The organism is Campylobacter sp., from assembly GCF_052170435.1.
GTDB lineage: Bacteria > Campylobacterota > Campylobacteria > Campylobacterales > Campylobacteraceae > Campylobacter_A.
The window spans coordinates 1-113,035 of the sequence record NZ_JBQNAN010000003.1; the positions used below are offsets into that span (position 1 = coordinate 1).

The window sequence follows — 113,035 nt, forward strand, 5'->3', positions numbered from 1 at the left end:
GCCTTGACGATCTTGATTTTATCATCATCGACACGGGTGCGGGCATCGGCGGAAACACGCAGCTGTTTTTAGAAGCCGCAGACGAGGTCATCGTCGTGACTGTGCCCGACCCCGCCGCGATAACCGACGCCTATGCCGTTATCAAAATCACCTCTAAAAATAAAGACAATCTGCTGATGCTTTTTAACATGGTGAGGAGCGAAAAAGAGGCGGTTAGGATATTTGAACATGTGCGAAAAGTAGCTAGGGCAAATATCGAAAATCCGTTAAATTTGGAGTTTTTGGGCGCTATTAGCGAGGATAAAAACGTCTCTCGCAGCATAAAACAGCGCACGCTTTTTACCGACGACAGCAGATACGATGCCGCGAGCATGGAGCTTGAGCAGGTGGCGTCAAAGCTACTTTATAGATTGGAACAAAAAGTGCTTAATCCAAGTACGACTAACAGCTTCAGCGGCTTTTTTAGGCGGCTAATGGAGCAATTTTAAATTTAGGATTTTACTTTGAGAGCGGAAAATTTTATAGCATTTTTTACGGTTTGCGGATTTTTCATCGGCGCGACTTTTTCGGCGTTAAAGCTGAACGACCCGATAGACATGCTGGTTTATACGTTTCTCATTACGTTTTTTTTCTATCTTTTGGTACACGTGGTTATTATAAATTATTTAGACGCCAGATCGTCGCTAAAAAGGCGGTTTGACAAGGAACTATACGAGCAAAGGGCTGATTATCTAATCGGCGAACTAGCCCTTAGAGAAAAGCGAATAGATAATCTCTTAAACAAGCTCGCAAACGAAAATATACTGATAAAACAAACGTTAAATAAGAGCAACGAAAGTAATGCAAAAGCCGCTTAATCCATACGCCCAGACGATAAAAAAGGAGCAAGACGACATCGTACTAGCTTACACGCCCGCTCTTCGCGCGATGGCTTTTAGGCTAAAGGAGCGCTTGCCCGCTCATATCGACGTTAGCGACCTGATCGGCGCTGGGCTGGAGGAGATGGTAAAGCTCTCCAGAAAATACGACAAAGAGCAAAACGACTCGTTTTGGGGTTATGTGCAAAAGCGAGTTTACGGCGCGATGCTTGATTTTTTACGCGGGCTTGACGTGGTTAGTCGCTCGGATCGCACTTTGGTAAAGTCTATCGAGGCTTTGGTGGACGAGTATTTTAATAAATTTGAGCACGAGCCCGACGATGCGTATATCGCCGAAAAGCTTGGCGTCGATATAGAAAAAGTAAGCGAAGCAAGAAACGTGAGCGCGGTCGTCGCCGTCCTAAATATCGACGATCAAATGGAGCTAATGAGCGAGGAAAATACGCTCGAGCGGATCGAAAAAGAGGACTTGATAGAAAAGATAGCTCAAATTTTAAACGAATTTGAGGAGCGCGATCAGCTCATCGTGCAGCTTTATTATTACGAGGAGCTGAGCCTAAAGGAGATCAGCGAGATTTTGGGTATCACGGAGAGCAGGATATCGCAGATCCATAAGCGCTTGATGGATAAAATAAGAAAAAAGCTTGAGGGCAAATAATGGCGGACATTTTAAGTCAAGAAGAGATAGACGCGCTACTAGAAGTCGTAGATGACGAAGAGGCGAGCGGGTCGATCGGCGAGGGTGGCAAGGAAGAGCAGCGCCAGGTAATAATCTATGATTTTAAACGCCCAAACCGCGTCAGCAAGGAACAACTGCGCGCGATAAAGGGCATACACGACAAGCTTGCGAGAAATTTGGCTTCTCAAATTTCAAGCGTTATGAGAAGTATCGTGGAGATCCGCCTACATAGCGTCGACCAGATGACCTACGGCGAGTTTTTGATGAGCTTGCCGAGCCCTACTAGCTTTAACGTCTTTTCGATCAAGCCGCTTGACGGCAACTGCGTTTTGGAGATAAACCCGAGCATTGCATTTCCTATGATAGATCGCTTGCTAGGCGGCAACGGCGAAGGCTTCGAGGCTAGCAGAGAGCTAACCGATATCGAGGTAAATTTGCTCGATGCGATCCTAAGAATGATGATGCAGCGCCTAAAAGAGAGCTGGGCGATGATCACCGATATGTACCCAAACGTCGAGGCTAAAGAGAGCAGCCCAAACGTCGTACAAATCGTCAGCCAAAACGAGATCGTGATAATGGTCGTCATGGAGATCATCGTAGGCAACTCAAGCGGCATGATAAATATCTGCTATCCGGTTATCTACCTAGAGCCGATCTTAAGCCGCCTGGCCAACCGCGACATAATGCTTGGCGAAACGAGCGCGAAAAAGAGCCGAAACAAAGAGCTAAAAACGCTAATCGGGCGCGCTGAGGTGCTGTATGAGGTGATACTGGGCAAAAGCGTCGTTAGCGTAAACGAGTTTTTAAATTTAAAAGAGGGCGACATACTGCGCCTTGACCGCTCGGCAAACGACAAAGCTATCGTCACGATAGATAAAAAAGAGGTATTTTTGGCCGAGGTCGGGCTACATAGATTTAGAAAATCTATCCGCATAGAAGAGCTAATCAGAAGCGATAAGGACGAGATCAAAAACATCCTCGAACAGTACGAAGAAGAGCGCAAAGCCAAGCTCATGAGCTACGAGCAAGAAGACGAGGACGACGAGGATAATATATTAGGCGAGGGTGAAGACGATGAATGATTTTTTGAAAATTTTCGTAAATGAAGTAAAGGCTACGATCGAGGGACTAACGGGCAGGACGCCTGAGATAGGTGAGAGAAACGAATACGACGCGCCCAAGCAAGAAGGCATAAAACCGCCTCTAGCCGTAGCAAACGTGACCGTCGGCGGCGATACGACGGCAAAGATGATGCTAGTAGCTACGCCCGTGCTAATGAGCGCGATCGGCGAGTGGATGCTCGGAGAAGAAGAGATCTCGCGCAACGAAAATTTAAGCGAGGACGAGCTAGACGCCGCAAAAGAGGTATTTTCAAATATTTTGGGCGCATTTTCTACGAGCCTTGGCGCGCAAAAGGGCATGCCGAAGCTAAATTTCGAGGTCGCGAAGGTAAATTTCCTCGACGAGAGCGCAAATTTAGACGTAAATACGTTTGAAAAAATCTACATCTACTCCGTTAAAATCGGCGACATCAGCGAGCATATCGCTATCGTGCTTGATTTTGCGCTGGTTAAATTTTTTAACAAAGATCAAAAAGAGCCCGCCCAGCAAGCAGCTCCCGCAAAAAGCGATCTAAGCGCCGAAGAGATGCGCAATATCGGGCTCATCATGGACGTGCGCCTGCCGCTTCACGTACGCATCGGCTCTAAAAGAATGCTTCTAAAAGACGTGCTCACGATGGACATAGGCTCGGTCATCGAGCTAAATCAGCTCGCAAACGACCCGCTTGAAATTCTAATCAGCGACAAGGTCGTGGCCTTAGGCGAGGTCGTCATCGTGGACGGTAACTTCGGCATCCAGATCACTCAGATCGGCACGAAAAAAGAGCGCCTCGAGCAGCTTAGATAAGGTTAAATTTAGAAATAAGAGGCTAAATTTAGCCTCGCTTTACCTCGGGTGCGCTTTTTCTCAAATTTAACGGCATTTTGCTCAAATTTGAGCGCGAAACTACGGCGCATAAATTTAACCCCGCAAGCGCAAATTTAACCGCAAAGAGAAATTAATGGATGAAATTTTAAACGATCTGGCCAAATTTAGGGATTTTGCGACTTATAAAAATCCTAGCGTTACGTTTTTCGGCTCGGCTAGATTTGACGAAAATAGCAAATACTGTAAAATGGCTTTTAGCCTCGCAAAGGAGCTTGCCGACGGCGGTTTTGCTGTCGTTAGCGGCGGTGGGCCGGGCGTGATGGAGGCGGCGAACAAAGGAGCGTACGAGAGCGGCAAAAGTCCGTCCGTGGGCCTAAATATCGTGCTTCCGTTTGAGCAGGTGACGAACAGATACGCCACGAGCAACTTCGTTTTTTCAAATTTATCAGCTCGCAAATTTGCCCTCATCGAGCGCTCGAGCGCGTTTTTGGTGTTTCCGGGCGGCTTTGGGACGCTTGACGAGCTGTTTGAGATCCTAGTGCTAGCGCAAATCGGCGCCAAAAAAACTAAAATTTTTCTCATCGGAAGCGAGTTTTGGAGTAAGCTCGATGATTTCATCAAAACTACGCTGATACGCGAAAAAGCCGTCAGCGAGGAGGATTTGTCGCTTTATACGATCAGCGACGATCTGGACGCCGTGAGAGATGAAATTTTGCGGATTTTAGACTAGGCGAGTGCGCTAAATTTTATAAATTTTGAGGATTTTGCGATGTTTGACAGGATGCGAGATAGGATCGCTTTTGTGCTGATTTGCCTCGTTTTTATCGCTATTTTCGGCTGTGTCACCGTCAAATTTGACGGCGCGCACGTCCCTTTGTTGATTTTAACCGCCGTAGTTTTCGTCGTTGTAATGGCGGCTCACATGATACATGAAAATTTAAAGCTAGATAAAGACCTAAAAGACGGCGAAACTCAAGACAAATAGCCGCAAGTAGGCTTGAGTGCTAGCTAAACTCGGTCTGCAAATTTGCTGGGTGCTTATATCTGGCGTTTGGCGTTAAATTTTGATTTTTGCAAATTTGCTCGCGCGGTTGGGTTTGTGTTTTTTGAGCGGACTTGCCGATACATTTGCCTTTTGCGTCAAATTCGGTAAATTTGACCGTGCTATCATCGTTTGCAAATTCTGCGTTGCCGTCTCGGTGCGTAAAATTCAGAGCCGATCAAGACACAAAAGCTAAATGCTCGCTTAGCTCGCTATCCTTGGCTCGCAAATTTATAGCCTATTAAGCTATTTTTTATATAATCGCACCGAATTTATACGAATTTGTCTTATTGTGGGGCTAGGGCGAGATTTGTAAATTTTAAAGCCGAATTTAAAATACAAAACTTTAGGGTGCGGTATTTTTAGAAGATTTTTGCGGCTGTGCCGTCAATTTTCGGCGTAGATAGAACACATAGTTCATCGAGCCGAAAATTTACAAGCTCCGCAAAAAGCGCTAAAAAGACAAGCCCTCGCAATAGGAAAGAAAAAATGAAAATACTAATGGCCATGAGCGGCGGCGTCGACTCCACCATGAGCGCAAAAATGCTGCTAGAAGCGGGTCACGAGGTCGTGGGCTGCTATATGAAACTACACAAAAAGCCCGGCTATCACGAGCAAAACATCGGCAAAGTAGCCCGCGCGTGCGAGTATCTGGGTATAAACTATCACGTGATCGACCTGCAAGACGAGTTTGATAGATACGTCTATACGCCATTTGTCGGCGCTTATAAAGAGGGTCGCACGCCAAATCCGTGCGCGCTTTGTAACCGCTTTATAAAATTCGGCGAGCTGTTAAAATTCGCCAAAAGTATCGGCTGTGAAAAGCTGGCCACCGGCCACTACATCCGCGTTCAAGACGGCCTCATCAGGGTCGCCGCCGATCCTAGCAAAGACCAGAGCTACTTCGTCGCGCAGGTGCCAAAAGAGATAATCGCCGATATGATTTTCCCGCTCGGAGACAAATTTAAAAAAGATATAAAAGAGCTGGCAAAATCTCTGCCGAGCTTTCGCGAGTACGGCGAGCAGGCCGAGAGCAGCGAGATTTGCTTCGTCGAGGACACCTATATCGAGGTGCTAAATAAGCACTACGAGACCGACCTGCCGGGCGACGTGGTCGATAGCGCGGGCAGAGTGATCGGGCGGCACAACGGCTACATGCACTACACGATCGGCAAGAGGCGCGGATTTGAGGTATTTGGGGCGCACGAGCCGCATTTCGTGCTCGCTATCGACGCGGCAAATAATCGCATCGTCGTAGGCAGCAAAGAGGAGCTTGAGCGCGGTAAGATCGCGGTAAGTAGCCTAAATTTGTTCACAGACGAGAGCGAGTTTGACTGCGACGTCAAGGTTCGCTACCGCAGTATCGGGCTAAACGCGCACGTAAAAGTGCTGGGTGGCGGCACCGCCGAGGTCGAGCTAAAACAGAGCGCATTTGGCGTGGCTAGCGGGCAGCTCGCGGTATTTTACAGAGGCGAGCTGGTTATCGGCAGCGGATTTATCCTGTAAATTTTATCTTAAATTTGATCGCTTCGGGCGGTCAAATTTGTCAAATTTAGATTGGCGTTTGCGGGCAAAGGCTGGTCAAATTTGCTTGCGTTTGATCAAATTTAAGATCTAGCCAAATTTACCGCCCGCCGCGCAAAATCCTCAAATTTTCTTTATTTTATAGTCTGATCCCATGCTTCAAATTTAGCCTAAAATGGCTAAAATATACAAAAATAATCAAAGGACGCAAGATGAATCCAAAAGAGATCGCTGAGGAGCTCATCATTAAAATGATCAACGCCGCAGACCGCAAGCAAACTCAGCGCGTGCGCGAGTGCTTCGCCGACGTCGTATTCGTCGATCACTCGAGCCTAAACGGCATGCGCGGCGCGCTCGTGAGCGCGGACGAGTTCGTGACGTCGTGGCAGCAGCTGCTCGAGGACGCACAGACCTACGCTTCGCTTAGCAACTTTGAGCTATTGCCCGCGCAGGAAGGCATCAGCGCCGAGTGCCACGCGCACATGGTTTACACGGCGCCCGGTATCGAGCCGTGGGAGATATTTGGGCGTCAGATTTTTGAGATATTTAGGGTTTCGGGCGAATACAAGATCACTTCGTTTCATTTCGCCGCCGCCGTACAAAGGGGCAACAAAAACTTCCTAAAAGAGCTGCAAGCCCGTAAAAAACGCTCGAAATTCGGTCAAATTTACGATAAATTTAGCGGGAAAAAGTGAAATTTGATTTATGCGCGCGAGGCTTTGAGCCATAAATTTACGCCCAAATTTATCTGCAAAACCCGCACCGCAAAAATGCTAATTTAGTTGTAAAAACCCCAGCTGTCAAATTTGCCCTCACTTAAAAATATCAAGGCTCAAATTTAACTCGTCTATGATAGATAAAAGCTCCGAAATTTCCTTTTTTATCTGATTTACGTCATAAAGGCTAGGCGGTAGCGAAAACGGCGTAGTTTCAAATCTATTTTTCGCTCCGTTTAAAAATAGGTAAAATTTATCGTCCATAAACGCCGCGCTCACGCCCATCTGCGCGGCGTATTTTATCTTTAGCTCGCGCAAGCGCTTCATGAATGCAGGCCGTCAAAAGATATCTTGCTTCGACCTTGTCGTCCGTAAAAACCCTAAATTCATCGTTAAAAAGAGTATCGTCCATCCGCTCTTTTTCGCCTAAAAATTTAGTATTTAGCGTGCGGCTTGCCACTATCGTTTGACCGCTAAATTTCTTGTAAAACTCGCAAACCAAGACCGAGCCGCTAAATGCCTGCATATCTTTCATCGTTGACCAAGCAAAAACTATCGCGGATAGCAAATTTAACGCCGCCGAGTCGCCGAAATTTAGCTTCGCGTCGTTTGGGATATCGATCGCTTCGCTGAGGCTAAATTTGACGCCATTATATGTTCCGCTAATTAGGTCTTCGGCGCGAAACTCGTCAGGCGAATAAATGCCGATTTTGCGAAATTCTTTACGGCTGATGCCGGCAAACGGATCGTAGCTAAAATTTGGACCAACCTCGCGGATGGCGGCGCGGACGAAAACGTCTTTGTAAAACGCTTCGTAATCCCCTAGCTCGTCGATCACCCGGCTTGCGTTAGCCATTAATGCGACGAGAAAAAACGGGATGTAGATAATGATGAAAAATAGCGAAGCAAGGTCGCTATCCAAGAGATACTTTGCGGCGAATGCACCGCCCACGGGCAGAACAGCTATAAACAAAACCCCTAAAAACAGATACTTTGCAAATGCCAGCCTGCACTCTTTTTGCTTTTTTGCGGTGGCAACTATGTCTTCGTTTATGTACAAATTTTGCCTCTTTTGTATTTTACGTTTGGAACGAATTTTAGCAAAATTTACGCCGTGAAGGTGCGGGTTTGGGCAAGTAAGCAACTAAATTTAAAAAATCGGTCAAATTTGACCGAAAATAAAAGAATTTAAGCCGAATCAAATCGGCTTAAATTTGAGTTTAGCGTAGATATTTGATGTTAGCTTTGGCGCGGAGTTTGTTGAAGTATTCGCCGATGACGCGGTCTTGCTCGAGTTTATAAAGCGCGTTCATCGCTTCGTCTCTGACCTCGTCGAATTCAGGCATAGTTTGCCCCTTTTTAGACGCTACGTAAAACATCTCAAAGCCCTCGGGAGTCTGGAAAATCTGCGTGAAAGTGCCGTCGGGGGTCTGCTGAAATATCGTTCGTAGTTGAGGCGGGATCTGCTCGCTTTTTAGATCTAGCACGTCCATATGCACGCTGTGGTTGGCGTTCATCGGGGAGCTGTGTCTGGCGGCCTCTAAAAGCTGCATCGAAGGCGCCACGTATCTAGTCACGCTCACGTCGGTAAAGTGCGCGAAAAGGTCGCGATTTTGCTCGAAATACGCTCTCGCGGCATTTTCTGAAATGTTGATTTTAGCGTCGGCAAATATGCTTTGATATAGCTTTTCTTGTTTTATAGTCTTTGCGACGTCGTCTTTAAACTGCGCGTAATCGCCGCCCTTTGATAGCACGGCCGAGCGTAGATCTGAGGCGCTCATGCCGCTCTCGCTTGCGATCTTTTGCAATCTTTGATTTAGCTCGTAGTCGCTGGCTTCGATTTTTAGATTTTTGATCTGCGCGGTTTCGAGCCTATCTCGGATCAGTAAATTTAGCGCGTTGGCTTCGTTTGTTTGCAGCTGTGCGGCGGCTTTGCGCACTTCGTTTACGGTGATGGGTTCGTTTTCGATGATGACGGCGATACCGTTTGAGATCTGGCTCGCGTTAGCCATACAAAAACTGAGAAAAAACGCGGCGAATGAGATCTTTTTTAACATATAAAACCTTTGTTTAAGTCTAAAGTAAATATAATTTGAGCATTATAACATTTTAAATTTAAGCGCAAGCTATACAAGGTAAAATTTAATGCAAAATTCACAAATAGTAACTAGATTTGCCCCCTCTCCGACCGGATATCTACACATCGGCGGGCTTAGGACGGCGCTTTATAACTACTTATACGCTAGAGCAAACGGCGGAAAATTTCTGCTACGTATCGAAGATACCGACCTAAAACGCAACTCCGAAGAAGCAACGCAAGCGATAAAAGAGGCCTTTGCCTGGTGCGGGCTGGATCACGACGGCGAGGTGACGTATCAGTCGCGTAGATTCGACGTTTATAAAGAGTACGTACAAAAGCTTCTAGCCGAGGGCAAGGCCTATAAATGCTACATGAGCAAGGACGAGCTAGACGCTCTGCGCACCGAGCAAGAAGCCAGAAAAGAGAGGCCCAAATACGACAATCGCTACCGCGAATTTACGGGTACTCCGCCTGCGGGAGTGGAGCCCGTCATCCGCATCAAAGCGCCTCTAAGCGGCGAGATCGTGATCGACGACGGCATCAAAGGCGAGGTCAAATTTAGAGTCGAGGATATCCTGGATGATTTTATCATCGCGCGCTCTGACGGCACGCCGACCTATAACTTCACGGTCGTGATAGACGATGCGCTGATGGGCGTAACCGACGTCATCCGCGGCGACGATCACCTCTCAAATACCCCGAAACAAATCGTACTTTACGATGCGCTGGGCTTTAAAGCGCCGAAATTTTACCACGTCGCGATGATAAACGGCGAGGACGGCAGCAAACTAAGCAAACGCCACGGCGCGACCGACGTGATGGAGTATAAGCGCATGGGTTATCTGCCCGAAGCTCTTTTAAATTTCCTCGTGCGCCTAGGCTGGAGCCACGGAAACGACGAAATTTTCAGCTTGGACGATATGCTAAAATACTTCGATCCGCACGATATAAACAAGAGCTCAAGCACCTATAACGCAAGCAAGCTAGAGTGGCTAAACGCCCACTATATCAAGACTCTGCCCTACGAGAGGCTGGCAAGCGAGATGCTTGAATTTGAGATAGATTTTAAAGCGATGCCAAAGGGCGAGGTGCTGTTAAATTCATTGCGCGAACGCTCAAAAACGCTAGTTGAAATGAGCCAAAGCGCAAGGACGATCATAAACGCTCCAAGCGCATACGACGAGAAAGCATACGCTAAATTTATCACGCCCCAAAGTAAGGAAAATTTGGCTAAATTTGCTGAAATTTTAGGCGAAAATTTAGACGCCAAAGGCTACGAGGAGATGACGGCTAAATTTTTAGAGGCAAACGGCTTAAAGCTAAAAGACCTAGCTCAGGCGCTTCGCGTCGCGCTAACGGGAAATAGCGTAAGCCCGGGGATATTTGAGGTGCTCGAAGTTTTGGGCGCGGACGAGACGAAAAAACGAATAAGAAATATTTTAAAGGAGAATAAATGACACACGCAACTAACGAAGAAGCGCTCGCGTATCACGAGGGCGGTAAAATAGAGATAAAAGTAAAAACACCATGCGCGACGGCTAGAGACCTATCTATGGCCTATACGCCGGGCGTCGCGGTACCGTGTAAAGAGATCGAGGCCGACAACGAACTAGCCTACAAATACACCAACAAGGCAAATTTAGTAGCCGTCATCACCGACGGCACGGCCGTTCTAGGCCTAGGCGATATCGGCGCGGTAGCAGGCAAACCCGTGATGGAGGGCAAGGCGGTTTTGTTTAAAAAATTTGCAAATGTAGACGCCTTTGACATCGAGCTAGACGAGCATGATCCAGATAAGATCGTAGAGATCTGCAAAGCCTTAGCTCCGACTTTCGGCGGTATAAATTTAGAAGATATCCGCGCTCCGAAGTGCTTTGAGATCGAGCGCAAGCTACAAGAAGCAGTCGATATCCCGGTCATGCACGACGATCAGCACGGCACGGCGATGATAACAAGCGCAGGCATAATAAACGCGATGGAGATTTCGGGCAAAGATATCTCTAAAATCAAAATCGTAGTTAGCGGCGCGGGCGCGGCAGGCATCGCATGCGCGAAGATGTACAAGGCTCTGGGCGCCAAGCACATCGTGATGATCGACAGCAAAGGCGTCATACACAAAGGCCGCACCGATCTAACTCCTGAAAAGGTCGAATTTGCCCTTGAAACCGCAGATAGAACGCTAGCGGACGCGATGAAGGGCGCGGATATGTTCCTAGGCCTTAGTAAGCCTGGCGTCGTGACTAAGGAAATGGTCGCATCGATGAACGACGAGCCGATTATTTTCGCGCTTGCTAACCCGACTCCGGAAATCTTCCCCGAAGACGTAGCTAGCGTGCGAAACGACGTGATGATGGGTACCGGCCGCAGCGACTATCCGAACCAAGTAAATAACGTTCTTGGCTTTCCGTTTATATTCCGCGGAGCGCTTGACGTTAGAGCTAAAAAAATCACCGAAAATATGAAAATGGCTGCGGCGCGCGCGCTTGCAAATTTGGCCAAAGAGCCCGTGCCTGCGGAGGTTTGCGCGGCGTTTGGCGTAAAAGAGCTAAAATTCGGCAAAGACTACATCATACCAAAACCGTTTGACAAACGCGTCCTAACGGCGGTTGCTCCTGCGGTAGCGCAGGCTGCGGTCGACGACGGCGTAGCTAGAGTGAAGGATTTTGACGTCAAAGCCTATACCGAAAAGCTAGCAAAGGGTCTGTAAATGAAAAACGTCAGGCTCATCTCTCACCCGCTCATCGAGCACAAACTAGCGATTTTAAGGGATAAAAACACTGAGCCGTTTCAGTTTAGGATGCTCGTGGACGAGATCAGCCACCTGATGATATTTGAGGCGACTAGGGATCTGGCGCTGCGCGACGTGAGCGTGCAGACTCCGGTCGCCCAGGCCCAGGCCAAAAAGCTCGCGACAAAGGTGATGATTTGCCCGATTTTGCGAGCGGCGCTGGGTATGCTTGATAGCGTATTTACGATCATTCCCGATGCTAGCGTGGGCTTTTTGGGCTTTCAGCGAAACGAAAAGACCGCGGAGGCGGAGTTTTTCTACGCTAAACTGCCTCGCGACGCCAAAAACCGCCTAGCCATCATCATCGATCCGATGTTCGCTACCGGCGGTACGGCTATCGACGCGGTTAAGTTTTTACGCGAAAACGGCATAAAACAGATCAAATTTATCTCCATCATCGCAGCTCCCGAGGGACTAAAGCGATTTAGCGAAGTTTACCCGGACGTCGAGGTTTATACGGCTGCGATCGACGAGCGGCTAAACGAGAAAAACTACATCGTACCGGGTCTTGGCGACGCGGGAGACCGCGTGTTTAATACCTTGTAAATAGAGCATTATCTTTTGAGCGCCTTTGAATGAGCTAGAAAATTTCACCCTGCGACAGACTATATGTCTAGTCTCGGGATGAAGTTTTCGTCACAACATTCAAATCCGCCTCAAAATATCGACGCTCGTTTTTCTTGCGTCGTTTTCTGGCAAAAGCCAACTTTTTCACGATATTTCGTGTACTTTCACTTATTTTTTGCCTCAAATTCAAGATCTATCGAATTTTGAGTTAAATTTTTGGTTTATATTTAAGTAGAACATTTAAATTTATCTACCTTTGGCTTTATAAAATACGCTAAAATTATAAGTAAAAATTTGATTTATAAAGGACTAAAATGATACAGCAGCAAGTTGAAAGCCTTAGGCCTAGAAGTATTGATATAAACGGATCCGACGAAGATTTAGCTGAATTTGCAAACCTTTTAACGGGGAAAATCGTGGTCTATAAACTTATAGAAAGTGGCGGCGAGCCGCTTGCGCATAACTTAAGTGGCTTTAATAAAAAGAGCTACGTTATAAGTAAAAGAAACGATGACGGCAGCAGGGTCTCTACTATGTTTAACGTCCCACACATGAAGCAAGGCGCTGGTCTTGGCGAGGTAGAACAGGTTGTAGTCGGAGCGTTTGATTGCGGATACGAAGATGATATGCATGTAAAATGCAACAAAATTTTTTTGAAATTTAGCGGTGAGTATAAAGGCTAAAAAATGGCAAAAAGTATAATTAAAAATATTTTAGGTATTAGGTCGTTTAATTTCGCATTGCCGGCAGATGAAAACGCGTCGAAAATTTTTGCCGATAGATTTTTGGAAGGGCAATACGAAATTTACAAGCCAATCTTAAAAAGCGAAAACGAAGTCGGTAGTCAAATTTGGGACGTAACCGTTACGGGTAAAAACATTGAGGGGTGCAAAACTACGTTTTCTTTTTATCTAAAGGGCGATATGGACGAGGGTCACGTCAAAGAGATGCTTTGTGGTAAAACCTTTAATAATGTAAAATTCGATACTGTGTATATCATAAATATGGAATGCATAAGTCTCGGCTAAATTTGCGTAGCACAAGCTAAAAAAGCAGGCGCAAAAAGTAAGCGCGAATTTGGCGCCGTTAGTCGCCGCTTGGCAAATTCGCCGAGCGAGGTGCGCTTTAAATTTCACCAAAAAGGTCTTTTTTGAACAAACAACTCATTAGAAACGTCATCTTGCCGCTGGCTGTTTTGTTGCTCGCGGCGCTGTTTAAATTTATCGTCCCGGATAATTCGGCCGCTCCCGGTCAAAATCAGTCGCAAAGCGAATTTAGAGGCGGCGGCGCAGAGAAAAATATAGCCGCCGCGCCGAGCGTAAACGTCGTAAAAGACGGCATCTACACCTCAAAAGACGAGGTTGCGGCGTATATTTATAGATTCGGCGGGTTGCCGCAAAACTTCATCACCAAAAAAGAGGCCCTCGCGCTCGGATGGGACGCTAAAAGCGGCAATCTGTGGCAGGTCACGGACAAAAAAAGCATCGGCGGCGACCGCTTTTCAAACAGAGAAAAAAAGCTGCCCGAGGCTAGCGGTCGCAAGTGGTTTGAGTGCGATATCGGATATGGCGGAGGACGGCGCGGGGCCCAGCGTATCGTGTTTTCTAACGACGGACTGATCTACTACACGCCCGATCATTACGAGAACTTTTATCTACTTTATGAGCGGAGGCGGCAGTGAAAATCATAACTCTAAACGGCGCGAAAATGCGCGAGAAAACGGCGCTCTTTGAGTATCTGGCGCGAAAATTCTGCCTTGACCCCGAGATAAAAAACCTCGACGCGCTTTACGACGCGCTCGGCGAGATAAACGAACCCACGCAAATCAAACTAAAAAATCGTTCCTCTCTTGCCGCGCTAGGGGGTTATGCAGACGATCTGATCGCCGTTTTTACCGACCTTGCGGAGGAAAATGAGCGGGTAAAATTTGAGATTTTATCTTGAGCTGTTGCCTTTCGTGCGGTAAATTTTAGGTCAAATTTGCGGGTTTAGACGCTGTAGCTTTTAAAATTTAACTATCTAAAGTTCGTATGCTCTAAATTTGAGAGTATGTTGCCGTGACGTAGATGCGCGAAGTAAGCGCGAGTCAAATTTATCCCGCACGGAGCTCCCGCCCACAATAAAACACGCAAAAAGCCGAAAATTTAATCAAATTAGGCGGCATTTACTTTCGTATATTTTACGCGCCGTTACCGCTAGCCTTAACCCGTTTTTAGGCTTTTGATGATATAATTTCTCAAAAATAAGACTTTTGCGGTTTGAGGCGAGGTTTAAAAATCAGCAAATTTAATCAGCTTAAATTTAATGTCCCAAAAGCGCAAACGATCTAAAATTTATCTAAAAAGGAGCCAAAATGAAAACGCTAGTAGTTTTATCCCATCCAAATTTCGCCGCCTCTCGCCTAAACAAGGCGCTGGCAAACGCCGCCAAAAGCGCAGGTGCCGAGGTTCGCCACTTAGAAGGACTATACGGCACCGACGCCCTTAAAATCGACGTTGCAGCGGAGCAAGAGGCATTTTTACGCGCCGATCGCATCGTGTTTTTGTTTCCGATGATGGGCTTTAACGTGCCTTCGATGCTAAAGGCCTACATCGACTACGTGCTAAGCCGCGGCTTTGCCTACGGGCAGGGCGCGAAGATCGCGGGCAAACAGCTGCAAATCGCCGTGAGCACGGGCGGCGGGCTAGGCGAATACTCCAAGCACGGCGCGATCAAATTTAGCCTAAACGAGATTTTGCTGCCGCTTCAGTGCTGCGCGGACTTTTGCGAGCTCGTTTACGGGCGGATTTTTGCTAGTTGCGGCGTGGAGCCGGGCGTGCCCGATAGCGCGATAGAGTCGCATGCTGCGAGATTTACGAAGCTCTTAAACGACGAGCTTGAAGAGCATGAGTATCAAATTTAACGACGCAAAATAGCGCGTCCTTGAGCTCAAATTTGCACCGCTAGCGGCGATTTCCTGCGCGAAGTCGCCGCTTTTCAAATTTAGCATTAAAAGATAGCTTTGGAACTCAAGCTAGACGGCAAGCTCGGCGCGTTTTGGCGGTTTTTCGTTGCCGCATTTTGGGGCGAGCTTTTTAGGCGACCCAGACCCGCGCCTTTTTGGCACTTTGTTTCGTAGCTGGCGCATTTTGCGGCGCGAGGCGGTTAAATTTGCACTATCGTTTCGGGGTTCGCAACCCGTATATTTTCGACGTGGGCTATGATTTGGATTTTATGAAAATTTATTTTTACAGACTTGGATTTGGTTTTAAATTTAGCTCGTTTCTTCGCATTTTAAAACGGCGCAAATCCTTATAAATTCGGAGTTTTTATGATTTTTGGCAAGATTGATTATCTAAATTTGCTTCCTTTTCACGTATTTTTAAAGCGCTCGCGACTAAGCTCGCAGGATAAAAAAATCATCGAATCTAAAAAAGGGGTGCCTAGCAAACTAAACCGCGATCTGCGCTGCCGCAGGATCGACGCAGCCGTGATCTCGAGCATCGAAGGCTGCAAAAAACGCTACAAAAAGGTGAGCCTTGGCATCGTCGCAAAAGGCGACGTCAAAAGCGTGCTCGTGCGAAAGGGCACCGCCGCGCGCCCGGATCCGGCGTCTGCGAGCTCAAACGCGCTAGCAGGAGTGCTGGGGCTTGAGGGTGAGGTACTCATCGGCGACCGCGCGCTAAAGGCGTATCTGCGGGAGGGCGAGGATGCGTTTTACGACCTTGGACGGGCGTGGCGCGAGCGGACGGGCTTGCCGTTTGTTTTCGGGCGATTTTCCTGCGTGAAGGGGAGCGGCGCGTATGAGCGGCTGGCGCGCGAGTTTTTGCGAGCAAATGTCAAAATCCCAAACTACATCCTCGCCAAATACGCCCAAACCAGGGGCATCAGCGCGGACGATATCAAGTGGTATCTCAAATTTATCAGCTACGAAATCGGCGCGAAAGAGCAAAAGGCGCTGCGGATATTTTTCAAAGAAGTGCGAAAAAACGGGCGGACGGCGAAGCTTTTGGCGCGAGGCGAGCGGTAAGCGCAAATTTACTCTAACGCGCCGCTTTTTAAATTTGCCTTTTATCTCGGGCGGTTTTCGCGGTCGCTTCAAGCGCCGTAGTTTAGAGCTGAATCCGCCACGCAACGCTAAATTTAACCTCGCTAAGCGGCGATCGCGTTTTTTAGAAGCTAACAAGATCCCGTCAAATTTAAATTTAGCAGGCAAATTTACGTCTGTTCTCATTAAATTTGCCCGCTTAAATTTACGCCCGCCGCGAGCTCAAATTTATCTTTAGGCTTCGTCTTCACGCCGAGATTATTTTACTTCAAATTTGAGCTTGGGCTAGATTTACTTCGGTTGCCATCTACGTAAATCACCTATATTTGCTTTCAACTATATTTTTTATTTCATCAGAAGTTAGTTTCTTGTATGGCTTTATTATATATTCGGTTGCGTTGTTTTCAAATACTACCTTATCTTTTTTGTCGGAAAACAAGATGTCTTGCATTGCATCCGTTTTTTTATACTCGTTTGCCCAAACGATAAAAGTTCTTACATCGCTAAAGGTAGAATTTTTCTCGGAGCAGTATTTTTGCAACGCGTTTTTTGTTAAATTTTCATATTTTAAGCTATAAGTTCCGTTTTTGTCTATACTATGAGCTAATATGATGCTAAGCACGTATTTATCGTAGCACACCTCATATGCCTCCTTTAGCTGCTCCTTAGTCGGAGCATTAGGGAGGTCGTATTTTATAAATACCTCAAGCATAGGTTCGTAGTCTTCGTAGTCATCTAGAATGGCCCAGGCGCTTAGTTTTAACTCTCTGTTTTTATCCTCGCTACTTATATACCTTGTAGTCCGCTTCCCATTTTAAACTCTTTGGGTTTATACCCCGTGCTTAGCATTAGCTCGGCCATTTGTGGCAGGTTTTTTGAGACTACGTATTTAAACGGCTCTACCTTGTCACCATCACAAGTTTCGACGCAGGCCGGATTATTTATGTCTGTATCAGGGTATCGTCCAGGATGATCCGGGTCTATCGTATAGTTTATAGTTATGTCGTTACCGTCTATTATTAGCGACGACATCCATCCATAGCTATCTTTTGAATTAATTATAAAATAAGCCACATACTCCACTTCTTCAAATTTAACCCCTTTTTCTAGTAATATCTTAGCCGTATCAATGGAGTTTAGCATAATAGCATAAGCCATAGGAGATAGGCCGAATCTATCCTTAGCTCTGATATTCGCTCCTAAATTTAATAGAGCGTTAAAGGTATTTACATCGTTTCTAAAAGAGCTGTACATCAGCGGGGTTCTTTTATCTCTCATCTCTACGTCGGCGGTTAGGTTGTTATCTTTTATAAATTTAACTACGAAGTCGGTATCTTTTCTATCAAGAGCTGCCCTTAAAGGTACTAGCGTAGCGTTTTTCTCTTTATCGCAAACGATATCTGCGCACCTAAAACCAAAGTCGTCTATCTCCTCTTGCGTTATGTATTTAGCTAGCTCGGAGTTTGGGTCTATTTTAGTGTCTTGGGTTACGGTAAAACCAGTCGGCATAGAGCTTGATCCAAATTTATTAAATTTAACTCCCAAAAACGAAAGATAAAAGAGGACGGCGGCGAAGGCTACGAGATTGAATAGAAATTTAAAAAAGCTTTGCAAATTCGATCCTTTTGCTCGTGACTAAATTTGCAAAATCTTAGCCAAAGGGCGGTTAAATTTGAGTGAAATTCGGGGTGATAAATTTGGAAAATGTGGGAGAAATTCGGGCGGGTTAAAGAGACTAAAAAATCGCGCCGAAAACGGACGAGTTTATCTGGCTAAATTTAAAGAGTAAATTTGACGGGAAAACGGCCGCTCGGGCGACTAGGGCAAGTTAAATTTGCCTGCCGGCACGAGCCTAGCAAGCAAATTTAAGCGCGCAAGCCTCAGTCGTCGAACTCTTGCGAGATAACGGGCGAGAACTCCTCCCAGCGGAGTTTGGTTTTGGCCGTAGGCATCTTGCTTTGAAACGGCTCTTTTTTCATCGAAGCTACCGCCGCGCTGTCGCCGATCGGCGCCGCAGGAGCCTCCACGCCTAGCACCGCGCGCTCAAGCTCGATAAAATCGCGCAAGATAACCGCGTAAGAGGCGAAAAAGTCGGCATTTTTGTGAGCGGATAAAAATTTGATAAATTCGTCGATAAATTTATTCGTAACATCCGTAAATAGCTTGCTGCTGATATTTGCCGCACCCGCTACTTCGTCGCGCAAAAAGGTCGCCGTGGCTAAAAATATAAATCCAACGTAGTCCTCGCTGTCCTTGCAGGCCTCTTTGTCTCTGCGGTACGGGCTTAGCTTCAGACACTCGATCACGCGCAGCCTAGCCGCGCCGTCGTCGCGTCCGTCCTCGTAAAATGAGGCGTTTAGCGGGATGTTTGAGTAAGAGAAGTCAAAAAGCACGTCGTTTTGCTCTCTAGCGAATTTCTCAAAGTCGAATTTAGTCAAATTTGCAAACGCGGCCTCGCTTTGGGGCGTAACCGGACTAGTCGCTAGGTAGGCTAGCTGCTCGCGCCAGCGGTCAAATTTGCCTCCGTGCTCATGAAAAAACAGCGGATAGGCCAAAAACTCGTAAAAATACGCGCGCGCCTTGGTTAAGTTATTATCCATTTAAAACCTCTTCTTTCATTTGATCCATTTGCGCTTTTATCATCACTTTGGCTTTGCAGTCCGAGCAGCAATAAAGCGTCTTTAGCTTGGCTTTGTCGCCGTTAAATTTAGGCGCCATGATCGAGGCGATCTTCTCGACGGCCTTTTTAGTCGCAAACTCCTTGCCGCACTCGATACAGGCGAAAAGCTCGTCTCTGGCTAGCTCGCTAAATGCGAAAAATCCGGGCTCCAGATCGATCTTGCCCGGGCGTAAAAATATCGTGTCTTTTTCTGCGCAGCTAAGCTCGCAGTATCCGCACGCGGTGCAGACGCTCGGGTTAAAGAGTATGGAGTTTGTTTTCTTGTCCGCGACTAGAGCGGCGACGTTACAGGCTCCCACGCAGCTTAGGCACAGCGTGCAGGTGTCTTGATTTATCTCGATGCGGCCGTATCTGATGAGCTCGGTGGTGCTAACAGAGCCTAAATTTTGCCCGTCAACTAGCCGCTCTAGGCGTCTAGCAAAAATTTCGCGCTTTGGCAGGGCGTACTCGGCGATGGAGTGCTGCGAGCCCTCTATAAATTTAGCCTGAGATAGGGCGCTTTTTAGCTTGTCCTCGTTTTGCGCGACTAGGACGGCTTTTTCGTTAAATTTAAGCTCGTAAATTTGATTTAAAATATCCACCGCGTCTTTGGTGCCTTTGCCGATATTTTGCTCGTAGATCACGACCTGCGCGCCGCTTTCTTGAAGTAGCGTGAGCAGATGCGTCTCGCTCAAAAATCTCTCGCCGCTCACGGCAAACGGCAGCACGTTTGCTGGTAATTTTACGCTTAGGTTTTCTAAATTTGCCTTTGCTGGCACGACGAGGGCGATCCGGCCGCGGTATAGTTTGGCTATCTCGGCAAATGAATTTCTCGGCATATCGGAGTAGTCAAGCGCGCCGCTAGGGCAGACGCTAACGCAACCGCCGCAGTTTATGCAGTCGATGTGGGAGAAAACTAGGTGCTTGGTCTCGTCCTCTTTTAGGATCGCGACCGTAGGGCAGGCCTCGACGCATCTGCCGCAGATCTCGTGTCTGCGCTCGTGGTACTGGCAGATCGTGGAGTCGTAGTGGACGTGGCTTTTAAATTTAAATTTCGGGCTTTGCGCGTCTAGCTGCGCGGTGATTTCCTCGTCGCTTTTGCCCGCGATCTCGTAGCAGCCGCTTTGCTTTAGCATGTATTCGCGCGCGTTTTCGACGAGGAAAAAGTCGCAGTCCACCTCAAACTCGCCGTCCGGGCGCAGTACTAGCACGCTTAGCTCGCCTGCTGCTCCGTAGATAAATTTGATCTCAAAATGCGTCAGCTCGATGGTTTTAAAGCCTTTTTCTTTAAGCAAATTCGCCAAATTTTCGCGTCCGCCGTTGCTAACGATCACGACGTTTTTGCCGACGGGCTTTTCATAGTCGATGTCGCGCGCTAGGTCAAAGGCGCTAGCTCTAGCCTCATAAAGCAAAAGCGTATTTTTGGCCTTATCTAGCACTGAGTCGGCGGTGTTTTTTAGATAAAAATTTATCTCAGGCGCTACGACACTTGATTTTAGTTTGGGCGAATTTGAGACGAGATACTCGCCTTCGCCGTTTATCTCGATCTGCTCGTTTAGCATCAAATTTTCGTCAAAATCGTTGTAAAAACCGAATTCTTTCATGATTTTCTCCCCGCGCTGCGCGTTATCAAAATTAAGCGCATTTTAATACTAAAGGCATTAATAGGCTCTGAATTTTTACATTTATTTTTTTTAATAAGATTAGATTTATCCAAATTTATGCTAAAATCGCGCTCGGTAACACAAATTTACTAGGAGCAAATTTGAACGAACTACGAAAACTCCCGCAGATAGATAAATTTATAAAAAATGAGCGATTTTCCGGGCTTGACACGAGCTCGCTAACCAAAGTCGCTAGGGCCGAGCTAGAGAGCCTGCGCGCTCAAATTTTAGGCGGGCAAAACTGCCCGGGGCTTGAAGCCATCGTCCAAAGCACGCTCGCAAGATACGAAAAAGCGTCAAATTTGAGCCTGCGCAGCCTGATAAACGCAACCGGCGTCATCATCCACACCAATCTCGGCCGCAGTGCGATCGATCCGGAAATTTTACGCCGAGCCCAGCCCGTGATTACGGGGTATTCAAATTTAGAGTACAGCGTCGAAAAGGGCGGCCGCTCAAACCGCTACGACTACGTGGGCGGGTTGCTCGCGGAGCTTTTCGGATTTGAGGACGCCGTCATCGTAAATAACAACGCAAGCGCCGTGTTTTTGGTGCTAAATACCTTCTCAAAAGGCGGCGAAGCTATCATCAGCAGAGGCGAGCTAGTCGAGATCGGCGGGAGCTTTCGCGTGCCAGAAGTCATGGCAAACTCGGGCGCGATCCTGCGCGAAGTGGGCACTACCAATAAAACCAACCTGCGCGACTACGAGGACGCGGTAAACGAAAACTCGAAGCTGATTTTAAAGGTTCATCGTTCAAATTTCGATATCGTAGGCTTTAGCGAGGATGTAGCGATGCCGGATCTTAGCGCGCTGGCGAGGGAGCGAAATCTCATTGATTATTTCGATCTTGGCGGCGGATTTTACGGCGAGCTACCTTACGGTCTCGAGCGCAACGAGCCCAATCTAAAAAATCTAAAAGACGCCTCGCTCGTTAGCTTTAGCGGCGATAAGCTCTTTGGCTCCGTGCAGTGCGGCATAATCCTAGGCAAAAAGGGTCTCATCGCAAAACTAAAGAAAAATCAGCTACTAAGAATGCTGCGCGTAGATAAGGTGATCATCTCGCTACTGGCTGAAAGCGTCAAAGCCTACGCAAACCGTGAATTTGAGCTTATCACGACGATAAAGCAGCTGTATAAAAACGTAGAGGAGCTAGAAAACACGGCAAATTTCATAAACTCGCGGCTAAAAACTCCGCTTGAAGTCGTGCACACTACAACCTATGTGGGCGGCGGCACGATGCCAAACAAACGCATACCTAGCGTCGCGCTGGCCGTCAAAGGAAACGCGAACGAGAACGAGGCTAAATTTAGGAAAAATCTCGTGATCGGCCGCATCGAGGAGGGCAAATTTTTACTCGATCTTCGCAGCGTGCTGGACGCGGACGTGCAAAATTTGATAGAAAAAATCAACGAAACGGATGAAAAATGAGCTTAATAATAGGAACGGCCGGGCACATCGACCACGGTAAAACGGCGCTGATAAAGGAACTAAACGGCTTTGAGGGCGACAGACTCGAGGAGGAGCAAAAGCGCGGTATCACGATCGATCTTAGCTTTTCAAATTTGAGCAGAAACGGCGAAAATATCGCATTTATCGACGTGCCGGGACATGAAAATTTGATCAAAACGATGATTAGCGGCGCGTATGGATTTGACGCGTGCCTTTTTGTTGTGGCGGCAAACGACGGGCTTATGCCGCAGTCTCTGGAGCATTTGGAGGTTTTAAATATCCTTGGAGTTCGTTCGCTCGTCGTGGCTCTTACCAAGTGCGACTTGGCTACTCCCGAGCTGATCGAACAACGAAAAAACGAAATTTACTCCGCCGCGCAAAACTACAAAAATCTGCAAATTTTAGAGATTTTCCCGGTTAGCATTAAAGATAGCGCGAGTATCGACGAGCTGCGAAATTATCTTTTCACGCTAAAGGCGGCTAACCGCGAGCAAGAGGGCGTTTTTAGATACTACATCGACCGCGTTTTTAGCCTAAAGGGTATCGGAAACGTAGTCACGGGCACCGTGATAGAGGGCAGCGTGAGCAAAAACGAGAAGCTGTTTAACTATGACGCGGGCAAAGAAGCGCAGGTGCGAAGCGTGCAGAGCCACGATAATTTCGTTGAGCGCGCAGGCGTGAGTAGCCGCGTGGCGCTAAATTTGACGGGTATCGAGCTAAATGATCTAAAAAAAGGCCAGTTGCTTAGTAAAAAGGGCTTTTTTAGGGGATTTCGCGAGATAGACGCGATCGTTTTTGCGCGCGAGCTAACGCACGGGCAGAACGTGACGTTTTGCGTCGGCGCAAAAGCCGCGGCCGCAAAAGCGCTGATTTTAAGCCAAAAAGAGGGCGGGATATTTGCGACGTTTAAATTTGAAAGGGATATGTTTTTGAAATTTGACGAATCCTTCGTGCTCATCGCAAACGGTCGCGTCATAGGCGGCGGCAGGGTGCTAAACGCCGTGAGCGAACCGATGAAAAAATCAAGCAAAATTTCTTTTTTAAACGCGTTGCTTAAGAAGGATTTCGTAAGCGCCTTTGCGATGCTAAAAGATACGCATAAAAACGGCTTTGGCATCATCTCGGCCTATCAGCGCTTCGGGCTAAATCACGAGGAGGCCGTAGCGATAGCAAAACAAACGCCAAACGTATTCGTCGATGAAAAAGCGCTAAATATCTACGATCTAAGCGCGGTCGATCGGATAAAAAGCGCGGTCAAATTTATGATAGAAAAGAATGAATTTGCGGTATTTTCGGCTACGAGTATCAGCTTAAAGCTCTCATGGGCTAGCGAAAGCATCGCTCAAAAGGCGCTTGACGAGCTAGAAAGCACGGGCGCGATAAGCAAAAACGACGGCGTCTATACTAAAACGGGCGTCGATATGAGCAAGCTAAAAATCAGGCTCGAGGAGAAAATTTACGAGATTTTGCAAAGCGGAAATTTAGCTCCCCTGGCGCCCTATAACATCTACGACGAGCTTGAGATAGACCGAGTTAGCGGCGATAATGCGCTAAAAAAGCTAACGGGCATCGGACGCGTGGTGAGGCTCGCGCATAATCTTTTCGTAACGTCAAAAGCCCTAAATGAGGCGCTTGCGAAGCTAAAAGCTATCATCGTAGCGCAGGGATTCGTAAACGTAACAAACGCGAAAGAGGCGTTAAATTTGAGTAGAAAATACATAATCGCCTACCTCGAGCAACTCGATCTAGATCCAAATATCGTTAAAAACGGCACGGACCGAGTTTTAAAAGCGTGATTTTTTATCTGTTTAAAAAAAGCAAATATAATCCGCGCAAATTTTTAAAAAGGAATGAAATGAAAAAAATAGTTTTGTCGCTAATGGCGGCCTGCGCGATGTTTGCGGCGTCAAACGAGCAAGTAGTCGGGTTTTATTCGCAGATGGTCGGCGAGGGCGTGAAAGTAAGCGTAACTGAGCGTAAACCGATAGCCGACGGCATCGAAGCGGTCGTGGTAAATTTGAGCAACGGCCAAGTCAGCCAAGACGAGGTTATCTTTACTAAAGGCGACCTACTTTTCCCGGACATCATCGACCTAAAGGCGCAAAAAGCCTACATGCAAGAGATAAAAAAGGAAATAGCAGCGAAAAACATCTCAAAAGTCTATAAAAACGAGCAAAAAGAAAATATCATCACTCTAGGAAACGACTCCAAAAAGCCTACTATCGTGATGTTTTCGGATCCCGAGTGCCCATACTGCCGCTTAGAGCTTGAAAAGATCGAAGCGACGCTAAAAGAAAGCAACGTAAAGCTAATCTTAACTCCGGTTCACGACGTTTCGTCTTTGCAAAAGAGCTTTTTGATATATAAAGACGCAGCAAGCGCGAAAACCGATAGCGACAAGATCAAAATTTTACGAAAATATTTCGCGGACGACTATAAGGTAGCAGACGGCGCCGTTAGCGACGCGGACGTAAAAGCGATGGATAACTTAAGACAAAAATACTCCGCCGCCGGCGTTCGCTCCGTGCCTTTTATAGTAAATTTAAGCGACCTGCAAAAATAATCTCTAGCGCAAATTTGAGCTAAATTTACCAGATTTAGCTCAAAAGCCCTAAATTTTCATAAAATATACTTTTATAACTTGATATGTAGTATTGAAATTTAAGCTAAATTTTAGATTTCCTTAACTATTTATTAAGTTTCATAATTAATCTAATATTTTTACTTCATTTATTCTCAAAATATGCTAAATTTGCACAGTGATATTTTAAAATATGCAAGTGCCCTAAAATACGCGCCTGTAAGGCGCACTACGCCTAGGAAATATGCAAAATTTGAACAATATCTTTCTAAAAACGTCTCAAAAATTTCAAATTTGGGATTAATAAGGAGAAAACATGCAAGGATCAAGACGAGATTTTCTCAAAAAATCTCTGAAGGTCGGCGCGGTAGGCGGAACCGTATTGGCCGCCGCAGCTATCGCAAAACCGACTAGCGACGAGCTTGCTCCTGACGACAACGGCGTAGTTGTCGGCAAGTCGAGCAAAAAAGAGGTGCTTTACAAAAAAAGCAAAGAGTGGGAATACTACTATAAGATCGCTTACTAAGGGAGAAAACCATGAGTGATTCACGCATAGGAAGACGCTCGTTTTTAAAGCTTGCCGCTCTTGGTGCCGGTAGCACGATGGCATTTGGCGAAAACGAGACGTTTAGAAAGGCAACCAACGAGGAGATAAAAAATCCTTACGAAGGTTCAAAAAAGGTTAGAACGATTTGTTCTATTTGCTCTGCGGGTTGCGGTATCGAAGCCGAGGTAAAAGACGGAGTATGGGTACGCCAAGATATGGCTATGTATCACCCTATCTCTCAGGGCTCGCACTGCTCTAAGGGAATCGATCAGATCGACCTTACGAAATCAAAACAACGCATCAAATTTCCGATGAAAAAAGTAAACGGAAAATGGGAGCGCATCAGCTGGGAACAAGCCGTAAACGAAATCGGCGACAAGATGCTACAAATCCGTAAAGAAGACGGTCCTGATAGCGTAGTTTTCTTGGGTTCGGCTAAATTTAACAACGAGCAAAGTTATTATTTCCGCAAATTTGCGGCGTTTTGGGGCACAAACAGCAACGATCACGTAGCACGCATTTGACATAGCGCAACAGTCGCCGGTGTGGCGAATACTTGGGGTTATGGCGCGATGACGAATCACTTCGGAGATATGACGGCAAATTCAAAAGCGATCTTTTGTATCGGTGCGAATTCGGCTGTAGCAAATCCCGTCGGCGGCATGAAGCATATGTTGCAAGCTAAAGATAGAAACAACGCAAAATTAATCGTGGCGGATCCGAATTTTACTAAAACGGCTGCGCACGCGGATCTTTATTTGCGTCAGCGTTCAGGAACGGACGTAGCTCTTATTTACGGACTTATTCACATTATCCTTAAAAACGGCTGGGAAGATAAAGAATTTTTAGAAAACAGAACCTACGGCATCGAAGAGGTTAGAAAAGAGGCCGAACACTGGACTCCTGAGCTTACTTCGGACGTTACCGGCGTACCGGTAGATAGACTCATAGAGGCTGCTAACATAATGGCGCATACGAAACCGGGAACGGTTATCTGGGCTCTAGGTATCACTCAGCACTCGGTAGGAACGTCAAATACCAGAATTTTACCTATCCTTCAACTAATCCTAGGCAATATGGGTAAACCGGGCGGCGGCTGTAATATCATCCGCGGTCACGATAACGTTCAGGGCTCTACCGATATGGGTAACCTTTCAGACACTCTTCCTATGTATTACGGACTAGGAGATGCTTCTTGGAAATACTACTGCAAAGGCTGGGGCGTTGATTACGACGAGTTTATCAAACGATTTGCGGTTTCGACAAAAGAGCCGAAACAAGGCGGCGCTCCGGTAAAAAATACCGTATTTGAAGAGTATTTTTATCACGATCCGCAAAATCCGGAAGATAGAAACTGGAGAAACGAAAAAGGCTGGTCGCTATCAAAATGGTGGCAAGGCGTTTTAAAAGAGGAAAAGACTTTTACTAGCGGCAAGCTTCGCGTTCTTTGGGTTCAAGGAACCGGTATCACCTCTATGGCTCACCTTACAAAAATTCAGCAAGCCGTCGACAAGCTAGATATGCTAGTAGTTGCGGAGCCGTTCGTAAACGAGGTTGCTATCCTTTCAGATAGAAAAGACGGAATTTACGTACTTCCGGTGGCTACTGCGTTTGAAAACGAAGGTCATATAAGCTCGACTAACCGCTCTGGTCAATGGAGAACAAAAGTCGTTGAGCCGCTTTACGAGAGTAAAGCAGACCACGAAGTCATGTTCTTATTTGCTAAAAAATTCGGCTTTTACGACGAGTATGTAAAAGGCATGAAGATGGCGACCGTAAATAACGAGCCAAAACAAGTTAAAGACGACTTCGTATGGCCTGACGACGCTACAAACGAGATAGCTCGCATGGGTAAATCTATCGGCTACACCGGTAGAACGGCCGAGATGTTTAGAAGACATCAGGCTAACTGGCAAAATTTCGACCCTGATACGCTAATGGGTATCGGCGGCGACGTAAAAGGCGAATACTACGGCAAACCTTGGCCGGCATGGGACGAAAAACACCCTGGTACCCCGATACTTTATGATATGAGCAAGTCTTATGCAGAGGGCGGTTGCGGATTTAGAAATCGTTTCGGCTTAGAGCATAACGGCGTTAGTCAGCTAGCTAGCGAGGATACGACTTTGGTAGGATCGGACGTAAAAGGCGGCTATCCGCAAATTACCAAAGAAAATATCGAAAAAGTCCTAGGTATAACCTTAACCGAAGAAGAAAAAAGACTGATGGGAGCTACTTGGAGTACGGATCACAGCGGACTTATCTTAGAAAAATGCCGCGAAAAAGGCGTAGTGCCGTTTGGTAACGCAAGGGCTAGAATGATCGTTTGGGAATTCCTAGATCCGATCCCTAAACACCGCGAGCCTATCCACTCTCCGCGCTGGGATTTGGTACAAAAATACCCGACTTTCGACGATCAGGCTAGAAACTTCCGCGTCGAGACGAAATATAAATCCGAGCAGCAAGCAAAAGACTGGAGTAAGGAATTCCCTATCGTATTTAGTACATTGCGCCTAGTAAACCTAAGCGGTGCTGGTATGATCGAACGAACGAGTAAGTATCTAGCGGCGATCACGCCTGAGATGTTTGCTAACGTTCACCCTGAGCTTGCTCTAAAATACGGCATCCAAGATCGCGATATGATGTGGATCCACTCTCCGCAAGGCACTAAGATCAAGGTTCGCTGCTATCATACTCAGATGGTTACGCCGGATAGAATTTGTATGCCGTATAACTTCGCGGGCGTTATGCAAGGCGTGAGCTTAGAGGATCGCTATCCTGAAGGTACTAAGCCTTATACGATCGGCGAGAGCTTTAATACCGTAACAAACTACGGCTTTGATCCGGTTACTCAAATTTCGGAATTTAACGCCGGACTTTGCAGGATAGAAAAAGCGGACGGAGAGGGCTTTAACACCTTCTTCCACGAATACGGCGAAAATAGAGTCTAAGGAGTAAGAGATGGCAAGAATGAAATTTTTCGTAGATACAAATAGATGTATCAGCTGCTTTGGATGCCAGGTCGCTTGCTCTTCGGCTCACGAGCTCCCGGTGGGGCTCTACCGCCGCAAGGTCATCACGCTAAACGACGGTATAGAGGGCAAGGAAGTATCGACTACGATAGCCTGCCAACACTGCACCGACGCTCCTTGCGAGCAAGTGTGTCCGGTTGATTGTTTTTATATCAGAGCCGACGGTATCGTGCTTCACGATAAAAACAAATGCATCGGCTGCGGATACTGCCTATACGCATGTCCATTTGGCGCGCCGCAGTTCCCAAGAGACGGAGCATTTGGCATAAAAGGCGCTATGGATAAGTGCACCATGTGTGCGGGAGGCCCTGAGGAGACGAACTCTCACGAGGAGCTTCATATGTACGGCCAAAACCGCATCTCAGAGGGCAAAGTCCCTATGTGCGCCGCCGTTTGCGCCACCAACGCGCTACTAGTAGGCGACGCCGCAGACGTGTCAAACGTATATCGTAAACGCGTTATGCTAAGACAAGCGGGCGCTACTATCTAACTCAAATTCGGGGGCGACTCGCTCCCGAATTTTCTTTCAAATTTTACCTCTTAAATTTACTCAAATTTCAAAGTCGGATCAATCTAATAATCAAAAAATATAGCTTGTTGATAAGATTGATACTTGATAGCCGTTTTTATTTTCGCTAAAGTTTTGAAATGGTAAAATGTCCGCTTAAAACATATTTTATCGGAGTTTTTTATGAGCAAATTTTTAAAATTTATACTCGCGCTTTTTATCCCTTTTATGCTAAATGCGGCCGATACCGACTACGGCCCTGAGATACAGAGCATAAAAGATTCGTTCGTAAGCATTATCGAGCAGTATAAAGAGGGTAAGATCGACGAGGCCAAAACCACTACGCAAAATGCGTATTTTGGGCATTTCGAAAACATCGAAGCGGCGATCAGGGTAAATTTGGGGCAGAAAAAAGCCTACTCGATGGAGTCTAAATTCGGCAAGATCCGCAAAGCCATCATCGCTAAAAAATCCGTAGAAGAGATACAAGCGATAATGGACGAGCTAAACAAAGAGATGGATGAGGTTTTGCCCATCATAAACACCGGTCACAAGCTAGTGGGCGAGTACTCCGATCCTAAAAACGCAGACGCCGCGCAGACCGCTAAAGCTACTGAGGCTAGCCAAACTACGGCGCAAACTGCAAGTAGCGCCACTATAGAGCCGCACTGGCAGGTGGTTTATAACGATATAAAAACAGCCCTTAGCGCTGCGGGCGCGGCTTACGAACAGGGCGACAAAGAAGCAGCAAAGCAGCAGATAAACAACAAAGCCAAATTTGAGCTATACCGAAACACAAAGCTAGAAGAAGCTATCCGTAGATTTATAAACGGCGGGCAGGGTATCGACGGCGACATTCAAAAGCGTATGGGTTCGGCGATAATAGCGATAAACAACGACGTAGCCGCCGACGTACTAAAGTCAAATTTAGAAGAGCTTGACGCGCTGATATACGAAAACGTCGCCAAGCTACCTATGGACTCGGGCTCGCTAGCTACAAACGTGGTTTTACCTGATAATGCCGAGGATGAAGCGGCTACTGATTTTGCGCCGGTGGTTGCAAACATAAAGGCAAAAATCGCCGACGCGATCAAACTTTACGCCGCAAAAGACGTAGCTAAGGCTATGAGCGATGCGCAGGATATCTACTTCGACGAGTTCGAAGGTAGCGGCATGGAAAACAAAGTAGGCGCGATAGACGTCGGCCTAAAAACTAAGATAGAAGGAAATTTCGGCGAAGTGGTCGCGCTGATGAAAGCGGGCGTGAGCGTCGAAAGACTCCAGCAAGCAGCCGATAACCTAGGAGCAAATTTAGACGCCGCGCTAGAAAAAACAAGCGGTAGTAGCTCGCCTTGGGCGCTATTTCTTTACGCGCTTACGATCATACTTCGCGAGGGATTTGAAGCTCTCATTATCGTAGCGGCCGTCGTAGCGTATCTACTAAAAACCGGCAACGAAAAACGCATGAGTATCGTTTATAGCTCGCTTGCCGTAGCGGTCGTGTTAAGCTTTGTTATGGCGTGGATTATGAATTTGATATTTGCCGACGCTGCTGGTCAAAAAAGAGAGGTGATGGAGGGCGCGGTGATGCTTATCGCCGTGGGACTGCTCTTTTACGTCGGTTTTTGGCTACTTTCAAACGCGGGCGCGAAAAAATGGAGCAAATATATCCAAAGCCACGTCAGCGAGTCGATATCCGCAGGCTCTGCTAAGGCGCTTTGGTGGACGGTATTTTTAGCCGTATTTAGAGAGGGCGCGGAGACCGTGCTTTTCTATCAGGCGCTGATTTTTGACGCTAAAGATAGCGCAGGCTACTCGATGATAGCTCTGGGATTTGTAGTAGGACTCGTTGTCTTGCTAGTTACTTACTACGTGTTTAAAGTTTTTGCTATTAAAATCCCGATCAAGCCGTTTTTCTTGGTCACTTCGGCGATCATTTTTTATATGTCGATCGTATTTGTGGGCAAGGGGCTTATGGAGTTCGTCGAGGGTAAAATTTTCGTTCCGACTAAGATCGAGGGCTTCCCGACCATCGAGTGGCTGGGTATTTATCCGTATTACGAGAGTTTGGTGCCGCAGGCTATCATGATAGCGGCGCTAATCATCGGCGTGATCATAATGAAAAATAAGCAAGCCAAAGAGGCTTAAATTTGACATTTCCGGCTTCGCGGGTTGCCGCGAAGCTTAAAAATAAATTTACAAACCAATTAAAGGAGAGAACATGAACAAATTTGTTAAAACAGCTTTGGCATTTAGCCTTGCTGCTTCAGTTGCCCTAGCAGGCGAGTTTCCTATCGGCGATCCGGTAGAAATCAACGGTATGGAGATAGCTGCCGTTTATCTAGAGCCTATCGACATGGAGCCAAAAGGCATCGACCTAGCTCCAAGTAAAGCCGACATCCACCTAGAGGCCGACATACACGCTATCGAGGGAAATAAAAACGGTTTTGCGGCCGGTGAGTGGATCCCTTATCTTAAAATTAATTACGAGCTAAAAAACCTAGATAACGGCAAAGTTAAAAAAGGTACGTTTATGCCTATGGTCGCTCAAGACGGCCCTCACTACGGAGCCAACCTAAAAATGGATACGGGCGTGGGCAACTACGAGCTAAAATTTCATATAGAAAATCCTGAAAAACAAGGCTTCGGTCGTCATGCGGATAAAGAAACAGGCGTAGGTAAATGGTTTGAGCCTTTCACTACGACTTATAAATTCCAATACACTGGAGCGCCTGCTAAATAATTCGGGCTTAGAGCGGCTAAGTCCGCTCTAAATTTTACTTAAATTCTCAAATTTTAGGGCTGATCATGTCTATATATTTCGTCCAAGTTATCTCATCGTTACTGGGATTTGTCCTTTTTGCAGCGTTAAACAACGACAAAAAGAGCCTAAAAGCGCTATTTTTACCCTCGGTTTTGGGTATCGCAGCGGGCATAGTCGTTTTTAAGATCGCTAGACTCACGCTTCACGATGCCGGCGTGAAAATGGTATTTGACGCGGCTACTTTGGTATTTTTGCTAGTTAGCGCGCTTTGGATTTTTATCAAATTTAACCCTGCAAAGATGATAACGTTTTTCGCCCTCGGTGCGGGCTACGGCTTGACCTACGCTCACGCTAGCGCGAATTTTCCGGTATTTGCCGGTGAGCTACTCGATACGCAGTCCATCATCAGCCTATTTTTGATGATATTTGCGTTTTTGCTTTTACTGATTTTGTTTTTCGTCGTTTCAAATTTAAAAGAATGCCTATGCAAGCACGTCTTATGGACGCTTTCGCTTCTTTTTCTTGCAGTTTTGATAGTGCAGGCTCTTTCAAACACGGGGCTTGAGTTTATGCGAGCGGGCATGATACCTACATATCCGTGGGCGCTCTCGCTCGTGGCCAAGGGCATTTACTACACGACCTTTTCGCAGTATTTTTTTATCTTTTCGGTTTTGGTTTTGGCGGTTATAAATTTCAAAAAACGCCCGGCTCCGCTCGTAAAATCGGTCGTGGGCTCGAACAAATTTAGATTTAACAACGCGGCTAGAAATTTCATGGCGGCAAACTCCAAAAGCAGTGCAGCTATCGTTGTCACGGCTCTGATTTTTGGGCTTTACTACGACTTGCACGCGTCTAAACCGCCCGAGATCTCTGATCCTATCATCGTAGAACCCGTAAATAACGAGTTTAAATTCGACGTCGAAAAACTCGCCGACAACGAACTTCACCGCTACGCCTACATAAACGACGAGGGCAGGGAGATAAGGTTTTTCCTCTTAAACCGCTTCGCCGACCGCGCATCGCCGATCATCGTCTTTGACGCGTGCGCGATATGCGGCGATATGGGTTATATCAAAAAGGATGCCGATCTCATCTGTATCTCTTGTAACGTGCGTATATTCTTGCCGTCGGTGGGCAAAGAGGGCGGCTGCAACCCGATACCTATGCCGTTTGAATTTGACGGCAAATTTATAACCGTTACGCTAGATACCATCCAAAGCGGTGCGAACTACTTCTCAAAAGTTATCGAAAAGATGGTGCTAGATCCGGTAAGCCGCAAAAAAGTAAGCAACATCGGCTCGAAATCTTATTTATACTACAATAGGACGTATTTCTTTGAAAACGAAAAAACTCAGGCGGAATTTGAAGCCAACCCTGAAAAATACGTCGATATAAACGGGACTTTAAAATGAAAAATATGCAACTAAGGCTCATAAAAAGCTCGATCACCGGTTCGAAGGTGCAAAAAGGAATGGCCTTTATCACCATACTTTTGGCGACGGTTTTGATCGCTTGTATGCTAAATATCACGCTAAAAATCGGCGATCAGATCGCTAGCGAGCTACGCGGCTACGGCTCAAACATCGTCGTCTTGCCAAAGGGCGAAGCGCTAGCTATCGAGATCGAGGGTAAAAACTTCACCCCGCTAAAATCGCAAAACTACCTAAACGAAGAGGATTTGCATAAGATCAAGGAAATTTTTTGGCGAAATAATATCGTAGCGTTTGCTCCGTTTTTAAACGGCGAGGTAAAGGACGCTAGCGGCGAAAAATACCAAATCACGGGCACTTGGTTTGATAAATTTGCAAACGTAGCCGACGAGCCCGAGTTTAAAACGGGCGTGAAAACGCTGTTTGGCTTTTGGGCGGTCGACGGTAAATGGATAGAGGACGACGATACGCAAAACGTGCTCGTGGGCGAAAATTTAGCCGCAAAGCGAAATTTGAGCGTCGGCAGCGAGCTAAATTTAAACGGACGTAGCGTAAAAATCGCGGGCGTGCTAAAAGGAGCCGGCGAAGAAAGCTATAAAATCGTAACCTCGCTAAAGCTCGCCCAAGAGCTTCTAAATAAGCCCGGCCAATACTCAAAAGCCGAAGTTTCAGCGATGACGATCCCAGAAAACGACCTATCCGTCAAGGCTAGGCGAAATCTAGACAACCTAGACAGCGCCGAATACGATATGTGGTACTGCTCGGCCTACGTTAGCTCCATAGCTTATCAGATTGAGGAGAACTATGCGGGCGTAGCGGCAAAGGCGATGATGCAGGTAAGCGACGCCGAGAGTAACATAGTGAAAAAAATCCAAAGCCTAATGGGTATCGTGAGCATCATCGCGCTTGCGGTCTCTTCTATCGGCATTACATCGCTGATGACTAGCGAAATTTACAGACGCAAAAAAGAGATCGGCCTGCTAAAAGCCATAGGTGCCAGCAACTTTGAAATTTACGCCCTTTTTGCGAGCGAAAGCCTAGTCGTGGCGTTTTTTGCGGGCATTTTGGGAGCGTTTTTGGGCTACGCGCTAAGCTACATAATCGCTTACAGTATCTTTGGTTACGGCATCGGCATCGCGTGGATCGTGCTTCCGCTTAGTATCGCTTTTGCGCTTCTTATCTCGATCGCGGGCTCGCTCGTGCCGATGAGAAGCGTCGTCAAACTCTTGCCTGCGGAGGTGCTATATGATCGCAAATAAGGGCTTTTTTTATAACGTCATCTTTAAAAGCCTGCGCTTTGGCGCGGCTAGAGTAGGCGTCATCATCGTCTCTATCCTGCTTGGAGCGTGCGTGACGGCGGCGTTTGTAAACGTATATCTAGATATCGACTCAAAAGTAACGAAGGAGCTAAAAAGCTACGGCGCTAACGTGGTTTTCGCTCCGGCAGACCCCGTTAGCGACGCGATAGACGAGGCTAAATTTAACGAAAAGATCGCCAAAATCCCAAGCGACAAGCTAATCGGACAGAGCGGATATCTTTTCACGCAGGTAAACATAGGCCCAACGACTGCGATCGCCATGGGCGTCAAATTTAGCGATCTAACTCGGGTTAAGCCGTTTTTGGAGGTTAAAGAGGGGCAGGGCATAACGCTTGATTTTGACGAGAGAAACGCGCTAATCGGTACCGATCTAGCTAAACAAAGCGGCTTTAAGGTCGGCGACGTGATCGAAGTAAGACAAATCGGCGCGAATTCTGGCGAAAAGGTAAAGATCCGCGGCATCGTGCAAGACGGCGATAAAGAGGACTCGCTACTCATCATCTCGCTACCTCTAGCGCAAAAGATAGCAAACGAGCCAAATACTCTAAACTACGCCGAGGCCGTAGTAACGGGTAAATTTGACTACATAAGCGAGCTTGGCAAGAGCCTTAGCGACGAGCAAATCGCCGTTAAGCCCGTAGCTAAAATTTCAAAATCAGAGGGTCTAATCTTGGATAAGATTAAGCTTTTGATGGCGCTTGTTAGCTTTGTTATCTTGCTGATTACTTCGATGTGCGTAAACACGACGCTAAGCGCGATTTTATTCTCGCGCTCAAAGGAGATCGCGCTGCTTAGAGCGCTGGGCGCTAGCAAGAAAAACGTGTTAAATTTGTTCGGCGTCGAGACTTTCGTCACGGCGTTTGCGGCGGCTTTTGTAGGCGCGATTTTAGGCTACGGCTTAGCGCAAATTTTAGGTTACGCGATTTTTGATTCGAGCATCGATTTTAGATTTATGAGCATACCGATAGCGATGGTTATCTCGCTCGTTTTTGCGGGCGTGGCCTCGATCTATCCGATCAAACGGGCGCTAGAAAACAAGATGGCCGATATTTTAAGAGGAGAATAATATGCAGTACGCGATAAGATTAAACGGGATAGAAAAAAGATTCGGCGAAGTAAAAGCGCTAGAGAGCATTACCTTTGACGTAAACGCCGGCGAGTGGGTCAGCATAATGGGCCCAAGCGGTAGCGGCAAAAGTACGCTGGTAAATATCCTCTCGCTGATGGACGAGCCAACCGCAGGCACGTACACGCTAGGCGGAGACGACGCTAGTAGGCTTAGCGACGAGGAGACGCTCAAATTTCGCCGCGAAAAGATCGGGCTGATATTTCAGCAGTTTCACCTCATCCCCTACCTAAACTGCGTCGAAAACGTGATGATAGCTCAGTACTATCACAGCAGCGTGGATGAAGAGGACGCTAAAAAGGCACTCGAGCGAGTGGGGCTAGGACACAGGCTAGATCACCGTCCGAGTCAGCTTAGTGGCGGCGAACAGCAGCGTCTGTGCATCGCGCGCGCCCTAATAAACGATCCTGATATCTTGATAGCCGACGAACCGACGGGCAACCTCGACGAAGCAAACGAACGAGTAGTTTTGGAGCTATTTCAAAAGCTGCGAAGCGAGGGCAAAACCATCCTGCTCATCACGCACAACCCGGATCTTGGGCAGTTTGGCGACAAGATCGTCTACCTAAGGCACGGCAAGATGGAAAATATCCACTACGTGAGCGACGGCGAGCGCGCGGAGGCGTGCGAGAGGTTAGCTGCTCAGCCAAGCGGCCAAAGCGCCTTTGCGACGGCTTAAATTTGGGAGAATTATGATAAAAAAATATATATTGTTAGCCTTTGCGGCGGCGATGATAGCAGGCTGCGGAAATAGCGGCTTTGACAAGCACCATATCAGCCTAAACTCGCCAAAGGGCGTCGATACGCACTATTTTCCCGAGGGCAGGCGACTTAAAACGGACGGCAAGCCCTATATGCTCTTTTTCTTCGGCACTTCCTGCGGCGCCTGCGTAGCGCAAGCTCCGATCGTAAATGAAATTTACTCCGAGCTTAAGGACAAATTCGGCGTTTACGGGATATTTGGACCCAGCCTTGGATTTGATAAAGATATCGATATGGTGAAGCAGCACCATATCGACTACGACGTGATTAGCGATAAAGTTTCGGTCGATTATTTTAGCAAAGCAGTGGGCGGCGTGATGGGCGTGCCTGCGATATTCGTCTTTGACGGCGAGGGCAATCTCAAAAAGCGCTTCATCGGACTCACTCCAAAAGCCACTCTAGAAAACGAGATCAAGCTGGTATTATAAATTTACTCAAACGTAAAGATTTAGTAGTAAAATACGCTTAAATTTGATCCTAAATTTGACCCGTCCGCGTTAAATTTGCGGCGGTCAAATTTGAATAAGGAGACGCGAAATGAAACTAAAAATTTTCTCTATTTTGCTATTTGCGATTTTTTTCGTAGGTTGCGGCGAGCCCCGCACGCCCGAGCTTTACGCTAGAAGCACGATGCCTATTTTTATCACTAACGGCGACGTAAAAAAAGCCTCGCGCAGCGTTTACGTTTACTTTAAAAACTCCTGCGGCTACGCAAACACGCTAGAAAACACCGTGCGAAACAAGCTACTGCAAAACGGCTTTACGCAAAGCCTCGATCAAAAGAACGCCGATATCGTGATAATGGGCGATTTTGCGAGCTTGCAGCGCTTTGAGCGACGCGAACGCCCGCGCGCGTATATGAGCATGGGTTATGGTTTCGGCAGCTACGGATACAGGCGTAGTATGGGCTTTGGTATGCTTTTTGGCAACCCGTTTGACGATGATTTTTACGACAGGACGGATTATTATCTTTACAGAGCCTTTATCAGCGTGATGATCCGTGCAAACGGCAGCGAGCAAAGGACCAATCTCGAGATCGAAAGCGGCCAGAATCTTTATTCGCCAAGTTACATAATCCCATACATAGAAGAAAAAGCGGCGACGCAGATACTTAGTTTCTTTTATCCTTAACGGCTTGTCTTTTTCCGCTATACGGCGTTGAAATTTAAATTTTAAGCTCGGCAGACTATCTGTCTAGCCTACGCTTAAAATTTAAATTCCGCCTTGTCTAGCGAAAAAATACTGCACCTTATCGTTTTACGTTCAAATTTGACATTAAATTTATAAATTTGAGTCACCGAGACCTGCACCCTGAAAATGTTAATACGAGTTTTTAAATTTGACGTATTGATTTAGGCCATTCACTCTTTGCCTAAAATTTGCTTTTATCAAATTTAACTTCGCTAGCGTCAAATTTGCCGCCGTCTGCAAACCAAACCGCGCGAAAATTTATAAATCTTATCTTAACGAAAATCAAGAAATATTCAAACATTTTTCTATATAATTGTGATACGAAAAATCAAAATTATCATAAAGGATTTTAAATGAGACTAGCTATCAGTCTGGCTGCGGCTGCTACGGCGCTGCTCGCAAACGGCGCAAATCCCGACGTCATAAAGCCGATAAAGGATTTTACGCCTCCGCCGCCTTATACGCCAAACATCGCTCAAAGCGCGTTTCCTGAAAATCAATTCGACCGCGCGCCAAGGGATGATTATTTTTTCGTGACGGATTTGCTCGATAATTCTATGGATAAATTTCACGTCGCGGGCGGATTTTACGGCAGGACGTTTTACGGTTCGGGACTTTTTAAATACCGCGGCGCAAATTTCTACACGATTTTAAACGCGAACTTTTCTAAAGCCAACCGCTACAAAGACGGCGGCGGCAGGACGTGGAACTACGGCTACGCCAGGCAGGGGCAAAGCGCGGTCGTGGGTTTCGTGCCTAGCGAGCTAAGCGAGTTTAGATTTACGCTCGTGCACGATAACATTGACGACGACAAGCAGCCTCACCACCTCATGGATGCTGTTAAAACCGAGCGATATGTCGGTAAATTTAACGCTCGTATCGGCGCGGAGGATCTATCAAATACGCTAAATTTCGAGCTGATGCTGCGCGACGTGAGCAGAAACGCCGATAACTACCGCCTAAGAAGCGCGGCGCAGACGGTCAAGGTCGAACTGGATAGAAAAATCGTGGACGCCGAGCTAAAATACGACGCGGACTTGGGCGACTTTCACAATCTAGCTGGCATAAGCTATCAGCACGATAATCACGAGGGTAAAAGGTACGTAAAACAGCCTAGCGGCTGGGTTTTTAACGGCTATAGGTTTGCCGACGTGACAAATAAACGAACGAGGATTTTTGATACGCTGAGTTATAAATTTAGCGACGCTCACAAGCTTAGCCTTGCTCTAAACTACGACTGGATGAAGTCAAATTTAAAGGGGCTAAACGAGCCATATTTCGCGCCCTCCGTGCCGCTTAGGACGGTAAAAGGGCTTATCCGCAGCGTTTACGGCTATGATTTTGACGGTAGCGTCAAGCAAGACGGCCTAAGCGCTAGCCTAAAATACGATTTCACGCCAAACGAGCTAGATAGCTACTACGCGGCACTTGAGAGCTTGCAGCGCATGCCTGGCAATATGGAGCGATTTAACACGCTTTACGGTCCGATGGATAACGGCTGGGTGAGCAACCCGCTGCTAAAACCGGAGCGTCACAACCGCGTAAATTTGGGTTTTACTTATAAGAGCGAATTTTATAAAGATTATTTAAGCTCGCGCCAGGGCGAGGATAGCTTTAGCCTGGGCGGGTACTTTATCGCAGACGACGCGCAGGATCTGGTTATCTACGATCGCCGCCACTCGGCCGCGGCCGCGCCTATGAATAAAAACGCCGTCATCACGCGCAACGTCGATGCTAGGATTTACAGCGTAAATTTGCGCGGCGAGTATAATTTCGCGCGAAATTTCGGGCTAAAAACTTCGTTATTTTACAACTACGGACAAAACAAAACCGACAACAGACCGCTCTATCAGATCCGCCCGTTTGAGGCAAATTTGGCCCTTGACTACAAAGACTACGCGAGCTTTGGTAGCTACAACATCGGCACCGCGGTGCGCTACGTGGCAAAGCAAAATAGGGGAGATTTCGATAAATCCACCGGCTTTGGCATCGACAAGCGCGAAGCCGCAAAGAGCTTTACGACGATGGACGTTTACGGCGGATTTGAGTTTAAAAACAGCTGGGGCGTGAGGCTAGGCGTGACAAATATCTTTGATAAAAATTACGCCGAGTTTATCAGCGGCGAGCACGTAGGGGTGCTAGATCCAGATCCGGTGGTGCGTGTGCCGGGGAGGGCGGTGTTTGTTAGCTTCCACTCTAGTTTTTAAAATTTGAGTGGCGGCTTGTCTTTTTGCTCTATACTTCGTTGCTTTTAAATTTGGCTCGGTCATTACCTACATGGTAACTCCCTTCGCCAAATTTAAAAGCGCCTCGTCTAGAACAAAAATACTTCGCCTTATCGTTTTACGTTCAAATTTGCAAATTTGAGTCGCCGAGACCCGCACCTTGAAAATGCAAATTTAAAATTTGCAGTGCGGTAGCGCCAAATTTAGCCTATACGCAGCGCGGCATCTTCTCGCGTCGCAGGGCTAGTATTCTACAAAAAAGTTGGATTTTAAAAATTTGAGTATTTAAATTTAAACACTCAAATTTAAAAACCCAAATCAACAAAAAATCAAAATTTAAATCAAGATTTTTGATTTAAATCTTGGGTATAATTATCAAAAATAAGTTGAGGCAAAGTCAAATTTGCCTCGAGTAAATTTAGCATTTTTGCGGTGCGGGTCTGGACAAGTAAAATTTAACGCTCAAATTTATCGTTCAAATTTGATCGTCAAATTTGACGCCTGAAGCCGATCCGCAAAGCAAAAACGAAATAAAATTTAAAATCTTAATACAAGGAGAAAGCTATGAACAGACGAGGATTTTTAGGACTTGGCGCGGCGTTAGGCGCGACTGCTTTTGCGCCGAATTTGCTTGCTAAGGAGAGATTTGACGTGTGGGGGATGCCCGCGATCCCTAGCACCATGCTAGCCGTGGCGAGCCTGCAAGGCGAGCTAACCAAAACTCACGACATAAAGCTAAGGATCTGGAACAACCCCGATCAGCTGCGCGCCGGCGTGGCTAGCGGCGAGATGAAACTAACCGCGGCGCCTAGCAACGTGGGCGTAAATTTGGCCAATCAGGGCATAAATTTTGGCCTGCTAAACATCATGACTAACGGCCTTCAAAACATCATCGTTAAAGACCCTAACATCAAAAGCATCGAGGATCTAATCGGCAAAAAGCTAATCATGCCGTTTAAAAACGATATGCCCGACCTCGTGCTACACGCCATCTGCAAAAAACGAGGCATAGATATCTCTAAAATCGAGATCAACTACGTTCAAACTCCGCCCGAAGCCATAGGGCTGTTTTTGCAAAAGGATTTCGACGCGGCCCTATCGATCGAGCCGATGAGCTCGGCTGCGATACTACGCGGCAAGAAAATGGGCGTGGACGTGCGCGTGGGCTTTGAGCTGCCTGAGGTTTGGGGCGAGAGTTTTGGTATCAAGCCATATATCCCGCAGGCCGGACTCATCGTCGATCTAGACTACTATAACGCAAACAGAGATGTTTTTGAGATATTTCACAAAGACATGCAAAACGCTCTAAAATGGATACTAGAAAACAAACAAAGCGCGGCGCAAATCGGCGCGCAGTACCTGCCGGCTCCGGAGCCTGCACTTGCAAACGCGTTCGAGCGTTCAAATTTGACCGTGACTAAGGCCAAGGACTTAACCGATGAGCTTATGAGCTTTTTTGAGGTGCTTTTCGAGCTAAATCCTAAGCTTCTGGGCGGAAAAATGCCCGATAAAAGCCTATTTTTATGATACTCGTCGATAACGTCAAAAAAGACCGCGGCGCGTTTTTAAAGGTCGCGGACTACCTTTGGGGCGGCTTTAGCGGTCTTGCGACGATAGCGCTTATTATCGCGCTTTGGCAGATCGGCAGCGAGCTGGGAGGGGAGTTTTTACTCCCCGCGCCCGAGGTGGTTTTCGTACGGGCTTACGAGCTTTTGGCGGATTATAAAAACAGCGAGATAAACATCACTCTCGTGCGCTCGCTAGTGGGAGTCGGTACGGCCTGTGCCATCGGTATCACGCTGGGTCTGGTTGCAGGAGCGTACAGAAGCTTTGCCGCATTTTTAAAGCCGGTGATCACGACGCTGCTTTCTATGCCGCCTATTATTTGGATCGTTTTAGCTATATTTTGGTTCGGATTTGGAAATGCTAGCACTATCTTTACGATTATTATTACGGTTTTGCCGCTAACCTTTGCTAGCTCGATGGTCGGTATGATGAGCGTTAGCGAGGAGCTAAAGGAGATGTTTGACGCGTATAAACTAGGCATTTGCAAAAAGATTCGCCACCTATACGTTCCGCACCTAACTAGCCATATTATCAGCTCTCTAAGCGTCGCTGTGGGCATGGGCGTAAAGATCGTCATCATGGGCGAGCTGCTAGGCGCAAACGACGGTATGGGCGCTAAGATCGCTAGCGCTAGAGTGATGCTAGACACCACCGAAGTGATGGCCTACGTCGTGCTTACTATCGCTATCATTATGCTTTTTGAGTATCTGGTTATCGAGCCGCTAAAGATCACGCTAATGCCGTGGAAAAGGTAGTTTGCTATGCTGGAACTTCAAAATTTAGAATACGAAATTTTACGCGACAAGGTCGTGCGCGATTTTAGTTTAAAGGTCGGCGCTGGCGAAGTAGTGACGCTATTTGGCGCGAGCGGCTGCGGTAAAACCACGATCCTGCGCCTGATCTCGGGGCTTATCGATCCGCGTAAGGGAAAAATAATCAATAAATTTAACAAAACGACCTATCTCTTTCAGGAAAATCGCCTGCTCGAGTGGAAAAACGCGCTTGATAACGTGCTACTCGTGATGGATGAGCCTGACGAAAAGGCCGTGCTAGAGCTCTTTGCTAGACTTGGACTAACGGAAAAAGACGCGCTAAAGTACCCAGATGAGCTAAGCGGCGGCATGCGCCAAAGGGTTGCTTTCGTGCGAGCGATCGTGACAAAGCCTGATTTGCTGCTGATGGACGAGCCGTTTTCGGGACTTGATTATGATATGAAAGAAATCCTGATAGACATCGTCACGCACCGCGTCGAAGAGGGCATGAGCGTAGTGCTGGTAACTCACGATAGGATGGAGGCGGCTAGGATGTCGAGTAAAATTTGCTTTTTAGCGAGCAAGGGCGCGGTGATCGAGCGCGAGCTAGAGCTTGAGCGCGCCTTTTTGCAGCGGGATTTTGCCTACGCTAGCGGCGTGATAGACGAAAATTTTAAAGGAAAAATTTATTATGATTAACGACTTTTTTACCCATCCGATGAGAATTTTTTTCCTTACGAGCGCGGTTTGCGCGGTGCTAGGCGGGGCGGTATTTTTTACGCCCGTAGATTTCGTTAGCTGGCATAAATTTATCTTTTTGCACCTTGTCGCGGCCCTTGCGTACGCGGGATTTTTGCTAACGGGGCTAACTGATTGGACGAATTTCAGCGGAGGGCTAAAAAAGCATGCCTGCGTTATGTTTTCGTTTTTTTCGGCGAGTTTTTTTAGCGCATTTTTTAGCCTGTTTGCGGCGCACTTTTTTATGGCGCTTTTTTGGGCGTATTTGGCGGGGCTTTGCGTTTATATGATCTGGCTTGACCGCAACGACGATCAGCTGGGCGTTTTAGCATTTTTACTAGGCATTCTTGGCTTTGAGATTTACTATCTGCTTAGCGGCGAGGAGAAATTTTTAAATTTACAAATCCACCTGCACGTAATCGCAATCTTGCTCGTATCTTTTCGCGTTAGCGTCGTGCTTGGTAAAGAGGCGCTAAACCGCGAGTCCGGTATGCAAGACGCGGCTTTCGTGCCAAATTTCGTCTATAAAAATATCGCTATCGTTAGCGTTTGCGCATTTTTGTTAGTTAGCTTGTTTTTTGAAGGCAGCAAGGCGGTAAATTTCGCCGCGATAGCCTGCGGTAGCGCGATTTTAGCCAAGCTAAAAGAGTGGCACTACAAGGAGCTTTTGCGTCATAGCTTCGTGATTTATTACTACTTGATGCAGCTTTTGCTCGCCGCGGGTTATATCATTTACGGCGCGAGCGGGATTTTGGGGCTTGGGCTGGAGACAAACATGCTGCACGTCATCGCGCTAAACGGCATTATTTTTAGCATTATGCTTATCTTTAACATCGCAGGCCTGCGCCACAGCGGGCAGGAGCTTGAGTTTTTACGCCTGAGCAAGATTGCCTTTGCGCTTGTTATTATTGCTGGCGTTTGTAGGGGCTTTTTGGCTTACGTTTGGAGCGGATTTTACATCCATCTACCCGCAACCCTCATCGCCGTAGCGTTTGCGCTTTGGTTTATCGACTTTTATAAAATTTTCAGAGATAACGAGTTTAGCGACGATCCGGAGTAGATTTATTTTGTTTCGGATCAAATTTTAAAATTCGACTCAACCAGTCGCTATTTTTTGTATAAAAACAAAAAATAAACGCAAAGGAAAACTCTTGAAAAATCAAAAATTCGAGAGAGTAATACGCTCTGCCTAAAAGGCGCAAATTTATCCTTATTTAACCTATTTAAAAATCCAAAATTTCACTTTTATATACCGCTTTTAAAAGGCGGATGGTCTTTAAATTTTACTCAAATTTCAAATAAAATAAATCTAAAAAAAGGAAATAAAATGGCATACAAATACGATATCGGATTAGAGTTTTTAAGGCAAATGAGTAATGAAGATCTAAACGATCTAGTCGAGATCCTAAAAGGCAAAGATAATGACTAAAGGATCAGCGAAAGTCTCTCGAACGATAAAAAATTTATCAGACACTATCCTGATCATGCACAGTACATCGATCTTATTTTAGAAGAGATACAAAGATACGGCGGTAATACTTTCGTAAACATTTTTAGAGGCGGCGGAGTTCAATATGCCGAGATTTTAGAAGACGTTTGCAAAAGAATTAAAGTTCATTATTCCCCTCACTATTCTATCGAGGATATCGAGCTTTCGCTACTTTTAAAGATTGCGACCGACGCGCTTGAAAAGATGAGCGAAGGCGAGCGCAAGGGGTTCTTAAAGGATCTTGATATAAAAACAGAGAAGTATACGCCGCAAGCAGTAATAATGGCGTTACAAACGGCAATAAAGCTCGGTAAATTTAAGGCGTATCAATTTACGTTGGTTATAGTAAATGCTATTTGGAAAGCGCTTTTAGGCAAAGGACTAACGATAATCGGAAACAGTACTCTTACGAGGTGGGTGGCTATTTTGGCTGGGCCGATCGGCTGGACGATTTCTGGCATCTGGACGGCTGCTGATATAGCAGGTCCGGCATACCGAGTAACTATACCGGTTGTAGTGCAGATAGCTTATCTGCGACAAAAGCATATGGATAAATAAAACGCAGGTCTTTGGCCCGCTAGAAAAGGAAAAAATGAACGAGATAATTATAAAAGAGGCGGATATAGGAGAGTTGGATAATTTTAAAACGTGTCACTTCTACAGCCTTGAGCGCAATGGCGTAAATTTAACCGATACCGCCGTAAAAAGCGGAGCCGAAATTTTAAGAGACGCACGCTTAACAAATGAGGGCTCAAAGCTCTTTAAATGCACCGTTGATGCTAGTAAGCTTAGCAAGATAGATGGAAAATTCGGTAGCGGGTTGGGTACGGCGGTACGCGAAAACGGCGAGCTAAAAGGGCATGCGGCTTTTAACGTTTTAGGCGGCGAAGATATAGCTAAAATCGTAACGCCGTTTGCTTTTTATCAAGTGGCTAGTATCGCGCTTGGACAGCAGTTTATGCGTGAGATAAACGAAAATTTAAAAGGCATAAACGAAAAGCTGGATAAAATTTTGGAGCATTTTGAAAACGAGAAAAGAGCTGAAATTTTAGCTCTAATTAATTGCGTTTATTTATTAAGCCGGAGCCAAAATTTAGACGAAAGCGATAAAATTCTTTTAAAAGATATAAAATTTAAGGCTGACAGGATAAGGCTTTATTATTTTATAAATTTTAAAAACGCGCTTAAAAAAGATGAGGAAAATATTATAAAGAGCTATATTTTGGCCGAAAAGATAATGCAGACTTGCGATGCACTGATTTATAAACATCATCTAAATACCGGTGAAATAGATAAGGCTATAAGCACAATGCAAAGACTTATGGATACCGAGAAAATATTGGAAAATGATTTTGCTAAAATCTCAAAGCATAGCCAAAGCGATAAAATTATCATAAAGCGATTGCGAGACAAGTCAAAAAAGATAGACGACGAATATTTATTTTTGCAAAATTTTGAAAGAAAACTTTTTTCGCAGCAAAGCCAAGACGTTTATCTGCTACAAAACGGTGAGAATATAAAGTTTATAACTGCCGAGTAATTTTAATCCAGCGTCCTTTTATACCTGGCGAGCGATATGGCCGTGCTAACGCATAAAAACGCCAAAATCGCGGCTAGATCGTAGTAAAAATCGCTAAGCTGGGCGCTTTTTAGCCATACGCCTCTAATGATACGCAAAAAATGCGTCAGCGGAAAGCACTCGCCGATAAACCGCGCCCACGCGGGCATCCCGTAAAAAGGAAACATAAACCCCGACAGCAGCATCGAAGGCAAAAAGAAAAAATAAGTCATCTGCATCGCCTGTAGCTGGCTACGAGCTAGCGTGCTAAAAGTAAAACCCACGCCCAAATTTGCAAGCATTAGCAAGGTGCAAGCCGTAAAAAGCGCCACCCAGTCGCCGATGGCGGGTAGCCCAAAAAGTAGCCTCGCTATCAACAAAAGCGCGCCTACTTGCAGGTAGGCTATGAGCAGGTAAGGCAAAATTTTGCCTATCATCACCTCGGCCGGGCACAGCGGAGCGGCTAGGAGATTTTCCATCGTGCCGCGCTCAAACTCCCTTGTCACCGATATGCTCGTTAGCAGGATCGTAGTTAGCGTGAGCAAGATACCCATGAGTCCCGGGATGATCTGATAGCGCGTGAGTAGCTCGGGGTTGTAGCGAGAGTGCGCGCGCAGCTCAAATTCCGCCTTAGGCTTGGCGTAGCTGGGCTTGTCTCTAGCAAGAGCTTGCTCAAAGGCTATTTGCAGCGCGGCTGCGGCACCAGAGTTTGCCGATGGGTCGGTGGCGTCGGTAGCGATTAAAATTTTAGGCGTTTGGCCTCGCATGAGGTCGCGTTCTAAATTCGGCGGAAAATAGATAATAAACTGCGCCTCGCCGCTTTGCATCATAGCTTCGGCCCCGTCCGCGTCCGCGCCGACGTGTTTGACATCGAAAAATTCCGTATTTTTCATCGCGCTGACTAGCGAGCGGGTGAGCTTGCCGCCGCTATCTGCGATCACTACGGCTGAGGGCAGGTGGTGCGGGTTGTTGTTTATCGCGTAACCAAAAAGCAGCATCAGCATCATCGGCATCGCGATGATCATAGCTAGCGTCGCGCGGTCTCTTAAAATTTGACGAAATTCCTTTACGACCATCGCTGCAGTGCGAGAAAACGAGATAAATTTCATCGCCGCTCCTAAAATCGCTCGTCTTTATGAAGCTCTAGCAGGTGGATGAAAACATCCTCTAGGCTCGCTTTTATCGGTCTTAGGCTTAGCTCATTTAGCGGTATTTCTAGGCTTTTAACCGCTTCTTGCAGCGCGGCCGCGTCTTTTGCGGTTACGTGATAGCCGTTACCGAAAGCCGAAACGCTAAGCGCGGAGTTTGATACTAGTCGCCCGGCCGCGTCTCCGCTTAGCTCCCAGACGTTTAGATCGTAGCTAGCGATGATGTCTGACTGCGTGCCGCGTGCTAGGATCTTGCCGTAGGCGATGTAGATGAGCTCGCGGCAGCGCTCGGCCTCGTCCATATAGTGCGTGGAAACTAGCACCGTGATGCCGTCCTGGGCTAACTCGTGGATGATATCCCAAAACTCGCGTCTAGCCTTTGGGTCTACGCCTGCCGTGGGCTCGTCGAGCAAAAGTAGCTCCGGGCCGTGTACGAGGCACATCGCAAGCGCCAGCCGCTGCTTCCAGCCGCCAGATAAACTGCCCGCTAGATGGTTTTGACGCGGGGCAAGATCTAGGCGGTCTAGGATTTGATTTACGGCGGCTTTTTGATTTTTGACCGCGAAGAGCCTAGCGATAAATTCCAAATTTTCCCTCACGCTAAGATCGTCGTACCAGCCGAATTTTTGCGTCATATAGCCCGTTTTTAGGCGTATGGCTTCGCTTTGGCTACGAAAATCGTATCCCAGGCAGCTGCCGCTGCCGCCGTCTGGTTTCAAAAGGCCGCAAAGCATGCGTATGGTAGTCGTCTTGCCGCTACCGTTGGGCCCTAAAAATCCGCACACGCTGCCTTTTTTGACCCTGATGTCGATGTTGTCCGTGATGATCTTTTTGCCGAATTTTTTGGTGAGGCCGCTAACATCGATGGCGTAGTCGCCGCCCTGCGGTTTGGGGCTTAAATTTGGAGTCAAATTTGACTGCAAATTTGCGCTGCTAAAATTTACGCGAGAATTTTTATGAAGGTTAAATTTTGCCTTGAGCTCGTTTGCTGGACTTGATCCGCTCAAATTTGATTTTCTTTCAGTCTGCGACGGAGCTTTGTCTGCGCCGTAAATTTTACCGCCGCGTGCGTTTAAATTTTGCCCCGGCGAAATTTTGTCCAAATTTAAACGCCGAATTTGAACGGCGATATTTTGCGCGTTCACGGCTCTAGCCTCGCTTTTATCGGTAGCGACGGGTGCAGGGCGGTTGCGTTGTTTTCGGGCACGGCTTCGACTAGATAGACCAGCGTGCTTTGCGAGGTTTGGTTGTAGATGACGGGCGGGGCGTACTCGGGGGCGGACGCGATCTTTACGATGCGAGCGCTAAAGTCTGTGCACTCTTCGCAGCTGATGCGCGCTTTTTGCCCCTCGCGCAGGCCAGGCAGCGCTCCTGCCGGCACGAAAAATCTGATCTTTACCTCGCCCGGCGGCAGCAGAGATAGCACTGGCTGCGAGCTTTGGACGAACTCGCCCGTTTTATAAAATATATCTTCGACGAGTCCGGATCTCGGCGCTACGACGGCGGTTTGCTCTAGCCTCCACCGCGCGGCCCGCTCCTGCGCTTTGGCTGCTTGTATTTTTGCTTTTAGGCTTGTTATTTGTTCGCTTCTAGCGGGCAAATTTGCGATTTTTAGCGCGGCGTTTAGCTCGCTAACTAGGGCGTTTGCTCTGTCAAATTCCGCCTTTGCGGCGTCGAAATCTTTTTGCGAAACGGCATGTTTGGCCAGCAACGACTTCGCGCGCTCGTAGTTGGCCTCCGCGATCCAAAGCGCAGCCTTGGCTTGTTTTAGCTCGGCATCTATGCGCTCGATCTCCTCTGGGCGCTTGCCAGTGCTAAGGTCGGCTAGCTCGGCTTCTAGAGCTTCTACGTTAGCCTTTGTGGCGTCTAAATTTGCCAGCGCTTCAGCGCTCTCAATCTCAAAAAGAGGCTCGCCCTCTTGAACGGCGGCGCCCTCTTTGATGCTCAAATTTACGATCCGTCCACTAACGCTAGGCGCGATGTAAAGATAATCTCCCTCGACGTAGCCGTTAAAAAACGCGCTCCGGCTTTCGTCCGCACAGCCTGCAAAAATCAGGATAAAAAAGGCAAAAAACGCGTAAAATTTGCTCGAATTTAAACTCATTTCGCCTCCTTAAAGCCGCTATTTTAATAGCATTATACCCCGCTTTGGTTAAATTTGGCTACATTTTAAGACGTTGCGCGGTATTCGAAAAGGAAATATTTTCGGCGCGTAGGCTTTGGATAGTGCGGTAGAAGCGGCGGTTTTTTATATCTCTTTTTAGGAAGGAATAATTTAAATTTGGAGCAAATTAGCGCGGCGATTATAGTATTTTTGTGCTTTAAATTTCTTAGATGTGTTTTATAAGTACTATAAAAACAGTATTACTAATAAAAAAGGATAAAAAATATCCTATTTAAGCATTCTTTGAAGATAGAGGTTATATAATTCCCCTTCTAATGATATTAGTTATTAATCTTAATTTTAAGGAGAGTGTATGAAAAAAATCATTTCAGGTGCGCTAGCCACGTCACTGCTGGCTGCTTCGGCATTTGCTTTTAGTGTAGATGGCAACCCTAGCGTAAAATTCGTTGGTTATAAGTTAGCTAACAAAACAGCCGTCGAGGGTACGTTTAAAGATCTTGGCTTTAAAAGCGCGGAAAACGCAAATTTTGCCGATTTTCTAAAAACCTTTGAGTTTAACATCGATCCTAAAAATATCGATACAAAGTTGCCCGATCGCGACAAACGTATCGGTATGATCTTTGACAGCAACGCAATAATGGCTAAAATTGTATCTGTAAGCGGCGACGAAAAAGCGGGCGAAGCTGAAGTCGAAGTTAGCGTAAAAGGAAACTCAAAGTCTTACAAAACGCAGTATACAGTGGAAGATGGTAAACTAAAGGCTAAAATCGGCATTGATTTGTTGGCTGATTTGAAACTCAATGAGACATTTGAAAAATACGCGGCTTCAGCCAAGCCTTTTCATGGTGGCAAAAGCTATCCGGATGTAGAAATCTCACTCGAAGCTAAAATAAAATAATTCTTAAATTCGGCGCTTAAAGATCTGCTTGCGCCGAATTTTCTACTTTATTATTATTTTTTATTCTGTAATGCCGAAAAATCGATAACTTAAGATATAATGAGCCGTAAAATTTAATTAAGGCGAAAAAATGACGACGAAAGAAAATAAAAAAGGGGCGGTAAGCGCGCTATTTTTGGCTATTGCGCTGTTTGCGGCGGGGTGCGCGGGGTATTTTTATTACGGCATAGGCGGGACGGGCGTTTTTACGATGGTCGTTGCCGTTATCTGCGCCGTTTTTTGCGTGAAAAAGATATTTCAAGTTAGCTTTTTGAGCATCGATGACGATGGATTTTTAGTGCAAAAGGGCGGCAAAAACGCCAAATTTTATTTTAAAGATATCGAAGAAATCGGCGTTCGCATGGTAGATGCCAAACGCAAAATCGACGTTTTAAACGTGAGGTTTAAAAGAGGCAAACTAGACCGCGACGCGGCTGATGGGCTCATGCAGCCTATCGGCGACGATGACGCCGTGATATACGACAAATATGAGCTATCCAAGCACGAGGTTTTTAAAATTTTAAAGCAGAAATTTGAGGCGTTAAACGCGCAAAAAAGCGAAAATAAGAAAAAGTAAAATTTGCGCGAACGCAAAAAGGGGCCGCCGTGAAAGGGGAATTTGAAATAGCCCGTAAAAGGGTCACAATCTACCACATAGGAGCACAAAATTTGACGCTAAAGGCGGATGATGGCGGTTTGCAAAATGCGGCTCGTGCGCCGATAGTATTTTATAACGCGTTTGCGAACGAAGCAGACGAGATCGCGCGAGCTTTAAGCGAGCTTAGCAGCGTAAATCTCACGCTTGCGGCAGTGAGCGGACTGGAGTGGAGCTCCGAAATGACGCCATGGCCGATGCCTGCTCTTTTTAAGAAGGAGCCGCCTTTTGAGGGTGGGGCGGATGAATATTTGCAAACTCTAACGCAGCAGATCGCGCCTGCCGTCCTGGCAAAAACGGGCGATGCGGCGTGGCTTGGGATCGGCGGATACTCGCTAGGCGGGCTTTTTGCGCTTTATTCGCTTTATAAAACGCCTATATTTATGCGCGTCGCTAGCGTTTCGGGTTCGCTTTGGTATAAGGATTTTCGCGAGTTTGCGCTGGGCTCGCATCTTGCGGGCAGGCTTGAGCGTGCGTATCTCTCGATCGGCGACCGCGAGAGTATGAGCAAAAACGAATACCTAAAAACGGCGCTAGAGGCCACGCGCGATATTGCCGCGTACTTTGAGAGTTTGGGCGCCGGAAGCAAATTTGAGCTAAATCCGGGCAATCACTATGCAGACGAGATAGGACGCACGGTAAAGGCGCTAGCGTGGCTAGCCTGCGGTGAAATTTAACTCTAGTTCGTCAAAGCCTGCCTAAATATACCGCAAAATCGCCGTTAAATTTGAAAATTTAGCCGTGCAAAAATTTGAGACGACTGACTAAAATTATCAAAGAGATGAAAATTTACAAGACATATTTAACTTAAAATCGTGTGCAGTATTTTTCGCTTAGACGAGGCGAAATTTCTACTTCACTTCGTTTGTAGCTGCAAGCAGAAGATTTTTAAGCGGAGCGTATATGTTGTACGCGAGCATTAAAAATCAAATTTCAACGAAGTATAAGTAGAAAAAGACAAGCCTAAAAACTAGACTTCATACCTCTCGCCGGGTTTCATCTCTATCATCTCCCACGGCAAGCCCTGTTTATTTAGCTCGTCCATGAAAGGTTTAGCGTCGAAATTTTCCATATTAAAGACGCCCTTGCCGCTCCAAATGCCTTTTGCGACCATCATCGAGCCGATCATTGCAGGCACGCCAGTCGTGTAGCTCACGGCCTGTGCACCCGTCTCGGCGTAGCAAGCCTCGTGGTCGCAGACGTTGTAGATGTAGACTTGGCGCTCTTTACCCTCTTTTAAGCCACGTATCACGCAGCCGATGTTGGTTTTGCCCTTCGTTCGAGGACCGAGGCTCGCAGGATCAGGTAGCAAGGTTTTTAGAAACTGTATCGGCACGATCTTTACTCCGTTGTGCTCGACCTCGTCGATGCGTAGCATGCCGACATTTTCTAGACACTTCATGTGTGTGAGGTAGCTTTGTCCAAAGGTCATGAAAAAGCGGATTCGCTTCAGCCCTTTGATGTTTTTTACTAAGCTTTCAAGCTCCTCGTGATAGAGTAGGTAGCTGTCTTTGACGCCTACTTTCGGATAGTCCCACTTGAACATTATTTCCATCGGCTCGGTTTCCTTCCACTCGCCGCGCTCCCAGTAGCGGCCCTTTGCGCTTACTTCGCGCAGGTTGATTTCAGGGTTGAAATTCGTCGCAAACGGATATCCATGATCGCCCGCGTTGCAGTCTAGGATGTCGATCTCATGGATCTCGTCAAAGAGATTTTGCTGCGCGTAGGCGCAAAATACATTGGTCACGCCCGGATCAAAGCCGCTTCCCAGCAGCGCCATCGTGTTTGCGGCTTTAAACTCGCCGTCCTTCGCCCACTGTAGCTTGTATTCAAATTTGGCGGTGTCGGGGTGCTCGTAGTTTGCGGTGTCGATGTAGGGGATGCCGGCGCGAGAGCACGCGTCCATGAGGGTTAGATCCTGATACGGCAGCGCGACGTTTAGCAGTAGCTCGGCGCCCGTTTTTTTGATTAAATTTACGACCGCGTCGGTGTCATCCGCGTCGATCTGCGCGGTATCGATCTGCACGCCTAGGCGGTCTTTGATAAATTTAGCGATCGCGTCGCATTTGCTTTTCGTGCGGCTTGCAAGGGTGATTTTTGTAAAAACGTCCGCGTTCATCGCGCATTTTACGGTCGCGACTTGGCTCACGCCGCCCGCGCCTATGATTAAGATATTTGACATTTGGGCTCCTTTAAATTTTTATAATTTTATCTAAAGCTTATATAAAATTTGCTTTTAATCGTTACAATAGCGCGAAATTTTAAAGGAATTTTATGCGTAAAATTTTAATTTTTCTGCTTCCGATTTGGCTATTTGGGACGAGCTGCGAGGAGGCGATGCAGCGTAGTATAGATGAGTTTATAGAGCCTGATCGCGATGCCATGGCTACGGCGATAGCGGGCGAAAAAGCCGCTCAAATTTGCCTGGCTGAGTACGGCGAAGAGCATGAGAACACGATCATAGCATTAAACAACTCGGGCAGCTTTTTTATGTTTGCAGGCGAGCCGCAAAAGGCGCTCGCAGCCTACGAACATTCACTAAAAATTTTACAAAAAGGTCTGGGCAAAGAGCACAAAGCGCTAGCAAAGCCCTATCACGGCGTGGCTAGCGCGCAGTCGGCATTGGGGAGATACGATGAAGCGATAGCGAATTTCGGCGCGGCGATCAGATGCTATGAGCTTGGCGGCAAGAAGATGCAAAAAGACCTGATGAGCTGCTACGCGGGGTTTGGCGATACGCTCTATAAAATGGGCGATTTTAACGGCGCATACGTAAAACACGCCGTCGCGTTTAGGATTTGCGAAGAGGTTTTTGGCGCTGATAGCGTAAATTTGCTGCGAGCCAAGTATTATGCGCAGATGGCGGGCGATCTGGCGGGACTCGGCAATAAAAAAGAGGCGCTGCAAAACTACGAAAAAGCCCTTAAAGTCGCGAATAAAATTTTAGAAAAAAGTAACGATAAACATGCAAAAAGCCTAAAAGCAGAGGTGGAGGCAAAGATAAAAGAGTTGTAAATTTAGCGATTAGATCTTGAGGCGGGCTAAATTTACGCCTCAAATTTGACTAAGCCGCTGCACTACTCGGCGTTTAATCGCTTTGCCAAATTTGCCGCGCAAGCGAAAGCAAAATGCAAATTGTACCCGCCAAGCATCCCCGTTACGTTTAAGACTTCGCCGATGAAATAAAGCCTGCGAGTGCCGCCACGGCCGCAGTTTGCGTCTAGCGCGTCCGTGTCTACGCCACCTTTTGTGACTTCGGCTCGCTCGAAGCCAAACGTCCCAGCAGGCGCAAATTCGTAAGCAAAGAGCCGCGAGATTTTCGCCGCCTCGTCCGCCTTGTACTCGCCGTAAGGCTTGTCGCTAAGCCCCGCCGCGCGTAAAAACTCGAGCGTAAATCGCCTAGGTAGCGGCAGGATAGTGCTGAGCTGTTTTTTGCTTTTTTGCGCGGTTTCGATGCTAAAATTCGGGCAAAAATTTATGGCGATTAAACCCTTTTGCCAAAAAAGCGAAGCGTTTAGCACGGCCGGGCCGCTTATGCCTTTGTGCGTGAAAAGTATGTCGCCCGCGAATTCTCGCGGCATTTTTGACTCGCGGTTTGCGGCGGCGTCTTTACCTGCACAGCCTACGCGGATGCGGGTGGGGAAGCAAACTCCGCTTAGATTTTTAAACCAAAACTCGTCTTTTTGCACGGTAAATCCCACGAGCGCGGGCACGGGCGGTATGACTTTGATGCCGAAGCTTTGCGCTATTTCGTAGCCGATGTCGCTAGCGCCTAGGCTTTTGTAGCTTAGTCCGCCGCTAGCTACGATGAGGTTTTTAGCGTAAAATTTATCGCCGTCTTCAGCAACAACTTCAAAAATTTCGTTTAAATTTTGCTCGGCGTAATCAAATTTCGTCTCAAAATCAGCCAAATTTTCATCGCGATTTTGCGCAGGAGAAACGTCTAAAATTTGCCCGTTTTCATCGGTCGAAATTTTTCTCGCGCCCTTTACGCAAGCGTTGCAAAATATTTGCGCTCCGCTTTGTCTAGCGCGCTTTAAAAGCACGCCCAAAACGTCCTTTGCGCCGCTTTCGCAGAAAAATTGATTTTGCTTTTGCTGGTTAAATTTTAACTCGCCGAAAAATTTTAAAACGTCTTTGAAGTCTAGGTTTTTTAGGATATTTTTGACGAAATTTGCGTCGCCGAGGTAGTTTGACGCGTCGATACGGCGGTTTGTGACGTTACACCTGCCGCCGCCGCTGGCTAGGATTTTCTTACCGGGAGTTGCGTTTTTTTCGAGTAAGGCGACGCTTTTACTGCGTAAATTCGCCGCCAAAAATAGTCCTGCCGCGCCCGCTCCGATTATCAAAACGTCGTAAATTTTGTAAATTTTAGACATCAAAAAACCTTAAAATTTACGCGCGGCAAAGCTAGCTAAAATCAAAAGCTATTTTTTAGCATTAGGAATTTTTGCTCTTGCGCTTCGTCTAGCTTCATTTTTTCGTTGCGGTTTACGAAAAGCTTAAAGATCACGTTGTGATCCGCGTCGTAAAAGTGCAGGCTGTGTCCGAGAAACCCCATAAATTTAGTGCTTACAAAGCCGATGCTTGCGATTGATTCTTCTTTGAGGTGACCGCCCAAAAAGCCGCTTTTATCGGTGAAATTTAAAAATCCTTTCGCCTTTTTAGGCATAGGCACGCTCACCTTGATCTCGATAATAAACTCGGGCGTATTTTTGATAAAAAGCATCTCGCCCCAAGTGCTGACTTCTTCGAAAATTTTCATCAAATTTTCTGCGCCGACCTCCTTAAATTCGTCATCGCCACGGTACTGCAAGATTTCGTATTCGCGTACGTTCAGCTGTTTGGCCGCATCGTAAACGGACATCTTTTTGTCCTCGAAAAGCTCGTCGATTTGTTTTTTTAGATCGCTCATTTTTGTCCTTTTTTGAAATTAGATTTTGATAATAGTATTTAAAAATAGCTAAAAATCGGCTAAATTTACATGACTGGCGTCGTTGCATTATCAAACGGCGCGCGAGCCGCAGTTTTAGCGCTCGGAGCGGACGGATCTAGCAAATTTTCGCCGTCCGCAAAGCTCGCTAAACGCCTAAAATTTGCTTTATTTCAGCCTCGTTAGTGAGCTTGGAGTTGTATTTCACGACGAGATTTTGAGCGTTTTTGTAGCACTCCACGACGCCTTTTTGCTTCTCGACCTCGGCTAGATCGGCATCCGTGTCAGACGGCAGATAGATATTTTTAAAGATATTTGGGTTATCTAGCCATTTTAGCGCGATCAGCCACACGACGCAAAGCACCGTCACGACGGCGGAAAGCGCGCTAAGGCCGTAAAATTTAAGCAAAGTACCGCCGCCGATACCGCCGATAAAGCTTCCCATGTAGCCAAAGGCGTTAAAGATGCCTAAAACCGCGCCTTTTTGGCTTACTTTACTAAATTTGGACGCCATGGATTGCAAGATCGGTTCGTGCAGGTTAAAGCCGATAAAAAATATAATCACACCCGCGTAAAATAGCGGCTTGTGCCCGAGCGAGAGCGCGAAAAGTCCGTAGCAAACGACGAAAAGCGAGACGCCGATGACTAAAATTTGCTTTGTGATTCGCTTCGTTTCGCCGATCGCGCCGCCGATACCCATCGCGATAAAGCCAAACACCGTCGCGACCGAGTAGATGCCGCTGAGGTCCTTTTTGTCCATGCCAAAATACTTCACGATGGCGATCGGAATCACGATAAAGGCCGCCGACATCAGCATTTTTTGCATGAAGTTGCTGATGTTCATGAGTAGTAAATTTCTGTTTGAGAGTAGCTTTACGGCCGGCATTTTGGCCTGCGAATGCGTAAATTTAGGCTCCTCGCCCACTGCCGTGTATAAAAGCACGATACAAACGACCGTAACCGCGATCGAGAGGTAAAAGAGGCTTGAAAGTCCGTATTTGGCGCTAAGTATCGGCGAAAGTATCATAGAAAGCGTGAAGCTAATGCCGATAAACGCGCCCATCATCGCCATCGCATGCCCGCGCACCTCCTCCTTGGTCATGTCGCTCATCAGCGCGATTGCCACGGCTCCTATCGCGCCCGCTCCCTGGATAAATCTACCAAAAATCATCGTGTAGATATCAGTCGCCACGGCGCAGATCGCAGCTCCCGCGATGAAAACCAGCAGTCCGATCAGCATCGAGTTTTTGCGTCCGAAGCGGTCTGAGACGTAGCCGAAAACCACCTGAAACGTGATCTGCGACATCGCGTAAACGCCGATGAGAACGCCGACTAAAAACTCTGTCGCCCCCTCAAGCTCGAGCGCGTAGACGCTGATAACTGGCAAAATGATAAAGAGTCCGAAAAACCTGCTGCCGATGATAAAAGATAACGGTAATGCGCTTTTTACTATCATAAATTTTCCTTTTAAAGGAGTGATTTTACCCGAATTTTGATAATACGTAAATTAAAGTCGAATTTGATAAAATGCGCGGGTTAAAAAATAGCATAGCGAAGTATTTTTGGATTATTTTTACGGTTGCGTAGATGAAATTTTGCGTAGGCTAGGCACGTAGCCTGCCGAGCGAAATTTTAGCAAGCTACGTAAAAAGAACCAAAAAGACAAGCTAGAAAAAGGAAAAATTTTGAAAATAGTTTTAGCAACATCCAACTCCGACAAAGTACGCGAAATAAAAGATTTTTTAAAAGATTACGAAATTTACGCACTGCGCGAAATTTGCGAGCCCTTTGAGATCGCCGAGGACGGCGCGACTTTCGCCGCAAACGCGCTAATCAAAGCTCGCGCCGTGCAGGCAAAACTGCGCGAGCTAAATTTGGCGGACGAGTTTGTCGCGTTAAGCGACGATAGCGGCATCAGCGTGGAGGCTCTTGGCGGCAGGCCCGGGATTTATTCGGCGAGATTTAGCGATATGAACAAGCGCGGGCAGATAACGGGCAAAAACGCGACCGATGCTAGCAACCGCGCAAAGCTGATCTCGGAGCTAAAAGCGCTAAATTTGACTAGTTCGCCCGCGTTTTACACCGCTTGTATCGCGGTTAGTTCAAATTTTGGCGACTTTACGGCGCACGGCTTTATGCACGGTACGGCAATCGACGAAGAGCGCGGTAGCAACGGCTTTGGCTACGACAGCCTCTTTATCCCCAAAGGTTTTACGCTCACGCTTGGCGAGCTAGACGATGAAATAAAGCTAAAAATCTCGCACCGTTCAAAGGGTCTTGAGCTCATAAAATACGTGCTAAAGAGCCTTGAGGGGAAATTTGGGCGCTAAGCTCGGAGCGCAAAAGAGAAAGTAAATTTGCGGGGCAAAAATCCGGCTAAATTTGCCGTCGCTTAACGCTAGCGCGGTATAATCGCGCAAATTTAAAATTTGAGATAAAGATGAATCTGGTTTTATTCGACTTTGACGGGACGATCACGCGCGACGACTCGCTGCTGGAGTTTATCGCTTACGTCGTGGGATTTAAGAAATTTTTTCGGGGGATTTTTTGGCTTTCGCCCGTTTTGATCGGCTATAAGCTAAAAATTTGCAGCAACAACTACGCTCGCAGGCGGCTGATGACGTACTTTTTCGCGGGTATGAGCGCGGATAAATTTGCTCAAATTTGCAAAAAATACTCAAACACGCACATCGAGGATATCGTGAAATTTTCCGCTATGGCAAAGATCGCCGAGTATAAGGCAAACGGCGATAAGGTCGTGATCGTGACGGCGTCGCTCGAGGACTGGCTAGCTCCGTGGTGTCAGGCGCAGGGGCTCGAGCTACTAGGCACTCGCATCAAGAAAAAGGGCGGCGTGATAACGGGCGAGATAGACGGCGCCAACTGCTACGGCGCGGAGAAGGTGCGCCGCGTGTGCGAGGCGTATGACACGGACGCCTTTGAGCGCGTGATCGCATACGGCGACAGTAGGGGCGACAAGGAGATGCTGGAGTTTGCCGACGAGGCGCATTATAGGGCGTTTGAGTGAGAGGGTTAGCGACTGCGAAAACTGCAAACTAGCCGTAAATTTAAAAGCTTTAAATTTGAGCATTTATGCGGCAAAATTTAGCTCTAGCGCATTTTTGCGGCGCGGCAAATCGGCGCATAGGCTAAATTTGACACTCATAAAAGCTTTTTACCGCTAGGCTGTTTGGTTTAAGTTTGCCTGGCGCTTTTTAGCCAAACTCAAATTTGTTTACTTCTGCCGTAACGGTTCCAAATTTATGCGGCCCATATAAATTTGACTCGGCGCGCGTTTAAGCCGGGCCAACGCAAATAAAGATAACAAACGCGGTGCTATTTGTTTTAGCTTAAATTTAAGCCGATTTACGGCCTTTTCTTTGTGAAAATGCGCTGCTCTTGTAGCTCAAATTTGAGCGTTAAATTTACCCGCGACCGCAAAGTCGGACTCAAATTTAACCCAAAATTTAAACCATTTTCAGCACTTCGACCATCTCACCCTTTGCGATAAATTCGGTCTCTTTTGGGATGATTAAAAGCGCGGCGTCATTTGTAAGATTGTTTACGATCGCCGAACTGCCCAGCTTTTTGCCGTCAAGATTTACGTAAATTTTACCGTCGCGGTTTTCTAAATTTACCGCCGTAAACTCCAAAAACGGCGAGCGTTTTTTGTAGTCCTCGTCCATGATCGCCGTGATTTTAGGCTCGCTAGCGCCAAACCACGCGTTTAGCAGCACGCGCACGTAGAGCACGCACATCACCATCGCCGAGTACGGGAAGCCAGGCAGCGCAAAAATGTATTTTTCGCCCGCTTTTGCGACCTTGATGTGGCGGCCCGGTTTGATCGCGGCGCCGTCTATTATGATGTCGAAATTTTCGCCCAGCGCGCCCTTGACGAAGTCGTAGTCGCCCATGCTGATGCCGCCCGTGGTGACGAGCACGTCGGCTGATTTTAGCGCGCGGACGATGGCGTCTTTTACGAGTTCGGCGCGATCGCGAACTATCTCGCACAGTACGGGTTCGCCGCCCATTTTGCGCACCATGGCCGCGATGCCTACGTGATTTGAGCTGTGGATCTGCGCGGCGTTTTCTAGCGGCTCTCCGAGGTCTTTTATCTCGCTTCCCGTCGCTAGCACCGCGACTCGCGGCCGCACGAATACGCTAACGTTAAAGATCCCAAGCTCGGCTAGCAGCGCGGTCTCGGCGTAGCCTATCGTCGCGCCTTTTTTGATTAGGATTTCGCCTTTTTTGTAGCTTTCGCCGACTTCGCGCACGGCAAAGCCCTTTGGTACTGTTTTTTTGATGAGGATCTTGCCGCCTGATACCTCGACGTTTTCGACCGGGATTAGCGTGTCGGTGCCTTCGCTCATTAGCGAGCCGGTGAATGTTTTGACGCATTTTACGCCTTCTACTTTTAGCCCTTTGTCGCTGCCTGCGGGTAGGTCGGTGATGAGCTCGAGCTCGCTTAGGCCCTCTTGCCACGCAAACGCGTAGCCGTCCATCGCCGAGACGGGCTGGGCCGGGTAGTTATCCTGCGCCGCGATATCTATGGCGATACGGCGATCTAGCGCCTGCGTGAGAGTGACCTTTTCTACGCGGTCCCAGGGAGCCAGCGTAGAGCGTAAAATTTCAAGAGAGGATGCGTAACTCATAAATTCTTTCATTTCTTGTCCTTTTTTGATTTCCCATAAATGACGGATTTCAAGCTTTAAAATTTTAAACCCGTTTCGGTTACGGACGACGAGTCCGCGCCCTCACGGGTTAAAATTTTAAAGTTAAACTACGCCTATTCTGTCTGGAATATTTCTGCCGATTTTACTAAATTTAATCGTAAATTATGCTAATAAAGCACAGAAGTTTATTATCAAGCCTGCAAAAAGCGCGCAAATTTAGTTATAATAGCTCTCAAATTTAAGCAAAGGACAAGCTTTGAATCAAATCGCTAAAACGCCGCAAGACGTAGTCGCCTTACTCATAGAAAAAAGGAAAGAATTTACCGATCCCAAAGAATTTATCGTATCGTTTGGTAAGGATGAACTAGGCGAGTTTGAAAAGCTAAACGGCGATATGGATATGAAGGTCGGCGACCTGCTTAGTATGAGCCAAAGCGTAGGAAGCTCGGTCGGCGAGTCGCTAAAATCGGTCAAAAAATACTCCGCCGAGCTCATCAAGGCAAGCGATAAGATAAAAGAGAGCGGACTGGGTGCGAAATTTATAAATTTCTTGCTCGGCAAAGACCTAGCCGCCGAGCTGGCTAGCAAATATCAAAGCGTGTCAAGCTTGTTTGAAGAAATTACGGCAAATTTAAAGCACTCGATAAACGTTTTAGAAGCTAGAAATGCCGAAATCTCCGAGAAACAAAAGGAGCTCTCGCTCATCATCGAAAGCCTAAAAGGCAAGATAGAAATTTTAAGCAAAACAGACGAGCTCATCGAAAATTTAGCGGCAAATCAAACGGATGAAGAGCAGAAAAAATTTCTCCTCGAAGAGGCGCTATTTTACATCCGTATGCATCTGCAAAATTTGCAACAAGTGCTAGTCGTGATGCAGCAAAGCCTCGCAAACTACGCTACTATCAAGCACAATAACTCGCTTTTAAGTTTCGCTACGCAAAACACGATCACAACTAGCATCACCGCGCTAAAAACCAACGTCTATATCGCAAGCGCAGCGCAGGAAGGCAAAAAGCAGCTAAAAGCGGTTTCTGAAATGGACAAGCTAGCTAGCGACGTCATCCTAAAAAACGCGCAGGACGTAAACGACACGGCGACAGAAGTGACGGCAAAGGTCGCAGGCGGCGCGCTAGATAACGAGAGCCTCGAAAAAGCGATAAATTTGATGATAGATTCGCTAGATAAAATAGAAAATTTCAAAAACGAGGCGCTGCCTAAGATGAAAGAAAATATCGCCAAAATCGCACAGATGAGCAAGACGCTAGAAAGTAAGGTAAATAAGCTAGAAAAGATCGAGCAAAGCGACGTGTATAGTATAGAGTAGGGCGGTGCAAAGGTCAAATTTGACCTCGCAAGCGGCAAAATTTAAAAAAGGTAAAAAATGGATCAAATTTTAGAGCTTCTTGGCAACAATCTTATATTTTCCGTTCCGCTGGTTATCGTTGTAGTTTTTGCCTTGCTTGAGGTTATTTTGATGATGACGGGACTTTCGGTGCTTGAGCCGCTAAACGGGCTATTTGACGGAGCCGAGAGCATCGATGCGCAGGGTGCTGAGCTGCTAGCGTGGGCGAACAAAGGCGGCGTGCCTAGCACCGTTTTTTACGGGATTTTGCTTATGAGTTTTGGAGCGTGCGGGCTTTTTATCGTTAGCGTTTTTTACGGCTCCGCTTCGCCTGCGTGGTATATGAGCGCGGTTATCGCCGCGGTTGCGTTTTTTGCCGCTTTGGCTTGGACTAGATGGGTGAGCTTGCTTGCGGCAAAGTACCTGCCTCAGGTCCAAACGTCGGCCTTTAGTAAAAAGGAGCTTCTTGGCTGCGAATGTGAAGTAAAAGACTATAGAATCACAAAAGAGCAAGGCGGAGACGTCAAGGTCACGGATAAAAACGGCAAGGAGCGTTTCGTCTTTGCGCGGGCTGCCGATGAAAACGAGCTTATAAAAGGCGATGTCGCGCTCATAGTTAAAATCGAAAAAAATAACTTTTACGTCAGGAAAAAATCATAAATTTAATCAAAGGAGAGTGGTATGAATATTGACGGGATGACGTCTTTAGCCGTATTTGTCGGCATAGGACTCTTTTCTATCGTTATCTTGGGCATCGTCTTTTCAAGACTTTACCGAAAGACGACAAAGGAGCTTACGTTCGTGCGAACGGGATTTGGCGGCGAAAAGGTCGTCGTGGACGGAGGCGCGCTGATACTGCCGATACTGCATGATTATATCGACATAAATATGCAGTCGATGAAAGTCACGGTTGCTCGCTCTAAAAGCGATAGCTTCATAACCAAAGACAGGATGCGTGTAGATATCACGGCTGATTTTTACATCAGAGTGGGCGAGGATAGAGAGTCTATCTCTCGCGCGGCGCAGACTCTGGGTAAAAAGACGGTCGATCTAAGAGAGCTAACCGGGCTGATAGAAGGCAAGCTCATCGCCACGCTTCGCTCGGTAGCAAGCTCGATGGAGATGAAAGAGCTACACGAAAAAAGAGATGAATTTAGCTCTCAGGTCAAAAACGCCATCGAAGCCGATCTATCTAAAAACGGCCTTCAGCTAGAGTCCGTCTCTCTCACGTCGCTTGATCAAACGGCAAAAGAGTTTTTTAACGAAAACAACGCCTTTGACGCCGAGGGTTTAACAAGCCTAACGCAAACCATCGAGGAGCGCAAAAAGCTACGAAACGATATCGAGCGCTCGACCGAGGTGCAAATCGCGCAGAAAAACTACGAAACGCAGTCGGAGAAATTTGAAATCCAAAGAAAACAAGCCGAGGCCGAAGCCACGCAGCAAACAAAAATAGCAAATTTCCAAGCAGAACAAGAAGCGCTAAGGGCAAAAGAGGCCGAAAGTAGGCGCAAAGAGGCCGAGGAAGCCAAGATCGTAGCAAACAAAGCTATCGAAGAAGCGCAGATAAATAAAGCTCGCGCTATCGAAACGGTCGAGATAGAAAAGGCAAGAGCCATCAGAGAAGCCGAGATAAATAAAGAAAAAGCCGTCGAACTGGCAAATCAGAGCAAAAATATAGAAATCGCTAAAAAAGTCGAAGAAGAGGCCGCGGCTAAAACGCTAGCCAACGAGAAAAAGGCGCTAGAAGCCGCGTCTTTTGAAAAGATCAAAACGTCATCCGAGACCGAGCAGGCAGAGCGCGCTAAAAAACTAGCGCTAATCGAAGCGCAAAAAGAGGCTGAGCAGCTCTCTATCGAAAAAACCGTCGCCGCAAAGGCCGAAAAAGAAGCCGAGGAAAACCTAGCCGAAGCTGCTAAAATCAAAGCTATGGGTGCTAGCGAAGCGCTAAAAATCAAGGCTACCGCCGAAGCTGAAGCCATAAAGATAACGGCTGAAGCCAACAGGCTAAACTATGAGGTTGAGGCTAAGGGTAAAACCGAGATAAATAATGCCGAAAATATCGTCTCTGCGGAGATTTTGGAAAATAGATTTAAGCTTGCATTGGTCGAGTTTATGCCGCAAATCATCGCCCAGGTCGTAAAACCGGCGGAGAAAATCGACTCTATCAAAATCGTGCAAATGGCGGGTCTTGGCGGCGCAAATCAGAGCAACGCGGGCTTGAATGCTAACGGTGGAGTTAGCAATGCGGGTGCTTCTCTCTCCGATCAAATCGTAAACGCGTCTTTAAACTATAAAGTAAATGCACCGATAATCGACGATCTAATGAAACAAGTAGGCATCGATCTAAACGGCGGGATACAAAATATCGCCTCGCCATTGTTAGGCGGCTGCGAAAAGCCTAAATACGAGTCAAATTTGGGCGTAGAAGATGCCGGGAAATTTAGTTCCGTAAACGAACAAAAAGACGCTAAGAAAAAGTAAATTCGGTCTTAAATTTTATTAAAGCTATGTAAAGGGACGGCCAAATCTGGGTAAAGTCGATTAAATATAGCCGTCCTTTTTATAATCAAAGCGGAAGTAGCATAGCGCGGTTGTTTTTATATCTTCTCTAGCGTCGCAAATTTGAGGCTTACGAATCATAAATATTCTTGATATTTTCACAGATTTGACTGTTTGAGTTTAATTTTATATATTCTTTCAAATTTGATTAAATATAAATCAAATTTTATTAATTTTTTATTTTAACATCAGTAAAATACAGCTTAAGAAATCGGGTCGATTTTACCTTTTCAAAGGACACTTCATGAATTTTTCAAATTCAAAATGGTTTATCGTTTCAGGTGCGGCGCTCGGCGCTTTAGGCGCGCTACTTGTGTATTTCGGCAACCCCGGCAACATGGGCGTTTGCGCGGCTTGCTTTTTACGCGATACGGCGGGAGCGCTCGGCTTTCACCGCGCAGGAGTCGTGCAGTACGTGCGCCCGGAGATCATCGGGCTTATTTTGGGCGGCTTCTTAGCTAGCGTGCTTTGGACGAAGGAGTTTAGCGCGACCACTGGCTCGTCGCCTTTCGTGCGCTTTTTTCTCGGATTTTTCGCGATGATCGGTTGCCTCGTGTTTTTGGGCTGCCCGTGGAGGGCGTTTTTGCGTCTGGGCGGCGGCGATATGACAGCGGTTGCTGGAGTCGTCGGTATTTTTGCGGGCGTGTGCGCGGGCGTATTTTTCAAAAAGCTCGGCTACGGCCTCACGCACGAGACTAAAACTCAGGCCGCGATAGGTATTTTGCCGACAGTTATGGGTATTTTGCTGCTTGCTGCGCTTGCGTTTGGACTAAAGCTCGGCGAAAACGGCGCACTTTTTAGCTCCGCAAAAGGCCCGGGCTCCATGCACGCTCCGATCCTGATCTCGCTTGGTTTTAGCATCGTCGTGGGCGCGCTAATGCACAAAAGCAAATTTTGCAGCGTCGGGGCGTTTGGCAGGCTTTTTAAAAAGGATTTCTCGATGTTTATGGGGATCATCAGCATCGTGGTCTTTGCCAGCATCGTAAATTTAGCGCTCGGACAGTATAAATTCGGCTTTGAAGGCCAGCCTATCGCGCACAACGACGTGCTTTGGAATTTCCTTAGCATGACGCTAGCAGGGCTTTGCTTTAGCCTGAGCGAAGGCTGCCCAGGCAAGCATCTCGTGCAAATGGGCACGGGCAATCTAAGCTCGGTAATCTTCGTCATCGGTATGGCGGCGGGTGCGGCCGTAGCGCATAACTTCTTGCTCGCCAGCTCGCCGAGCGCCATAACGGCGGCGGCTCCGTGGGCGGTGGCGATGGGGTTTGTTTTTGCGGTTTATGTGGGATTTTTTCACAAAAAAGCCGCTTGATTTCCCATAAAAGACGGATTTTAGAGTAATTTTTTCTATACCCGCTTCGGTTACGGACGACGAGTCCGCGCCCTTGCGGGTAAGAAAAAACTATTTAAACTACGCTTATTCTGTCTTGAATATTTGTCGTATATCTTAGCTAAATTTTTAAATTTGACATTTTCGCGGCGCGGGTCTGGGCGAGCGAAAGACGAAATGCTGAATTTTCAAATTTGATTTATATAAAAAGCGAGCTGGAATTTGTAAAATTTGATAGCGATCAGGAGTAAAAGCGGGCTAAACATTATGGTATAGCCCGCAAGAAATAAAGCTTTTTCTAAAAAGTAGTCAAATTTGCTTGGCGAGTATATCAAAGCCTAGCCAAGTAAATTTAGCTTAAAAGTCCGGCGCCTTTGATCGCCTGGCTGCGCTCTTTTGCGTAGATGCGCTCGCCTCCTATGACGTCGTATTTCCAGATCGGCGCGTTAGCTTTAAAGTCCTCGACGAACTCGTTTATCAGCCGCAAGGCGACCTTTCTTTGCGGGCTTACCACGCCTGCGACGTAGGAGCTCTCGTGCACCGGCACGTCACCTCGCGAATGCGCGAAAAGTACGTATGCGCCTAGATCCTTCGCCTTTTGCTCCCAGCCCGCTAGCCATTTTTGCAGGATCGGCTCGTAGATATCAAAGCTAAGCGCGCTGATGCCGCCTTCCTCGCGCACGATGCCGGTAAACGTGATGAGCGCGCCGCAGTTTTTGTCCTTAAACTCGTCGTACCAGGCGTTTGTGATCGCCTTGGCGTTGAGGCTTCCTTCAAAAATCTGCATCTCAGCCTCCGCAAACCGGCGGTAAAATGGAAATTTTATCACCGTCTTTTAGCGGCGCGTCAAGAGAGCTCGCAATCTCGTCGTTTACGGCGACGGCGCAGATTTTTAGCCACTCGCCGAGCTGTGCGTACTCGCCTAGTTTTTCTTTTACTTCGCTTAAATTTGCCGCTTCTAGCTTTAAATTATGCATCTTTATCGGGCCTAAAAACTCGATTTCTACCATAAATTTGCCTTTGAAATTAAATTTTTTTCTTGATTTTACTTAAAAAAATATTTAGATATACTTACGCCAAATTTTTAACGAAAGAGCCGTAATGAACGAAATATTAAGCAAAATAAAAACGCCCGCCTACGTCTGCGAAGAGGCCAAGGTGCGCAAAAATTTAGAAATTTTAAAACGCGTCAAGGATGAAAGCGGCGCGAAGGTGCTAGTCGCCCTAAAAGGCTTTGCATTTAGCGGCGTGATGGGGCTTGTCGGCGAGTATCTAGACGGCGCGACATGCAGCGGCCTGCACGAGGCTAAATTTGCCGCAAAATACGCTCGAGGCGAGATACACACGTATTCGCCCGCATTTAAAGATGAGGACATAGATGAGGTGCTAGCACTCTCAAAACACGTGGTTTTTAACTCCTTTGCGCAGTGGGCGAAATTTAAGCAAAAAGCCCTAGCCGCAGGCGTTACCTGCGGGCTTCGCGTAAATCCGGAACTCTCCGTCGCGCCGACTGACGCTTATAACCCGTGCGGCAGGTATAGCCGCCTAGGCATCACTCGCGCAAATTTCGATGCGAGCGTGCTTGATGGCATTACGGGACTGCATTTTCACGCGCTTTGCGAGGAGAGCGCGCAGAGTCTGGAGACCGTGCTGATGGCGTTTGAGGAGAAATTCGGCGAGTTTATCCCGCGCATGAAGTGGGTAAATTTCGGCGGCGGACATCACGTGACAAAAGAGGGCTACGACGTGGATCTGCTCATAAATTTGATCAAAAACTTCCGCGCAAAATACGGCGTCGAGGTCTACATAGAGCCCGGCGAAGCGGTGGGCTGGCAGACGGGATTTTTAGCCGCTTCGGTGCTTGATTTCGTGCAAAACGAAAAAACCATAGCCATCCTGGACGTCTCGGCCGAGGCGCATATGCCAGACACCGTGCTGATGCCGTACCGACCGGCGGTGCGAGGCGAGAGTAGGGGCGGTAAATTTAGCTACCGTTTCGGCGGAAATACCTGTCTAGCAGGCGATATCGTGGGGCTTGACGCGGGCGAGCCGGAGTATAAATTTGATGCGCCGCTAAGCGTGGGCGATAAGGTGATATTTGAAGATCAGATCCACTACACAATCGTAAAAAACACGACCTTTAACGGCATTAAGCTGCCTGATTTGCTGCTTTTAAAAGAAAACGGCGAGCTTGTAACCGTGCGGGAATTCGGCTTTGAAGAGTACGAGAGGCGAAACTAAATTTGACGCCAGAAACCGCGCCGTTTAGGGTGTAAAATTGATATTTTGAGGCGTCGTTTGGGCTATAAATTTAAATCAAATTTTGCGGCGATCTTTTGTTTAACTTGCGTCTCGCGTGAGGGCCTCATAAACCTGCGCCTTTTTAGCGCCAAATTTGTTGCAAATTTAATCCCAAACGAAGTTAAATTTAATATAAATAAAATCTAGCTTATATAAATGAATTAATATGGCGGATTATAAATTTGACCCCGATTTTGATAAAAATGCGCCATAACCGCCTAAAAAAGCGGTGTTTCGGCGCTAAGCTTGCATTACGTTATTTTTTGATATAATTTCATGAAAATCCGCGAAAATTTAGCCTTTGGCTGGATGCCGACCACGACGAGCTTTTTAAGGCGGAAAACAAAACCAAAGGGAGATAGCATGACGAGAATTTTTAGTTTGCTTTCGGTTTTCGCCTGTTGGGCCTTCGCTATCGAGGCGAGTCCTAGCACGAACCAATACCAGAGCAATATCTGGGCTGCCGGTAGAATCGAAAACATTAAGCCTTACGAAGACGGTTTGGGGCCGATTTTCACGTTTATTCAGGGCAACGACTACTTCGCGATAGCGGCTTTGTCGCTTATTTTGGCTGTTATCGGCGCGTTCGTTCTGCACTTTTTGATCATAGGACCGAAACACTTTAGCCACGACGGTAAAAAAGTCTATGCGTTTAATATGATAGAGCGCGTATCTCACGGCGCTGCGGCGATCGCATGGATAGTGCTCATACCGACCGGCGTCATCATGATGTGGGGTGCGGAGCTTGGCGGCGGCGCGTTTGTTAGATTTTGCAAAGACATCCATGGACTAGCTACTATTTTATTTGCCGTTTCGGTACCTCCGATGCTGATAGCTTGGACGGTTAGGATGCTGCCTGTTGTTTATGATATCAGATGGATGTTGATCATCGGCGGATATCTCTCAAAGGTTAAACGTCCCGTACCTGCGGGCAAATTTAACGCTGGCCAAAAAGCGTGGTACTGGGTTGCTATCCCTGGCGGTATCGTGATGATACTAACTGGCGCTGCGATGTTTTTCCTTGACTTTAGAACCCCGGACGTTGCAACCTGGCTAGGCGTATCTCAGATCGAAGTTTTAAGAGCTTCCGCGCTTATTCATAACGTTCTTGGCATCGTTTGCGCAGTATTTTTCCTAGTACACATCTACATGGCGGCTATCGCGATACACGGCGCTATCTGGTCGATGATAACGGGCTACAAAGAAGAAGAAGAAGTTTACGTACTTCACCACTACTGGTACCAAGAACTCATCTCTAAAAACAAAATCCCGGTATCTGAATACGAAAAAACTTATCCAAAATTAAAATAATAAAAAAGGAGAAATCTTTCTCCTTTTTTTGCTTCGGAGGCGAGCTTGCAAGCCGCCTTTTATACGAAATTTAAAATCTTTTAGATAAAATTCCCACTAGACTTCAGGTTGAAGAGTAATAAATTTAAGGAAAAATCATGCAAATCGATTGTAGAAATTTAGCTTGCCCTGAGCCCGTTATCAGGACTAAAAATGCGCTTGAAGGCTTAAAAAACGGCGAAAAACTTGAGATCTTAGTAAATTCCATCGCTCCTAAAGAAAATATCAGCCGTTTTTTAAAAAACCAAAACGTCGAATTTAGCGTTGAGCAAAACGGTGCCGAGACAAAAATCATCGCGGTTAAGGGAGAATCCAAACTCGAGCTAACGAATTTTGACGAATTCGTCTGCGAAATCACGCCAAAGACCAAAAAAACAGTCGTTTATCTAAATGAAGAATACGCCGGAAGCGGCGACGTGGGCGTTAGCCTGCTAGCTAAATTTCTAGGCGCGCTTTTGCAGGTGGAAAAACCGGAGTACGTCATTTGCGTAAATAACGCTGTCAAAATGACGACGAACCGCGCTCATCCGAGCTTTAAACCGCTTAAGGATTTAGAGGCTGCGGGCGTTAAAATTTTAAGCTGCGGCAGCTGCCTAGAAGCGTATAAGCTCGTAAGCGACCTAAGCGTCGGCGAGATGTCAAACGCCTACGAAGTAATGCAAATTTTAACTACGCACGAGCAAATCAAACTATGATTTATAACGACAAACGTCTCACGAAATTCGTCCGAGCGGCGGGTTGAGCGGCCAAGCTTGACCCGTCGGGTCTAAACAAAACTATCGGCGATTTAAATTTAGCTCACCCAAATTTGCTCTCAAACATCGGTACTAACGAGGACGCGAGCGTCTTTAAGATCACAGACGACATCGCGCTCGTGCAGACGCTAGACTTTATCACGCCGGTGGCGGACGATCCGTTTGTATTCGGCCAGATCGCGGCTGCAAACAGCCTAAGCGACGTGTTTGCGATGGGCGGCAAGGTACTAAACGCGCTAAATATCGTCGGTTTTGACAGCTGCAACCTAAGCGGCGAAATTTTGGGCGAAATTTTACGCGGTGGACAGGACAAAGTCGCCGAGTGCGGCGGCGTGATTGTCGGCGGACACACGATAGAGGCGCAGCAGATGTATTACGGACTTAGCGTCACGGGTGTTGTTTCGCCAGGCTCCTTTTGGTCAAACAACACCGCGCGAGAGGGTGACGCGCTCATACTCACAAAGCCGCTAGGAACTGGCATTTTAAGCACGGCGATCAAAGCCGATCTGCTAAATTTAACCCAAATCGAGCAGGCCGTCGAGACGATGCTACAGCTAAATTTCTATGCCGTGGACGCGCTAAAAGGCATCAGCGTAACGGCAGCGACCGACGTCACGGGATTTGGCTTTTTAGGACATTTAAGCGAAATGCTAAGCGATAAAATCAGCTTTGAAATTTACCCCGGTAACGTGCCCGTGATAGCGACCGCGCGCGAGTTTGCCGATATGGGCATCATCCCTGAGGGAAGCTACAAAAACCGCGAATTTGCGAGTAAATTCGTTGGCGGCGAGGCAGATATATTGCTTTACGATGCGCAGACTTCGGGCGGATTACTGCTAGCGGTACCGCAAAGCGAGGCAAATTTAGCTCTTTCTCGTCTAAAAGAGGCCGGCTACGAAAGTAGCGCGGTCGTGGGCATAGCTAAAAAGCGCGGCGAATACGGCATAAATTTACGGTAACCAAGTCTAAATTTAAACTCGCAATTTTAATCAAATTTGACGGGTTTAAATTTGGTCAAATTTTGAAATATCAAGTTTAAAACGGTAAGCCCGCCAAATTTATTTATATAAACCGACAAAGCTCCCAAGCTTATAAATTTAGTCAAATTTGAATTGTCTAAAATACAAAAAAGCTAAAATCCTTAAAAATAAAATTTAACTAAAATAAAAAATAACAGTAAAATAAAATAACAAATTTGAAGCCAATCCCACTTCCAAAATATCCGTAAATTTTCGTATTTACCCGCAAACCAAATCCGTTAAATTTCCAAAATATTTCTCCAAATTTTAAAGCAATCTGCAATGTATTATCAAAAATATTCCCTGTTTTAAGCAAAAATATAAAAGAATTAAATTAAAATGACAAACTAATATTAATGACACAAAGGAGATAAAATGGAATTTTTATCGTTTCTCTTTTTAGCTATAGCCGTTTTTATAGCTTGGAAAAAGCCTGAAAAAGAGGGCTTAGCGTTTGGCGCATTTGCCGTGGGGACGGCGATTTGCTTTATTATGTTTTTCATCGCCAGCTGGACGTCCCTGCTGCCTTACGCCGCGTACTAGGAGGGGTGGATGAGTTTTTTTAACGAGAAAAATTTCGACTTCGTCATGGCCACCGCGGTCTTGCTCGTGCTTGCTATTCCCGTCGGTATCGCAAATATCTATCTTGGCTACGTCATCGGCGAGGGGCCTTGCACGCTTTGCTGGTGGGAGCGTATCGGCATGGTCGTGGTCGGCGTCGCGGGTATCTTGATACTGCGCTACGGGCTAAAGGCGCGCTACATAGCCGCCGTGCTTTTTGGCGCTGCGTATGGTATTTTTATGACGCTAAGGCACGCGAGCTTTAGTTTGTATAGAGACGTAGGTATGGGCTTTGGCGGCGATATATTCGGCGCGCACACCTATACGTGGGGTATTTTGGTGTACTGGGTCGTGGTCGTGGCGATGGGGCTTATGATGCTTTTTGCCAAAGACAAGGTCGTCTCGGGCGATATCTCGCGCTCGGACACTAGGGTCAAGCCTCTTAGCACGTATTCAAAATTCGTGATCTCTTTGAGTCTCTTTGTGATCCTATCAAATGCCGTTCAGGCGCTAATCTCGGCAGGTATCCCGCCATATAGCGGCAAGGGCGATCCTGAGCGTATCAGCCTAAATAACACTTGGACGTCAGGCGTTTGGAAAAGGTTTGAAAAGCCGTTTTCATTTGTCGGCGCAAACGTGGTCGAGGATCCGTTTATAGCGGGTGAGCCTAAAGATATAAGCGTCAAATTTAACACCGATCCAAGCGCCGGCGCATTCGTGGACGTAAAGCCTGCGCTTAGCGTGAAAAACAGCTTCCCGCTTCCTTTTGAGACGAAGGGAATTTTCGGCAAAGGCGTAACGAGCGGCCTAGCGTACAACGCTAAAAACGATACTTTCGGCATCTCAAACACCGAAGGCGGCGTTTATTTTACGGACGCGAATTTTAAAGAGATCGCTCATGCTATCATCGACAAGCCAAACGGCCGCAATATCAAAAAAGCCGTAGCATCAACCTTTGTCGGCGATATGCTGGTGACTACGGGCTTTAACAAAACTACCTTCGCCGTTAAACCTGCCCAAAATGTGGACGCGTATCACGAGTGGAGATACTTTAGAGAGAGCAGTGGCGGACTTGAGTCTGCGTGGAAGTTCGACCGCCCGGCGCTTCTAACTATAAGAGCGAAAAAACAATACGTCCTAACGCTCGCAAAAGATCCGCAAAGCACCTATATGTATATGCTCACGGTGCCAAACGAGCGCGCTAAGAACTTGATCCTCATCAAAGTAGATAGCAAAGACAAGATGCTAAGCGGCGAAACTATCGTGACGTCAGCCCTCGCACTAAAAGATAAACGCGATCTAAAAGACTACTACGTCACGGCTGGCGACGTCGCGGGCGGTAAATTTTTGGCATACTCCAAAAACTATAACACCTTGCTCGTGATCGACCTTGCGGATGCGAAGGTAGTCGATGCCTACGCTATGCCGCAAATCGGCGATATCTCCGGACTAGCGGTAAAGGGCGGCAGCATCTACACTCTAACGCATAAGGACGGCAAAGTAAACGTCGTGGAGCTAAACAATCCTCTGGGCGAGTAAATTTAGCCCAAACCAACGCAAATCTGCCCGCGTAAAGCGGGCGAATTTGCCTCCATCCTGAATCCTTTTTAAGCTTAAATTCGGTCAAATTTTATATAATTTAGCTTAACCATAAAAACCAAAGGAGCGAAAATGAATTTTTTAGAATCTATGAAATTTCGTCACGCGTGCAAAGTTTTTGACGAGAACAAAAAGATCAGCGCGGGCGAGTTTGATTTTATCTTGGAGGCCGGCAGGCTAAGTCCTAGCTCTACGGGGCTTGAGCGGTGGGATTTTTTAGTCGTGCAAAACAAGGAGCTTAGAGAGAAGATCAAAGCCGTTTCTTGGAACCAAGTGCAGATCACCTCTTGCTCGCATCTTGTCGTCGTTTTAGCAAAAGTCAAAGAGATAAAATTTGGCAGCAGTTATGTTGATAAAATGATCGCCAGACGCGCAGACAAAGACCCTGAGATGATCGCTGCGAGGCAGAAATTTTACCACGACTTTTTGCTATCAAATTTCAAAAACGACGATGAGCTAACATTCCAGTGGTCGCATGAGCAGTGCATGATAGCTGCGACAAATATGATGAATGCAGCCGCGAGCCTTGGGATTGACAGCTGCCCGATCGAAGGCTTTGATAGACACGCTTTAAATGAAATTTTAGGCCTTGATGAGAGCGAGCAAAGAGTAGCTATCGTAGTCCCATTTGGCTACCGCCTAAGCCCACAGCCGATAAAATACCGCCGCGAACTAAGCGACGTCGTGAAGTGGATTTACTAAATTTAGCAGCTACGTAAATTTAAATTTAACTTAGTCGGCGCGAGCTTTACGCGGTTTTGACGCCGGCTAGATTTTAAATTCGAGTTTTGTTGCTCAAATTTATGCAAATTTATTTGCTAAGGCGACAAATCTACAGTTGTAGCACACACACCGCAGACGACGCGAAGACGCCAAACGCGGTTTGTATATTTGCGGCAAAGATTTTTGATAAACTGCCGTTTGACAAGCGGTCGCGCTATCTAGGGCTGCCGCAGAGAAACTGCAAGACGCGATAATTGCTTGGGCAAAAAACGGCCGCACTTATTTCGCGCGATACTCACTTTTATACGAGCGAGCATTTGGCTGCGCTGTACGGTGAAAGTCGGCTTAAGCTAGTTAGGGCGCGCCCGTATTGATTTTGCGAACGGCTTGGCAAATTTGCTCAAATTTAAGACGCAAAATTTGGCGAGATTTCAAATTTGCCGATTCTATCAATTCCAAATTTTAAGAATTTCCGACCGTGAAAATTTACGGAGCTTGCAAATTTAGCCAAACTCAAATTCGGCTAAAAATTATCGCTCTGCCCGTTTAGCAGTTTGTCCACGACGTAGACGGCGATCTTTTTAGCGCCGTTCATGCTGATGTGCATGCCGTCGTCCTTGCGTAGCGGCTTTTTGTCGGCGCCTTCTTTGAGGTACTTGCCGTTATCGCAGATCGCGCCGCTGATGTCGATGTAGCGCGCGCCGTATTTTTGCGCCGCGTCCTTGTAGATCAGGTTTAGCGCCTTCATTTTTTTGTCGAATTTCTCGCTCTTCATACACGGCACTCCCAGCCACACGACCTGCGCGCCGTGCTGCCCTGCGATCTCGTAGATCTCGGCGATCCTGCCCTCGTAGGCCTCGCGCCACGCGTCGGTGCCAAAGTCCAGCGCCTGCTCGTCAAACGTATAGCTATAAGCGTCGTTTGCGCCAAAAAGCGCGAATATCAGCAAATTTTGCGGGCGATTTTCTAAGCTTGCTAGCGCCGTCTTTAGCTCCTCGCTCCAGTCGTAAAATTTCTTATTCGTTAGTCCAGTGCTTGCTTTTGCCATATTTTTGATTGAGATTTTGCTCGTTTTTAACGCATTTTCAAAGCCCCAGCCAAAGCCTTGCATTATGGAGTCGCCTATCAAAATGACGCCCAAATTTTCGTTTAGTTCGATATCAAAAAACGCGGATTTGTTCGTTTTGCTCGGAGCGCTCGGCGTTAAATTTGAGGCTAGCGAGCTGTTTTTCTCTAAATTTAAGGCGGTTTTAGTGGGAGAAATTTGAGCAGTTTGCACAGTCAAATTTACATCTTTTATTGCGCCGATACTAGGCGCTAAATTTTGCGTATTTTGAGCGTTTAAATTTGCCGGTTCGATTTGCGAGGCGGTTAAATTTTGCTCTGTTTTAGGGTTGGTCGCGATATGTTTTTTATCGTCCGAAAAAATACCCGTAAATTTATCAAGAGCCGATTTTACGCTCTGCAAGCCGTCCTTGGCGATGTTTATAAATTTATCGCTCAGCGCCATCGCGCGCTCGTCCGTGATGAAAAAATCCTTTTGATATTTGGCTTCGTAGTAGTTTGACAGCGGTCGCAAAAATAGCGCAATCAGCGTAAAAAACGCGAGAAATACCCCAAAAAACGCTCTCATTAAAATCCTTGATATATAAAGTTAGGCATACCCGACGGCATCAAAAAGTAAATAATTATCCCAAAAATCGCCAAAAAAACGGCTGAAAAAACAACGTTTATATTTTCAAAAAATTTAACCAAAATCGGATAAACGTCAAGCGCGGCGTATAAAAATACAAAGGCAAAAACGCCCGCAAACAGCGTGCAAATCGCAAGAAGTTCGCCGCCTGAGTTTCTAAAAATCGCCCCGATATAGCGCACCGCCCCCTCAAAATCCATCGTGAAAAACACCCAAACCATGCTCACGAAAATAAACGTAAAATATCGTCCTAGTATGGCCGAATTTAGCCACTTGCGCTCGCTAGTTAAGTTTAAAAACACGACGCCAAGGCCGTGGATGAGCCCCCAGAGCAAAAAGCTAAGCCCCGCTCCGTGCCAAACGCCCGAGATCGCAAAAACTAGCATCACGTTTAGCTGCGTTTGCGCCTGCGTGCCGCGACTGCCTCCTAGTGGGAAATAGACACACTCTTTAAAAAAATTCATAAGGCTGATGTGCCAATTTTGCCAGAAAATTTTTAAATTTCGCGCCGTAAAAGGGCGGTTGAAGTTTTGCGGTAAAGCAAAACCGCACATGAGTCCTAGCGCCGTCACGAAGTCCACGTAGCCGCTAAAATCGGCGTAAAGCAGCACGCTGTAGCCAAAAAGCGCGCCTAAAAGCTGCGAGGCGGGCAGGGTAGGTGCGGCAAAAACGGGATTAACTATCTCGAAAAGATGGTTTGCGACGATGAGTTTTTTAAAAAGCGCGGAGCACAAAAGCGCGAATATGACGGGGCTAGCGCGAAAAACCTTAGGCGAATTTAGCGCCTCGAAAAAGGGCTTTGGTTGCAAAATCGGACCCGAAATAATCGCGGCAAAAAAGCTAAGAAAAATAAGCGTATCAAAGTAGCCGGGCGCCTCTAGCTCGCCGTCTCGCACGGCCTTTAGCAGCAAGATGCTCATAAATGAATAAAACGAAATGCCAAGCGGCAAAATGATAGTTTCTAGTCTCATGACGCCGAATTTGATCGTAAAATACCCACCGTATTTAAAAAACGCAAGCGCGCAAAGCACGAAAATAACGCCCGCAGCAAACGGAGTCGCGGAGTCCTTGCTCTGAGCCGCCCTCGCAAAAAGAAAAATCGCGGTGCTAAAGATAAAATTTATGATTAGAAATTTAAGCCCGAACGAGGCTAAAAATAGGTAAGAGAAGGCGAGTAAAACGGCTTTTTGCAGGTGCAGACGCGTGTTTAAAAAATAATAAATCGGCCAAAAAATAAAAAAGCACAAGCCAAATTCTATGGAAAAAAGATTCATATCCCGCCTAAATTTTTGCGTAATTATATAAAAAAATTATTTTGGGTTAGGTTAAATTTGCGTTTGACGGGAATTTAAAATTTGACTTGCGGTTTTGCTTGGACGGGTTTTAAATTCGCCGTCAAATTTGGGGCTTAAATTTGAGTTCAAACGGCTCAAATTTATTCTGTTTAAATTCGCGTCCAAATTTGAGCCCTAAATTTATCGCCTTCTTGCGAAAATCAGCTAAAATTTAAAGCCGCTCTATCGCCGCTAGTACGTTTGCCGCGTCGTTTGCGGGCTCGGCTACGTCGTTAAATCTTTTTACGACTTCGCCGTTTTTGATGATCAGCGTTTGGCGGCGGTAAAATTTCTTGCCGTCGTTCGTGATAAAAGTTTGCAAATTTAGCTGTGATTCTAGCTCGAAGTTTTCGTCGCTTAAAAAGATAAAATTCGCGCCTACGCTTTGTTTAAATTCATTCATCTTTTCTACGCTTTGAGAGCCGGCTGCTATTAGCGTAAAGCCTGCGGATTCGAGCTTTGCAAGGTTTTCCTGGTAGGCTTTGCACTGAAGCGTGCAGCCGGTTAGCCCCTTTAAATCCTTTAAATTTTCGGGTAAAAACTTCCCGCTCTCGCCCATTTTGGGATAGGTAAAAAGGATGTAGTTTTTGCCTGCGACGAGCTCGCTAAATTTGATAGGATTTGCGTTTATGTCTTTCATTGCGTCCTCTTTGCGTGCGAATTATTGAAAAAATAGACTAAAAATAGCACCGCAAAGCTTATAAACAGCATAATCGCCGAATAAACGTGCGCCTTTGTATAGTCCATGAGCTCGACGGCCTCGTAGATAGCGATGCTAGCGACTTTTGTCTTATCCGGGGCGCTACCGCCTATCATCAGCACGACGCCAAACTCGCCCAAAGTATGCGCAAAACTCACTATGAGCGCGGTTAGAAGCGAGGGCTTGATGTTTGGCAGAGCGACTCTAAAAAGCGTCTCCCATTTTCCTTTACCCAGCGAGTAGCTCGCCTCAAAAAGGCTCTTTGGCAGACTCGCAAAGCCCGCCTGAAGCGGCTGAAACATAAAAGGCAGCGAGTAAATGCAGCTAGCGATGATGAGGCCTGAAAAGTTAAAAACCAAGCGGATATCAAAGGTTTGCTCAAAAAATTTGCCTAAAAAGTTGTAAGGCGAGAGAAAAACCAGCAAGTAAAATCCAAGCACCGAAGGCGGCAGCACCAGAGGTAGCGAGATCACGGCTTCTAGCACGGGTTTAAATTTAAAATTCGCACGGCTAAGCCAAAACGCAACCGGCAGCATGAGAAAAAACAGGATCGCAGTCGAGATAAAAGCAAGCTTTAGCGAGAGGTAAAAGGGCGTAAAATCGATACTCATTTTGGCTCGCTTTGCGTGTAAATCTCGGCGTTTCGCTCGTCAAATTTGGCGCCGTAAATCGCGTCTCTTTCGCTACCGTTTTTTTGTAAATTTAGCCCAAACGCTTTGGCGCTTATCGACGCTTCGTCGCCTGATTTTAAATTTGCGGCTTCCGCGGCGCTTAGAGCCACTTCGCAAAGCTGCTGACCGACGGAAACTACGGCTACGTAGATGGCGTCGCGCTTTGAGATTTCTAAAATTTTTGCCGGCAGGCTAAATTTCTGCGAGCCTCTGTGCCTCAAAAATATCTCGCCCGGGCCGCCTTCTTGCGTTATTTTGCCTCCCTCAAGCACGAAGACTTTGGACGCGAGTTTGTAGATCTCGGCAACGTCGTGGCTAACCAAAATCGTCGTCATATCAAACTCGGCGTGCACCTTGGCAAGGTAGTCTTGCAGCTTTTCGCGCATGGCGTTATCAAGCGCGGAGAGCGGCTCGTCGAGGAGTAAAATTTCGGGCTTTCGCATGAGAGCGCGGGCTAGGGCGGCGCGCTGCTTTTGACCGCCCGAGAGCTGCGAGATAGCGGCGTTTTCTAGCGAGCTCATCTCGACTAGTTCTAGTAGCTTGCGCGCTAAATTTAAGTCGTTGTTCGCAAAAAGCAGATTTTTCATCACGTTCATATTTGGAAAAAGCGCGTAGTCTTGAAATAAAAATCCGATATTTCGGCTTTGCGGCGGAGCGAAGTTTTTACCGTCAAAAAGCGTCCGTCCGCCTGCTTTTATCGTTCCGCTATCAGGCTTTTCAAAGCCCGCGATCAGGCGCAAAAGCGTCGTTTTGCCGCTGCCGCTTTTGCCGTACAAGGCGACGAATTCGCCCTTTTTTACGTTCAAATTTACGTCTAGATCAAATTTTCCGTTTGCGCCGTTTAGGCTTTTTATGCAGTTTAGTTCTATCATGTGATGTAGAGCGAGGTTGCCTTGACGTAGGCGTAAATTTGATCGCCCGGCGCTAAATTTAGCCGCTTTAGCGATGCCGTAGAGATGATGCTTTCAAACTCAAATTTGCCCGCGTTTAGATGCAGCGAGCTCGTGATTTGTCCTTTTTGGATATCTGAAATTTGAGCTTTTATCTCGTTTGAGACCGAGCAGTTTAAAAGCGGGGAAGTAGCGACGAATACGTCCGAGCTTTTAAAGCCTAGCCGAACTTCGTCGCCGATTTTTAAATTTTGTAGATTTTCCAAAGAGAGCATTTTTAGGCTTAAATTTTCGGCGCTAAACTCAAAAACGCTAACGCCGTCATTTTGCTCTATCGCCGAAATTTTAGCCTTTATCACGGGACGACGTATCCGAATTTTCTAAAGATTTCCTTCGCGCGGTCGCTTCTGATGAAGTCGTAGAAAGCTTTTGCTTCAGGATTGTTTTCGCCGTGTTTTAGGATAACCATGCCTTGGTCGATCGGAGTGTAAAGCGCAGGATCTATAAGGATGAAGTTTTTGCCCTCTTTATACTCGGCCATTTTTTTATCGTACATCGCAGAAGCCGCGATAAATCCTACATCGGCAGCGCTTAGAGCTTGGCTTAGAGCTTCGCCGATAGATTTTGCTAGGATGACGTTTTTCTCGACTTTATCGTAGATGCCCGCTTTTTTTAGAGCTTCGATGCTAGCTTTGCCGTACGGAGCGGTTTCGGGGTTTGCGATCGCGATGGCTTTTAGGCCTTCTACCGCGTTTATGCCCTTAGCTAGATCGATATCTCTGATCGTAAATAGCGCAAGCGCGCCCTGAGCGTATACTACGGGCTGGGTTACGGCAAATTTGGTGTCGTATAGGTCCTGTACGAATTTCATATTTGCAGCCATGAAAACGTCGGCCGGAGCGCCGTTTTTGACCTGGGTAGATAGCGCGCCGCTAGCTCCTAGAGTGACGGTTACTTTGGTGTCTGGGTTTGATTTGGCAAACTCCGCTTTTAGCTCGTCAAACGCGTAAGTGACGTTTGCGGCGGCAAATACGTTGATCTCGCCCGCGTTTAGATGAAAAGCCGCGAGAGCCGCGACGACTAACGAAAAAAATGTTTTTTTCATTTTTATACTCCTATTATGATTTGACTTGCTTTGATTATAGCGGTGAGCTCGTCGCCCACGCCGATGCGCATTTGCATCGCGCTTTCTTTGGTGATGATAGAGGTTATCGTCTGATGATTGCTGATTTCTAGTACGATTTCGGCATTTACGGAGCCGATTTTAGCCTCGATAACGCGTCCTTTTAGTAAATTTGCCGCGCTTAGTTTTAGATTTTCCTCTTTTGCGAGCATTACGCTTGGAGCTTTAAAGATAAATACGACCTTTTTGCCTACCTTTAAATTTAGATTTTTTTCAGACTCGACCGTGATGTTAGCGCGTAAAATTTCGCCGTTTGAGAGTTTGGCGCTGATTTGCGAATTTACCGCACCCGTTTTTACGTCCGTGATCTCGCAGCTTAGCTGGTTTCGCGCGCTCAAACTCATACTCATGCGCTGCAAATTTAAAATTTCGTTCGTATCGACGTTTATATTTGAACAAACTTTTTCTAAAAATATCTTTTGGCTCTCTAGCATCGCGTCGTATAGCGCGATCATCTTTTTGCCATACGCAGTGAGCTCCGAGCCGCTGTTTTTCTTGTTGCCTTCGGCTCTTGCGATTAGCGGTTCGTCCGAGCGGTTATTTAGCGCGTCCAGGCTATCCCATGCGTTTTTGTACGAGATGCCGACGTACTCGGCGGCTTTGGTTATGCTTTTGGTGTGTTCGACGGCCTTTAAAAGCTCTATATGCTTAGCTAGCACCGATACGCCGCTATCTAAAAATAGCTCTAAACTAACGTCTGCTTTCATGAAAATCTCCCAAATTCTATCAATATAAAAAAATAATTTGCTAGGAAGTATATTTAAATATATATGAAAAATAACTTAAATAAACTTCGTAATACCGGGCATTTTGAAATTTATAAATTTAAAAGCTACATTGAGATAAAATCGCAGGTTACTGCCTTTGCAGACTTGAAATTCGGAGATTTGATGAGAAAATTTTTACTCTCTTTTTTGCTCGTTTTTAGTTGCGTTTTTGCCGAACAAACGCAAGAAAAGAGCGAATTTGACGACGAATTTACGCAGCCTAGCGAGATTTTCGATCCGCTTAGCGGCTATAATAGAATGATGACGGGGTTTAACGATTTTATGTACGTAAACGCCATCCACCCCGCGATAAAAGGCTATAACTACATAGTACCCGAGGCCGCAAGAACCGCTGCTGGAAACTTTTTTGACAACCTTTTATATCCCGTTCGCTTCGTAAATAATCTCTTGCAGTTTAAATTTAGCGAGGCCGGCGAGGAGACGCTGAGATTTTTAGCAAATACGATCATCGGCTTTGGCGGGCTAACCGACGGCGCGAAATACTACAATCTGCAACGCCACGACGAGGACTTCGGTCAGACGCTAGGCTACTGGGGTGTTGGTAGCGGATTTCACGTGGTGCTGCCTTTTATCGGACCGTCAAATTTGCGCGACATCGTCGGTCTAGTCGGCGATTATTATCTCGATCCCGTCAGTTACGTAAAACCGGCGCTAGACTCCTTTGCTCTAAAAACATTCCGTCAGGGCAATCTTTTGTCCTTACATCCAGATGCTTACGACAATCTTAAAAAAGACGCGATCGACCTGTATCCGTTTCTACGCGACGCATACGAACAGCGCCGCAACCACTTAATAAAGGAATAAAATGAAATTTTTAAAAATCATCCTGCTTGTGCTTTTTGGCGCGGTTAGCCTCTTTGCTATCAGCGAGGAGCAGATAAAACCTACGATGCAAAAAACGACGCAAGACGCCATCGAGGTGCTAAAAAATGCAAATTTGAGCAAAGACGAGAAAATAAGCAAAATTTTCGCCGTTTTTGACCCATATTTTGACTACGAGCAAATGTCTAAAATCGCTCTAAGCAAGCGCTACAACAACCTAAGCGCCGATCAAAAAGTCAAATTTAACAAAGCTTTTGAAGAGAGATTAAAATCAAGCTACGTCGATAAGCTTTTAAGCTACAAAAACCAAACTATAAATTTTAAAGACGTAACCAAGCCGAACGAAAATCGCTACTTTTTAAATGCCAATTTGGTCGGCGAGGACGGCAAAAACTACGGCTTTACGTATAAATTTTACAACGCCAAAGAGCGCGGCTGGCTCATCTACGACGTCGAAATTTTAGGCGTTAGCATCATCCAGACCTACCGCAGCCAGTTTGACAGCCTGATGGAAAACGAGAGTTTTGAAAATTTGCTTAGCAAGCTAAACTCCGTCCAAGCTCCGCAATAAGGCGCTGATGAAGCGGATTTTTAAATTTATCGTCGACTTTCCAAAAAGCGTTATCGCGGGCGTACTAGCCGCGACGCTGGTTTTTGGATATTTTAGCGCCAAGCTCGAGGTGGACGCGTCTACAGAGACGCTGCTACTTGAAAACGATAAAGATCTAGCCGTCTTTAGAGACGTTTCTAAACGCTACGTTAGCCCAAACTACCTAGTTATCGCCTACACGCCAAAAGACGATCTGCTCGCGCCTTCTACGCTTAAAAAGATAGAAAATTTAAGCCGCGAACTTGAAAAAAACGAGCTTGTTTCAAACGTCATTTCGGTACTAAACATCCCGCTGCTTCAAAGCGGAACTAACGATCTTGGCGAGCTGGTTAAGCACGTGCCAAGCCTATCTGATGCCGATATAAACAAAACCTTGGTGCGTCGCGAGTTTGCGGATAGTCCGCTATATACCAATAACCTCGTTAGCCGCGATCTAAAAACTACGGCGATCGTGCTAAATTTAAAGACCGACGAGAAATATCAAAGCATACTAAACGAGCGAAACCCCCTGCTAAACGCCAAGCTTGAGGGCAACATCACAAGCGAGCAAAAACAGCGCCTAAGCGCCGTAAATGCGCAGTTTAAGGCTCACCGCGACGAAGCGCGTATAAAAGAGCACGCAGCGATCGAGCAAATCCGCGAGACGATATCGAAATTTGGCGGAGGCGAGAGTTTGTTTTTAGGCGGGGCAAATATGATCGCCGATGATATGGTGAGCTTCGTGCGCTCGGATCTTGCGACATACGGCATCAGCGTAACGCTGCTTTTGGTCTTTTGCCTTTGGCTGTTTTTTAGACAGATTCGCCACATCGTTATGCCGATTTTTATCTGCGTGATTAGCGTTATTTGGGCGAGCGGGCTGTTTGGGTTTTTTGGCTGGGAGATCACGGTGATTAGCTCAAACTACATCGCCCTACAGCTCATCATCACTATCTCGGTCGTCATCCACCTGATCGTGAGCTACCGCGAGTTTTGTATCACAAAGCCGCATCTTAGCAACCACCAGCTAGTCTATCTCACACTGCGCGATAAGGCCAGTCCGTCGTTTTTTGCGATATTTACGACCGTTATCGGCTTTTTGTCGCTTGCGCTTTCTGATATCAAGCCTATCATAATGCTTGGAATCATGATGAGCGCGTCGATCTCCATCTCGCTAGCGCTCGCATTTTTGCTATTTGGCTCCGCGATGGCGCTGATGCCAAAGCTTGCTCCCGTTAGGACGTTTGAGGATAAATTTAGCTTTACCAAGCATTGTGCCGCATTTGCGCTAAATCACAGCCGCGCCGTTTATGCGATTAGCCTTGCGGTGCTTATTTTTGGGCTTTACGGCATCTCAAAGTTAAAAGTCGAAAACAGCTTTATAAGCTATTTTAAAGATACGACCGAAATCCACAAAGGCATGCAGGTGATCGATACAAAGCTAGGCGGTACGGTGCCGGTCGATATATTGATCAAATTTAACAAGCCTAAATTTGAGCAAAGCGCGGCCAAAAACGAGCCTAAAGACGAATTTGATGACGAATTCGCCGCTAGCGCGAACGAGGATAAGTATTGGTTTAATCAGCATAAAATCGACGTTGCAAAAAAGGTGCATAACTACCTAGAAAATAAGCGCTTTATCGGGCACGCCAGCAGCCTAAACACCGTCGTAAAGGTCGTAGAGCGTATCACGCAAAAGCCCGCCGACGGCCTCATGCTCTCGATCCTATACGAACAGATTCCGCAAAAATACAAAGACATCATCCTAAGCCCCTACGTAAGCATAAAAGATAACGAGCTTCGCTTTACGGCGCGAACTCTTGATAGCGACGACGCGCTACGCAGGGACGAGTTTTTACGCGAGCTTAGAACCGATATAGAAAATTTGATCGCAAACGACAACGCAAGCGTGCAAGTTAGCGGCGCGATGGTGCTTTATAACAACCTCCTTCAAAGCCTCATCGCCTCGCAAGTTGATTCTTTCGGTTTTGTCATCTTGTCACTTTTTATCGTTTTTTGCATTATTTTTAAAAGCATTAAGCTCGCCGCCATCGCTATCGCGTCAAATTTGATCCCGCTTTGCGCGGTGTTTGGCGTCATGGGCGTGATGGGTATTCCGCTTGATATCATGAGCATTACGATAGCGGCTATCAGTATAGGCATCGGCGTGGACGACATCATCCACTACATCCACCGTCTAAAAATAGAGCTTCGTGGCAAAAACGTCGCCGAGTCGATCAAGGCCTCGCACGCAAGCATCGGCTACGCGATGTACTACACCTCGTTTGCGATCATCCTGGGCTTTAGCATAATGGTAACTAGCAACTTTATCCCGACGATATATTTCGGACTTTTAACAGATCTTGTTATGATAATGATGTTGCTGGGGGCGTTAGTGCTGCTGCCGACGCTAATCAAAACCTTTTACCGCGTTAAAAATTCCCCATAAACGACGGATTTCAAGCTTTAAAATTTTAAACCCGCTTCGATTACGTATTTCATATACGCGCCCTCGCGGGTTAAAATTTTAAAGTTAAACTACGCCTATTCTGTCTGGAATATTTTTCTCTTGTCCTGGTAAATTTGCAAATTTGGCTTCTAATTTTAAACGTGCGGTGTGTGCCTTGGAGGATAAAATCTTTAAATTTAACTCAAATTTGAAGGAGAAAACTACTCTTTCATAACCTTAAGAAATGAGTAAACATCACACACGCCGTCGATGTGCTTGGCATACCAGATCGCGTGTTTTTCTTGCTCTATATCGGTGATGATACCCGTAAATACGACGTTGCATTGCACTACGCTTACTCTTACGCTTGTGCCGCTGATTATGCTATCTTTAAAAAAGCTATTTTTTAGTTTTAGCATTATGGCGAGGTTACTCTCGCATTCGCCGCCATCGCTAGGAAAGCGAATATAGGTGTAAATTTTACTCACGCCGTCGGTGTTTTTGGCTAGCTCCACGAGCTTGGTTTTGTGCTCGGCGTCAGGCACCACGCCGATGAGATACACGTCGCCGTAAAAGCTCTCTACGTCCACGTTTAGGTTGCTAAGCCCGCTTGAGGCTAAAATTTTAGTCTGGATTTTCGTTTTTATAAATTTATCTTTCGTTATCGAATAGATACCGCGCTCGTCTTTGCTGATCTGGTAGGCGTCGTAGACGTTTATGCCCGTTAGCGGCGTCACGGTCGTAAAGAGCTCGAGGCAGCCGCCAAGGAAAAAAATCGGCGAGAAAATGAGAAGGTTTTTTAAAAAAAATCGCGCAAATAGCTTGTTCATCGCCGACCTATAAAATTTTCTCCAAATACTATAAAAATCAAACTAAAATTTATATAAATTTAGCTATAATCGCGCTCATCATCCAACGACGCGGAGGATAAAGCGATCTGGTGGCGCTCGCGGACTTCAAATCCGATGGCGGGGCGGTTGACCGCTTCGCGGGGAGTTCGATTCTCTCATCCTCTCGCCAAACTTCTACGTTTATTATCTTAAAACAAGCAAAATTCAGCTACAATAAGCCGTTTATATTAAATTAATTTAAGGTTTTTCTTTTGGCTAGTTCATCCGCCTCTAAATTTCCTCTCGCACGCGCCGTTTTAGGCAGGGTATACGTGGTGCTTTTTGCTACCGCCGTATTTCTGATATGCGCTGCTAGCTTTGGGTTAAATTTAAAATTTGAAGGCGTAAAAGAGGATATTTACGCTGCGAATTCTAACTTTAAAATTTTCCTCAAAGAGCGCGCCTCAATCATAAATAACGAGCTAAGGCTCATCGAAATCTACATCGACGCGCCCGAATTTGACGCAAACGTTATTTTCGACTTTGCCGTAAAAAATAATAACGAATACATGGCCTTTTTCGTCGTAAACGAACGCGGCGAGATAGAGTTTGCCAGTGATGAAAATTTGCGCGACACGTATTCCGCCTTTTTCCTATCAAAGCCTTGGAAAAACGAGCCTGAGGATAAAATTTTAAGATCAGAGTTTATGTTTGATAAAAGCGACGTACCGACGAGACTCGTCGCAAAAAAGATGAAAAACGGCAAAATGGTGGTTACGCTCATACGCTTTACGGCGATTTACGAGGAGTTTGCGCGCGGATACGAGAGGATCGGCGTAAATTCGTTCGCGATAGACAAAAGCGGTAGAATCGTATTTCACCAAAACCCCGAGCTAGTTTTAGAGCGCAAAAACATCTTTGATCTTTACGACGTGGACGTGGATTATCTAGACAGCGACGAAGTAAAATTTGCAAATTTAGGCTCGCTAAACAGCGAGATTTATTATATCCAAAGAGTTCCCGGGATCGGTTTGGCCGTGGTTTCAAGCTATTCTATGGGTAAATTCGTAAAAGAAAATTTAATATTTTTACTAATCTGCGTCGCATTTTTGGTTGCGGGCGCTATTTTTACGATTCGATACGTCAAATTCGTCAAAAACTCCGTCATAAAGCCCGTTTTATCTATCAAAAATTTAGTTGCAAAAGCCGGCGACGGCGAGGAGATCAAGACCTACGCGAAATTCGGCTCGGTAGAGGAATTTGATCAAATCTCGGACGAGATTGTCAAATTTTACGGAGATTTCGGCGAGAAAAAGGCGAAATTTGAAGAGTACTCGCGCAAATTCGGATTTTTGTTTGAAAAAGGACCTTTTATCTTGCTGCTAATCGACGCAAAAAGCGGCAGGATCGTCGAAGCAAGTGCGAGAGCGTGCGAGTTTTACGGATTTAGCGAGGAGGCGATAAAAAGCAAAAATTTAGCCGAGCTAAACGCGTCAAATTTGACCGATATGAAAACGCTGCAAGAAGACGAAGGTGAAATTTACGAAACGAACCATTTTGTCGCGGGCGGCGAGATAAAACAGGTGCGCATCTACAAGCAAAACTACGGGCTATCTAACGGCGAAAAGATCGGCTTTTGCGTCGTAAAAGACATTACGAAGAGCAATACTCTAAAGAAAAACGCGCAAAAACAAAGCGAGATAGACGCCCATTCACCGCTGTTTAGCGTAGTTTGGAAGGACCGCTTTATAGGCGATATATCAAGCGTTTCGGACAATATCGAGCGCGCGCTGGGATACAAAAAAAGCGAAATACTCTCAAGTGAATTCGAGTTTAAAAACATCATTCATCCAGAAGACCGAGATAGGCTCGCGAATGAATTTAACATCAAATTTAGCTTATTTAACGCGGCTTCGCTCAAAAAAGAGAACGAGTCGCTACAGTCTTGCAGGCTGATAAGGAAAAATTTAGAGGTCATAAACTGTAGCGTATTTATCAAATTTATCTCAAAAGACGGCAGAACCGTGGACGAGGTGATCGGGTATTTTATCGAGAGCAAGCTAGCGGCAAATTTGACCGCAAAAACCGGCATTGAGATAGCGCGACTAAACGACGACAAAGAGGGCGCATATAAAAATACCATTTTAAGCTTATTTGCAAACGCGCAAGAAGCCGTCGCCGTAGTCGGGTTGGACGGAGTGTACTTAGACGTCAACGAGGCATTTTGTAAGATAACGGGCTATGAAAAAAGCGAGGCTATAGACAAGCCGTCGAATTTGCTAAAATCTGGTATCCAAGGCGCCAAATTTTATGAAAATATGTGGCAAAGTTTGTTAACTAAAGGTTTTTATGGTAGCAAAATTTACAACAAGCGCAAAAACGGCGAAATTTATCTCGAGCAGCTTAGTATCGCGACCGTTTATAGCGGCTCAAAGCCTAGCTACTTCGTGGCGGCGTTTCACGAGCTGCCGTGGAAGGAGCCGGAGGCAAGCCCGGACGAATCAATAGTAAAGGAGCAAGAGTGAGCGAATTTGACGCAAGCGTTTACGAACACGAGATACCGAGCGGCACGAGGCTGTATTTCGGACAAAGCGCGAAACTAAAAAGAAAGATCGAGCGCACGGCGAGCGAAATTTTGGAAAAAAACGGATTTCACGAGATCGTGACGCCGTTTTTCTCGTATCATCAGCATCTAAGCGTGCAGCCAACGGCTCTGGTGCGCTTTAGCGATCACGAAAATCACCAAATCAGCCTGCGCGCCGATAGTACTGTGGATGTCGTGCGAATCGTACTTAGGCGCCTAAAAGACACCGAGCCTAAACGCTGGTTTTACATCCAGCCCGTTTTTAAGTATCCTAGCGCCGAAATTTATCAAATCGGCGCCGAGCTAATCGGCGAGAGCGATCTGGCTACTAGCGTCAAGATCGCAAAGGAGCTTTTTGAGTCGTTTGACCTCGCGCCCGTGCTGCAAATCAGCCACATCGCGATCCCGCAGATCGTGTGCAGGCTCTTAAATTTACCTATTTCGATATTTGAGCACGGTGAGATCGAAAAAATCCTAAATCAAAACGAAGAGTGGCTAAAAAGGCTAGCCTTCGTAAATACGGTGGGCGACATCGACGATATTTTGCCGCTAGTGCCGAACGAGATAAAAACCGCGCTACTTGAGATAAAAGAGCTAGCGCAGGCGGTAAAATATGAAAAATTAAGAATTGTTCCGTTATATTATTCAAAGATGAGGTATTACGACAAGCTGTTTTTTAGATTTTTAGGCGGCAACGCCGTGCTAAGCGGCGGCGGCAACTACGAGATAGAAGGCATCAAAAGCAGCGGATTTGGCGTATATACCGACGCGTTAATCGAAAATTTAGATCAAAAGGAGAGAGTATGAGCAAGGCTGACGTGATAGTGGGCGTGCAGTGGGGAGACGAAGGCAAGGGCAAGATCGTAGATCTGCTAAGCGGCGGCTACGATATGGTGTGCAGGTGTCAAGGCGGGCACAACGCGGGCCACACGATCGTCGTAGAGGGCAAGAAAATCGCGCTGCATCAGGTTCCTTCGGGCATACTTCATAAAAATATAATCAACATCATCGGCAACGGCGTCGTGCTATGTCCGGCCGAGATAATCGAAGAGCTAAAGCAGTTTGGAGACGTCTCGGGGCGGCTATTTATCAGCGACAAGGCGCATTTAAATTTGCCTTATCACGCGCAAATCGACCAAGCCAAAGAAAAGGCCAAAGGCGCACACGCTATCGGCACGACGGGTAAGGGCATAGGGCCTGCGTATAGCGATAAAATCAGCCGCAGCGGGCACCGTGTCGGGGAGCTAAAAAATCCTGAGAAACTTTGCGACGCGATTTTGGCCGATTTTGCGGCAAATAAAGCGTTTTTAGACGTTTTAGGCGTTAAAGCCCCTGCTCGCGAGGAGCTTTTGGGCGAGCTAAAGAGCTACGAGGCTGCGCTGGGTAAATTTATCGTAGATACCACGCATATGGTGTGGGATGCGATAGACGCGGATAAGAAAATCTTGCTCGAGGGCGCACAGGGAACGCTGCTAGACATCGATCACGGCACCTATCCTTTCGTAACTAGCTCAAACACCGTAACCGCAGGCAGCTGCAGCGGTATCGGGCTAAGTCCTAAAAACGTCGGCGAGGTGATCGGTATCATCAAAGCCTACACCACGCGCGTTGGCAACGGCGCTTTCCCGACCGAAGACATGGGCGAAGACGGCGAAAAGATACGCGATATCGGACGCGAATACGGCGCTACGACGGGCAGACCGCGCCGCACGGGTTGGTTTGACGCAGTCGGCGTGAGATATGCGGCGAGGCTTGACGGCGTGGATAAATTTGCGCTGATGAAGCTTGACGTTTTAGACGGCTTTAAAAAGGTAAAAATCTGCAAAGCCTACGAGAAAAACGGCAAGATAATCGAGTATTTCCCAAGCGACTTAGAGGGCGTAAAACCGGTCTACGAGGAGCTTGATGGCTGGAATAAGGTAGAAGGGGCGCGTAAATTTGAGGATCTTCCTGCAAATGCAAAGGCCTTTATTAAGCGCATCGAGGAGATCACGGGCGTAAAGGTCGGCATCGTTTCCACGAGCCCGGAGCGTGAAGATACGATAGTCCGCTAAGATGAAAAGCAAATTTACGCAAATCGTAAATATAAAAAAGCGAAATTTAGACAAAATCGAGCTAAATTTAGCAAGAACCAGAAATGAAGCGGCGATGATAGAGGGCTTCATAGCGCAGGCTGCCGAGCAAATTTCAAAATTTGAAATGCCATCCAGCGGCTCTGCGGCCGATCTGCGCGGATCGCTCGAGCTTCTTGGCGCGATGCGGCGAGAAAAAAGTCTGCTAACCGAGCGGCTCGAGCTAATGAAGAAAAATATCGCGCACCTCGAGCGGCAGCACAAGGCGGCAAATTTGGAGTACGAAAAGATGAAATACCTTCAAACGCAGGACTTTAGCGCGCAAATAGAAAAGATAAAAAAGGCCGAAGCAGCGGCTCTGGACGAGTTTGCGACGATGAATTTTACTAGGCAAAAAGAGGCGAAGGCTTGAAAAAAATTTTGATTTTACTAACTTTAAATTTATGCGTTTGGGGCGCAAACGCTCAAAGCCCGGCGCAAAGCGGCTTTAAGATCCCGGTGGACTGCGTTTCGATCTTTGAAACCAGAAAAGACGAGCTAAAAAGAGAGCTTGCTAAAATAGACGAAACAAGGCAGGCTTTGGAGGCTTTTCGTGCGAGTTCGGCGGCGCTTTTTGAGGAGCGAAACGCCAAACTAGCCGCCAAAGAGGCCGAGATAAACGCGACTCTAACCCGTGCGCAAGAGGAAAAAAGGCAGACCGAGCAGCTGCTAAAGAAAAACGACGAAATCCTAAAAGAGCTAAAAGCGATGACTAGCGACAAGGTCGGCGAGACCTACGGCAAGATGAAAGATCAAGCCGCCGCCGACGTTCTAAGCGCGATGGATAGGGCGGACGCGGCTAGCATCATGTACTCGCTAAGCCCTAAAAAAATCTCCGCAATCATGGCAAAAATGGAGCCTACCGCAGCGTCTGAAATCACGCTTTTAATCAAGCAAGGCCCGCCATTTATAAAGGCTGAGAAAAACGTAACGCAGGAAGTCTCTCCTACATCTCCAGACGGCCCTGCTGGAAATCTGCTAAATTTATAAATTTGGGGCTATAACGCTCTAAATTTATCTTGGCTCTCGTCTAAATTTGAGCTCAAATTTGCGCGGATAACGCGAAAGCTAAATTTGCCTTTGGCGGTCAAATTTGACTCCAAAGGCTAAATTTTACTGCCGTCAAATTTAACGCTAAAGCCTAAATTTAACTAGCGCCCAGTTCCAAAAGCGTTTTATCCGAGCGTCAAATTTTGCCTCAAATTTTACCAAAAACAAACGCCCGCCAAAACAAAAACTCCGTGAGATTTTAGGTATTTCTTACCAAATTTTGGTTAAAATCAAGCCCAAAAAGAGAGGTAAAAATGCGTATAAAACTCCCACACACACCCTACATCGCGCACAAAATCGCTATTGATTTATTAAAGTCCGGATTCGTAAATTTAACGCGCGGAGTAGAGCCCGTAGCGGCATGCGCGAAAGAAATTTTAGATAACGATTTACAAAAAGAAAAAGCGCTTGAAGAGCGCGTAAACGAGGTGCTCGCCGAGAACGAAGACGATATGGAGAGCATGCAAGTCGATAGAAAAAATATGTTTTGGCTCGTAAAAAAGAAACTCGCCAAAGAGTACGGCGTGATACTTACGTACGAAGACCGCTTTAGCAACGTCGCCCACCTCGTGCTTGAAAGCGCTTGGAAAAAGGGACTCATCGACTACACGGTCTCTGAAAACCGTATCAAAAACATCATCTACGGCTCGATCGAAGAGTATCTAAAAACGTATGAAATTTTACAAGACGTGGTCATCGACAAGATCGACGGCTACAAGCGCAAACTGATCCCCGGCACCGAGGAGTACGACATCGTATTTGAGCGGCTGTACGAGGACGAGCTAAGAAAACGAGGCATGCTGTGAGAGCTTATATCTACCTTGAAAACGGCGTTTTTTTGCAGGCTAAGGCCTTTGGCGCGAGCGGTACGGCTAGCGGCGAAATGGTCTTTAATACGAGCCTAACGGGCTATCAGGAGATCATGAGCGATCCTAGCTACGCGGGGCAGTTTATCGTTTTTACCATGCCAGAGATCGGCATAGTGGGCGTAAACGAAGACGACATGGAGAGCGCGAAAATCCACGCTAGCGGCGTTTTGATGAGGGATTTTAACTCTACCGCGTCAAATTTCCGCTCGCAAAAAAGCTTGGAAGAATTTTTCAAAGAGCAAGGGAAATTCGGCGTTTACGATATCGACACGAGGTTTTTAACCAAGATGCTACGCGATAACGGCGCGCTTCACGCTGTGATCTCGACTGAAATTTCAGACGAAAAAGAGCTAAAAAAACTACTCGAAAACTCGCCTAGAATCTCAGAGATAAACTACGTCGCAAAGGTGAGCACGGAGCAAATTTACGCTCACGAAAACGGCGCTTGGGATCCCGCGAGCAAAGCCTACTCTGTGCTAAAACCAAACGGCAAAAAGATCGCCGTCATCGACTACGGCGTGAAGAGAAACATCCTAAACGAGCTTTGCGAAATGGGCCTTGAGACGCAAATTTATCCGCACGACGTGCAGGCAGGCGAGCTCATTGCTAAATTTAACAAAGGCGAGATAAACGGCGTGTTTCTCTCAAACGGGCCCGGCGAACCCAAAGCCCTAAAAAACGAGATCGCGCAGATAAAAAAACTGATCGAGGCGAGGGTGCCGATTTTTGGCATTTGCCTAGGTCATCAGCTGCTTAGCAATGCATTCGGCTTTGAGACGTACAAGCTAAAATTCGGTCAGCACGGCGCAAATCACCCGGTTTTAAATTTGCAAACCAAAGCAGTCGAGATAACGGCGCAAAACCACAACTACAACGTTCCCGAGGAGATCGCGCAGGTTGCCGAGATCACGCACAGAAATCTTTTCGACGGCACGATCGAGGGTGTAAAATACAAGGATTATCCGGTGTTTTCGGTACAGCATCACCCCGAAGCTAGCGGCGGGCCGAGCGAGAGCAAATATATCTTTAAACAATTTTTAGAAATTTTATAGTTGCTAGTCGCGGTCAAATTTAAGCAAAATTTAGGGTTAAATTTGCGAGCCGAATTTAACCCAAGTGCGGCTAAAATTCGCAAATGAAATTTTACGGTCAAATTTGATGAGCGGAGCGGAGTTTGTTTCGATTTTGAGCGTCGCGGCGCTTAGCTCGGTTGGCCACTGCGTAGGCATGTGCGGCGGTTTTGCTATCGCGCTGGCACGCTTTTTGAGCGGCAAAGGTAAAATTTTTAGCGCGGCGATGATAGCGGGGTACAACCTAGCTAGAATTTGCGCTTATATGCTACTTGGCTTTATTTTCGGGTCGCTTGGCGGCGTTTTTACGCTATCTCTTGCGGCGCGAGGCTACCTGTTTTTTGCTATCGGCGTTTTTATGGCGGTTTTGGGTGTGGCGCTCGTTAGACGCGGGACGCTACTTAATTTCATCGAGAAAAACGCATTTTTATCCAAAATTTTAAACGAAAAAATGAAAGCAGCCATCGCGAAAAATAGCGCGATCGGATTTTTGACGCTCGGGTTTTTAAATGGGCTACTGCCGTGCGGAGTGGTTTATTATTTTTTAGCTTTAGCAGTAGCCAGCGGCAGCGGGGCAAAGGGCGCGGCGATAACGGCTACGTTTGGCGCGGTTAGCTTTTTTGCGATGAGTTTTTACGCGCTGGTTTTAAAAGCCGCGAGCGAAAAATTTAAAAAACACGCTCTAAATTTAAGCGGCGCGGCGATAATAATTTACGGAATTTATCTATCTTTTATAGGATTTACGGCGAGCAATGGATAACATCAAAGCAAGATTCAGGCAGTATCAAGAGGCTATCGAGGCTAGTAACATCGTCTCAAAGACCGACACCAACGGCACTATCACCTTCGTAAACGACGAGTTTTGTAAGATGTCGGGCTTTACGCGCGAGGAGCTAATCGGCGCAAATCACAACATCGTGCGCCATCCCGAGGTGCCAAAGGAGGTTTTTGCGCGGCTTTGGGATACGATTTTAGCCAAAAAAGTGCACAAAGGCACGATAAGAAACCGCACCAAAGACGGCCGCGACGTCTATCTAAACACGACTATCATGCCGATTTTGGATTTAAGCGGGCAGATCGAGGAGTTTCTTGCGATCAGATACGACGTGACGGACGTGATAAACCTAAACAACGAGCTTGAAAAGACGAAAAAAGAGCTGTTAAATTTAAACGAAAATCTCGAAAACAGAGTCGCCGAGCAGACGGCCAAGCTCGTAAATTTAAACCAAAATCTAGAAAATTTGGTAAAAGCCGAGATCAAGAAAAACGAGGAAAAAACCAAAATGCTCTTTTTGCAGTCGCGTCTAGCCTCGATGGGCGAGATGATCGCAAACATCGCTCACCAGTGGCGCCAGCCTTTAAACGAGCTTAGTATCACGCTTTTTAAGCTAAAAGAGGGCGTCAAAGCAAACGAGAAATTTGAGGCCGGCTACGAGCATGCAAAGCGCGTGATAAAGGGCATGTCGCAGACGATTGAGGATTTTAGAAACTTTTTTAGCGTCGAGCGCGAGAGGGAGGCTTTCTTGCCATCGGCTGCGGTAGAAAACGCGCTAAAGATGGTGCAGGGAACCTACGAAAAAGAGGGCATAGACGTAAATTTAGAGCTAAAAGGCGAGGGTCAAATTTACGGTTTCGAGTCGCAACTTTGCCAGGCCGTGATCATACTGCTTTCTAACGCCAAAGATGCGCTGGCAAATAAAAAAAACGATAAAAAAGTAACGCTAACGTTAGAAACAAAGGATAAATTTGCTATCATAAGAGTAACGGATAACGCAGGCGGTATAAAAGAGGAGATAATGGACAAGATTTTTGAGCCGTATTTCACTACCAAGCACCCGAGCGCAGGCACCGGTATCGGCCTATATATGCTAAAAAGCATAGCCAAAAATCACGGCGGAAGCGCCGGCGCTAAAAACGTAAAATTTGGAGCGGAATTTGAGATAAAACTGCCGCTAAAGGATGGAAAATGAAAAATTTTAAAGAGCTAACGCTACTGCTAGTCGAGGACGAGGATAGTATAAGGGAGTCGATGCAAGAGGTTTTCGGAGGCGTATTTCAAAAGGTTATTTCGGCCTCAAACGGCGACGAAGGTCTTAAGAAATTTAAAAAATTTAGCCCCGATATCGTGATAGCCGACATCATGATGCCTATCATGGACGGACTTGAGATGTCAAGGCAGATAAAAGAGTTCTCAAAAAACACGCCAGTAGTGATCCTAAGCGCGTATAGCGAAAAGGAAAAGCTGCTAAAAGCTATCGACGTGGGTATCGATAAATACGTGATCAAGCCTATCGACATGGACGAGCTTTTCGTCGTGCTGGAGCAGATCGTAAAAACTAAAATCATAGGCGCCGATATCATCGAGATTTCGGGCGGATATTTGTTTAATCAAACCAAAAAAGTGCTCGTAAAAAACGGCGTCGAGATCGCGCTAACCAAAAAAGAGCTGGCCTTTATCTCGCTTTTAGTTAAACGCATAGGTACGCTCGTTTTAACCGAGGAGATCAGAAACGTGGTGTGGTTTGGCGAAAAGGTAAACGATCCCGCCGTTAGGACGTTTATCAAGCGAATACGCGATAAAGTAGGCGCCGGTCTCATCAAAAACTCGCCGGGATTAGGCTATAAAATCGAGCTGAAAAAGTAAAATTTAAAGTAGCGTAAATTTAAAACGATTAAGCGATTTTGCGGTTAAGTTTTAATAAAATAACATTTTCGTAATAAAATAAACAAAGGAGGATATCGATGCGACTAGACAGGGCGCTAAGCTACGACTACACGGTCGCCAAGTATTTTATGTTCGCGACGATACTGTTTGGGATAGTCGGCATGGGCATAGGCGTGCTGATAGCCTTTCAGATGGCATATCCCGATCTAAACTACCTCGCGGGCGAATACGGCACCTTTAGCCGCCTAAGACCGCTGCACACGGCGGGCGTGATATTCGGATTCATGCTTTCGGGCGTATTTGCGACGTGGTACTATATCGGACAGAGGGTTTTGAAGGTCTCGATGAGCGAGTCGCCGTTTTTGATGACGGTGGGCAAGCTACACTTTTGGATATATATACTAGTGATGGCCGGCGGCGTGTTTAGCCTTTTTGCCGGCGTTAGCACGTCAAAAGAGTACGCCGAGCTAGAGTGGCCGCTAGATATCGGCGTGGTCGTGCTTTGGGTGCTTTGGGGCGTTAGTATATTCGGCCTTATCGGTATCCGCCGCGAGAGGACGCTTTATATCTCGGTTTGGTATTTTATCGCGACGTTTCTGGGTATCGCGATGCTTTATCTGTTTAACAACATGGCCGTGCCGACCAAGCTGGTTTCCGGCTACGGCAACTGGTGGCACTCGGTCTCGATGTATGCCGGAGCCAACGACGCCCTAGTGCAGTGGTGGTATGGGCATAACGCCGTGGCGTTTGTATTTACCGTGCCGATAATCGCTCAAATTTACTACTTTCTCCCTAAAGAGAGCGGTCAGCCGATATTTTCTTACAAGCTTTCGATTTTCTCGTTTTGGAGCCTGATGTTCCTTTATCTTTGGGCGGGCGGACACCATCTGATCTACTCTGCGGTGCCTGACTGGATGCAGACGATGGGTTCTGTGTTTTCGGTGGTTTTGATACTGCCGTCTTGGGGATCTGCGATAAATATGCTCCTAACGATGCGCGGCGAGTGGCAGCAGCTTAGAGAAAATCCTCTTATCAAATTTATGATTTTAGGCTCGACGTTTTATATGTTTTCTACCCTCGAAGGGCCGATTTTAGCGATCAAGTCCGTAAACGCTCTAGCGCACTTTACCGACTGGGTGCCCGGACACGTGCACGACGGTACGCTAGGCTGGGTCGGCTTTATGACGATGGCGGCGCTTTATCACATGACGCCTCGCGTGTTTAAACGCGAAATTTACTCAAAATCCTTGATGGAAACTCAGTTTTGGATACAGACTATCGGCATCGTGCTTTACTTTTCATCGATGTGGATCGCGGGTATCACTCAGGGTATGATGTGGCGCGCGACCGACGAATACGGAAATTTGGCCTATTCGTTTATCGATACGGTGATAAATATCGTGCCGTACTACTGGATCAGAGCCGTGGGCGGACTGCTATATCTGCTTGGATTTTTTATATTTGTTTATAATATCTACAAGAGTTTTGGCGCCAAAGCGCTCGTAAAAGAGCCGCTAAGCGCGAGTCCTGCGGGCGTAAAGGAGGTTGCTAATGTTTAGTTGGTTAGAGAAAAATCCCTTCTTTTTCGCGGTTATGGTTTTTATATTTATCGCCTATGCGGGCGTGATCGAGATTTTGCCTGATTTTGCCAACAGAGCTAGGCCGCTAGAGGGCACCAAGCCGCCGACTGTTTTACAGCTTGCCGGCAAACACGTGTATATGAAAGATAGCTGTAACGCCTGCCACACGCAGCAAATTCGCCCTTTTAAGGCCGAGACCGATAGATACGGCATGTATTCGCTTAGCGGCGAGTATGCGTTTGACCGCCCGCATCTTTGGGGGTCAAAGAGAACCGGCCCCGACCTTTGGCGCGTGGGTAACTACCGCACTACCGACTGGCACGAAAACCACATGAAAGAGCCGACCTCCGTGGTGCCGGGTTCTATAATGCCCGCTTACAAGCATCACTTTAGCAACAACGCCGACATCGAAACGGCATACGGCGAGGCGGTAACGACGAAAAAGGTATTCGGCGCACCCTACGACGTAGAGGGCATGCCAAGACTAGGCACCTACGAGGAGGCGCAAGCAGCGGTCAAAGAAGAAGCCGCCGCCATAGTTGAGGAGATGAAGGATGAGGAGGTCAAAAAGGCCTTCGAGCGCGGAGAGATCCGCGAGATAGTGGCGCTCATCGCCTATCTAAATAGCTTAAAATAGGCAAATTTATGGATGCGCAGACTCTAAGAGAGATCCAAGGATACGGAGCTTTTATCTTTCTAGCCGTGTGCGCCGCGCTTCTTTACGGATACTATTTTCATCTGTATAGATCCGAAAAGAGCGGCAGGCGAAACTACGAAAGATACTCCGACCTCGCCCTAAAAGACGGTATCGACGAGGAAATCTTAGAGTCTGCGTCCGTGGACGAAAACGCTAAAAAGGAAAAATAATGCAATGGTTTAACTTGGGAGACGACGTAAATTTACTTGCTCTCGTCGGCGCAGTCGCTATCGTCGCGCTAACGGCGTTTGTAGCGGGCAAATACGTAAGACAGATGAAGATCGCCAAAGAGGGCGGAGAGCTCAGCGAGCATAGCTGGGACGGCATAGGCGAGTATAAAAACCCTCTGCCGCTGGGCTGGGCGGTCGTTTACGTGCTGGTTATCGTTTGGGCTTTGTGGTATATGCTCGCAGGCTATCCGCTAAACTCCTACTCGCAAATCGGCGAATACAACGAAGAAGTCGCCGCCGCAAACGCTAAATTTGAAAAAAGCTTCGCAAATCCAGACGCCAAGACGCTTCACGCGATGGGCGAGAGCCTGTTTTTAGTGCAGTGCTCGGCCTGCCACGGCATAACCGGCGACGGCATAAACGGCAAGGCGGCCGACCTCGCGGTTTGGGGCAGCGAAGAGGGAATTTATAACGCGATAATAAACGGTTCAAAAGGCCTTGAGTACCCGATGGGCGAGATGCCTGCGGGTATGGCGGACGAGGAGGGCGCAAAGGCGATCGCGGCCTACATCGCTAAGGAAATTTCAGGTATAAAAAAGACAAAAAACGAAAATTTGGTAGCTAGCGGCAAGGAGCTATTTGCAGCGTGCGCATCATGTCACGGCGAGGACGGCAAGGGCATGGAGGGCATGAGCCCCGATCTATCCAAATACGGCACGGCGTCCTTTGTCGAGGACGTGTTGCAACGCGGTAAAAAAGGCGCTATCGGCGCGATGCCTAAATTTAACGACGGCAGGCTAAACGCCCTGCAGCAAAAAGCCGTCGGCGAGTACGTCATCTCGCTTTCTAAAGGAGAATAAATGGAAAACACGAATCGAAACGTTTTCGGCCTCCACGGCGTGACGGGGTTGCTCATCGCGACCGGGCTGCTGCTAGCGATCCTAGCGACGCTCACGTACTACGCGATCAAGCTCCAGCAAGAAGTCGCGCAAAAGCCCTACGCGCTAAACGCCTCCGAGCTAAAGATGAAGAGCACGGATAACGCCAAACAAGTGCGCGTGAAGGAGTGAATATGCAAGCGGTTTTAGAAAAAATCATCGTCGCCGGTCTCATCGCGACCGCAATTATAGCGGCGTGGGCGGTGCTAACCCCAAATCACCTTTTCGTCGGATGAAATTTGATAAATCAAAGAGCGCAGACTCTGCCGCTCTTTTTCAAATTTTAGATTTAAGCGGCGCGCTTTGTGTTTTGCGCGAAAATACGCGACTTGGCCGATGAAATTTATAAATTACGCTCGCTCAAATTTAACTATCCTTTTTTGCTTTCTCGCGCTCAAATTTGCAAATTTGACCCGCGCCTTTTTTATCTTTTTGCTTTTTATTTTTTACGGCGCGGCGACTTTGCAGGGCTCAAATTTGCCTCGCGAGATAGTCTTGGTAAATCAAAATATATTAAGCCCCGCCGTGAGCGAGAAAATCACGGTTTTAGGCGAGGAGCTAGCTAGCAAAAGCGGCGTATTTGCGGGGGTTGCGGTTTATGAGAGCCTAGGGGACAAAACGCTAAAGGAAGCGGCCGCGCAGCTAAATTTGACCCCGCCTTACGCGCTTTTGATGCTTGCTAAAACAGAGCATAAGGTGGAAATTTTCGCCGATCACCAGACGCTAAAGCTTTTTGATAAAGAGAAAATTTTAAGCCCGTATCCAAGCTCGGGCTCTATTTTGCCGATACTAGCGTCCAAAAACGGCAAAGATATCTTTAATGCCGCCCTTTTAAACGGCTACGCGGATCTTACCGAACAGATCGCCGCGAGCAAAGGCGTTAGCTTGCAAAACGCTATCGGCAGCCAAAACCGTCTGACGCTTGATGCGTTTAGGATTTTTATCTACGGCTCCATCGCTGTCGTTGTTTGCATCGCCGCATTTAGAAAATTTAGGAGGAAAAATGGCTAAAAACTACTGGCCTCACGCTATCGTTATCTCGCTTATTTTGATAGTCGCCTCCTGCGTAGCGACCATCATTCTGGCTGTGAAAAACCCCGTGGAGATGGACGAGTTTTACTTCGAGCGCTACCAAAACGTCGATGAAAATATAAACGAGATCGAGGCTAGCCAGCGCAGATTTGACGCCAAGTACGCTCTTAAATTTGAGCCCGAATTTGACGGACTAAACGGATATTTTAAGATCGCCGTCGCGCCCAAAAACGGCTCGGTGGCGCCGAATTTCACGTACGAGATTTTACTAACTAGACCCGCTACGAACGAGCAAAATCAAAATTTAAACGCCAAATTTGGCGGGCAAATTTTAAAAACGCAGCCCGTAACGCTCCCCAAAAAAGGCAAATGGCAAATTTTGCTAAAAATCTCCGACGCAAACGACACGGGCTTTTATAAATTTAGCTTCGAAGCGCGCTAGTTTTCTTTGATTTTCAGCCGCTCTGAGTTATCATTGCGCCAAAAAACAAAGAGCCTCTATGCAAAATTTAGACAAACTTTATATCTTTACCAACTCGCGAAAGATCCGCGAATTTAACGCGAAATTTCAAAACGAACTCGTGCCAAAGGCTATGACGATAGCGCAGTTTGAGCAAAAGGCCGTGCTGGTGCCGGGGCGCTTTGAGGCGGACGAGGCGTACGCGCTGGTGCTGATGCAGCGAGCCTGCGCGAGCGTGAGAGAGGCATCCGAGCGGCTGCGTATCCCGTCGGAGTTTTTCGCGTTTTTGAAAAACAACGACTATCTTTTCAGCTTTTTTAAGGAGCTTGCTATCAGCAAAAAGAGCGTGGCGGATCTGAAATTTAGCGATATTTACGCCGATTACGAGGAGCATTTGGGCATCCTCGAGGCTGTGCTCGCGCGCTATAAAGAGCTGCTCGCGGCCGAAAATCTATACGACGGCATCGCGCTACCTGAAATTTACGAGCTAAACGGCGGGTTTGTGAGGGAATTTCGCGAGATTTATCTTGAAGTGGACGGCTTTTTGAGTGAATTTGAGTGGGAGCTGTTTAACGAGATAGCCAAGCTAACGACGCTAAAAATTATCTTTCAAACCAGTAAATTTAACAAAAAACTGATCCTAAAACTAGCCGAAATTTCGGGCATTGACGCGAACGAGTTTAGCCTATACGGCGAGTTTGAGCTAAATTTAAGCTCGCGCGAGCTAAAAAAAACGGGCGTCTTGCGCAAAAATCCGCTCGTTTTAAAAAGAAGCTTTAGCGCCAGAAGCTTGCAGGCGGCCTACGCGATGGCAAAGGCTAGCGAGTTTGTGGCTGATGGCATCAAGCCCGAAAACATCGCTGTTATCTTGCCCGATGAGAGCTTTGCCGAGATCTTGCGCCTGCACGACCGCGGCAAGATGTTTAACTTCGCGATGGGCGAGAGCTTCACGCGAACGCGATTTTTTCAAATTTTAAAGTGCATAGTAACCGCGATAAACGACAAAATCCGCGTAAATTTGAGCGAGGATAACTACGCGAGTTTTAACGAATTCGAGTTTAATCTGCACGAACTGGGTGTCAGCTCCGAGCTATTTGCTAAATTTAAAAACGGTTTTGAAGCGCCTTGCTCGTTTGAGGATTTTAGGGCGCTTATGGAGGAGATTTTGGCGCTTGAGAGCGACCCCGCCGCCGTGCAAAAAGCACGAGAGGAGCTATTTTACGCGCAAAGTTTGGCTAGGTATTTTAGCTTTACGCTGCGTCAAATTTGCGAGATATTTTTGATAAAGCTAGCTAGGCTTAGGCTTGATCACGTAGGCGGCGGCAAGATCGGCGTCATGGGCGTTTTGGAGAGTCGCGGACTTAAATTTGATGGCGTTATAGTGCTTGATTTTAACGACGATTTGGTGCCAAAGCGCAGCGTAAACGAGATGTTTTTAAGCTCGCGCGTGCGTCAAAAAGCGGGCCTCATCGGTTACGTAGACCGCGAAAATTTGCAGAGATTTTACTACGAGAGCCTAATCGGCGGCGCGAAAAAAGCGGCGATATGCTACGCGGCAAACGAGGAGAAAATCGCGTCGAGATTTCTCGGCGAATTTAATGCCGTGGAGGATGCGAGATACGGCGACGAGAGCTATGCGGCGCTGTTTAACGGCGAATTTGACGCAAAGGCTGATTTTACGGGCGAGCAAAAATTTGAGGCCGAGATGAAGCTGCATCTTGACGAAAGGAATGCGGCTAAACCTAAACAAACAAAAACCGCCAAAGAGCGGAGTTTGTTTGAATTTGACGAAGCGCAGAGCGAGCTAAATTCGGCCGATAAATTTGACGAAAATGCCGCACAAAACAAAACGCCGAGCCAAAACCGTCAAACCGTAAATTTGATAAATTTCACGCGAAAAATGCCCGCAAAGCCTAAAATTTTCGAGCAAGATATCATCGTCAAGCATGATTTTTTCGCTATCCCGCTCTCTTTTAGCAGGCTAAACACCTATTTGCAGTGCCCGCGGCGGTATTATTACAGATATATTTTGAACGTAAAGCCGCCCGTGATGCCGCAAACGGCATCTGCGGCGGACTTTGGCAACTCGCTGCACAGGGCGCTTTTTGAGTATTATTCTAAATTTGAGAGGTTTGACCTCGCTAAATTTGAAACGGTGCTAAGAGAGCTAAACACGCCGCCGCTAGAGCGCGAGATAACGATGATAAAGATGGAAAAATTTAAGGCCCTAGAGGACGCGAGATATGAAGCGGGATGGCGCGTGCGGGGGCTTGAAAAAGAGCTTGATAGCGTGTTTGCAGGCGTGCGCATAACCGGCAAAATCGACCGCATAGACGGGCGCGGCGGCGAGCTGGCGGTGATTGACTATAAAAGCGGAAAATTTGACGCCAAATCCTTGCAACTGGCGTTTTATGAGGCGCTCGTGGGTAGGTCTTGCGAGGGATACTTTTACGATCTTAAAGATAATATGAACTTGGTAGCCGGCGAGGCTAGCACGGAGGCGCTTGCAGAGGCGATCGAGCAGCTAAAATCCATCAATAATACGCCGATAAATTTCGGGGAGGCGAAGGGCGCGATGAGCGAATACGAAGACTATAAAATTTTAGTGAAAGGCGAGCTATGAAGCCGTTTTTGGCCCTCGAGGCGAGTGCGGGCAGCGGCAAGACTTTTGCGCTTAGCGTGCGTTTTATCGCGATTTTACTATCGGGTGCCGACGCGCGCGAGATCACGGCGCTGACCTTTACTAAAAAGGCCGCCAATGAGATGAAAGAGCGCATCGTGCAGACATTTTTGCGGCTCGAGGAAAAGGGCGCCGAGCTAGCCGAGCTAGAGCAAATTTTGGGCGCGGGCAGGGATGAAATTTTAGCTATGCGCGATGCTCGGGCGACGCATTTTTTAGAAAGCGATCTAAAAATCGGCACGTTTGACTCGTTTTTCGTCGGCATCTTGCGCAGCTTTTGCTTAAATTTGGGGCTGAGCGCGGATTTTGAAGTGAGCGAAAATTTAAACGAGCTGCAGCGGGGCGAGTTTGTCGCGAGCGTGAGCAAGGATATGCAGCTACTAAAAGCGCTTGCAAATTTGATAGCGACGGCCGAGCGCAGTCAGAGTAGCTTTTTTGAGAGCTTGGAGATGTTTTACGAAAATTTCGGCGAGCTAAAAAGCAGCGAAAATGCGGCATTTCCAAACGAAAGCGGCGTTACGGAAGCGCTAAAAAATATGCGCGAATACGTCCTAGCTAGAGGCGGGGGCAAAGACGCGCAAAACGCCGTAAAAGAGGGGACTCCTGGCGAAATTTTAGCTCGCTCGTTTATGTCGCGCACGAGCCTTGATTATCGCACGTTTTCTAAAATTTATACGCCGGAGCTTGACGAGATGTTTTTTACTCTAAAAGCGCGGTTAAAACGCTACTTTGACGAGCTTGAAGAGTATAAAATCGCCGAGCTGGCTAGATTTTTAAAAATCTATAAAGAGTGCAAAATCTCGCTAAATAAAAGACTAAATTCGCTTGCATTTAGCGACGTGACGCGCCTAGTTTACGAGCTTTTGCGAGGCGGCGAGACGGACGCGCAGATGCTTTATTTTAGACTCGACGGGCGGATAAATCACCTGCTAATCGACGAGTTTCAAGACACCAACGTCGCGCAGTACGAGATCATGCGTCCTCTCATCGAGGAGATCGTCGCCGGATACGGACAAAACGGGCTTGGCAGCTTTTTTTACGTCGGCGACGTAAAGCAGAGCATTTACCGTTTTCGCGGCGGCAAAAAGGAGCTTTTCGGTAAGCTAATGCGAGATTTTCCGCAGATTAAGGCGCAAAATTTGGAGGTAAATTACCGCAGTAAAAAGGCGCTGGTTAGATTTACGAATGCCGTATTTGCGGACAAGATCGAAAATTTTAAACCGCAAAGAACGCCCCAAAAAGAGGGCGAGCGAGTAAATTTGGTAGGGCAGATGCCGTACTTTGAGGCACGGGAGGACGATCTTGGCTTCGTGCGGGTAATTAGCGGCGATGACGTGGCGATGGAGGCGGCGTGGCAGGTTAAATTTCTCCTGCAAAAAGGAGTCTGCGAGGACGACATCACCGTGCTTTGCTGGAAAAACGACGATATAAATAAAATCTCAAATTTGCTGAGCGAGGCGGGCGTAAAAAGCATGAGCGAGGGCGTGACGGCGCTGCTGGCGAGCAAAAACGCGCGCGCAGTAGCGGAATACGCTAAATTTTGCCTATTTGGCGAGAGAATTTACAAGCTAAATACCGAGGCGATCCTAGACGTAAACGCCGTAAAACTAAGCGTAAATCCGCAAAAATCGGCGCTTGAGAGCTTGCACTATCTAGCGGGCAGGCTCGGCGTAGATATGAGCGACGCGGACGTTTTACGGCTACTTGAGCTAGCGCAGCCGTATTCAAATTTGACCGAGTTTATTTATAATCTTGATAGATTTGAAGCTAAAGCGAGCGCAAAAAGCGGCGAGGGCGTGAAAATCATGACCGTGCACAAGTCAAAGGGGCTGGAGTTTGAAAACGTGATCGTGTGCGATAAAATGGGCGCCGGATGGCATGACGGGTCAAATTTCATCGCGGAATACGATGCGGGTACGGGCTCCTGGCAGGTGCGACACAACGTCAAAAAACAGTGCATCGACGAGGATTTTGCAAGGTTAAAAGAAAAGGCGGCGCGGCTCGAGCGCGAAGAGGATATGAACAAGCTCTACGTCGCGTTAACGCGGGCGATTGGCGGGCTAATCATCGTTAAAAAAACGGACGCAAACGGCAGAAATCCGAGCTTTTTTGGGGCGTATGAGAGTAACGGCGAGGTTATAGAGTATCTTGATTTGGTTGATTTTAGCTTCGGCGAGCCGACTCCTAGCGTGGCGCGAAATTTGACGGCGCCGGGCAAATTTGAGCCTATAGAGCTAGTTCAAATTTCAAAGCAAATCGTAGATGAAATGCCAAAATCCGAGGGCAAAAATCAAAAGGCGATTTATTTTGGCCTTGCGCTACACTATCTGCTCGAGATGACGGAAAAATTTGACGAGAGCTCGCTAAAAACGGCGCAAATTTCGATGCGAAACGCTTTTCATAAATTTTTAGACGAGGGCGAGCTGGATGAAATTTACGCACGCGGGCTAAATTTGATAAACGAGCCTAAATTTAAGCAAATGACACAGGGAAAGCGGGCGTTTAAAGAGCAGCCCTTGCGATATGATGGCGCATTAAAACAGCTTGACTTGCTCTGCGTTGGCGAAACCGAAATCTGCGTGATCGACTACAAAACGAGCGATAAAAATATAGATGAAAATATCGCGCAGGTTGAGGAGTACAAAAAAATACTGGCTCAAATTTATCCGAATTTGAGCGTGAGGGCGGCGATATTTTACGCTTTGCGGGACGAAATTCGAAGCATTGATATTTAAATATAGCTTAAATTAAGCTATCTGTAAGGTGCATTTGAATACAATCACGACTTAAAATTATCTAAAGGGTAAGAAATGACGAAAATAACAAAACCAAACGAAGTGGAGCGCGAGTGGATCGTGCTTGACGCGGCAGGCAAGCGTTTTGGTAGATTGCTAACCGAGGTAGCTACGCTGCTTCGCGGTAAGCATAAGCCAAATTTCACTCCGAATGTCGATTGCGGCGATTACGTTATCATAATCAACGCTTCTAAAGCCGAATTTACGGGCAACAATAAAGCCGAGCAAAAGCTTTATCACCGCCATTCAGGATATTTCGGTAGCACGAAGAGCGAGAAATTCGGCGAGCTTTTAGCCGACAAACCTGAAAAACTATTCAAGCTAGCCGTTCGCGGAATGCTTCCAAAAACAAAACTCGGCAGAGAGATGATAAAAAAACTAAAAGTTTACGCCGGCAGCGAGCATCCGCACACGGCTCAAATAGCTAAAAAAGAAGGAAAATAATCATGGCGAAAGTTTATGCAACCGGTAAAAGAAAAACTGCCGTAGCGAAAGTCTGGCTAAAACCGGGCAGCGGTAAAATTTTAGTAAACGGACTTGATCTAAACACTTGGCTCGGCGGACACGAGGCTATAAAGCTAAAAGTAGTTCAACCTCTGCTTTTAACAAAGCAAGAGAGCTCTGTAGACGTAACTGCAACGACTCTAGGCGGCGGATACTCTGCTCAGGCTGAGGCGCTAAGACACGGCATATCAAGAGCATTGGCCCTATTTGACACCGACTTTAGAGCAACTCTAAAACCAAAAGGCCTACTAACTCGCGACTCACGCGTCGTCGAGCGTAAAAAATTCGGTAGAAGAAAAGCTAGAAGAAGCCCGCAGTTCTCTAAACGCTAATAGTTTTTGGGGTAGCGCGAATTTAAGGTGTGTTGATATTTGCGGTTGGTTTTTTATAAACTCGCAAATATCAAATGTTTAAACGAAATTTATAATTTTTGTGTTATCATTGAAACATACATTTCACTTGAAAGGATTTTCTATGAAAAAGATTGCTATTGCTTTAGTTGCTGCTACAGCTCTTTTTGCTGCTGATTCAGCTTACAAATATGAATTAACTCCAACCATCGGCGGAGTTCACCCTGAGGGCAACCTTGGAATGAACGATCAAGCTGCTATCGGTTTAAGACTCGGTAGAAACCTTGAGAATTTCTTCATCAACCAAGTAGAGCTAGGTTTTAGCCATGCAGATAAGGTTAGAGAGTATGGCGTAAAAGGCAAAGCTACTAGATATTTCGTAAATGCCATCAAAGATTTCGGTATCACTGACAATCTTTCACTTTATGGATTACTAGGTACTGGATATGAGGATGTTTCAAAAAGATTCGTTAAAAATGACGACGGCGGTTTCGGTCAATACGGTCTTGGCTTAAGATACCAAATTACTGACAACTTCGCATTGCGTGCTGAAGCTGTTGATGCTATCAAATTTAACCATGGAGACCACAACCTATTCTATACTCTAGGTTTTGCAGTAGGTTTTGCTCCTAAAAACGCTCCTGTAGTTGCAGAAGCTCCAAAAGTTGAGCCTGCTCCTGCTCCTGTTAGCCTTGATGATGACAATGACGGCGTTTTAAACGATGTCGATCAATGCCCAAATACACCGGCAGGCGTTGTAGTTGACGAGACTGGATGCGAGAAGGTAATCGTTCTTAGAGATATCGGCGTAAACTTCGCATTCGATAGCTACAAAATAACTCCAAAATATCTTGAGGAGATCAAAAAAGTAGCTAACTTTATGGGTGAAAATCCAGGCTACCGCGTAGTTCTAAGCGGACATACAGACAGCGTCGGCGCTGAGGCTTACAACCAAAAACTATCTGAAAAAAGAGCAAACGCAGTTGCTAAAGCTCTTGAAGAGCTTGGCGTAAGCGCAGACAAGATCACATCTATCGGATATGGCGAGCTTAAACCTATCGCTTCAAACAAAACAAAAGAAGGACGCGCTGAAAACAGACGCGTTGAAGCTAGATTTAACAAATAATTAGCCTAGCTTAATAATGCATGGACGAGATTAAATTTGAACTTATTTGGTCGTTAATCTCGTCCTATTCTTTAAAAATTTTAGGCTCTATCGCCATCTTGCTTATCGGCAAATGGTTAGTAGCTAAAATTTCAAATCTTATATCAAAATTAATCATTCCCTCTAGACTTGACGAAACTCTTTCGAGTTTTTTACTAAATATCATCAAAACGCTTCTCATGGCTTTCGTAATCATAGCCGCTATCGCAAATTTGGGCGTCGAGACCTCTATGTTTGTTGCTGCGCTAGGTGCTATCGGTCTTGCTATCGGTATGGCATTTAAGGATACTTTTTCAAACATCGGCGCAGGGTTTTTGATAATATTTTTTAGACCGTTTAAGCTCAAAGACTACATAGAAGTCGCAGGCGTTCAGGGCGCAGTCAAAGAAATCAATATGTTTAGCACTGTTTTGCGTACGACCGATCACAAAACCATCATTATCCCAAACGGACGCATTATAAGTAGCAATATAATAAACTTCTCAAAAGAGGGCACTAGGCGGGTTGAACTCGTATTTTCCATAGATTATAAAGACGATTTAAAGCTTGCAAAAGAGATTATTTTAAACCTAGCTGACGAAAACAAAAAGATCCTAAAAGAGCCAAAGCCATTCGTCGGCGTCGGAAGTTTGGGTGAAAATAGCGTAAATTTGACCGCCAGATTTTGGTGCGCGAGCAGTGATTTTTCAGATGTGCAGTTTGCTATGCTAGAAAGCATCAAGCTTGCATTTGACGCTAAAGGCATCTCTATACCGTCGCCGCAGCTTAGCATCCGCTATCAAGACAAAAGACAAGACGAGCAAATTTAATCACTCGGTTTTCTTGCATATTTTATACTTATTTGCTTGTATGGTTGATAGCTTAAATTTAGCCTGCAATTCCGTGCTGTTAAATTTGTGTAAAAATACATAACTATCATAAATTTGCCTGCAATATTTTAAACAGTATCCTTACATAAAAGTTAAATTTGACATCATGGTATTTTAAGAAAACCGTAATTTCAGTACCTAGCCTACAATAAGGTAAAACGAAATAAAAACCCATAATGATGAAAATTTGAAATTTTAAAAAGCCGACTTAAGGCAAATTTTAAAATACAAAAAGTAAAATCAAAGTTTACTAAAATGCAAATTTGACGCGAAAATGCCGCCAAATTTATGCTGTCACAATTAAAAAAACGAAAGAAGCAAGATGAAAAAAACCATACTTTTTGACCTAGACGGTACGCTTATCGACTCCACGCCCGCGATCCTTGACGGATTTGGCGCGGCGTTTCGCGCTCACGGTGAGCCTGCTCCGAAGCCCGAGGCGGTCAAGGCTCTAGTCGGCCATTCGCTTGACGTCATGTTTGCCGGACTTGGCGCGCCGACGCAGCTCGTGCCTGACTATATCGCCGTGTATAAGGCGCGTTATGAGCAGATTTTTTTGGAGCAAACATCGCTGCTCGAGGGCGCGGCGGGCGCGTTGGCGCTTGCTAGCGAGGTCGCGGACGTGGGCGTCGTGACGACGAAAACGTCGAAATTTTCGGTCATTTTGCTTGAGCATTTGGGCGTTATGAAATTTATCAAAACCGTGATCGGCAGAGACGACGTCATAAACCCAAAGCCCGACCCCGAGCCTATAAATAGGGCTCTTGAGCGCCTGGGCAATACAAGCGCGCAAGATAAGGCAAACGCCTTTATGGTCGGCGATACGACGATGGATCTGGAGGCGGCGAAGGGTGCCGGGATCGCTGGCGTCGGGCTAGTTTGCGGCTACGGCAAGGAGGCTGATTTGCGCGAGCATTCAAATTTGATCTTTAAAAACGCATTTGAGGCGGTTAAATTTATAGCGTAGAGGTAAGTTTGGTTTACTGCCGTGCCGTAAATTTAGAATTTAGTAGTGATCAAAATTTAAAGTCGGCTTGCCGGGAGACTGTTTTAGTGTTCGCTTGGGTTGTTAAATTCAATCATTCACAAAATGCAGCGATAAGTACGGTAAGCCAAATTTAAATCAAATTTGCCGCAAGAACCAGGGCAAAGAGGCAAATTTTGCCTTAACCAACACGCTTGCTTTTTTCTCAAAGTGCTCAAGCACATTGATTACATTTAAGATAAATACCGTCCATGATTTTTACCAATTAGTTGTTGCCCAAATAGCTGTAAAATAGCGACTAGGCGTCCGTGACCAAGATGGCTCGTATATAGCCGGTGGCGGCTCATTTTCCTGCTGTGCCGCCTAAACTCAATCCTATTTTGGGCGATGACGAAGCAACGCATCTGCTTGCCGCAAATTTGCTTTGTTTGAGATTTTCATTCGCTGTGGCATAAAAGTATAAGACGAAAATCGCGGCTAACGCGGATAAAAACCTTACGCACGGCTTCTTCGTTTTTAAAATTTATCGCTTAAATTTGAGTAGTTTTTAAAATCGGCCGCCAGGTCAAATTTGGGGCTTTAGATTATTAAATTTGAGCTTCTTTGAAAATGTAACTTAGCTGATTAATTAGATATTTTGGAAACTAGCTCTATAATAAAAGATTTTTAAAAATCGTAAGAAAATTTAAGGCGGAAAAATGGCTAAAATAATGAAAACTATGGACGGAAACGAGGCTGCGGCGCATGCGGCTTACGCATTTACGGAGGTTGCGGGCATCTACCCGATCACTCCTAGCTCGCCGATGGCTGATTACACCGATATGTGGGCGGCTCAGGGCAAGAAAAATCTATTCGGCATGCCGGTTAAAGTCGTCGAAATGCAAAGCGAGGGCGGGGCTGCGGGCACCGTACACGGCTCGCTGCAAGTAGGCGCGCTAACTACGACATACACGGCTTCGCAAGGGCTTTTGCTAAAAATCCCGAATATGTACAAAATCGCAGGCCAACTACTACCGGGCGTCATCCATGTGAGCGCGCGCTCTATCGCGGCTCAGGCGCTTTCTATCTTTGGCGATCATCAGGACATCTACGCCTGTCGCCAGACGGGATTTGCTATGCTGGCAAGCGGCTCCGTGCAAGAGGTCATGGATATCGCGGGCGTCGCGCATCTAGCGGCGATCAAAGGTCGCGTGCCGTTTTTGCACTTTTTCGACGGATTTCGCACGAGCCACGAGATACAAAAGGTCGAGGTGCTTGACTACGCGCACTTTGATAGGCTTCTTGACCGCGAGGCGCTGCAAAAATTTAGAGACGAGGCGCTAAGTCCCGAGAGCCCGAAAACTCGAGGCACTGCTCAAAACGACGACATTTATTTTCAGACGCGCGAGCTAGCTAACCGCTACTATGACGCGGTGCCTGATATCGTGGCCGAGTATCTAAAAGAAATTTCAAAAATCACGGGACGAGACTATCGTCCTTTTAATTATTACGGCGATCCGCACGCTACGCGCGTCGTAGTCGCGATGGGCTCCGTTACGCAAACCCTCGAAGAAGTCGTCGATCACCTGCGCGCAAAAGGCGAAAAAGTGGGCGTGCTAAAAGTGCATCTATACCGTCCGTTTAGCCTAAAATACCTCTTTGACGTGATGCCTGAGACGGTAGAAAAGATCGCCGTGCTAGACCGCACCAAAGAGCCCGGAAGCCTGGGCGAGCCGCTATATCTGGACGTCAAGGCTGCGTTTTACGGACGCAAAAATCAGCCCGTGATCGTGGGCGGCCGCTACGGTCTGAGCTCAAAAGACGTCGATCCAGCTCAGATGCTAGCCGTCTTTGAAAATCTAAATTTGAGTGAGCCAAAAAACGGCTTTACCGTCGGTATCGAGGACGACGTGACCTTCACCTCGCTAAAAGTCGGCGAGAAAATTTCGCTAAGCGACGCAAGCGTGAAAGAGTGCCTATTTTACGGCCTTGGCGCGGACGGTACCGTCGGAGCGAATAAAAACTCCATCAAAATCATCGGCGATAAAACCGATCTTTACGCGCAGGCGTATTTTGCCTACGACAGCAAAAAATCCGGCGGCTACACGCGCTCGCACCTGCGTTTCGGTAAAAACCCGATCCGCTCGACTTACCTTGTCTCAAATCCGCACTTCGTAGCCTGCTCGGTCGCGGCGTATCTTGAAATTTACGATGTCATAGACGGTATCCGCGAGGGCGGAACGTTCCTGCTAAACTCGATCTGGGACGCCGAGCAGACGGTCGCTAAACTGCCGAATAAAGTAAAGAAAATTTTGGCCGAGAAAAGAGTAAATTTCTACATCATCAACGCCACTAAGCTAGCTCGCGAGATCGGGCTAAAAAACCGCACGAACACCATCATGCAGTCGGCGTTTTTTAAACTTGCAGACATCATCCCGTTTGCCGACGCGCAAAAATACATGAAAGAGTACGCGCACAAAGCCTACGCCAAAAAGGGCGAAGCGATCGTGGAGATGAACTACAAGGCTATCGACATGGGCGCGGACGGGCTGGTTAAGGTCGCTGTCGACCCTAGCTGGGCAAATTTGACGGATGACGCGAGCGCGGAGGAAAAATACGTCGGCGACGAATTTATAGAAAAAATCGTCAAGCCTATCAACGCCGCCAGGGGCGATAGCTTGCCCGTTTCGGCCTTTGTGGGCTTTGAAGACGGACACTTTAAATCAGGCACCACGGCCTACGAAAAACGCGGTATCGGCGTGATGGTGCCTAAGTGGATCGAGGAAAACTGTATCCAGTGCAACCAGTGCGCCTTCGTCTGCCCGCACGCGGTGATCAGGCCGTTTCTAATCGATGAAAACGAGCTCGCCGCCGCTCCGCAAACCGTGCAAGATCACGTCCTAGACGCCAAAGGCAAAGAGGTAAAAGGGC

112 protein-coding genes and 1 tRNA gene are annotated in these 113,035 nt (G+C 46.8%); 87 read left to right on the forward strand and 26 right to left on the reverse strand.

Annotated features, from left to right (window positions below):
• The 9 genes from ACTTJF_RS02020 to ACTTJF_RS02060 all read left to right on the forward strand — a co-directional run.
• A partial coding sequence (locus ACTTJF_RS02020) for a P-loop NTPase (RefSeq protein WP_442550534.1) occupies nucleotides 1-488 on the forward strand: 488 nt, incomplete at its 5' end.
• Nucleotides 489-503: 15 nt separating this feature from the next.
• The gene (locus tag ACTTJF_RS02025) at nucleotides 504-857 is read left to right on the forward strand and encodes a hypothetical protein (RefSeq protein WP_442550535.1); all 354 of its coding nucleotides are present in this window, start codon (nucleotides 504-506) and stop codon (nucleotides 855-857) included.
• Entirely contained in the window at nucleotides 841-1,536 is a 696-nt protein-coding gene (locus ACTTJF_RS02030) for an RNA polymerase sigma factor FliA (protein ID WP_442550536.1), read from the forward strand. Before ACTTJF_RS02025 ends, ACTTJF_RS02030 begins: the two co-directional genes overlap by 17 nt.
• On the forward strand, nucleotides 1,536-2,639 hold the full coding sequence (gene fliM / locus ACTTJF_RS02035) for a flagellar motor switch protein FliM (RefSeq protein ID WP_442550537.1): 1,104 nt from the start codon (nucleotides 1,536-1,538) through the stop codon (nucleotides 2,637-2,639). The genes ACTTJF_RS02030 and fliM overlap by 1 nt, the downstream gene beginning before the upstream one ends.
• Nucleotides 2,632-3,465: a flagellar motor switch protein FliY gene (gene fliY, locus ACTTJF_RS02040; RefSeq protein WP_185898446.1), complete on the forward strand. Its 834-nt coding sequence runs from the start codon at nucleotides 2,632-2,634 to the stop codon at nucleotides 3,463-3,465. The genes fliM and fliY overlap by 8 nt, the downstream gene beginning before the upstream one ends.
• A 154-nt stretch (nucleotides 3,466-3,619) precedes the next feature.
• On the forward strand, nucleotides 3,620-4,216 hold the full coding sequence (locus ACTTJF_RS02045; RefSeq protein ID WP_122862467.1) for a TIGR00730 family Rossman fold protein: 597 nt from the start codon (nucleotides 3,620-3,622) through the stop codon (nucleotides 4,214-4,216).
• Nucleotides 4,217-4,255: 39 nt separating this feature from the next.
• Nucleotides 4,256-4,471: a hypothetical protein gene (locus tag ACTTJF_RS02050; RefSeq protein ID WP_442550538.1), complete on the forward strand. Its 216-nt coding sequence runs from the start codon at nucleotides 4,256-4,258 to the stop codon at nucleotides 4,469-4,471.
• Nucleotides 4,472-5,017: 546 nt separating this feature from the next.
• Entirely contained in the window at nucleotides 5,018-6,034 is a 1,017-nt protein-coding gene (mnmA, locus tag ACTTJF_RS02055; protein WP_442550539.1) for a tRNA 2-thiouridine(34) synthase MnmA, read from the forward strand.
• Between the two features lie 230 nt (nucleotides 6,035-6,264).
• Nucleotides 6,265-6,747 (forward strand): nuclear transport factor 2 family protein, encoded by a 483-nt coding sequence (locus ACTTJF_RS02060; RefSeq protein ID WP_442550540.1) that lies wholly within the window; start codon nucleotides 6,265-6,267, stop codon nucleotides 6,745-6,747.
• 117 nt (nucleotides 6,748-6,864) lie between these two features.
• On the opposite strand, the gene ACTTJF_RS02065 is transcribed toward ACTTJF_RS02060, so the two are convergent.
• The 3 genes from ACTTJF_RS02065 to ACTTJF_RS02075 form a co-directional block, all read right to left on the reverse strand.
• Nucleotides 6,865-7,095 carry a DUF3137 domain-containing protein gene (locus ACTTJF_RS02065; protein WP_442550541.1) on the reverse strand — a complete coding sequence of 77 codons (231 nt, stop codon included), beginning with the start codon at nucleotides 7,093-7,095 and terminating at the stop codon, nucleotides 6,865-6,867.
• On the reverse strand, nucleotides 7,022-7,828 hold the full coding sequence (locus tag ACTTJF_RS02070; protein ID WP_442550542.1) for a DUF3137 domain-containing protein: 807 nt from the start codon (nucleotides 7,826-7,828) through the stop codon (nucleotides 7,022-7,024). The genes ACTTJF_RS02065 and ACTTJF_RS02070 overlap by 74 nt, the downstream gene beginning before the upstream one ends.
• A 160-nt stretch (nucleotides 7,829-7,988) precedes the next feature.
• The gene (locus ACTTJF_RS02075) at nucleotides 7,989-8,825 is read right to left on the reverse strand and encodes a peptidylprolyl isomerase (protein WP_442550543.1); all 837 of its coding nucleotides are present in this window, start codon (nucleotides 8,823-8,825) and stop codon (nucleotides 7,989-7,991) included.
• Nucleotides 8,826-8,913: 88 nt separating this feature from the next.
• On the opposite strand from ACTTJF_RS02075, the gene gltX reads away from it, so the two are divergent.
• The 9 genes from gltX (at nucleotide 8,914) to ACTTJF_RS02120 (ending at nucleotide 16,212) form a co-directional block, all read left to right on the forward strand.
• A complete protein-coding gene (gene gltX, locus ACTTJF_RS02080; RefSeq protein ID WP_442550544.1) occupies nucleotides 8,914-10,305 on the forward strand; it encodes a glutamate--tRNA ligase in 1,392 nt (463 codons plus the stop codon).
• Nucleotides 10,302-11,555 carry a malic enzyme-like NAD(P)-binding protein gene (locus ACTTJF_RS02085; protein WP_442550545.1) on the forward strand — a complete coding sequence of 418 codons (1,254 nt, stop codon included), beginning with the start codon at nucleotides 10,302-10,304 and terminating at the stop codon, nucleotides 11,553-11,555. The genes gltX and ACTTJF_RS02085 overlap by 4 nt, the downstream gene beginning before the upstream one ends.
• Complete coding sequence (gene upp, locus ACTTJF_RS02090; RefSeq protein WP_002948924.1) at nucleotides 11,556-12,182, forward strand: uracil phosphoribosyltransferase; 627 nt, start codon at nucleotides 11,556-11,558, stop codon at nucleotides 12,180-12,182. It begins immediately after the preceding gene.
• Nucleotides 12,183-12,517: 335 nt separating this feature from the next.
• Complete coding sequence (locus ACTTJF_RS02095) at nucleotides 12,518-12,886, forward strand: hypothetical protein (protein ID WP_442550546.1); 369 nt, start codon at nucleotides 12,518-12,520, stop codon at nucleotides 12,884-12,886.
• Nucleotides 12,887-12,889: 3 nt separating this feature from the next.
• Complete coding sequence (locus ACTTJF_RS02100; RefSeq protein WP_442550547.1) at nucleotides 12,890-13,231, forward strand: hypothetical protein; 342 nt, start codon at nucleotides 12,890-12,892, stop codon at nucleotides 13,229-13,231.
• Between the two features lie 122 nt (nucleotides 13,232-13,353).
• A complete protein-coding gene (locus tag ACTTJF_RS02105; protein ID WP_442550548.1) occupies nucleotides 13,354-13,884 on the forward strand; it encodes a ribonuclease domain-containing protein in 531 nt (176 codons plus the stop codon).
• Nucleotides 13,881-14,147: a barstar family protein gene (locus ACTTJF_RS02110; RefSeq protein ID WP_442550549.1), complete on the forward strand. Its 267-nt coding sequence runs from the start codon at nucleotides 13,881-13,883 to the stop codon at nucleotides 14,145-14,147. Before ACTTJF_RS02105 ends, ACTTJF_RS02110 begins: the two co-directional genes overlap by 4 nt.
• A 409-nt stretch (nucleotides 14,148-14,556) precedes the next feature.
• The gene (locus ACTTJF_RS02115) at nucleotides 14,557-15,105 is read left to right on the forward strand and encodes an NAD(P)H-dependent oxidoreductase (RefSeq protein ID WP_442550550.1); all 549 of its coding nucleotides are present in this window, start codon (nucleotides 14,557-14,559) and stop codon (nucleotides 15,103-15,105) included.
• 408 nt (nucleotides 15,106-15,513) lie between these two features.
• A complete protein-coding gene (locus tag ACTTJF_RS02120; protein WP_442550551.1) occupies nucleotides 15,514-16,212 on the forward strand; it encodes an MqnA/MqnD/SBP family protein in 699 nt (232 codons plus the stop codon).
• Nucleotides 16,213-16,546: 334 nt separating this feature from the next.
• On the opposite strand, the gene ACTTJF_RS02125 is transcribed toward ACTTJF_RS02120, so the two are convergent.
• From ACTTJF_RS02125 to ACTTJF_RS02140, 4 genes are all read right to left on the reverse strand, one after another.
• Nucleotides 16,547-16,942: a hypothetical protein gene (locus ACTTJF_RS02125; RefSeq protein WP_442550552.1), complete on the reverse strand. Its 396-nt coding sequence runs from the start codon at nucleotides 16,940-16,942 to the stop codon at nucleotides 16,547-16,549.
• A 74-nt stretch (nucleotides 16,943-17,016) separates the two neighbouring features.
• A complete protein-coding gene (locus ACTTJF_RS02130) occupies nucleotides 17,017-17,844 on the reverse strand; it encodes an ankyrin repeat domain-containing protein (RefSeq protein WP_442550553.1) in 828 nt (275 codons plus the stop codon).
• 266 nt (nucleotides 17,845-18,110) lie between these two features.
• Nucleotides 18,111-18,830, reverse strand: coding sequence for a formate dehydrogenase-specific chaperone (locus tag ACTTJF_RS02135; protein WP_442550554.1), 720 nt, complete (start codon nucleotides 18,828-18,830; stop codon nucleotides 18,111-18,113).
• Nucleotides 18,823-20,493, reverse strand: coding sequence for a 4Fe-4S binding protein (locus ACTTJF_RS02140; RefSeq protein ID WP_442550555.1), 1,671 nt, complete (start codon nucleotides 20,491-20,493; stop codon nucleotides 18,823-18,825). Before ACTTJF_RS02140 ends, ACTTJF_RS02135 begins: the two co-directional genes overlap by 8 nt.
• 161 nt (nucleotides 20,494-20,654) lie before the next feature.
• Between ACTTJF_RS02140 and selA the strand changes: the two genes are divergently transcribed.
• From selA to ACTTJF_RS02250, 22 genes are all read left to right on the forward strand, one after another.
• The gene (selA, locus tag ACTTJF_RS02145; protein ID WP_442550556.1) at nucleotides 20,655-21,980 is read left to right on the forward strand and encodes an L-seryl-tRNA(Sec) selenium transferase; all 1,326 of its coding nucleotides are present in this window, start codon (nucleotides 20,655-20,657) and stop codon (nucleotides 21,978-21,980) included.
• Nucleotides 21,977-23,797, forward strand: a complete 1,821-nt coding sequence (selB, locus tag ACTTJF_RS02150; protein WP_442550557.1) for a selenocysteine-specific translation elongation factor — start codon at nucleotides 21,977-21,979, stop codon at nucleotides 23,795-23,797. The genes selA and selB overlap by 4 nt, the downstream gene beginning before the upstream one ends.
• Nucleotides 23,798-23,856: 59 nt before the next feature.
• Nucleotides 23,857-24,564: a histidine kinase gene (locus ACTTJF_RS02155; protein WP_442550558.1), complete on the forward strand. Its 708-nt coding sequence runs from the start codon at nucleotides 23,857-23,859 to the stop codon at nucleotides 24,562-24,564.
• 334 nt (nucleotides 24,565-24,898) lie between these two features.
• The gene (locus tag ACTTJF_RS02160) at nucleotides 24,899-25,108 is read left to right on the forward strand and encodes a twin-arginine translocation signal domain-containing protein (protein ID WP_002948952.1); all 210 of its coding nucleotides are present in this window, start codon (nucleotides 24,899-24,901) and stop codon (nucleotides 25,106-25,108) included.
• Between the two features lie 11 nt (nucleotides 25,109-25,119).
• Nucleotides 25,120-28,080 (forward strand): formate dehydrogenase subunit alpha, encoded by a 2,961-nt coding sequence (locus ACTTJF_RS02165; protein ID WP_314068928.1) that lies wholly within the window; start codon nucleotides 25,120-25,122, stop codon nucleotides 28,078-28,080.
• A 10-nt stretch (nucleotides 28,081-28,090) separates the two neighbouring features.
• Complete coding sequence (gene fdh3B / locus ACTTJF_RS02170; protein ID WP_298057424.1) at nucleotides 28,091-28,651, forward strand: formate dehydrogenase FDH3 subunit beta; 561 nt, start codon at nucleotides 28,091-28,093, stop codon at nucleotides 28,649-28,651.
• Between the two features lie 201 nt (nucleotides 28,652-28,852).
• Entirely contained in the window at nucleotides 28,853-30,817 is a 1,965-nt protein-coding gene (locus ACTTJF_RS02175; RefSeq protein ID WP_442550559.1) for an FTR1 family iron permease, read from the forward strand.
• A 73-nt stretch (nucleotides 30,818-30,890) separates the two neighbouring features.
• Complete coding sequence (locus ACTTJF_RS02180; protein WP_314391997.1) at nucleotides 30,891-31,412, forward strand: iron transporter; 522 nt, start codon at nucleotides 30,891-30,893, stop codon at nucleotides 31,410-31,412.
• Between the two features lie 65 nt (nucleotides 31,413-31,477).
• Nucleotides 31,478-32,845 carry a Fe-S-containing protein gene (locus ACTTJF_RS02185; RefSeq protein WP_442550560.1) on the forward strand — a complete coding sequence of 456 codons (1,368 nt, stop codon included), beginning with the start codon at nucleotides 31,478-31,480 and terminating at the stop codon, nucleotides 32,843-32,845.
• Complete coding sequence (locus ACTTJF_RS02190; RefSeq protein ID WP_442550561.1) at nucleotides 32,842-34,122, forward strand: ABC transporter permease; 1,281 nt, start codon at nucleotides 32,842-32,844, stop codon at nucleotides 34,120-34,122. Before ACTTJF_RS02185 ends, ACTTJF_RS02190 begins: the two co-directional genes overlap by 4 nt.
• On the forward strand, nucleotides 34,109-35,248 hold the full coding sequence (locus ACTTJF_RS02195) for an ABC transporter permease (protein ID WP_442550562.1): 1,140 nt from the start codon (nucleotides 34,109-34,111) through the stop codon (nucleotides 35,246-35,248). The genes ACTTJF_RS02190 and ACTTJF_RS02195 overlap by 14 nt, the downstream gene beginning before the upstream one ends.
• A gap of 1 nt (nucleotide 35,249) precedes the next feature.
• Nucleotides 35,250-35,987: an ABC transporter ATP-binding protein gene (locus ACTTJF_RS02200; RefSeq protein WP_314991282.1), complete on the forward strand. Its 738-nt coding sequence runs from the start codon at nucleotides 35,250-35,252 to the stop codon at nucleotides 35,985-35,987.
• A 13-nt stretch (nucleotides 35,988-36,000) separates the two neighbouring features.
• A complete protein-coding gene (locus ACTTJF_RS02205) occupies nucleotides 36,001-36,498 on the forward strand; it encodes a TlpA family protein disulfide reductase (RefSeq protein WP_442550563.1) in 498 nt (165 codons plus the stop codon).
• 109 nt (nucleotides 36,499-36,607) lie between these two features.
• On the forward strand, nucleotides 36,608-37,201 hold the full coding sequence (locus tag ACTTJF_RS02210) for a hypothetical protein (protein ID WP_442550564.1): 594 nt from the start codon (nucleotides 36,608-36,610) through the stop codon (nucleotides 37,199-37,201).
• Nucleotides 37,202-37,614: 413 nt separating this feature from the next.
• Nucleotides 37,615-39,468, forward strand: a complete 1,854-nt coding sequence (locus ACTTJF_RS02215; protein WP_442550565.1) for a TonB-dependent receptor domain-containing protein — start codon at nucleotides 37,615-37,617, stop codon at nucleotides 39,466-39,468.
• A 582-nt stretch (nucleotides 39,469-40,050) separates the two neighbouring features.
• Nucleotides 40,051-41,013: an ABC transporter substrate-binding protein gene (locus tag ACTTJF_RS02220; protein WP_442550566.1), complete on the forward strand. Its 963-nt coding sequence runs from the start codon at nucleotides 40,051-40,053 to the stop codon at nucleotides 41,011-41,013.
• Nucleotides 41,010-41,807 (forward strand): ABC transporter permease, encoded by a 798-nt coding sequence (locus ACTTJF_RS02225; protein ID WP_442550567.1) that lies wholly within the window; start codon nucleotides 41,010-41,012, stop codon nucleotides 41,805-41,807. Before ACTTJF_RS02220 ends, ACTTJF_RS02225 begins: the two co-directional genes overlap by 4 nt.
• Before the next feature lie 6 nt (nucleotides 41,808-41,813).
• Nucleotides 41,814-42,503, forward strand: coding sequence for an ABC transporter ATP-binding protein (locus ACTTJF_RS02230; RefSeq protein WP_442550568.1), 690 nt, complete (start codon nucleotides 41,814-41,816; stop codon nucleotides 42,501-42,503).
• Nucleotides 42,496-43,602 (forward strand): NnrS family protein, encoded by a 1,107-nt coding sequence (locus ACTTJF_RS02235; RefSeq protein ID WP_442550569.1) that lies wholly within the window; start codon nucleotides 42,496-42,498, stop codon nucleotides 43,600-43,602. The genes ACTTJF_RS02230 and ACTTJF_RS02235 overlap by 8 nt, the downstream gene beginning before the upstream one ends.
• Nucleotides 43,603-43,869: 267 nt before the next feature.
• Entirely contained in the window at nucleotides 43,870-43,971 is a 102-nt protein-coding gene (locus tag ACTTJF_RS02240) for a DUF3944 domain-containing protein (protein WP_442550570.1), read from the forward strand.
• 66 nt (nucleotides 43,972-44,037) lie between these two features.
• The gene (locus ACTTJF_RS02245; protein ID WP_442550631.1) at nucleotides 44,038-44,589 is read left to right on the forward strand and encodes a YaaW family protein; all 552 of its coding nucleotides are present in this window, start codon (nucleotides 44,038-44,040) and stop codon (nucleotides 44,587-44,589) included.
• A gap of 34 nt (nucleotides 44,590-44,623) precedes the next feature.
• A complete protein-coding gene (locus tag ACTTJF_RS02250) occupies nucleotides 44,624-45,571 on the forward strand; it encodes a hypothetical protein (RefSeq protein WP_442550571.1) in 948 nt (315 codons plus the stop codon).
• A gap of 2 nt (nucleotides 45,572-45,573) precedes the next feature.
• Here the strand turns inward: ACTTJF_RS02250 and ACTTJF_RS02255 are convergent, their stop codons facing one another.
• From ACTTJF_RS02255 to ACTTJF_RS02265, 3 genes are read right to left on the reverse strand one after another with little or no spacing between them, the layout of a single operon-like run.
• Nucleotides 45,574-46,698, reverse strand: coding sequence for an ABC transporter permease (locus tag ACTTJF_RS02255; RefSeq protein WP_442550572.1), 1,125 nt, complete (start codon nucleotides 46,696-46,698; stop codon nucleotides 45,574-45,576).
• Nucleotides 46,699-46,706: 8 nt separating this feature from the next.
• The gene (locus tag ACTTJF_RS02260; RefSeq protein WP_442550573.1) at nucleotides 46,707-47,882 is read right to left on the reverse strand and encodes an ATP-binding cassette domain-containing protein; all 1,176 of its coding nucleotides are present in this window, start codon (nucleotides 47,880-47,882) and stop codon (nucleotides 46,707-46,709) included.
• Complete coding sequence (locus ACTTJF_RS02265) at nucleotides 47,879-48,841, reverse strand: HlyD family secretion protein (protein ID WP_442550574.1); 963 nt, start codon at nucleotides 48,839-48,841, stop codon at nucleotides 47,879-47,881. The genes ACTTJF_RS02260 and ACTTJF_RS02265 overlap by 4 nt, the downstream gene beginning before the upstream one ends.
• Nucleotides 48,842-49,214: 373 nt before the next feature.
• Between ACTTJF_RS02265 and ACTTJF_RS02270 the strand changes: the two genes are divergently transcribed.
• The 3 genes from ACTTJF_RS02270 (at nucleotide 49,215) to ACTTJF_RS02280 (ending at nucleotide 51,131) form a co-directional block, all read left to right on the forward strand.
• Complete coding sequence (locus ACTTJF_RS02270; protein ID WP_442550575.1) at nucleotides 49,215-49,760, forward strand: YceI family protein; 546 nt, start codon at nucleotides 49,215-49,217, stop codon at nucleotides 49,758-49,760.
• A 130-nt stretch (nucleotides 49,761-49,890) separates the two neighbouring features.
• Nucleotides 49,891-50,376 (forward strand): molybdate transport repressor, encoded by a 486-nt coding sequence (locus ACTTJF_RS02275; RefSeq protein WP_442550576.1) that lies wholly within the window; start codon nucleotides 49,891-49,893, stop codon nucleotides 50,374-50,376.
• Between the two features lie 29 nt (nucleotides 50,377-50,405).
• Entirely contained in the window at nucleotides 50,406-51,131 is a 726-nt protein-coding gene (locus ACTTJF_RS02280) for an alpha/beta hydrolase-fold protein (RefSeq protein ID WP_442550577.1), read from the forward strand.
• A 293-nt stretch (nucleotides 51,132-51,424) separates the two neighbouring features.
• Here the strand turns inward: ACTTJF_RS02280 and ACTTJF_RS02285 are convergent, their stop codons facing one another.
• Entirely contained in the window at nucleotides 51,425-52,636 is a 1,212-nt protein-coding gene (locus ACTTJF_RS02285) for a saccharopine dehydrogenase family protein (RefSeq protein ID WP_442550578.1), read from the reverse strand.
• Nucleotides 52,637-52,728: 92 nt separating this feature from the next.
• Between ACTTJF_RS02285 and ACTTJF_RS02290 the strand changes: the two genes are divergently transcribed.
• Nucleotides 52,729-53,469, forward strand: coding sequence for a tetratricopeptide repeat protein (locus tag ACTTJF_RS02290; protein WP_442550579.1), 741 nt, complete (start codon nucleotides 52,729-52,731; stop codon nucleotides 53,467-53,469).
• A gap of 62 nt (nucleotides 53,470-53,531) precedes the next feature.
• On the opposite strand, the gene ACTTJF_RS02295 is transcribed toward ACTTJF_RS02290, so the two are convergent.
• The 3 genes from ACTTJF_RS02295 to ACTTJF_RS02305 all read right to left on the reverse strand — a co-directional run bounded on the left by ACTTJF_RS02295 (nucleotide 53,532) and on the right by ACTTJF_RS02305 (nucleotide 56,840).
• A complete protein-coding gene (locus ACTTJF_RS02295) occupies nucleotides 53,532-54,833 on the reverse strand; it encodes an NAD(P)/FAD-dependent oxidoreductase (RefSeq protein WP_442550580.1) in 1,302 nt (433 codons plus the stop codon).
• Between the two features lie 41 nt (nucleotides 54,834-54,874).
• Entirely contained in the window at nucleotides 54,875-55,369 is a 495-nt protein-coding gene (hutX, locus tag ACTTJF_RS02300) for a heme utilization cystosolic carrier protein HutX (protein ID WP_442550581.1), read from the reverse strand.
• A 166-nt stretch (nucleotides 55,370-55,535) separates the two neighbouring features.
• Nucleotides 55,536-56,840 (reverse strand): MFS transporter, encoded by a 1,305-nt coding sequence (locus tag ACTTJF_RS02305; RefSeq protein WP_442550632.1) that lies wholly within the window; start codon nucleotides 56,838-56,840, stop codon nucleotides 55,536-55,538.
• A 232-nt stretch (nucleotides 56,841-57,072) separates the two neighbouring features.
• On the opposite strand from ACTTJF_RS02305, the gene ACTTJF_RS02310 reads away from it, so the two are divergent.
• The 3 genes from ACTTJF_RS02310 to ACTTJF_RS02320 all read left to right on the forward strand — a co-directional run bounded on the left by ACTTJF_RS02310 (nucleotide 57,073) and on the right by ACTTJF_RS02320 (nucleotide 58,572).
• Nucleotides 57,073-57,717, forward strand: coding sequence for a non-canonical purine NTP pyrophosphatase (locus ACTTJF_RS02310; RefSeq protein ID WP_442550582.1), 645 nt, complete (start codon nucleotides 57,073-57,075; stop codon nucleotides 57,715-57,717).
• A gap of 110 nt (nucleotides 57,718-57,827) precedes the next feature.
• Complete coding sequence (locus ACTTJF_RS02315) at nucleotides 57,828-58,415, forward strand: HAD-IB family hydrolase (protein WP_442550583.1); 588 nt, start codon at nucleotides 57,828-57,830, stop codon at nucleotides 58,413-58,415.
• On the forward strand, nucleotides 58,408-58,572 hold the full coding sequence (locus ACTTJF_RS02320; RefSeq protein ID WP_442550584.1) for a hypothetical protein: 165 nt from the start codon (nucleotides 58,408-58,410) through the stop codon (nucleotides 58,570-58,572). The genes ACTTJF_RS02315 and ACTTJF_RS02320 overlap by 8 nt, the downstream gene beginning before the upstream one ends.
• Nucleotides 58,573-58,854: 282 nt before the next feature.
• Here the strand turns inward: ACTTJF_RS02320 and ACTTJF_RS02325 are convergent, their stop codons facing one another.
• On the reverse strand, nucleotides 58,855-60,051 hold the full coding sequence (locus tag ACTTJF_RS02325; RefSeq protein WP_442550585.1) for a molybdopterin molybdotransferase MoeA: 1,197 nt from the start codon (nucleotides 60,049-60,051) through the stop codon (nucleotides 58,855-58,857).
• A gap of 265 nt (nucleotides 60,052-60,316) precedes the next feature.
• On the opposite strand from ACTTJF_RS02325, the gene ACTTJF_RS02330 reads away from it, so the two are divergent.
• From ACTTJF_RS02330 to yedE, 4 genes are all read left to right on the forward strand, one after another.
• Complete coding sequence (locus ACTTJF_RS02330) at nucleotides 60,317-61,384, forward strand: toxic anion resistance protein (protein WP_442550586.1); 1,068 nt, start codon at nucleotides 60,317-60,319, stop codon at nucleotides 61,382-61,384.
• A 57-nt stretch (nucleotides 61,385-61,441) separates the two neighbouring features.
• Nucleotides 61,442-62,062 carry a hypothetical protein gene (locus ACTTJF_RS02335; RefSeq protein ID WP_442550587.1) on the forward strand — a complete coding sequence of 207 codons (621 nt, stop codon included), beginning with the start codon at nucleotides 61,442-61,444 and terminating at the stop codon, nucleotides 62,060-62,062.
• A gap of 21 nt (nucleotides 62,063-62,083) precedes the next feature.
• On the forward strand, nucleotides 62,084-63,886 hold the full coding sequence (locus tag ACTTJF_RS02340; RefSeq protein WP_442550588.1) for a flotillin family protein: 1,803 nt from the start codon (nucleotides 62,084-62,086) through the stop codon (nucleotides 63,884-63,886).
• Between the two features lie 322 nt (nucleotides 63,887-64,208).
• Nucleotides 64,209-65,276 carry a YedE family putative selenium transporter gene (gene yedE / locus ACTTJF_RS02345; RefSeq protein WP_442550589.1) on the forward strand — a complete coding sequence of 356 codons (1,068 nt, stop codon included), beginning with the start codon at nucleotides 64,209-64,211 and terminating at the stop codon, nucleotides 65,274-65,276.
• A 370-nt stretch (nucleotides 65,277-65,646) separates the two neighbouring features.
• Here yedE and ACTTJF_RS02350 read toward each other — a convergent pair whose 3' ends face one another.
• Entirely contained in the window at nucleotides 65,647-66,081 is a 435-nt protein-coding gene (locus tag ACTTJF_RS02350) for a molybdopterin synthase catalytic subunit (RefSeq protein WP_442550590.1), read from the reverse strand.
• A gap of 1 nt (nucleotide 66,082) precedes the next feature.
• A complete protein-coding gene (locus ACTTJF_RS02355; RefSeq protein ID WP_122862513.1) occupies nucleotides 66,083-66,304 on the reverse strand; it encodes a MoaD/ThiS family protein in 222 nt (73 codons plus the stop codon).
• Between the two features lie 91 nt (nucleotides 66,305-66,395).
• Between ACTTJF_RS02355 and nspC the strand changes: the two genes are divergently transcribed.
• The 7 genes from nspC (at nucleotide 66,396) to ACTTJF_RS02390 (ending at nucleotide 73,581) form a co-directional block, all read left to right on the forward strand.
• Entirely contained in the window at nucleotides 66,396-67,535 is a 1,140-nt protein-coding gene (nspC, locus tag ACTTJF_RS02360; protein ID WP_442550591.1) for a carboxynorspermidine decarboxylase, read from the forward strand.
• Between the two features lie 423 nt (nucleotides 67,536-67,958).
• Nucleotides 67,959-68,906, forward strand: coding sequence for a formate dehydrogenase subunit gamma (locus tag ACTTJF_RS02365; protein WP_442550592.1), 948 nt, complete (start codon nucleotides 67,959-67,961; stop codon nucleotides 68,904-68,906).
• Between the two features lie 137 nt (nucleotides 68,907-69,043).
• A complete protein-coding gene (gene yedF / locus ACTTJF_RS02370) occupies nucleotides 69,044-69,640 on the forward strand; it encodes a sulfurtransferase-like selenium metabolism protein YedF (RefSeq protein ID WP_442550593.1) in 597 nt (198 codons plus the stop codon).
• Complete coding sequence (selD, locus tag ACTTJF_RS02375; protein WP_442550594.1) at nucleotides 69,637-70,659, forward strand: selenide, water dikinase SelD; 1,023 nt, start codon at nucleotides 69,637-69,639, stop codon at nucleotides 70,657-70,659. Before yedF ends, selD begins: the two co-directional genes overlap by 4 nt.
• Before the next feature lie 435 nt (nucleotides 70,660-71,094).
• A complete protein-coding gene (locus ACTTJF_RS02380) occupies nucleotides 71,095-71,262 on the forward strand; it encodes a hypothetical protein (RefSeq protein ID WP_002949057.1) in 168 nt (55 codons plus the stop codon).
• Between the two features lie 9 nt (nucleotides 71,263-71,271).
• On the forward strand, nucleotides 71,272-72,819 hold the full coding sequence (locus ACTTJF_RS02385) for a disulfide bond formation protein B (protein WP_442550595.1): 1,548 nt from the start codon (nucleotides 71,272-71,274) through the stop codon (nucleotides 72,817-72,819).
• 132 nt (nucleotides 72,820-72,951) lie between these two features.
• Nucleotides 72,952-73,581 carry an NAD(P)H-dependent oxidoreductase gene (locus tag ACTTJF_RS02390; protein WP_442550596.1) on the forward strand — a complete coding sequence of 210 codons (630 nt, stop codon included), beginning with the start codon at nucleotides 72,952-72,954 and terminating at the stop codon, nucleotides 73,579-73,581.
• A 544-nt stretch (nucleotides 73,582-74,125) separates the two neighbouring features.
• Here the strand turns inward: ACTTJF_RS02390 and ACTTJF_RS02395 are convergent.
• The 8 genes from ACTTJF_RS02395 to ACTTJF_RS02430 all read right to left on the reverse strand — a co-directional run bounded on the left by ACTTJF_RS02395 (nucleotide 74,126) and on the right by ACTTJF_RS02430 (nucleotide 80,780).
• A complete protein-coding gene (locus tag ACTTJF_RS02395; RefSeq protein ID WP_442550597.1) occupies nucleotides 74,126-75,235 on the reverse strand; it encodes an SGNH/GDSL hydrolase family protein in 1,110 nt (369 codons plus the stop codon).
• On the reverse strand, nucleotides 75,235-76,569 hold the full coding sequence (locus ACTTJF_RS02400; RefSeq protein WP_442550598.1) for an MBOAT family O-acyltransferase: 1,335 nt from the start codon (nucleotides 76,567-76,569) through the stop codon (nucleotides 75,235-75,237). Before ACTTJF_RS02400 ends, ACTTJF_RS02395 begins: the two co-directional genes overlap by 1 nt.
• A 232-nt stretch (nucleotides 76,570-76,801) precedes the next feature.
• On the reverse strand, nucleotides 76,802-77,269 hold the full coding sequence (locus ACTTJF_RS02405; RefSeq protein WP_442550599.1) for a redoxin family protein: 468 nt from the start codon (nucleotides 77,267-77,269) through the stop codon (nucleotides 76,802-76,804).
• Complete coding sequence (gene modB / locus ACTTJF_RS02410; RefSeq protein WP_442550600.1) at nucleotides 77,266-77,940, reverse strand: molybdate ABC transporter permease subunit; 675 nt, start codon at nucleotides 77,938-77,940, stop codon at nucleotides 77,266-77,268. Before modB ends, ACTTJF_RS02405 begins: the two co-directional genes overlap by 4 nt.
• Nucleotides 77,937-78,872 carry an ABC transporter ATP-binding protein gene (locus ACTTJF_RS02415; RefSeq protein ID WP_442550601.1) on the reverse strand — a complete coding sequence of 312 codons (936 nt, stop codon included), beginning with the start codon at nucleotides 78,870-78,872 and terminating at the stop codon, nucleotides 77,937-77,939. The genes modB and ACTTJF_RS02415 overlap by 4 nt, the downstream gene beginning before the upstream one ends.
• Nucleotides 78,869-79,249 (reverse strand): TOBE domain-containing protein, encoded by a 381-nt coding sequence (locus ACTTJF_RS02420; RefSeq protein WP_442550602.1) that lies wholly within the window; start codon nucleotides 79,247-79,249, stop codon nucleotides 78,869-78,871. Before ACTTJF_RS02420 ends, ACTTJF_RS02415 begins: the two co-directional genes overlap by 4 nt.
• Nucleotides 79,246-79,995 (reverse strand): molybdate ABC transporter substrate-binding protein, encoded by a 750-nt coding sequence (gene modA / locus ACTTJF_RS02425; protein ID WP_442550603.1) that lies wholly within the window; start codon nucleotides 79,993-79,995, stop codon nucleotides 79,246-79,248. Before modA ends, ACTTJF_RS02420 begins: the two co-directional genes overlap by 4 nt.
• Before the next feature lie 2 nt (nucleotides 79,996-79,997).
• A complete protein-coding gene (locus ACTTJF_RS02430; RefSeq protein WP_442550604.1) occupies nucleotides 79,998-80,780 on the reverse strand; it encodes a TOBE domain-containing protein in 783 nt (260 codons plus the stop codon).
• A 63-nt stretch (nucleotides 80,781-80,843) separates the two neighbouring features.
• Between ACTTJF_RS02430 and ACTTJF_RS02435 the strand changes: the two genes are divergently transcribed.
• From ACTTJF_RS02435 to ACTTJF_RS02445, 3 genes are read left to right on the forward strand one after another with little or no spacing between them, the layout of a single operon-like run.
• Nucleotides 80,844-81,665 carry an MlaA family lipoprotein gene (locus ACTTJF_RS02435; RefSeq protein WP_442550605.1) on the forward strand — a complete coding sequence of 274 codons (822 nt, stop codon included), beginning with the start codon at nucleotides 80,844-80,846 and terminating at the stop codon, nucleotides 81,663-81,665.
• A gap of 1 nt (nucleotide 81,666) precedes the next feature.
• Nucleotides 81,667-82,254, forward strand: coding sequence for a Tgt2/MlaC family protein (locus ACTTJF_RS02440; protein ID WP_442550606.1), 588 nt, complete (start codon nucleotides 81,667-81,669; stop codon nucleotides 82,252-82,254).
• 7 nt (nucleotides 82,255-82,261) lie between these two features.
• The gene (locus tag ACTTJF_RS02445) at nucleotides 82,262-84,721 is read left to right on the forward strand and encodes an efflux RND transporter permease subunit (protein WP_442550607.1); all 2,460 of its coding nucleotides are present in this window, start codon (nucleotides 82,262-82,264) and stop codon (nucleotides 84,719-84,721) included.
• 221 nt (nucleotides 84,722-84,942) lie between these two features.
• On the opposite strand, the gene ACTTJF_RS02450 is transcribed toward ACTTJF_RS02445, so the two are convergent.
• Nucleotides 84,943-85,551, reverse strand: coding sequence for a BON domain-containing protein (locus ACTTJF_RS02450; RefSeq protein WP_442550608.1), 609 nt, complete (start codon nucleotides 85,549-85,551; stop codon nucleotides 84,943-84,945).
• Nucleotides 85,552-85,643: 92 nt separating this feature from the next.
• On the opposite strand from ACTTJF_RS02450, the gene ACTTJF_RS02455 reads away from it, so the two are divergent.
• From ACTTJF_RS02455 to nifJ, 26 genes are all read left to right on the forward strand, one after another.
• A tRNA-Sec gene (locus ACTTJF_RS02455) sits at nucleotides 85,644-85,741 on the forward strand.
• Nucleotides 85,742-85,823: 82 nt separating this feature from the next.
• Nucleotides 85,824-88,076 carry a PAS domain S-box protein gene (locus tag ACTTJF_RS02460; protein WP_442550609.1) on the forward strand — a complete coding sequence of 751 codons (2,253 nt, stop codon included), beginning with the start codon at nucleotides 85,824-85,826 and terminating at the stop codon, nucleotides 88,074-88,076.
• The gene (locus ACTTJF_RS02465; protein ID WP_442550610.1) at nucleotides 88,073-88,942 is read left to right on the forward strand and encodes an ATP phosphoribosyltransferase regulatory subunit; all 870 of its coding nucleotides are present in this window, start codon (nucleotides 88,073-88,075) and stop codon (nucleotides 88,940-88,942) included. The genes ACTTJF_RS02460 and ACTTJF_RS02465 overlap by 4 nt, the downstream gene beginning before the upstream one ends.
• Nucleotides 88,939-90,189, forward strand: coding sequence for an adenylosuccinate synthase (locus ACTTJF_RS02470; RefSeq protein ID WP_442550611.1), 1,251 nt, complete (start codon nucleotides 88,939-88,941; stop codon nucleotides 90,187-90,189). Before ACTTJF_RS02465 ends, ACTTJF_RS02470 begins: the two co-directional genes overlap by 4 nt.
• A 1-nt stretch (nucleotide 90,190) precedes the next feature.
• Nucleotides 90,191-90,619 (forward strand): flagellar export protein FliJ, encoded by a 429-nt coding sequence (locus tag ACTTJF_RS02475; protein WP_442550612.1) that lies wholly within the window; start codon nucleotides 90,191-90,193, stop codon nucleotides 90,617-90,619.
• Nucleotides 90,616-91,236 (forward strand): MotE family protein, encoded by a 621-nt coding sequence (locus tag ACTTJF_RS02480; RefSeq protein WP_442550613.1) that lies wholly within the window; start codon nucleotides 90,616-90,618, stop codon nucleotides 91,234-91,236. The genes ACTTJF_RS02475 and ACTTJF_RS02480 overlap by 4 nt, the downstream gene beginning before the upstream one ends.
• Nucleotides 91,237-91,550: 314 nt before the next feature.
• Nucleotides 91,551-92,102 (forward strand): DUF507 family protein, encoded by a 552-nt coding sequence (locus ACTTJF_RS02485; protein ID WP_002949092.1) that lies wholly within the window; start codon nucleotides 91,551-91,553, stop codon nucleotides 92,100-92,102.
• Nucleotides 92,099-93,217 carry a glutamine-hydrolyzing carbamoyl-phosphate synthase small subunit gene (carA, locus tag ACTTJF_RS02490; RefSeq protein WP_442550614.1) on the forward strand — a complete coding sequence of 373 codons (1,119 nt, stop codon included), beginning with the start codon at nucleotides 92,099-92,101 and terminating at the stop codon, nucleotides 93,215-93,217. Before ACTTJF_RS02485 ends, carA begins: the two co-directional genes overlap by 4 nt.
• A gap of 64 nt (nucleotides 93,218-93,281) precedes the next feature.
• Entirely contained in the window at nucleotides 93,282-93,995 is a 714-nt protein-coding gene (locus ACTTJF_RS02495; RefSeq protein ID WP_442550615.1) for a sulfite exporter TauE/SafE family protein, read from the forward strand.
• Nucleotides 93,988-95,205, forward strand: coding sequence for a PAS domain-containing sensor histidine kinase (locus ACTTJF_RS02500; RefSeq protein WP_442550616.1), 1,218 nt, complete (start codon nucleotides 93,988-93,990; stop codon nucleotides 95,203-95,205). Before ACTTJF_RS02495 ends, ACTTJF_RS02500 begins: the two co-directional genes overlap by 8 nt.
• Nucleotides 95,202-95,879 carry a response regulator transcription factor gene (locus ACTTJF_RS02505; RefSeq protein ID WP_442550617.1) on the forward strand — a complete coding sequence of 226 codons (678 nt, stop codon included), beginning with the start codon at nucleotides 95,202-95,204 and terminating at the stop codon, nucleotides 95,877-95,879. The genes ACTTJF_RS02500 and ACTTJF_RS02505 overlap by 4 nt, the downstream gene beginning before the upstream one ends.
• 98 nt (nucleotides 95,880-95,977) lie before the next feature.
• On the forward strand, nucleotides 95,978-97,459 hold the full coding sequence (gene ccoN, locus ACTTJF_RS02510; RefSeq protein ID WP_442550618.1) for a cytochrome-c oxidase, cbb3-type subunit I: 1,482 nt from the start codon (nucleotides 95,978-95,980) through the stop codon (nucleotides 97,457-97,459).
• Entirely contained in the window at nucleotides 97,452-98,117 is a 666-nt protein-coding gene (gene ccoO / locus ACTTJF_RS02515; protein WP_442550619.1) for a cytochrome-c oxidase, cbb3-type subunit II, read from the forward strand. Before ccoN ends, ccoO begins: the two co-directional genes overlap by 8 nt.
• A gap of 8 nt (nucleotides 98,118-98,125) precedes the next feature.
• Complete coding sequence (locus tag ACTTJF_RS02520; protein ID WP_442550620.1) at nucleotides 98,126-98,347, forward strand: cytochrome c oxidase, cbb3-type, CcoQ subunit; 222 nt, start codon at nucleotides 98,126-98,128, stop codon at nucleotides 98,345-98,347.
• Nucleotides 98,347-99,207, forward strand: coding sequence for a cbb3-type cytochrome c oxidase N-terminal domain-containing protein (locus ACTTJF_RS02525; protein WP_442550621.1), 861 nt, complete (start codon nucleotides 98,347-98,349; stop codon nucleotides 99,205-99,207). Before ACTTJF_RS02520 ends, ACTTJF_RS02525 begins: the two co-directional genes overlap by 1 nt.
• Nucleotides 99,208-99,417: a DUF4006 family protein gene (locus ACTTJF_RS02530; protein WP_442550622.1), complete on the forward strand. Its 210-nt coding sequence runs from the start codon at nucleotides 99,208-99,210 to the stop codon at nucleotides 99,415-99,417.
• Nucleotides 99,418-99,621: 204 nt separating this feature from the next.
• Entirely contained in the window at nucleotides 99,622-100,296 is a 675-nt protein-coding gene (locus ACTTJF_RS02535; RefSeq protein WP_442550623.1) for a hypothetical protein, read from the forward strand.
• Nucleotides 100,289-100,759 (forward strand): FixH family protein, encoded by a 471-nt coding sequence (locus ACTTJF_RS02540; protein WP_442550624.1) that lies wholly within the window; start codon nucleotides 100,289-100,291, stop codon nucleotides 100,757-100,759. The genes ACTTJF_RS02535 and ACTTJF_RS02540 overlap by 8 nt, the downstream gene beginning before the upstream one ends.
• 58 nt (nucleotides 100,760-100,817) lie before the next feature.
• On the forward strand, nucleotides 100,818-103,400 hold the full coding sequence (locus ACTTJF_RS02545; RefSeq protein WP_442550625.1) for a RecB family exonuclease: 2,583 nt from the start codon (nucleotides 100,818-100,820) through the stop codon (nucleotides 103,398-103,400).
• On the forward strand, nucleotides 103,397-106,192 hold the full coding sequence (locus ACTTJF_RS02550; protein ID WP_442550626.1) for a RecB-like helicase: 2,796 nt from the start codon (nucleotides 103,397-103,399) through the stop codon (nucleotides 106,190-106,192). Before ACTTJF_RS02545 ends, ACTTJF_RS02550 begins: the two co-directional genes overlap by 4 nt.
• Before the next feature lie 75 nt (nucleotides 106,193-106,267).
• Nucleotides 106,268-106,696 (forward strand): 50S ribosomal protein L13, encoded by a 429-nt coding sequence (gene rplM / locus ACTTJF_RS02555; protein ID WP_002949135.1) that lies wholly within the window; start codon nucleotides 106,268-106,270, stop codon nucleotides 106,694-106,696.
• A gap of 2 nt (nucleotides 106,697-106,698) precedes the next feature.
• Complete coding sequence (gene rpsI / locus ACTTJF_RS02560) at nucleotides 106,699-107,088, forward strand: 30S ribosomal protein S9 (RefSeq protein WP_122866526.1); 390 nt, start codon at nucleotides 106,699-106,701, stop codon at nucleotides 107,086-107,088.
• Between the two features lie 142 nt (nucleotides 107,089-107,230).
• Nucleotides 107,231-108,232 carry an OmpA family protein gene (locus ACTTJF_RS02565; RefSeq protein WP_442550627.1) on the forward strand — a complete coding sequence of 334 codons (1,002 nt, stop codon included), beginning with the start codon at nucleotides 107,231-107,233 and terminating at the stop codon, nucleotides 108,230-108,232.
• Between the two features lie 20 nt (nucleotides 108,233-108,252).
• Nucleotides 108,253-109,080 carry a mechanosensitive ion channel family protein gene (locus tag ACTTJF_RS02570; RefSeq protein ID WP_442550628.1) on the forward strand — a complete coding sequence of 276 codons (828 nt, stop codon included), beginning with the start codon at nucleotides 108,253-108,255 and terminating at the stop codon, nucleotides 109,078-109,080.
• A 382-nt stretch (nucleotides 109,081-109,462) separates the two neighbouring features.
• The gene (locus tag ACTTJF_RS02575) at nucleotides 109,463-110,107 is read left to right on the forward strand and encodes an HAD family hydrolase (RefSeq protein ID WP_442550629.1); all 645 of its coding nucleotides are present in this window, start codon (nucleotides 109,463-109,465) and stop codon (nucleotides 110,105-110,107) included.
• 716 nt (nucleotides 110,108-110,823) lie between these two features.
• Nucleotides 110,824-113,035, forward strand: a 2,212-nt coding sequence (gene nifJ, locus ACTTJF_RS02580) for a pyruvate:ferredoxin (flavodoxin) oxidoreductase (protein WP_442550630.1), incomplete at its 3' end; no start/stop codon positions are given.

Bases quoted from the DNA above. Each gene is read 5' to 3' on its own strand.
- ACTTJF_RS02030 (WP_442550536.1), top strand. From the start codon at position 841: ATGCAAAAGCCGCTTAATCCATACGCCCAGACGATAAAAAAGGAGCAA.
- fliM (WP_442550537.1), top strand. From the start codon at position 1,536: ATGGCGGACATTTTAAGTCAAGAAGAGATAGACGCGCTACTAGAAGTC.
- fliY (WP_185898446.1), top strand. From the start codon at position 2,632: ATGAATGATTTTTTGAAAATTTTCGTAAATGAAGTAAAGGCTACGATC.
- ACTTJF_RS02045 (WP_122862467.1), top strand. From the start codon at position 3,620: ATGGATGAAATTTTAAACGATCTGGCCAAATTTAGGGATTTTGCGACT.
- ACTTJF_RS02050 (WP_442550538.1), top strand. From the start codon at position 4,256: ATGTTTGACAGGATGCGAGATAGGATCGCTTTTGTGCTGATTTGCCTC.
- mnmA (WP_442550539.1), top strand. From the start codon at position 5,018: ATGAAAATACTAATGGCCATGAGCGGCGGCGTCGACTCCACCATGAGC.
- ACTTJF_RS02060 (WP_442550540.1), top strand. From the start codon at position 6,265: ATGAATCCAAAAGAGATCGCTGAGGAGCTCATCATTAAAATGATCAAC.
- ACTTJF_RS02065 (WP_442550541.1), bottom strand. From the start codon at position 7,095: ATGAAGCGCTTGCGCGAGCTAAAGATAAAATACGCCGCGCAGATGGGC.
- ACTTJF_RS02075 (WP_442550543.1), bottom strand. From the start codon at position 8,825: ATGTTAAAAAAGATCTCATTCGCCGCGTTTTTTCTCAGTTTTTGTATG.
- gltX (WP_442550544.1), top strand. From the start codon at position 8,914: ATGCAAAATTCACAAATAGTAACTAGATTTGCCCCCTCTCCGACCGGA.
- ACTTJF_RS02085 (WP_442550545.1), top strand. From the start codon at position 10,302: ATGACACACGCAACTAACGAAGAAGCGCTCGCGTATCACGAGGGCGGT.
- upp (WP_002948924.1), top strand. From the start codon at position 11,556: ATGAAAAACGTCAGGCTCATCTCTCACCCGCTCATCGAGCACAAACTA.
- ACTTJF_RS02095 (WP_442550546.1), top strand. From the start codon at position 12,518: ATGATACAGCAGCAAGTTGAAAGCCTTAGGCCTAGAAGTATTGATATA.
- ACTTJF_RS02100 (WP_442550547.1), top strand. From the start codon at position 12,890: ATGGCAAAAAGTATAATTAAAAATATTTTAGGTATTAGGTCGTTTAAT.
- ACTTJF_RS02115 (WP_442550550.1), top strand. From the start codon at position 14,557: ATGAAAACGCTAGTAGTTTTATCCCATCCAAATTTCGCCGCCTCTCGC.
- ACTTJF_RS02120 (WP_442550551.1), top strand. From the start codon at position 15,514: ATGATTTTTGGCAAGATTGATTATCTAAATTTGCTTCCTTTTCACGTA.
- ACTTJF_RS02125 (WP_442550552.1), bottom strand. From the start codon at position 16,942: ATGCTTGAGGTATTTATAAAATACGACCTCCCTAATGCTCCGACTAAG.
- ACTTJF_RS02135 (WP_442550554.1), bottom strand. From the start codon at position 18,830: ATGGATAATAACTTAACCAAGGCGCGCGCGTATTTTTACGAGTTTTTG.
- ACTTJF_RS02140 (WP_442550555.1), bottom strand. From the start codon at position 20,493: ATGAAAGAATTCGGTTTTTACAACGATTTTGACGAAAATTTGATGCTA.
- selB (WP_442550557.1), top strand. From the start codon at position 21,977: ATGAGCTTAATAATAGGAACGGCCGGGCACATCGACCACGGTAAAACG.
- ACTTJF_RS02155 (WP_442550558.1), top strand. From the start codon at position 23,857: ATGAAAAAAATAGTTTTGTCGCTAATGGCGGCCTGCGCGATGTTTGCG.
- ACTTJF_RS02160 (WP_002948952.1), top strand. From the start codon at position 24,899: ATGCAAGGATCAAGACGAGATTTTCTCAAAAAATCTCTGAAGGTCGGC.
- fdh3B (WP_298057424.1), top strand. From the start codon at position 28,091: ATGGCAAGAATGAAATTTTTCGTAGATACAAATAGATGTATCAGCTGC.
- ACTTJF_RS02175 (WP_442550559.1), top strand. From the start codon at position 28,853: ATGAGCAAATTTTTAAAATTTATACTCGCGCTTTTTATCCCTTTTATG.
- ACTTJF_RS02180 (WP_314391997.1), top strand. From the start codon at position 30,891: ATGAACAAATTTGTTAAAACAGCTTTGGCATTTAGCCTTGCTGCTTCA.
- ACTTJF_RS02185 (WP_442550560.1), top strand. From the start codon at position 31,478: ATGTCTATATATTTCGTCCAAGTTATCTCATCGTTACTGGGATTTGTC.
- ACTTJF_RS02190 (WP_442550561.1), top strand. From the start codon at position 32,842: ATGAAAAATATGCAACTAAGGCTCATAAAAAGCTCGATCACCGGTTCG.
- ACTTJF_RS02195 (WP_442550562.1), top strand. From the start codon at position 34,109: ATGATCGCAAATAAGGGCTTTTTTTATAACGTCATCTTTAAAAGCCTG.
- ACTTJF_RS02200 (WP_314991282.1), top strand. From the start codon at position 35,250: ATGCAGTACGCGATAAGATTAAACGGGATAGAAAAAAGATTCGGCGAA.
- ACTTJF_RS02205 (WP_442550563.1), top strand. From the start codon at position 36,001: ATGATAAAAAAATATATATTGTTAGCCTTTGCGGCGGCGATGATAGCA.
- ACTTJF_RS02210 (WP_442550564.1), top strand. From the start codon at position 36,608: ATGAAACTAAAAATTTTCTCTATTTTGCTATTTGCGATTTTTTTCGTA.
- ACTTJF_RS02215 (WP_442550565.1), top strand. From the start codon at position 37,615: ATGAGACTAGCTATCAGTCTGGCTGCGGCTGCTACGGCGCTGCTCGCA.
- ACTTJF_RS02220 (WP_442550566.1), top strand. From the start codon at position 40,051: ATGAACAGACGAGGATTTTTAGGACTTGGCGCGGCGTTAGGCGCGACT.
- ACTTJF_RS02225 (WP_442550567.1), top strand. From the start codon at position 41,010: ATGATACTCGTCGATAACGTCAAAAAAGACCGCGGCGCGTTTTTAAAG.
- ACTTJF_RS02230 (WP_442550568.1), top strand. From the start codon at position 41,814: ATGCTGGAACTTCAAAATTTAGAATACGAAATTTTACGCGACAAGGTC.
- ACTTJF_RS02235 (WP_442550569.1), top strand. From the start codon at position 42,496: ATGATTAACGACTTTTTTACCCATCCGATGAGAATTTTTTTCCTTACG.
- ACTTJF_RS02240 (WP_442550570.1), top strand. From the start codon at position 43,870: ATGGCATACAAATACGATATCGGATTAGAGTTTTTAAGGCAAATGAGT.
- ACTTJF_RS02250 (WP_442550571.1), top strand. From the start codon at position 44,624: ATGAACGAGATAATTATAAAAGAGGCGGATATAGGAGAGTTGGATAAT.
- ACTTJF_RS02255 (WP_442550572.1), bottom strand. From the start codon at position 46,698: ATGAAATTTATCTCGTTTTCTCGCACTGCAGCGATGGTCGTAAAGGAA.
- ACTTJF_RS02265 (WP_442550574.1), bottom strand. From the start codon at position 48,841: ATGAGTTTAAATTCGAGCAAATTTTACGCGTTTTTTGCCTTTTTTATC.
- ACTTJF_RS02270 (WP_442550575.1), top strand. From the start codon at position 49,215: ATGAAAAAAATCATTTCAGGTGCGCTAGCCACGTCACTGCTGGCTGCT.
- ACTTJF_RS02275 (WP_442550576.1), top strand. From the start codon at position 49,891: ATGACGACGAAAGAAAATAAAAAAGGGGCGGTAAGCGCGCTATTTTTG.
- ACTTJF_RS02285 (WP_442550578.1), bottom strand. From the start codon at position 52,636: ATGTCAAATATCTTAATCATAGGCGCGGGCGGCGTGAGCCAAGTCGCG.
- ACTTJF_RS02290 (WP_442550579.1), top strand. From the start codon at position 52,729: ATGCGTAAAATTTTAATTTTTCTGCTTCCGATTTGGCTATTTGGGACG.
- ACTTJF_RS02295 (WP_442550580.1), bottom strand. From the start codon at position 54,833: ATGTCTAAAATTTACAAAATTTACGACGTTTTGATAATCGGAGCGGGC.
- hutX (WP_442550581.1), bottom strand. From the start codon at position 55,369: ATGAGCGATCTAAAAAAACAAATCGACGAGCTTTTCGAGGACAAAAAG.
- ACTTJF_RS02315 (WP_442550583.1), top strand. From the start codon at position 57,828: ATGAATCTGGTTTTATTCGACTTTGACGGGACGATCACGCGCGACGAC.
- ACTTJF_RS02325 (WP_442550585.1), bottom strand. From the start codon at position 60,051: ATGAAAGAATTTATGAGTTACGCATCCTCTCTTGAAATTTTACGCTCT.
- ACTTJF_RS02335 (WP_442550587.1), top strand. From the start codon at position 61,442: ATGGATCAAATTTTAGAGCTTCTTGGCAACAATCTTATATTTTCCGTT.
- ACTTJF_RS02340 (WP_442550588.1), top strand. From the start codon at position 62,084: ATGAATATTGACGGGATGACGTCTTTAGCCGTATTTGTCGGCATAGGA.
- yedE (WP_442550589.1), top strand. From the start codon at position 64,209: ATGAATTTTTCAAATTCAAAATGGTTTATCGTTTCAGGTGCGGCGCTC.
- ACTTJF_RS02350 (WP_442550590.1), bottom strand. From the start codon at position 66,081: ATGCAGATTTTTGAAGGAAGCCTCAACGCCAAGGCGATCACAAACGCC.
- ACTTJF_RS02355 (WP_122862513.1), bottom strand. From the start codon at position 66,304: ATGGTAGAAATCGAGTTTTTAGGCCCGATAAAGATGCATAATTTAAAG.
- nspC (WP_442550591.1), top strand. From the start codon at position 66,396: ATGAACGAAATATTAAGCAAAATAAAAACGCCCGCCTACGTCTGCGAA.
- ACTTJF_RS02365 (WP_442550592.1), top strand. From the start codon at position 67,959: ATGACGAGAATTTTTAGTTTGCTTTCGGTTTTCGCCTGTTGGGCCTTC.
- yedF (WP_442550593.1), top strand. From the start codon at position 69,044: ATGCAAATCGATTGTAGAAATTTAGCTTGCCCTGAGCCCGTTATCAGG.
- ACTTJF_RS02380 (WP_002949057.1), top strand. From the start codon at position 71,095: ATGGAATTTTTATCGTTTCTCTTTTTAGCTATAGCCGTTTTTATAGCT.
- ACTTJF_RS02385 (WP_442550595.1), top strand. From the start codon at position 71,272: ATGAGTTTTTTTAACGAGAAAAATTTCGACTTCGTCATGGCCACCGCG.
- ACTTJF_RS02390 (WP_442550596.1), top strand. From the start codon at position 72,952: ATGAATTTTTTAGAATCTATGAAATTTCGTCACGCGTGCAAAGTTTTT.
- ACTTJF_RS02395 (WP_442550597.1), bottom strand. From the start codon at position 75,235: ATGAGAGCGTTTTTTGGGGTATTTCTCGCGTTTTTTACGCTGATTGCG.
- ACTTJF_RS02400 (WP_442550598.1), bottom strand. From the start codon at position 76,569: ATGAATCTTTTTTCCATAGAATTTGGCTTGTGCTTTTTTATTTTTTGG.
- ACTTJF_RS02405 (WP_442550599.1), bottom strand. From the start codon at position 77,269: ATGAAAGACATAAACGCAAATCCTATCAAATTTAGCGAGCTCGTCGCA.
- modB (WP_442550600.1), bottom strand. From the start codon at position 77,940: ATGAGTATCGATTTTACGCCCTTTTACCTCTCGCTAAAGCTTGCTTTT.
- ACTTJF_RS02415 (WP_442550601.1), bottom strand. From the start codon at position 78,872: ATGATAGAACTAAACTGCATAAAAAGCCTAAACGGCGCAAACGGAAAA.
- modA (WP_442550603.1), bottom strand. From the start codon at position 79,995: ATGAAAAAAACATTTTTTTCGTTAGTCGTCGCGGCTCTCGCGGCTTTT.
- ACTTJF_RS02430 (WP_442550604.1), bottom strand. From the start codon at position 80,780: ATGAAAGCAGACGTTAGTTTAGAGCTATTTTTAGATAGCGGCGTATCG.
- ACTTJF_RS02435 (WP_442550605.1), top strand. From the start codon at position 80,844: ATGAAAAATAACTTAAATAAACTTCGTAATACCGGGCATTTTGAAATT.
- ACTTJF_RS02440 (WP_442550606.1), top strand. From the start codon at position 81,667: ATGAAATTTTTAAAAATCATCCTGCTTGTGCTTTTTGGCGCGGTTAGC.
- ACTTJF_RS02445 (WP_442550607.1), top strand. From the start codon at position 82,262: ATGAAGCGGATTTTTAAATTTATCGTCGACTTTCCAAAAAGCGTTATC.
- ACTTJF_RS02450 (WP_442550608.1), bottom strand. From the start codon at position 85,551: ATGAACAAGCTATTTGCGCGATTTTTTTTAAAAAACCTTCTCATTTTC.
- ACTTJF_RS02470 (WP_442550611.1), top strand. From the start codon at position 88,939: ATGAGCAAGGCTGACGTGATAGTGGGCGTGCAGTGGGGAGACGAAGGC.
- ACTTJF_RS02475 (WP_442550612.1), top strand. From the start codon at position 90,191: ATGAAAAGCAAATTTACGCAAATCGTAAATATAAAAAAGCGAAATTTA.
- ACTTJF_RS02485 (WP_002949092.1), top strand. From the start codon at position 91,551: ATGCGTATAAAACTCCCACACACACCCTACATCGCGCACAAAATCGCT.
- ACTTJF_RS02500 (WP_442550616.1), top strand. From the start codon at position 93,988: ATGGATAACATCAAAGCAAGATTCAGGCAGTATCAAGAGGCTATCGAG.
- ACTTJF_RS02505 (WP_442550617.1), top strand. From the start codon at position 95,202: ATGAAAAATTTTAAAGAGCTAACGCTACTGCTAGTCGAGGACGAGGAT.
- ccoN (WP_442550618.1), top strand. From the start codon at position 95,978: ATGCGACTAGACAGGGCGCTAAGCTACGACTACACGGTCGCCAAGTAT.
- ccoO (WP_442550619.1), top strand. From the start codon at position 97,452: ATGTTTAGTTGGTTAGAGAAAAATCCCTTCTTTTTCGCGGTTATGGTT.
- ACTTJF_RS02520 (WP_442550620.1), top strand. From the start codon at position 98,126: ATGGATGCGCAGACTCTAAGAGAGATCCAAGGATACGGAGCTTTTATC.
- ACTTJF_RS02525 (WP_442550621.1), top strand. From the start codon at position 98,347: ATGCAATGGTTTAACTTGGGAGACGACGTAAATTTACTTGCTCTCGTC.
- ACTTJF_RS02530 (WP_442550622.1), top strand. From the start codon at position 99,208: ATGGAAAACACGAATCGAAACGTTTTCGGCCTCCACGGCGTGACGGGG.
- ACTTJF_RS02535 (WP_442550623.1), top strand. From the start codon at position 99,622: ATGAAATTTATAAATTACGCTCGCTCAAATTTAACTATCCTTTTTTGC.
- ACTTJF_RS02540 (WP_442550624.1), top strand. From the start codon at position 100,289: ATGGCTAAAAACTACTGGCCTCACGCTATCGTTATCTCGCTTATTTTG.
- ACTTJF_RS02545 (WP_442550625.1), top strand. From the start codon at position 100,818: ATGCAAAATTTAGACAAACTTTATATCTTTACCAACTCGCGAAAGATC.
- ACTTJF_RS02550 (WP_442550626.1), top strand. From the start codon at position 103,397: ATGAAGCCGTTTTTGGCCCTCGAGGCGAGTGCGGGCAGCGGCAAGACT.
- rplM (WP_002949135.1), top strand. From the start codon at position 106,268: ATGACGAAAATAACAAAACCAAACGAAGTGGAGCGCGAGTGGATCGTG.
- rpsI (WP_122866526.1), top strand. From the start codon at position 106,699: ATGGCGAAAGTTTATGCAACCGGTAAAAGAAAAACTGCCGTAGCGAAA.
- ACTTJF_RS02565 (WP_442550627.1), top strand. From the start codon at position 107,231: ATGAAAAAGATTGCTATTGCTTTAGTTGCTGCTACAGCTCTTTTTGCT.
- ACTTJF_RS02570 (WP_442550628.1), top strand. From the start codon at position 108,253: ATGGACGAGATTAAATTTGAACTTATTTGGTCGTTAATCTCGTCCTAT.
- ACTTJF_RS02575 (WP_442550629.1), top strand. From the start codon at position 109,463: ATGAAAAAAACCATACTTTTTGACCTAGACGGTACGCTTATCGACTCC.